73 protein-coding genes, 1 tRNA gene and 1 pseudogene are annotated in these 88,357 nt (G+C 67.2%); 29 read left to right on the top strand and 46 right to left on the bottom strand.

From position 1 onward, the window contains the following. Positions 1–400 precede the first annotated feature (400 nt). From rraA to ACTOWK_RS17665, 3 genes are all read right to left on the bottom strand, one after another. Positions 401–874 (bottom strand): ribonuclease E activity regulator RraA, encoded by a 474-nt coding sequence (gene rraA, locus ACTOWK_RS17675; RefSeq protein ID WP_441331413.1) that lies wholly within the window; start codon positions 872–874, stop codon positions 401–403. Beyond that, complete coding sequence (rpe, locus tag ACTOWK_RS17670) at positions 871–1,551, bottom strand: ribulose-phosphate 3-epimerase (protein ID WP_441331412.1); 681 nt, start codon at positions 1,549–1,551, stop codon at positions 871–873. The genes rraA and rpe overlap by 4 nt, the downstream gene beginning before the upstream one ends. Before the next feature lie 67 nt (positions 1,552–1,618). Then, complete coding sequence (locus tag ACTOWK_RS17665) at positions 1,619–1,954, bottom strand: J domain-containing protein (protein ID WP_031374183.1); 336 nt, start codon at positions 1,952–1,954, stop codon at positions 1,619–1,621. 197 nt (positions 1,955–2,151) lie between these two features. Between ACTOWK_RS17665 and ACTOWK_RS17660 the strand changes: the two genes are divergently transcribed. The 3 genes from ACTOWK_RS17660 to ACTOWK_RS17650 all read left to right on the top strand — a co-directional run bounded on the left by ACTOWK_RS17660 (position 2,152) and on the right by ACTOWK_RS17650 (position 4,171). Continuing rightward, a complete protein-coding gene (locus ACTOWK_RS17660) occupies positions 2,152–3,081 on the top strand; it encodes a phosphoribosylaminoimidazolesuccinocarboxamide synthase (protein WP_441331411.1) in 930 nt (309 codons plus the stop codon). A 210-nt stretch (positions 3,082–3,291) separates the two neighbouring features. Beyond that, entirely contained in the window at positions 3,292–3,627 is a 336-nt protein-coding gene (locus ACTOWK_RS17655) for a DMT family transporter (RefSeq protein WP_441331410.1), read from the top strand. Positions 3,628–3,682: 55 nt separating this feature from the next. After that, positions 3,683–4,171, top strand: coding sequence for an Mpo1 family 2-hydroxy fatty acid dioxygenase (locus ACTOWK_RS17650; RefSeq protein WP_441331409.1), 489 nt, complete (start codon positions 3,683–3,685; stop codon positions 4,169–4,171). 244 nt (positions 4,172–4,415) lie between these two features. On the opposite strand, the gene ACTOWK_RS17645 is transcribed toward ACTOWK_RS17650, so the two are convergent. Beyond that, positions 4,416–4,853 carry a hypothetical protein gene (locus ACTOWK_RS17645; RefSeq protein WP_441331408.1) on the bottom strand — a complete coding sequence of 146 codons (438 nt, stop codon included), beginning with the start codon at positions 4,851–4,853 and terminating at the stop codon, positions 4,416–4,418. Between the two features lie 70 nt (positions 4,854–4,923). On the opposite strand from ACTOWK_RS17645, the gene ACTOWK_RS17640 reads away from it, so the two are divergent. Then, positions 4,924–5,811 (top strand): DMT family transporter, encoded by an 888-nt coding sequence (locus ACTOWK_RS17640; protein WP_441331407.1) that lies wholly within the window; start codon positions 4,924–4,926, stop codon positions 5,809–5,811. Between the two features lie 1,031 nt (positions 5,812–6,842). On the opposite strand, the gene ACTOWK_RS17635 is transcribed toward ACTOWK_RS17640, so the two are convergent. The 7 genes from ACTOWK_RS17635 to hppD form a co-directional block, all read right to left on the bottom strand. Further along, complete coding sequence (locus tag ACTOWK_RS17635; protein WP_441331406.1) at positions 6,843–7,709, bottom strand: SDR family oxidoreductase; 867 nt, start codon at positions 7,707–7,709, stop codon at positions 6,843–6,845. Positions 7,710–7,713: 4 nt separating this feature from the next. Beyond that, the gene (nhaA, locus tag ACTOWK_RS17630; RefSeq protein ID WP_441331405.1) at positions 7,714–8,943 is read right to left on the bottom strand and encodes a Na+/H+ antiporter NhaA; all 1,230 of its coding nucleotides are present in this window, start codon (positions 8,941–8,943) and stop codon (positions 7,714–7,716) included. A 46-nt stretch (positions 8,944–8,989) separates the two neighbouring features. After that, positions 8,990–10,003 (bottom strand): sodium:calcium antiporter, encoded by a 1,014-nt coding sequence (locus ACTOWK_RS17625; protein ID WP_441331404.1) that lies wholly within the window; start codon positions 10,001–10,003, stop codon positions 8,990–8,992. 99 nt (positions 10,004–10,102) lie between these two features. Further along, positions 10,103–10,735, bottom strand: a complete 633-nt coding sequence (locus ACTOWK_RS17620; RefSeq protein ID WP_441331403.1) for a lectin — start codon at positions 10,733–10,735, stop codon at positions 10,103–10,105. 154 nt (positions 10,736–10,889) lie between these two features. Beyond that, complete coding sequence (gene hmgA, locus ACTOWK_RS17615; RefSeq protein WP_441331414.1) at positions 10,890–12,215, bottom strand: homogentisate 1,2-dioxygenase; 1,326 nt, start codon at positions 12,213–12,215, stop codon at positions 10,890–10,892. 146 nt (positions 12,216–12,361) lie between these two features. Next, the gene (locus tag ACTOWK_RS17610) at positions 12,362–12,862 is read right to left on the bottom strand and encodes a hypothetical protein (protein ID WP_441331402.1); all 501 of its coding nucleotides are present in this window, start codon (positions 12,860–12,862) and stop codon (positions 12,362–12,364) included. Between the two features lie 42 nt (positions 12,863–12,904). After that, positions 12,905–13,996, bottom strand: a complete 1,092-nt coding sequence (hppD, locus tag ACTOWK_RS17605; protein WP_441331401.1) for a 4-hydroxyphenylpyruvate dioxygenase — start codon at positions 13,994–13,996, stop codon at positions 12,905–12,907. 98 nt (positions 13,997–14,094) lie between these two features. Here hppD and ACTOWK_RS17600 point away from each other — a divergent pair, with 98 nt between their 5' ends. Continuing rightward, a complete protein-coding gene (locus tag ACTOWK_RS17600) occupies positions 14,095–14,652 on the top strand; it encodes a MarR family winged helix-turn-helix transcriptional regulator (protein ID WP_441331400.1) in 558 nt (185 codons plus the stop codon). A gap of 944 nt (positions 14,653–15,596) precedes the next feature. On the opposite strand, the gene ACTOWK_RS17595 is transcribed toward ACTOWK_RS17600, so the two are convergent. Together ACTOWK_RS17595 and ACTOWK_RS17590 are read right to left on the bottom strand one after the other, a co-directional pair. Beyond that, a complete protein-coding gene (locus ACTOWK_RS17595; protein WP_441331399.1) occupies positions 15,597–17,180 on the bottom strand; it encodes a peptide MFS transporter in 1,584 nt (527 codons plus the stop codon). A 476-nt stretch (positions 17,181–17,656) separates the two neighbouring features. Further along, positions 17,657–18,535: a tryptophan 2,3-dioxygenase gene (locus ACTOWK_RS17590; protein ID WP_441331398.1), complete on the bottom strand. Its 879-nt coding sequence runs from the start codon at positions 18,533–18,535 to the stop codon at positions 17,657–17,659. 172 nt (positions 18,536–18,707) lie between these two features. On the opposite strand from ACTOWK_RS17590, the gene ACTOWK_RS17585 reads away from it, so the two are divergent. The 8 genes from ACTOWK_RS17585 (at position 18,708) to ACTOWK_RS17550 (ending at position 33,156) form a co-directional block, all read left to right on the top strand. Beyond that, complete coding sequence (locus ACTOWK_RS17585) at positions 18,708–22,298, top strand: lamin tail domain-containing protein (RefSeq protein ID WP_441331397.1); 3,591 nt, start codon at positions 18,708–18,710, stop codon at positions 22,296–22,298. Positions 22,299–22,496: 198 nt separating this feature from the next. Further along, on the top strand, positions 22,497–26,060 hold the full coding sequence (locus ACTOWK_RS17580; RefSeq protein ID WP_441331396.1) for a lamin tail domain-containing protein: 3,564 nt from the start codon (positions 22,497–22,499) through the stop codon (positions 26,058–26,060). A 726-nt stretch (positions 26,061–26,786) separates the two neighbouring features. Further along, the gene (pdhA, locus tag ACTOWK_RS17575; protein WP_441331395.1) at positions 26,787–27,860 is read left to right on the top strand and encodes a pyruvate dehydrogenase (acetyl-transferring) E1 component subunit alpha; all 1,074 of its coding nucleotides are present in this window, start codon (positions 26,787–26,789) and stop codon (positions 27,858–27,860) included. After that, positions 27,857–28,888 carry an alpha-ketoacid dehydrogenase subunit beta gene (locus ACTOWK_RS17570; RefSeq protein ID WP_051885130.1) on the top strand — a complete coding sequence of 344 codons (1,032 nt, stop codon included), beginning with the start codon at positions 27,857–27,859 and terminating at the stop codon, positions 28,886–28,888. The genes pdhA and ACTOWK_RS17570 overlap by 4 nt, the downstream gene beginning before the upstream one ends. Positions 28,889–29,012: 124 nt before the next feature. After that, positions 29,013–30,371 carry a dihydrolipoamide acetyltransferase family protein gene (locus ACTOWK_RS17565; RefSeq protein ID WP_441331394.1) on the top strand — a complete coding sequence of 453 codons (1,359 nt, stop codon included), beginning with the start codon at positions 29,013–29,015 and terminating at the stop codon, positions 30,369–30,371. Positions 30,372–30,795: 424 nt separating this feature from the next. Continuing rightward, complete coding sequence (locus ACTOWK_RS17560; protein ID WP_441331393.1) at positions 30,796–31,602, top strand: peptidoglycan DD-metalloendopeptidase family protein; 807 nt, start codon at positions 30,796–30,798, stop codon at positions 31,600–31,602. Between the two features lie 108 nt (positions 31,603–31,710). After that, positions 31,711–32,643, top strand: coding sequence for a hypothetical protein (locus tag ACTOWK_RS17555; protein WP_441331392.1), 933 nt, complete (start codon positions 31,711–31,713; stop codon positions 32,641–32,643). Between the two features lie 129 nt (positions 32,644–32,772). Further along, positions 32,773–33,156: a VOC family protein gene (locus ACTOWK_RS17550; RefSeq protein ID WP_441331391.1), complete on the top strand. Its 384-nt coding sequence runs from the start codon at positions 32,773–32,775 to the stop codon at positions 33,154–33,156. 33 nt (positions 33,157–33,189) lie between these two features. Here ACTOWK_RS17550 and ACTOWK_RS17545 read toward each other — a convergent pair whose 3' ends face one another. The 4 genes from ACTOWK_RS17545 to ACTOWK_RS17530 form a co-directional block, all read right to left on the bottom strand. Continuing rightward, a complete protein-coding gene (locus tag ACTOWK_RS17545) occupies positions 33,190–34,296 on the bottom strand; it encodes a GGDEF domain-containing protein (RefSeq protein WP_441331390.1) in 1,107 nt (368 codons plus the stop codon). A gap of 137 nt (positions 34,297–34,433) precedes the next feature. After that, complete coding sequence (locus tag ACTOWK_RS17540; protein ID WP_441331389.1) at positions 34,434–35,366, bottom strand: MBL fold metallo-hydrolase; 933 nt, start codon at positions 35,364–35,366, stop codon at positions 34,434–34,436. A 151-nt stretch (positions 35,367–35,517) separates the two neighbouring features. Next, positions 35,518–35,841, bottom strand: coding sequence for a hypothetical protein (locus ACTOWK_RS17535; RefSeq protein ID WP_441331388.1), 324 nt, complete (start codon positions 35,839–35,841; stop codon positions 35,518–35,520). Next, positions 35,838–37,175: a tryptophan--tRNA ligase gene (locus ACTOWK_RS17530; RefSeq protein WP_441331387.1), complete on the bottom strand. Its 1,338-nt coding sequence runs from the start codon at positions 37,173–37,175 to the stop codon at positions 35,838–35,840. Before ACTOWK_RS17530 ends, ACTOWK_RS17535 begins: the two co-directional genes overlap by 4 nt. A 240-nt stretch (positions 37,176–37,415) precedes the next feature. Here ACTOWK_RS17530 and ACTOWK_RS17525 point away from each other — a divergent pair, with 240 nt between their 5' ends. Beyond that, a complete protein-coding gene (locus tag ACTOWK_RS17525; RefSeq protein ID WP_441331386.1) occupies positions 37,416–38,279 on the top strand; it encodes a hypothetical protein in 864 nt (287 codons plus the stop codon). Positions 38,280–38,454: 175 nt separating this feature from the next. Here the strand turns inward: ACTOWK_RS17525 and ACTOWK_RS17520 are convergent, their stop codons facing one another. The 9 genes from ACTOWK_RS17520 to ACTOWK_RS17480 form a co-directional block, all read right to left on the bottom strand. Next, positions 38,455–38,655, bottom strand: coding sequence for a CsbD family protein (locus tag ACTOWK_RS17520; RefSeq protein WP_031372697.1), 201 nt, complete (start codon positions 38,653–38,655; stop codon positions 38,455–38,457). A 304-nt stretch (positions 38,656–38,959) separates the two neighbouring features. After that, a complete protein-coding gene (locus ACTOWK_RS17515; protein ID WP_031372696.1) occupies positions 38,960–39,109 on the bottom strand; it encodes an entericidin A/B family lipoprotein in 150 nt (49 codons plus the stop codon). Between the two features lie 179 nt (positions 39,110–39,288). Further along, complete coding sequence (gene rocF / locus ACTOWK_RS17510; RefSeq protein WP_441331385.1) at positions 39,289–40,212, bottom strand: arginase; 924 nt, start codon at positions 40,210–40,212, stop codon at positions 39,289–39,291. A 342-nt stretch (positions 40,213–40,554) separates the two neighbouring features. Continuing rightward, positions 40,555–40,630 (bottom strand) — tRNA-Thr (locus ACTOWK_RS17505). 100 nt (positions 40,631–40,730) lie between these two features. After that, entirely contained in the window at positions 40,731–41,579 is an 849-nt protein-coding gene (locus tag ACTOWK_RS17500; RefSeq protein ID WP_441331384.1) for an SPOR domain-containing protein, read from the bottom strand. A 22-nt stretch (positions 41,580–41,601) separates the two neighbouring features. After that, positions 41,602–42,378: a type III pantothenate kinase gene (locus ACTOWK_RS17495; RefSeq protein WP_441331383.1), complete on the bottom strand. Its 777-nt coding sequence runs from the start codon at positions 42,376–42,378 to the stop codon at positions 41,602–41,604. Next, positions 42,375–43,373 carry a bifunctional biotin--[acetyl-CoA-carboxylase] ligase/biotin operon repressor BirA gene (gene birA, locus ACTOWK_RS17490; protein WP_441331382.1) on the bottom strand — a complete coding sequence of 333 codons (999 nt, stop codon included), beginning with the start codon at positions 43,371–43,373 and terminating at the stop codon, positions 42,375–42,377. Before birA ends, ACTOWK_RS17495 begins: the two co-directional genes overlap by 4 nt. Beyond that, on the bottom strand, positions 43,373–44,053 hold the full coding sequence (gene plsY / locus ACTOWK_RS17485) for a glycerol-3-phosphate 1-O-acyltransferase PlsY (protein WP_441331381.1): 681 nt from the start codon (positions 44,051–44,053) through the stop codon (positions 43,373–43,375). The genes birA and plsY overlap by 1 nt, the downstream gene beginning before the upstream one ends. A 156-nt stretch (positions 44,054–44,209) precedes the next feature. Continuing rightward, positions 44,210–46,063 (bottom strand): DegV family protein, encoded by a 1,854-nt coding sequence (locus tag ACTOWK_RS17480; RefSeq protein ID WP_441331380.1) that lies wholly within the window; start codon positions 46,061–46,063, stop codon positions 44,210–44,212. Between the two features lie 150 nt (positions 46,064–46,213). Between ACTOWK_RS17480 and ACTOWK_RS17475 the strand changes: the two genes are divergently transcribed. Both ACTOWK_RS17475 and ACTOWK_RS17470 read left to right on the top strand, forming a co-directional pair. Then, positions 46,214–46,495: a hypothetical protein gene (locus ACTOWK_RS17475; RefSeq protein ID WP_441331379.1), complete on the top strand. Its 282-nt coding sequence runs from the start codon at positions 46,214–46,216 to the stop codon at positions 46,493–46,495. Between the two features lie 19 nt (positions 46,496–46,514). Next, positions 46,515–47,261, top strand: coding sequence for a zinc-dependent peptidase (locus ACTOWK_RS17470; protein ID WP_441331378.1), 747 nt, complete (start codon positions 46,515–46,517; stop codon positions 47,259–47,261). 1,706 nt (positions 47,262–48,967) lie between these two features. Here ACTOWK_RS17470 and ACTOWK_RS17465 read toward each other — a convergent pair. The 5 genes from ACTOWK_RS17465 to dusA form a co-directional block, all read right to left on the bottom strand. Next, entirely contained in the window at positions 48,968–50,380 is a 1,413-nt protein-coding gene (locus ACTOWK_RS17465; protein WP_441331377.1) for an ATP-binding protein, read from the bottom strand. A gap of 73 nt (positions 50,381–50,453) precedes the next feature. After that, positions 50,454–51,137, bottom strand: coding sequence for a response regulator transcription factor (locus tag ACTOWK_RS17460; protein ID WP_031372686.1), 684 nt, complete (start codon positions 51,135–51,137; stop codon positions 50,454–50,456). Between the two features lie 59 nt (positions 51,138–51,196). Continuing rightward, on the bottom strand, positions 51,197–51,541 hold the full coding sequence (locus ACTOWK_RS17455; RefSeq protein WP_441331376.1) for a hypothetical protein: 345 nt from the start codon (positions 51,539–51,541) through the stop codon (positions 51,197–51,199). Between the two features lie 180 nt (positions 51,542–51,721). Continuing rightward, entirely contained in the window at positions 51,722–52,663 is a 942-nt protein-coding gene (locus ACTOWK_RS17450; RefSeq protein ID WP_441331375.1) for an arginine deiminase-related protein, read from the bottom strand. Positions 52,664–52,760: 97 nt separating this feature from the next. Further along, the gene (dusA, locus tag ACTOWK_RS17445) at positions 52,761–53,771 is read right to left on the bottom strand and encodes a tRNA dihydrouridine(20/20a) synthase DusA (protein WP_441331374.1); all 1,011 of its coding nucleotides are present in this window, start codon (positions 53,769–53,771) and stop codon (positions 52,761–52,763) included. Between the two features lie 243 nt (positions 53,772–54,014). On the opposite strand from dusA, the gene ACTOWK_RS17440 reads away from it, so the two are divergent. The 11 genes from ACTOWK_RS17440 to ACTOWK_RS17390 all read left to right on the top strand — a co-directional run bounded on the left by ACTOWK_RS17440 (position 54,015) and on the right by ACTOWK_RS17390 (position 66,595). Then, positions 54,015–54,506 (top strand): hypothetical protein, encoded by a 492-nt coding sequence (locus ACTOWK_RS17440; RefSeq protein ID WP_441331373.1) that lies wholly within the window; start codon positions 54,015–54,017, stop codon positions 54,504–54,506. 53 nt (positions 54,507–54,559) lie between these two features. Beyond that, the gene (locus tag ACTOWK_RS17435; RefSeq protein WP_441331372.1) at positions 54,560–54,913 is read left to right on the top strand and encodes a hypothetical protein; all 354 of its coding nucleotides are present in this window, start codon (positions 54,560–54,562) and stop codon (positions 54,911–54,913) included. A gap of 82 nt (positions 54,914–54,995) precedes the next feature. Next, a complete protein-coding gene (locus tag ACTOWK_RS17430) occupies positions 54,996–55,367 on the top strand; it encodes a hypothetical protein (RefSeq protein ID WP_441331371.1) in 372 nt (123 codons plus the stop codon). Between the two features lie 74 nt (positions 55,368–55,441). Then, complete coding sequence (locus ACTOWK_RS17425; RefSeq protein WP_441331370.1) at positions 55,442–55,777, top strand: hypothetical protein; 336 nt, start codon at positions 55,442–55,444, stop codon at positions 55,775–55,777. 12 nt (positions 55,778–55,789) lie between these two features. Next, on the top strand, positions 55,790–59,740 hold the full coding sequence (locus ACTOWK_RS17420; protein WP_441331369.1) for a zeta toxin family protein: 3,951 nt from the start codon (positions 55,790–55,792) through the stop codon (positions 59,738–59,740). A 221-nt stretch (positions 59,741–59,961) separates the two neighbouring features. Further along, a complete protein-coding gene (locus ACTOWK_RS17415; RefSeq protein WP_441331368.1) occupies positions 59,962–60,729 on the top strand; it encodes a sterol desaturase family protein in 768 nt (255 codons plus the stop codon). Beyond that, positions 60,726–61,691 (top strand): fatty acid desaturase, encoded by a 966-nt coding sequence (locus ACTOWK_RS17410; protein WP_441331367.1) that lies wholly within the window; start codon positions 60,726–60,728, stop codon positions 61,689–61,691. Before ACTOWK_RS17415 ends, ACTOWK_RS17410 begins: the two co-directional genes overlap by 4 nt. After that, positions 61,691–63,592 carry an iron-containing redox enzyme family protein gene (locus tag ACTOWK_RS17405; RefSeq protein WP_441331366.1) on the top strand — a complete coding sequence of 634 codons (1,902 nt, stop codon included), beginning with the start codon at positions 61,691–61,693 and terminating at the stop codon, positions 63,590–63,592. Before ACTOWK_RS17410 ends, ACTOWK_RS17405 begins: the two co-directional genes overlap by 1 nt. Continuing rightward, positions 63,589–64,482 (top strand): DUF6999 family protein, encoded by an 894-nt coding sequence (locus ACTOWK_RS17400; RefSeq protein WP_441331365.1) that lies wholly within the window; start codon positions 63,589–63,591, stop codon positions 64,480–64,482. The genes ACTOWK_RS17405 and ACTOWK_RS17400 overlap by 4 nt, the downstream gene beginning before the upstream one ends. A gap of 312 nt (positions 64,483–64,794) precedes the next feature. Next, complete coding sequence (locus ACTOWK_RS17395; RefSeq protein ID WP_441331364.1) at positions 64,795–66,000, top strand: polymorphic toxin type 44 domain-containing protein; 1,206 nt, start codon at positions 64,795–64,797, stop codon at positions 65,998–66,000. Positions 66,001–66,136: 136 nt separating this feature from the next. After that, a complete protein-coding gene (locus ACTOWK_RS17390; protein ID WP_441331363.1) occupies positions 66,137–66,595 on the top strand; it encodes a hypothetical protein in 459 nt (152 codons plus the stop codon). 59 nt (positions 66,596–66,654) lie between these two features. On the opposite strand, the gene rtcA is transcribed toward ACTOWK_RS17390, so the two are convergent. Together rtcA and ACTOWK_RS17380 are read right to left on the bottom strand one after the other, a co-directional pair. Next, entirely contained in the window at positions 66,655–67,674 is a 1,020-nt protein-coding gene (gene rtcA / locus ACTOWK_RS17385; protein WP_441331362.1) for an RNA 3'-terminal phosphate cyclase, read from the bottom strand. Positions 67,675–67,801: 127 nt separating this feature from the next. After that, positions 67,802–68,880 (bottom strand): annotated as a pseudogene (locus ACTOWK_RS17380) (RtcB family protein). Between the two features lie 738 nt (positions 68,881–69,618). Here ACTOWK_RS17380 and rtcR point away from each other — a divergent pair. Beyond that, entirely contained in the window at positions 69,619–71,211 is a 1,593-nt protein-coding gene (gene rtcR / locus ACTOWK_RS17375; RefSeq protein ID WP_441331361.1) for an RNA repair transcriptional activator RtcR, read from the top strand. A gap of 18 nt (positions 71,212–71,229) precedes the next feature. Here rtcR and ACTOWK_RS17370 read toward each other — a convergent pair whose 3' ends face one another. The 3 genes from ACTOWK_RS17370 to ACTOWK_RS17360 all read right to left on the bottom strand — a co-directional run bounded on the left by ACTOWK_RS17370 (position 71,230) and on the right by ACTOWK_RS17360 (position 73,900). Beyond that, on the bottom strand, positions 71,230–72,516 hold the full coding sequence (locus ACTOWK_RS17370) for a YcaO-like family protein (RefSeq protein WP_441331360.1): 1,287 nt from the start codon (positions 72,514–72,516) through the stop codon (positions 71,230–71,232). Positions 72,517–72,600: 84 nt separating this feature from the next. After that, entirely contained in the window at positions 72,601–72,780 is a 180-nt protein-coding gene (locus ACTOWK_RS17365) for a hypothetical protein (protein ID WP_441331359.1), read from the bottom strand. Positions 72,781–73,078: 298 nt separating this feature from the next. After that, positions 73,079–73,900 (bottom strand): penicillin-binding transpeptidase domain-containing protein, encoded by an 822-nt coding sequence (locus tag ACTOWK_RS17360; RefSeq protein WP_441331358.1) that lies wholly within the window; start codon positions 73,898–73,900, stop codon positions 73,079–73,081. 226 nt (positions 73,901–74,126) lie between these two features. Here ACTOWK_RS17360 and ACTOWK_RS17355 point away from each other — a divergent pair, with 226 nt between their 5' ends. After that, positions 74,127–75,959 carry an ABCB family ABC transporter ATP-binding protein/permease gene (locus ACTOWK_RS17355; RefSeq protein ID WP_441331357.1) on the top strand — a complete coding sequence of 611 codons (1,833 nt, stop codon included), beginning with the start codon at positions 74,127–74,129 and terminating at the stop codon, positions 75,957–75,959. Positions 75,960–75,985: 26 nt separating this feature from the next. Here ACTOWK_RS17355 and ACTOWK_RS17350 read toward each other — a convergent pair whose 3' ends face one another. The 10 genes from ACTOWK_RS17350 to ACTOWK_RS17305 form a co-directional block, all read right to left on the bottom strand. Then, on the bottom strand, positions 75,986–76,516 hold the full coding sequence (locus tag ACTOWK_RS17350) for a GNAT family N-acetyltransferase (protein ID WP_441331356.1): 531 nt from the start codon (positions 76,514–76,516) through the stop codon (positions 75,986–75,988). A gap of 102 nt (positions 76,517–76,618) precedes the next feature. Continuing rightward, positions 76,619–77,287, bottom strand: coding sequence for a hypothetical protein (locus ACTOWK_RS17345; RefSeq protein WP_441331355.1), 669 nt, complete (start codon positions 77,285–77,287; stop codon positions 76,619–76,621). A gap of 89 nt (positions 77,288–77,376) precedes the next feature. Next, positions 77,377–77,796 (bottom strand): hypothetical protein, encoded by a 420-nt coding sequence (locus tag ACTOWK_RS17340; protein ID WP_441331354.1) that lies wholly within the window; start codon positions 77,794–77,796, stop codon positions 77,377–77,379. A 261-nt stretch (positions 77,797–78,057) separates the two neighbouring features. Continuing rightward, positions 78,058–78,516 carry a hypothetical protein gene (locus ACTOWK_RS17335; RefSeq protein ID WP_441331353.1) on the bottom strand — a complete coding sequence of 153 codons (459 nt, stop codon included), beginning with the start codon at positions 78,514–78,516 and terminating at the stop codon, positions 78,058–78,060. A gap of 424 nt (positions 78,517–78,940) precedes the next feature. Then, the gene (locus ACTOWK_RS17330; RefSeq protein ID WP_441331352.1) at positions 78,941–79,498 is read right to left on the bottom strand and encodes a relaxation protein; all 558 of its coding nucleotides are present in this window, start codon (positions 79,496–79,498) and stop codon (positions 78,941–78,943) included. A 100-nt stretch (positions 79,499–79,598) separates the two neighbouring features. Next, positions 79,599–80,855, bottom strand: a complete 1,257-nt coding sequence (locus ACTOWK_RS17325; protein WP_441331351.1) for a hypothetical protein — start codon at positions 80,853–80,855, stop codon at positions 79,599–79,601. A gap of 707 nt (positions 80,856–81,562) precedes the next feature. Then, positions 81,563–82,273, bottom strand: a complete 711-nt coding sequence (locus ACTOWK_RS17320; protein ID WP_441331350.1) for an HAD family hydrolase — start codon at positions 82,271–82,273, stop codon at positions 81,563–81,565. 427 nt (positions 82,274–82,700) lie between these two features. Further along, on the bottom strand, positions 82,701–83,162 hold the full coding sequence (locus ACTOWK_RS17315; RefSeq protein ID WP_441331349.1) for a transposase: 462 nt from the start codon (positions 83,160–83,162) through the stop codon (positions 82,701–82,703). Between the two features lie 1,288 nt (positions 83,163–84,450). Next, positions 84,451–87,615, bottom strand: a complete 3,165-nt coding sequence (locus ACTOWK_RS17310; protein ID WP_441331348.1) for a beta strand repeat-containing protein — start codon at positions 87,613–87,615, stop codon at positions 84,451–84,453. A 406-nt stretch (positions 87,616–88,021) separates the two neighbouring features. After that, positions 88,022–88,357 (bottom strand): hypothetical protein (locus tag ACTOWK_RS17305; protein ID WP_441331347.1); only part of this gene is annotated, 336 nt, incomplete at its 5' end.

Below are 88,357 nucleotides of genomic sequence, written 5' to 3'. Positions count from 1 at the left end.
CGTATGCCGGCGGAGGTGTTTCTGGAGAAGCTTTACAGGCGGCCGGTGAACTTCTCTATTGAGGACGTGCTTGCGGTGGGGTGATGCACTTGGATGTTGACTCCGCCTTACCTTTCTTTTGTTGCTTATGACAAAAGAAAGTAACCCGCCGCTTAAGTGGCGGAAGCTTTTGGCGTTTGATCTAGATCTAGATCTTGCATGAGCGTCGCGCCGCAAGACCATTGCAGCGCGGTCGCGGCTTGCGCCGCTCCTACCCTGGCGAGAACACGCCGCTTAGACAAATGGCGACGGCCTCATTACCTCTACCCGTTCCACGGTCGCGGCTTGCGCCGCTCCTACCCTGGTACATCGGACACCGTAGATTCGCAGCGACCGCCGACAGAGACCAGCACAAGACGCCTCAACGCAAAACTTCGTCCGCCACCACCACCCCATCCTCATCCGCACACAACCAATCCCCCGGCCGGATCACCAGACCGCCGATCTCGATCACGACGTCGCGCGCGCCCTGCCCCAGTTTGTCGGTCTTGCGCGGACAGGTGCCCAACGCCTTGACGCCCAGCTCCATCGCGCCGATCGCGCCGCTATCGCGGATCGCGCCATAGACGACCACGCCGGCCCAACCGTTCTCGACCGCCTTCGCGGCCAACAGATCGCCGAGCATCGCACGGCGCATCGAGCCGCCGCCGTCGATCACCAACACGCGGCCATTGCCGGCTTCGGCCACCGCTTCGCGCACCAGCGTATTGTCTTCGTAGGCCTTGATCGTGCTGACCGTGCCATCGAACGCCAGGCGCCCGCCGTAGTCGCGCAACGGCAGGTCCAATACGCGCACCCGTGCTTCGTGCAGATCGCACAGGTCGCAGGTATTCATCCGCGCACCGCCGCGACCGCCGCCTTCATCTTGCCGATCACTTCGGCGTAGTCGGGCGCGTTGAACACCGCCGAACCGGCGACGAAGCTGTCGGCGCCGGCGGCGGCGATCTCGGCGATATTGTCGGGTTTGACGCCGCCGTCGATCTCGAGCCGGATCGCACGTCCGCTGTTGTCGATGCGCTCGCGCACGCGGCGCAGCTTGTCCAGCGCCGAGGGAATGAAGCTCTGGCCACCGAAGCCCGGATTGACCGACATCAGCAGCACCAGGTCCAGGTCTTCTAGAACCCAGTCCAGCACTTCGATCGGGGTCGCCGGATTCAGCACCAGGCCGGCCTGGCAACCGTGCGACTTGATCAGCTGGATCGTGCGGTGCACGTGGCCGCTGGCTTCGGGGTGGAAGCTGATGATGCTGGCGCCGGCCTTGGCGAAGTCGGGGACGATGCGGTCGACCGGTTCGACCATCAGGTGCACGTCGATCGGCGCGGTCACGCCGTGCTTGCGCAGCGCTTCGCAGATCATCGGGCCGATGGTCAGGTTCGGCACGTAATGGTTGTCCATGACGTCGAAATGGACCCAGTCGGCGCCGGCCTTGAGGACGTTGTCGACCTCCTCGCCGAGCTTGGCGAAGTTGGCCGAGAGGATCGAAGGGGCGATGACGGTGGATTGCAGGGACATGCGACGGGGCCGGTACGGACAGGCGGCCATTGTCGCCTCCCCCAGCCGGGGGGCCAAGCGCGGACGATCAGCGGCGCTGGCGCAGGGTCTTGATGCGGTCGTAAGCGCGGTTGATCTCGCGGGCGCGCTGCTCGGCCTGGCTGCGCAGTTCCGGGGCGGCCTGGGTGACCCGGTCCGGGTGGTACTGCGCCATCAGCCGGCGGTAGGCCTGGTCGACCTCGCTGTCGCTGGCGTCGGTGCTCAGGCCCAGCACCGCATAGGGGTTGTCGCCGCGCAGCTTGAACCAGTCGGTGTCGAAGGCGTGGCCGATCAGCAGGCCGATGATGGCGCCCAGGAAGGGGTTGCCGCGCAGCAGCGCCGCGCCGGCGAAGAAACCGAGCAATTTGCCGTACCAGCGCTTCATCCGCGCCCATCGTCCCGGGCCGTTCGCGGCCCGTCCAGACCCCTTCGGGCCGCCGGACCCCAGTCTACCTGCACGCGGACGCCAGCCGGCGTACACTGCCCGGCCCCGTCGCGCCTGCGCGCGCGAGCCGTCCCGGCTCCGGCGGCGCGAGGCGATGGGGGGAATCATCTATGCCGCCGCCATCAGGGGTCCCCACGTTGACGACCACACTGCTGCAATCCGAACTGCCCGGCCTGCCCTTGCGCCACCGGGGCAAGGTCCGCGATGTCTTCGACCTTCCGGCCGAGCGTCTGCCCACGGGCGCCGCCCCGGGCGGCGACTGTCTGTTGATGGTCGCCACCGACCGTCTCAGCGCCTTCGACGTGGTCCTGCCCGACCCGATCCCCGGCAAGGGCGAGATGCTCTGCCAGATCAGCAACTTCTGGTTCGGCAAGACCGCGCACATCATCCCCAACCACCTGACCGGGATCGACGTCGCCGCGGTGCTGCCGGCCGGTGTCGACGCCCAGCTTTACGCCAAGCGCACGGTCGTGACCAAGCGGCTCAAGCCGGTGCCGATCGAGTGCATCGCCCGCGGTTACTTGATCGGTAGCGGCTGGAAGGACTACCAGCGCACCGGCCGGGTCAGCGGCATCGCCCTGCCGAGTGGTCTGCGCCAGGCCGAGCAGCTGCCTGAGCCGATCTTCACGCCTTCGACCAAGGCCGCCGTGGGCGACCACGACGAGAACATCGATTTCGACACCGCCGTGCGCACGGTCGGCGCCGGGCTCGCCGAAGCGGTGCGCGATGCGACCCTGCGGCTGTATCGCTACGCCGCCGACTACGCCGCCGAGCGCGGCATCCTGCTCGCCGACACCAAGTTCGAGTTCGGCACCGATGCCGACGGCCGTCTGTACGTCATGGACGAGATGCTGACGCCGGACTCCTCGCGCTACTGGCCCGCCGACCAGTACCAGGTCGGCACCAGCCCGCCGAGCTACGACAAGCAGTTCGTCCGCGATTACCTGGAGACGCTGGGCTGGGACAAGACCCCGCCCGGGCCGAACCTGCCGGCCGAAGTGATCGAACGCACCCGGGCGAAGTACGCCGAGGCACTGCAGAAACTCGCCGGCATCTCGATCGACTGACTCCCCACCGGCCCGCACACGCGGGCCGGTTCGGTTTCAAGCGCGCCCCTGCGGGGCCTGCGCGGCCAGACACGTACGCAGGCGCGGCCAACCTGCATGCGCGCATCTCACGCGCCGCGCGATCCGCGCCACACTCAGGGCCCGACCACGGATTCAGCCCTGCCGCCATGCGCGTTACCCTGGCCCGATCGTCTCTCTCGCGAGCACCGCATGAACATCGGCTACCTGTACCTCAGCATCGCGATCGCCGCCGAAGTGGTGGCGACCAGCGCGCTCAAGGCCTCCGACGGCTTCACCCGGCTCGTGCCCTCGCTGATCGTCGGCATCGGCTACGCCACCGCGTTCTATTTCCTGTCGCTGGTGCTGCGCACGGTGCCGGTCGGCGTGGCCTATGCGATCTGGTCCGGCGTCGGCATCGTCCTGATCGCCGCGATCGGCTGGCTGTTCATGAAACAGACCCTGGACGCAGGCGCGCTTGCCGGCATCGGCCTGATCGTGGCGGGCGTGGCGGTGATCCAGCTATTCTCGAAGTCCGCGGCCCACTAACCGCACGCACCAATCCGCGGACCCCGCGTCCGCCCCGCCGCAACGGGAGTCGAGCATGAGCACCGTCGCCGAATCGTCGCAACGCCCCATCGACCGCTGGTTCGCCAGTTACTCCGGCGACCACCGCAACGCCACCAACCAGAGCATCCACGTGGTCGCGGTGCCGGCGATCCTGTGGAGCGTGATCGCCTTGCTGTGGTGCATCCCCGCCCCGGGCACGTTCTTCCGTCCGGGCGCCTGGGCCGCGCTGGCGATGTTCGCCGCGCTGCTGTTCTACTACCGCGCCTCGCGCAAGCTCGGCTTCGGCATGCTCGTGCAGTTCGTGGTGCTGTCGCTGATCGCGCACTGGATCGCGCAGAGCTTCGGCCTGACCGTGCTGCTCTACACCGCCATCGCCGTGTTCGTGGTGGCCTGGATCGCGCAGTTCATCGGCCACAAGATCGAAGGCAAGAAGCCGAGCTTTCTGACCGACCTGACCTATCTGCTGATCGGCCCGGCCTGGGTGCTGTCGAAGCTCTACCGCAAGTTCGGCTGGTCGTACTGAGCGAGCAGATCCGCTCTTTGCTCTGGGGTAGGAGCGACGCGAGACGTGAACGCGCTCCGCATCGCATCGTCGCTCGATCAGGCCCCTAGGGTAGGAGCGACGCAAGTCGCGACCGCGACGCCGCAACCTCGCCGCGTCGCCGGCTAGCCCCGGACAGGAATGGCACGCGCCGCATCGGGGCCATTCGCCTCGCCGGTCGCGGCTTCCATCCAGAAGCCGAACACCGACTTTCGACCGATGCCGGTCAGACCGGCGGGAAGTAAATTCGTCCCAGCAGATACACGCACAGCGCCGCCTGCGCCCACAGCACCACGCAGGTCGCCGCCGACACCGACAAGGCCCGCGACCAGCTCAAGCGCACTCCATCGGGACCGGGCAGGTGGATGCGCACGCTGAAAGCCAGCGCCAGGCAGGACAACCCAAACGCGACCGCCGCAAACGGCCAGCCGCTGCTGGCGGCCCGGCCATGCAGGACGATCATCGCCGTTACCGCCAACATCGCCCACAGCACCAGGGCGAACACCACCGACCACAGCGCCGCGCCATAGGCCGGCCGCGCCTTGACCAACTGCGCGACCCAGCCGCGCAACAGCCAGGCGCTCGGCATCAGCCAGAACACCAAGGCGGCGATCGCCAGCAAGCCCCAGACGAACGGGCCCGCAGTCTGCAACGCATACTTCACAATGCTTCTCCCGTCACGCCATTCGCGACCCGCTCGAGCGGCCGTCACGATAGCCCAATCGGCCTCCCCCATGCCCGTTCGCGACATCGTCCTGTTGCTGCTCGTCGTCCTGTCCTGGGCGCTCAACTTCCTGACCTCGGCCTATGCGCTGCGCGAGATCCCGCCGCTGTTGTTCACCGGGCTGCGCTTCGCCCTGCTCGCCCTGCCGCTGGCGTTCTTCGTCAAGCGCCCGGCGCCGGGCCAGTGGCCGCGCCTGATCGCGGTCTGCCTGTGCATCGGCGTCCTGCATTTCGGCTTGAGCTTCAGCGCGCTCAAGGCCGCCGGCGACCTGTCCTCGCCGGCGATCGTGTTGCAAAGCTATGTCCCGATGACCGCGGTGCTGGCCTGGTGGCTGCTCGGCGAGCGCTTCGCCTGGCGCACCGGCGTGGCGATCGGCTTGAGTTTCGCCGGCGTGCTGGTGCTCGGCTTCGATCCGCTGGTGCTCGACAAGCCGATGGCGGTGGTGCTGATGCTGGTCTCGGCCGCGTTCCTGGCCCTCGGCACGGTGCTGATGAAAGGCCTGCGCGGGCTCGACGTCTACAGCCAGCAGGGCTGGACCGCGTTGATCGCGGTAGCGCCGCTGATCGGCCTCAGCGTCGCGTTCGAACCCGGCGGTCTCGCCGCACTCGGCTCGGTGAGCTGGGTCGCATGGCTTGGCGTCGTCTATGCCGCGTTCGTCTCGTCGCTGCTCGGCCACGGCCTGTACTACGTGCTGGTACAGCGCCATCCGGTCGCCAAGGTCACCCCCTGGCTGCTGCTGGTGCCGGTGTTCGCGATCGCCCTCGGCGTCGCCTTCTGGGGCGACCGCCCCGGCCCGCGCCTGTGGATCGGCGGCGCCATGGTATTGGGCGGTGTGCTGATCATCGCTTTGCGATCGCTGGCGAAATCGCGCACGCCGGCATCGGCGACGGATGCTTGAGCAAGGGATAGGAGCGGCGTGAGCCGCTACCGCGTCGCATCAATCTCGCGGCAATACCGGCCGCAGCCCGTCACGGTAGGAGCGGCGCAAGCCGCGACCGCGGAACGCGCAGAGATAACAAGGCCGCCATCATTCGTCGAAGCGGCGCGCGTTCGCAAGGGGTAGGAGCGACGCGAGTCGCGACCGCGTTCTTTCGATCTTGCGGCGCATCGATCAAGCAAGATCAGGATCAAACGCCAAAAGCTTCCGCCACTAAAGCGGCGGGTTACTTTCTTTTGTCTAAAGCAACAAGAGAAAGCTAACCAAAGAAGTTGCTTTGCTTTGAATCACAGGCCCACACGAGCGATGCCGACGCGGGGATTTTTCATACGGGACATCCCTGTCCCGATGAAAAACGGCGCGCATCCCTGCGCGCCGCCCTCCGGGTCTTCCATTGCCTTCGCGAGTGTTCGGCGGCGCACAGCAGCAGCAACAGCAACGGCCGAGGCGACGGCATCGAAATTAGCAGCGCGAACTTGAAGCCACGCGGTCGCGGCTTGCGCCGCTCCTACCCAAGAGCATGTCGCGGCACCCAAAGTGCCGTTGCCGTTGCCGTTGCCGTGTTTTGATCGACTTTGCTGCTTTGCCGGTCAATTGAAGACCCGTAGGGCGGCCCGCATGGATGCGGGCCGTGCGCAAGCAGGCCATGGATGGCCTGACTGGAGCATCCCTGCGTCGGCTTTGATCGTGCGGGCTTGTGCCCTTGCAAGGAGAGCCCTTTTCTTTGGTTAGCTTTCTTTTGGGCCAGCAAAAGAAAGTAACCCGGCCGCGTCAGCGGACGGAAGCTTTGCTGTGGCTGTGGCTGTGGCCTCATCGCTCCGCGACAAGAAACGCCGCAACGGTAAGCAACGCGGTCGCGACTTGCGTCGCTCCTACCCTGCGACAGATCAAAGCTTCGATCAATGGCGGCGGCTATGCGACCTCTGCGCGTCCCGCGGTCGCGGCTCACGCCGCTCCTACAGGAGGAACGACGCGAGATCGACGCCGCGCGACTATTCCCGCGGCGGCTCGAACATCTCCGCACTCGGCCGGAACGCCCGCGGCGCATAGCCGAAGTCGCGCAGCGCCGGACCGGCGTCGAAGGTCATGTCGCCACGCATGCGGCGCACCGCGGCTTCGCCGAGGCCGGAAGCGCGGCCGGTGGCCTGCGCTGCGAGCAACGCGAGGTTGAACAAGGGCGACGGCAACTCGATCAGGCGCACCGGCGGGCGCAGGCAGGCCAGGGTGCGCGCGACCATGTCGCGGTAGCTCAGCACTTCGCCGCCGGGCACGGCATAGACCTGGCCGAAGGTCGCCGGCACGTCGAGCACGGCGAAGGCGGCATCGGCGAGGTCGTCGACGTGCACCGGCTGGCGCAGGCCGTTGGCGCCGCGCGGCAAGGGGAAGTAGCGCAGACGGCGCGCGAGTTGAGCGATCCGGGTCAGGGTGGCGTCGCGGCCGGCGCCGTAGATCAGGGTCGGGCGCAGTACGGTCACCGCATCCTTGCGCGGCACCGCCGCGGCGAACAAGGCGGCCTCGCCGTCGCGCAGTTCCTGAGCGACGCGGCGCTCGTCGGCATCGGCCGAGCCGCGCTTGGTCTCGGCGCTGGTCGAACCGAACGCGACCACGCGCGAGGCCTCGATGCCCGACTGCGCATACCACCGGGAAAACTTCAGCAATGGGCCACAACTGAAGATCGCATCCACGCGCGGCGGCAACGCCGGCATCGACGAGAGATCGCCTTGCAGCCAATGCAGTCCGGGGCGGTCGTGCTGTTCGTGGCGCGAGATCGCGGTGACTCGCCAGCCGGCGTGGTACAGACGTTGCAACAACGGCAGACCGATCTGGCCGCTGCCGCCCAATACCAAAGCGTGTTTCATGCCTTCAGCCCTGCCCACTCCGCGCCGGCAGCACCGCGCGCAACCAGAAATAACCCACCACCGCCGACAACAGCGAAGCGCCGAGGATGCCGAGCACGGCCTCCTCGTACAACAAGGGGTCTTGATACGCCAGCGAAGCGATGAACAGACTCATGGTAAAACCGATGCCGCACATCAAACCCAGGCCGATCATCGCCCGCAGGTCCATGCCGGCGGGGAAACGCGCCCAACCGAGCACGCGCATCAGCAGCGCCGCGCCGACGATGCCGACCGGCTTGCCGAGCACCAGGCCCAGCACGATGCCCATCGGCAGCGCCGCGGTCGCGTCTTCGAGCTTGACGCCGCTCAGCGACAGGCCGGCGTTGACGAAGGCGAACAGCGGCAGGATCGCGTAAGCCACCCACGGGTGCAGCGCGTGCTCCAGGGTTTCCAGCGGCGAATGCTCGTGCTCGTCGTCGATCGCGTTGCGCTTGTCGACGTGCGGGATCATCAGGCCGGTGGCGACGCCGGCCAGGGTCGCATGCACGCCGGACTTCAGTACGCACACCCACAGCACCACGCCCAGCGCGAGATAAGGCCCCAGCGAGGTCACGCCGCGGCGGTTGAGCACCCACATGCCGGCCAGCGCGACCGCCGCCCACATCAATGCGGTGAGCGACAGGCCGTGCGAATAGAAGAAGGCGATGATGAGGATGGCCATGAGATCGTCGACCACCGCGATCGTCGACAGCAGCAGCTTCATCGCCACCGGCACGCGCGAACCCAGCAGGGCCAATACACCGAGAGCGAAGGCGATGTCGGTCGCGGTCGGCACCGCCCAGCCGCGCATCGAGGCCGCATCGCCGCGGTTGAGCGCGGCGAACAGCAGCGCCGGCACGATCACGCCGGCGGCGGCGCAGACCATCGGCAGCACCAGTTGCGAGCGCTCGGCCAATTGCCCGCTGAGCGCCTCGCGCTTGATCTCCAGGGCCACGACCAAAAAGAAGATCGCCATCAGGCCGTCGTTGATCCACAGCAGCAGCGGCTTGGCGATGTCGAGCGCGCCGATGCGCACCTGCACCGGGATCTCGCGGAAAGCCTCATAGGCCGCCTGCAGCGGTGAGTTGGCCGCGATCAGGGCGAGCACTGCGGCGACGATCAGGACGATGCCGCCGGCGGCTTCGAGACGGAAGAACTCGCTGAGCGCGCGCAACGCGCGTCGCGGCAGTCGCGGCGTGGGGGTGAGTTCGCTCATCCGGCCATTATATGGGCCCCGGGCGTCCAGCCCGCGTCAACCGCGCTCAGCGCAGCAGCATCAGCACTTCGAAGCCGATCCAGCCGACCAGCCCCAGCAGCAGGATCGCGCCCTCGCGCTTGCTCACGCGCAGGTCGCCCCGCAGCATCGGGTACAGCATCAGCGCGAACACCGCCGCGGCCGGCAGCTCGAAACGCACGAACGAGGCCGGCAGCGGCACGCTGTGCCAGGCCGCCATGCCGCCGATCACGATCAGCAGATTGAACAGACTCGAGCCGACCACGTGGCCGACGACGATGTCGCCCTGCCCGCGCCGCGCCGCCGCGATCGCAGCCATGGCCTCGGGCAGCGCGGTGCCGATCGCCACCGGCAACAGACCGGTCAGCAGCGGCGAAAGACCCATCGCGGCACCGATGATGGCCGCATTCGGCGAACCGAAGCCGGCCGCCAGCGCCGGCGAGGCGCCGAGGCTCCACAAACCGTTGCCACCGATGATCAGGTACGCGCCCAAGTGCATCAGCACCAACGCGATCAGCACTCGCACCAGGTTCAGGCCGAGATGGGTCTGGGTCTGGGCGAAGGCGGCGATGGCGTCCTGCAGTTCCGGCGCTTCGCGGCGGGTGCGCGCGATCGCATAGGCGACCACCGCGACGAACGCCAGCAACATGACGAGGCCTTCGCCGCGGCTGAGCACGCCGTCCAGGCCCAGGCCGATCACCGCCAGGGTGCCGAGCAGCAGCACCAGCAGCAGCGGCGCCAGCGCGCGCCAACGCACCAGCAGCGGCGCGGCGAGCGCGGCCAGGCCGAGGGTCAGGCCGAAATTGACGACGTTGCTGCCGACCGCGTTGCCGAGCGCGAGCGCCTGTTGGCCGCGCACCACCGCCTGCAGGTTGACGGCGAGTTCCGGCAACGAGGTGCCGAACGCGACCAACACCAGGCCGGCCGCGAACGGCGAGGCGCCGAAGCGCTGGGCCAGGCCCGAGGCGCCCTTGACGATCGAATCGCCGCCCAGGGCCAGCAATACCAGGCCGAGTACGAATAAGCCGACGGCTTCGAACATGACGATCATCCCCTTGCGGTCAATGGCCGATTCTATGCTCAGCCCGGGCCAGGTTGCGCTTTTGCCGCGTCGCGGCGGCCGCTTCGCTGGTTTCGATTATCAGGAACAGCCTTCGACATAGTCGACCTGCGGCGGCACGCCGATGCGCCACGCGGTCACCTTACCGGCGGCATCGATCTCGAACACCAGGGCGCCGGCGCCGCCGGCGGTGTCGCCGATGCGCAGGTTCTTGCCGCCTTCGACGTATTTGTGCGGTTGCTCCTCGACCCGGCCGGCGTAGAGTTTGCGGATCTCGTCCGCGCTCATGCCGCGCTTGCCGCCGCCGGGCGCGGTCTCCTTGTCGTTGCCTACGTCGACGCGGGCGAACTTGCCGTTCTCGATCATGAAACCGAACTCGGCCGCGTTTTGCGCCCAGATCGGCCGCAGGTAATAGCAACCGCCATCGGCCGCGGCGTCGCCCTTGAGCTCGCCGCCCCAGGCCTTCCTGGCTTCGTCGGCGCTCATGCCGAAACGCAGGTCGCCGTAGCCGTCGAAGCGCGCCAGGGTGTCGCTCGCAGGCGGGGTGACCACCGGTGCGGTCGCGGGCGGCACGTCTTCGGCGGGTTGATCGTTGGCCGGCGGGGTCGGGCTGGTCGCGGCATCGCTGGGGCCGGCGGCCTCGCGCTGGCAGGCGCTCAAGGCCAGCGCCAACAGCAGGGCCGGCAATACGACGGGGAGTGGCAAACGCTTCATCGGCAGGACTCCGGCGCGCGGGGCGCGGTTCGGGTGGCCGCTGCAGCCTAGCCGTTTTGCGTGAATGCGGTGCGAAACGCCCTCGCACGGCGGCCGTCGCGCGAACGCCCGCGCGCGGCCGGGCCGCGCGCGGGTCGAACGATGAGGCCCGCGATCAGTCGCGCTTGTTCGGGTCGAAATGCTTGCGCAAGCCGGCCCAGCAGGCCTGGTAGTCGCGCTGGCGATGCGCGGCGTCGAAGGCCTGCGCGGCCGGGCGGATCACCGCGCGCGTCTCGAACATGAAAGCCATGGTGTCGACGATCACGTGCGGCTGCGAGAGGTCGGCGGCCGAGGCCTTCTCGAAGGTCTGCGCATCCGGGCCGTGGCCGGTCATGCAGTTGTGCAGCGACGAGCCGCCCGGCGCGAAGCCGTCGGCCTTGGCGTCGTAGGCGCCATGGATCAGGCCCATGAACTCGCTGGCGATGTTGCGGTGGAACCACGGCGGCCGGAAGGTGTGCTGTGCCACCAGCCAACGCGGCGGGAAGATCACGAAGTCGATGTTGGCCGTGCCGGGGGTGTCGCTCGGCGAGGTCAACACGGTGAAGATCGACGGGTCGGGATGATCGAAGCTGATCGAGCCGATGGTGTTGAAGTGGCGCAGATCGTATTTGTACGGCGCGTAATTGCCGTGCCAGGCGACCACGTCGAGCGGCGAATGGCCGATGTCGGCCCGCCACAGATGGCCCTGGAACTTGGCGACCAGCTCGAACTCGCCTTCGAGGTCCTCGTAGGACGCGTGCGGGGTCAGGAAGTCGCGCGGGTTGGCCAGGCCGTTGGCGCCGATCGGGCCGAGGTCGGGCAGGCGCAGCAGAGCGCCGAAGTTCTCGCAAACGTAGCCGCGCGAGGGGCCGTCGACCAGTTCGACGCGGAAGCGCACGCCGCGCGGGATCACCGCGACTTCGAGCGGCTCGACTTCGAGCGCGCCGAGTTCGGTGGCGATCGACAAACGGCCCAGCTGCGGCACGATCAACAACTCGCCGTCGGCGTTGTAGAAATAGCGCCCCTCCATCGAACGGTTGGCGGCGTACAGGTGGATGCCGCAACCGTGCTGACCGGCCGACGAACCGTTGCCGGCCATGGTGTACAGGCCGTCGACGAAATCGGTCGCCGCTTCCGGCAGCGGCAGAGGGTCCCAGCGCAGTTGGTCGGGCGAGACCGGGCCGTTGCCGAAGTCGTTATGGAAACGCGGCTGGCCGTACGGCACGAAGGTGCCGTGCATCGCCGCCGGGCGAATCCGGTACAGCCAGCTGCGCCGGTTTTCCTTGCGCGGCGCGGTGAAGGCGGTGCCGCTGAGCTGCTCGGCGTACAGCCCGAACGCCGCGCGCTGCGGCGAGTTCTGCCCTTGCGGCAGGGCGCCGGCAACGGCCTCGCTGGCGAATTCGTTGCCGAAGCCGCTCATGTAGCCGCGCGGACGCTGGCGTTGGGCCTCGGTGCTGGGCATCGGAATCACATTGTCGATGTCGTTGGCTGCGGTGCTCATACGGGCTCACTGTGCGGTGGGGCGCTACCAGTTGGTCAGGGCGCGGATCGGATCGGTGCGGCGGCGGAACGGTGTCGGCAGGGCAGTACGGCCGGGCCTGCGCGGCCTCACATGATGGGGCGCAATCCCAGCGAACGCTGGGTCGAGCGTTCGATCCTCAACGCCAGCGCGGTCGCGATCTCCACGACCCGCGCACTGTCGTCGCGCCAGACCAGCAGCGCGTGCAGGTTGTCGCTGAAAGTGTCTTCGAGCAGCAGCAGTTCGTAACCGCCGCCGTCGGCGCCGCGCTCGGCCAGCAGCGGGTCCAGCCAGGCGAAATACTCGTCCGGCAGGAACCACCGCCCATCGGCGTGACGCGGGAAATCCGCCAGGGGCTCGGCGAAGAAGTCGCTGATCTGCTCGTGCACCTCGTCGATCTTGTCGCCGACGGCGATGTGCTCGGCGAGCTTGAACACCAGCGCGTTCTGGATCAGCTCTTCCGGCGAGGGGTCCTCGATCCAGTCCAGATCGGGATCCTCCGCCGCGCCGTCGACCGCGGCCACCAGCGATTGCAGTTCCTCGGGCTCGAGTTCCCGGCAGGTCAACAGATCGACGAGTTCCCTGAGCATGCGCATTCCCTGGCTTGGCCGGCCGGCTGTTTCGGTCGGCCGTTATAGTACGCCGCGCTTCATCTGGTCGCGTTCGATGCTCTCGAACAGGGCCTGGAAGTTGCCCTCGCCGAAACCTTCGTTGCCCTTGCGCTGGATGATCTCGAAGAAGATCGGGCCGATCGCGTTGGTGGTAAAGATCTGCAGCAGTTTGCGCTGGTGGGTTTCGCGGTCGGCGTCGATCAGGATCTTGTTCTTGGCCAGGCGAGCGACGTCCTCGCCGTGATTGGGCACGCGCTGGTCGATCACGTCGAAATAGGTGTCCGGGGTGTCGAGGAACTCGACGCCCTGCGCGCGCATCGCTTCGATGGTCTCGTAGATGTTGTCGGTGAAACAGGCGATGTGCTGGATGCCCTCGCCCTTGTAGGCGTCCAGGTACTCGTTGATCTGGCTCTTCGGGTCGCTGGACTCGTTGAGCGGGATGCGCACGATGCCGTCCGGCGCGGTCATCGCCTTCGACACCAGGCCGGTCTTGGCGCCCTTGATGTCGAAGTAGCGGATCTCGCGGAAGTTGAACAGGCGCTCGTAGTAGTCCGACCACTTCTGCATGTTGCCGAAGTAGAGGTTGTGGGTCAGGTGGTCGATGAAGGTCAGGCCGAACCCGGTCGGGTGCTGGTCGGCGCCCGGGATCGGCTCGTAGTCTTCATAGGCCGTGCCGTGGTCGCCGTAACGGTCGACCAGGTACAGCATGCAGTCGCCGATGCCCTTGACCACCGGCGCATCGATCGCGCGGGTGTCGGCGCGCTCGCTCACCGCTTCGCCGCCGTTGCCGAGCACGGCCTGGTAGACCTCGTCGGCCGGCTTCTTGAAGCGGATCGCGAAACCCGCGGCGCAGGGGCCATGCGCCTGCGCAAAAGCCGCGGCGAAGCTGTCGGGCGATTCGTTGACCAGGAAGTTCACCCCGCCCTGGCGGTAGACGGTGATCGGGCGCGATTTGTGGCGCAGCACGGCGCTGAAGCCGAGCTTGCGGAAATAATCGTGGAGCAGGTCGCTCTGGCCCTTCGGGGCGGCGAACTCGACGAACTCGAACCCGTCGATGCCGAGCGGATTCTCAAACGTGGTGACCTGCATGCCGAGGTTGGGCTGCGCATTCATGGCATTGTTCTCAGGTGGCGGCCGGGTCCGCTGCGGACGGCCTTGTCGAAAGGGTCGTTATAGTTTCACATGAAACCATAAGCAAGGCACAGTGCAACATGAATCGACTTCAATCCGACCCCGATGCCGCCCCCGAGTCCCCCGCTGCCGGCGCCCCGACCGCGCCGATCGGCAAGCCCGGCGGGCCGCGCCATGCCGAACTGGACCTGGAACACTTCCTGCCCTACCGCCTCTCGGTCCTGTCCAACCGGGTCAGCAGCGCGATCGCCCGGGTCTATTCCGAGCGCTTCGCCCTCAGCGTGACCGAGTGGCGGGTCATGGCGGTGCTGGGCCGCTACCCCGGCCTGTCGGCCAACGAGGTCGCCCAGCGCACCGCGATGGACAAGGTCGCGGTCAGCCGCGCGGTCGCCCGCCTGATCGAAGCCGACCGCCTGGAGCGCGACACCCACGACGACGACCGTCGCCGCTCGGTGCTGCAGTTGTCGCCGGACGGCTACAAGATCTACGACGAGGTCGCGCCGATGGCGCTGGCCTTCGAGCAGCGTCTGCTGATCGGCATCGAGGCGCCCGAGCGCGAGGCCCTGTTCCGGTTGTTGGATCGTCTCGACGAGTTGGAGATGCAAGCCGAGGCGGAGATGGCGGCGACGACGCGCTAGGTGGGTGGGTTCGCGCAGGACGCGGATGCCGTTGCCGTTGCCGTTGCCGTTGCCGTTGCCGTTGCCGTTGCCGTTGCCGAGATTTTGACCTGCTTTGCTGCTTTGCTGCTTTGCCGGTCAAAAGCTGACCCGTAGGGCGGCCCGCAGGGATGCGGGCCGTGCGCAAGCAGGCCATGGATGGCCTGTCTGGAGCATCCCTGCGTCGGCATCGATCGCGCGGGCTTGTGCCCTTGCAAGGAGAGCCCTTTTCTTTGGTTACCTTTCTTTTGGGCTTAGCAAAAGAAAGTAACCCGGCCGCGTTAGCGGGCGGAAGCTTTGCACTTGATTGATCGAAACGCCGGAGGCCGACAGGGCGTGGTCGCGGCTTGCGCCGCTCCTACCCTAGAAGCGGCGACCACGACGCCTCAATCCCGTGCCGCTCCCGGCTGGAGCCAGGGTAGGAGCGGCGCAAGCCGCGACCGCGCTGCGTCGGTCTCGCAGCGCCTCGCTCAAGCAAGATCTAGATCCAGATCAAACGCCAAGAGCTTCCGCCACTAAAGCGGCGGGTTACTTTCTTTTGTCTAAAGCAACAAAAGAAAGCTAACCAAAGAAGTTGCTTTGTTTTGAGTCACAGGCCCGCACGAGCGATGCAGACGCAGGGATCTATCTACATACGGGACATCCCTGTCCCGATGAAAAACGGCCCGCATCCCTGCGGGCCGCCCTTCGGGTCTTCTATTGCCTTCGCCAGTGCGATTCGGCGCACAGCAAAGGCAACAACAACCGCAACGGCAAAGGCAAAGGCAAAGGCAAAGGCAACAACAACGGCAACAACAACGGCAACGGCAACGGCAACGGCTAGCGTCGCAGCCCAACATCGCCGCCACCGGGCCACAAAAAAAGACGACGGCCGTGGCCGTCGTCTTTCGTTCACCGCATGACCGCGCGCAAAGCGCGGCGCCGGGTCACTTCACCCCGTGCATCAACTTCTGCACCAGCGGCGCGATCAGGAACAACAGCAGGCCCGCGCCGACCAGGACGATGAAACCGAAGCCGTAGCCGGTCAGCGCCGTCGAGGTGTCCATGCCCTTCTCGCCGCTGACCACGCCGGCGAAGATGCCCGACAGGTTGTTGCCGATGCCGGTCGACAGGAACCAGCCGCCCATGCCGAAGCCGACCAGGCGCACCGGGGCCAGCTTGGTCACCATCGACAGGCCGATCGGCGACAGGCACAGCTCGCCGATCGACTGGATCACGTAGACCATGAACAAGGACCAGAACGGCACCTTGCCCGGCGCGGCCGCGAACGGCGAATCCGGCGACACCGAGGGCGCCCACTTCAGCCACGAGGGCAGGCTATCGATGCCGAGCGCCGGGATCACCAGCGGGGTCAGCACCACCACCAGCAGCAGGAAGGCCAGGCCGTTGAAGATCAGGCCCAGGCCGAACTTGCGCGGGATCGAGGGATTGGCGTTGCGCATCGCCACCCAGATCCAGGCGATCAGCGGCGCCAGGGTGATGATGGCCAGCGAGTTGACCGACTGGAACCACGCGTTCGGGAACAGGAAACCGCCGTCGAACTGGCGGTCGACGATCTTGTCGGCAAGGAAGGTGAAGGAGCTGCCGGCCTGCTCGAAGAACATCCAGAACAGGATGTTGAAGGTGAAGATGATCAGCATCGCGATGACTTTGTCGCGCTGCACCGAGCCTTCGCGGAAGCCTTCGAACAGCAGCAGTCCGCACAACGCCACGAACATCGCCAGCAGCACCCACTGCAAAGTGGTCGCGCCGACCGCGAGCAGGAAGTACACCACCGGGATCGAGGCCAGGGCGCCGAGGAACACGTACAGCACCTTCTGCCTGCCGGCGCTGTCTTCCGGCGGGCGGCCGATGCCTTCGAGCTGGCGGCGGCCGAACCAGAACCACACCAGGCTGATCAGCATGCCGATGCCGGAGGCCATGAACACGAACTTGTAGGCCGGCATGGTCGCGGTGCCGAACACCTGTTCGGCCAGCCAGCCGGTCAGGATCGGCGAGATGAAGGCGCCGGCGTTGATGCCCATGTAGAAGATGGTGAAGCCCGAATCGCGGCGGCCGTCGGTCACCCCGTAGAGCTTGCCGACCATGGTCGAGATGTTCGGCTTGAACAGGCCGTTGCCGACCACGATGGTGGCGAGACCCAGTTTGAAGATCTGTTCGTTCGGGATCGCGATCAGGAACAGGCCCGAGGCCATGATGATCGCGCCCAACAGGATCGAGCGCTGGTAACCCAATACTCGGTCGGCGATATAGCCGCCGAAAATCGCCGCGGCGTAGACCAACGCCAGGTAGGCGCCGTAGACGCGGTTGGCCGGCGCTTCGCCGACCGCATCGCCGCTGTAGAACTGCGCCACGATGTAGAGCACCAGCGCCCAGCGGATGCCGTAGAACGCGAAGCGCTCCCAGAACTCGGTCATGAACAGCATCCACAAGGGCTTGGGGTGCCCCAGCATCTGCTTGAACTCGGGTATGGGCGCTTGGCCCTGGGTCGGTATCGCGGCTCCGCTCATGCGGTGTCCCCTGTCGTGTCGAAACTGAATGAAAATCCCACGCCTACGGCACGGGTCGGGGAGATTTACCGGCATGGACCGGTCCCGTCAAACCTTTATTGGCCGGATTGCCGGTTGCTGCGGCGCAACAATCACGCTTGCGAAGCGCTGAACGGGGGAGAATTTTGCGCGATCCGGCGGTTGGAGGTGCCGGTTTGCTGCGGTCTGGGTCGCTGTCGGGCCGGGGCTGGGCCCGGTCTGGGCCGATGTTGGCGACGCAATAATTGTGGGTTCGCAGTCGCGGCTTGCGCCGTTCCTACCCGGAAACTGCAAGACCGGGATGGGACCGAACTACCCGCCGTCCACGCAACCTCCGACGGTCGCTTGGTCATTCCAGTGACCTCGCCGTCGACGCATCCAAAGAGGCCGCCACGGCTTGCGTCGCCCCTACCCCTGTAACAGCGCCACTCGATACGCAGTGGTATCGAAGCGCCGCCTCAGGTGCCGGCGCCGTAGCCTTCGGACGGGCCGATGGTGGTGCGCACCTCGAACAGTTCCGGGAAGAAGGTCAGTTCCAGCGCCTGCTTGAGGAAGCCCACGCCGCTGGAGCCGCCGGTGCCGCGCTTGAACCCGATGATGCGCATGACCGTGCGCATGTGGCGGAAGCGCCACAACTGGAACTGGGTTTCCAGATCGACCAGGTCCTCGCACAGGGCGTACTCGCGCCAGTAAAGGTCGGTGTTTTCGTAGATGCGTTCGAACACCGGCTGCAGCGCGGGGTCGCTGACGTGCGGCTGGCGCCAGTCGCGGCCCAGGTGGATCGCCGGGATCGGATGGCCGAAACGCGACAGATACATCAGGAATTCGTCGTACAGGCTCGGCGCCGACAGCGCCTTCTCCAGCGAGACCTGCCCCTGCGGGTCGTGGGCGAACACCCGCAGCATGGCTTCGTTCTTGTTGCCGAGCATGAACTCGATGGTGCGGTACTGCAGCGACTGGAAGCCCGACGACGGCCCCAGGGTTTCGCGGAAGCCCATGTATTCCGACGGCGTCAGCGTTTCCAGCACCGACCACTGCTCGGTGAGCTGGCGCAGCACCTGCTTGCAGCGCGCGAGGACCTTCTGGCATTGCCAGACCTGGTCGTGGCGCAAATGGTCGAGCGCGGCGCTCAGCTCATGGATGATCAGCTTCATCCACAGCTCCGAGACCTGGTGCTGGATGATGAAGAGCATCTCGTCGTGATGGGCCGGGTCCGACAGCGCGCGCTGCGCCGACAGCAGCCGATCAAGTTGCAGATAGCCGCCGTAGCTGATGCGTCCGGACAGGTCGGTATGGATACCGGCTTCCAGTTCGCGCTGGTTCTTCTCGACGGACATCGGCGGCACTCACGGCAGGGGCGCAAAGCGTAACGCATCGCCTGCGCCGGGGTCGGCTTTCGTAACCGGGGCAACCAGTTACGGTTGCCAGTCGCGATGTGTGCGACGCCCAAAACGGATAATGACCGGGCCTGCCAAGCACCTCCCGCAGGCGCATCCATCAGGGGAATCCATGCAGAAACTCGCAAGCCGCGCCCTCGCGGCGGGTATCGCTTTGGCCGTGTCCGGCTCCGGCCAGGCGCAAGTCGTCGTCAGCCAGATCTACGCCGGCGGCGGCCTCACCGACGCCCGCTACCGAACCGACTTCATCGAACTGCACAACAACAGCAGCAACGCCGTCAGCCTCAACGGCTGGAGCGTGCAATACGCCTCCAGCGGCAGCGCCTGGCTGCGCACTCCGCTCGGCGGCAGCATCGCCGCCGGCGGTTACTACTTGATCCGCCAGAGCAGCGGCAACAACGGCCTCAACCTGCCCGTCGCCAACGCCAGCGGCACCGTCGCCATGAGCACCCAACGCGGCAAGATCGCCTTGGTCGCCCACAACACTACCCTGACCGCCGCCTGCCCGACCGGATTGCCCGACTTCGTCGGCTACGGCCCGGCCGACTGCGCCGAGGGCGGCCGCCAGGCCTCGCCTCTCGCCGCCGCCACCGCGCTGCTGCGCAAAGACAGCGGCTGCAGCGACACCCAGGTCAATGCCACCGACTTCGCCGTCGCCACCGCGGCGCCGCGCAATTCGACTTCGCCCAAGCTGCTGTGCACACCCCCGGTGCCGCCGGTGTTGTCGGTCGAAACCCGCGCAGCCCGCGAAGGCGACAGCGGTTATACCGATCTGGTGTTCACCCTGCGCCTCGATCGTCCGGCCGGCCCCGACGGGGTGGAATGGAGTGTCTTCAGCAACAGCGGCGGCAGCGCCACGCCGGATGTCGACTACCTCTACATCAACAAGTCCGGACGCATCGCGCCGGGCCAGAGCGAGGCGAGCTTCGTGCTGCAGATCAAGGGCGATACCTTGATCGAAGGCGACGAAACCGTGAGCCTGCAGGTCAAGGTCCATGCCGGCGCGGTCACCGCCAACGGCGATTACCTCAACCTCCAGGCGACCATCGTCGACGACGACCCGCAACAACCGCCGCCGCGTCTGTCCCTGCATAGCAACGCGCTCAAGGAAGGCGATGCCGACATCGCGCCGTTCCCGATCGAACTGCGCCTGGACCGTCCCGCCGGCAGCGACGGCGTGCGGGTGCGGCTGAGTTCGGCCGAGGGCGGCTCGGCGACGATCCACGAGGACTATCTGCCGTTCGAGTACGAAGCGGTGATCGGTCCCGGCCAGGACCGCGCCCACGTCAGCTTCGGCGTACGCGGCGACACGCGTTACGAAGGCGACGAGACGGTCAGGATCGAGGGGCAGATCCTGTCCGGCGCGATCGCCGACAACGGCAGCGCCAGTCTCGAAGGCCTGGTCACGATCGTCGACGACGATCTGCGGGTGGTGCCGATCCCGGCCGTACAGGGCCGCGATGCGGTCTCGCCGCTGCGCGGCGAATTCGTCTCGGTCGAAGGCATCGTCACCGCGCTGAGCGACGACGGCTTCTATCTGCAGAGCGAGGAGTTCGAAAACGACGGCGATCCGCAGACCTCGCAGGGCCTGTTCGTGCAGACCGGCAGTCGCCCCGATCCGCAGTGGCGCGGTTTGCGCGTGCGTGCATCCGGCACGGTGGCGGAGTTGTCCGACAGCGGCACTCACCCGCAGCGCGGCAGCATGACCGCGATCGCGGGCTCGCCGGCGATCGTCCTGCTGACGAGTTCGCCGCGACCGCTGCCGCCGGCACCGTTGCTGCCCTGGCAGCCGCTCTACGGCGCGGTCGACTACGAAGCCTTCGAAGGCATGCGGGTGGGCCTGCCGGAGGTGCGCGTGGTCGGTCCGACCGGGGGCCGCTTCGATGCGGTGCAAGAACGCACCCGCAGCGACGGCCGCTTCCATGTCGCGCTCGGTCCCCCCGATCAGCCGGCGCCGATGCGCGAGCCGGGCACGCGCTACCGGCCGATCTTCCGCGGCCAGCCGCTGGATTGGCTGCCGCGTTGGGACGGCAATCCGGAAGTGGTCGGCGTCGACAGCGATGCCGACGGCCATGCGCCGATCGATGTCGCGATCGACACCCGCATCGACGGGGTGATCGGCCCGCTCGATCAGCGCAGCGGACGCTACACCGTAGCCCTGCAGCGCGATGCGCAGTTGCTCGTGCGCCAGTCGTCGCCCACTCCGCCGGCGCCACCGCGGATCGAGCCGGGCGATCCGCAACAGCGCCAGATCGCGGTGGTCAGTTACGACCTCGGGGATCTCTTTGATGAGTACAGCCCGCCCAACTCCGCTCAACCGACCACGCCGTTGCCGGCGTTGCAACGCCGCCTCGGCAAACTCTCGCGCAGCCTGCGCGAGAACCTGCTGATGCCGGACCTCGTCGCGATCACCGGCATCGAGAACGAAGCCCTGCTGCAGCGCCTGGCCGAGCGCATCAACCGCGACGCCAACCTGTCGGGCAACCGCAACCCGCAGTACCGCGCCATCGCCCTGCCCAATGTCGATCCGCTCAAGCCGCATATCGGTCTGCTCGCGCGCAGCGAACAGGTCGGCAGTTGGGGTTCGCGGGTGGTCGTCGAAGGCGTCGTCCAGATCGGCCGCGACGTGCCGCTGCCGAACAGCGGCGGCCATCCCTCGGAGCCGTTGTTCGATCAAGCGCCGCTGAGCATCGACGCCACCACCCAGTCCATCGACGGCCACCGTTTCCGCCAGCGTTTGCTGCTGGTGCAGCTGGCGCCAATGGCCGACAGCGACGCCGGCAACGAGGCCGACACGCCGGAGGCCGAACGCCAGCGCGACCGCCGCCATCTGCAAGCCGAGTTCATCGCCGGCTGGGTGCGGCAACAGCAGAACGATCCCGACGCGCCGCCGCTGTTGATGCTGGGCCGCTTCGATGCGCACGCGTTCAACGACGGCCTGGTCGACCCGGTCGGCACCTTGACCGGCCGTCCGAGCGAAGGCGTGAGCACGATGGTGCTGGGCGACGGCGTCGACCGTTTCGATCCGGACCTGCTCAACCTCACCGCGACCGAACCCGGATCGGAGCGCTATTCCTCGATCGACGAAGGCAGCCGCCAGGAACTGCAGCACGCCTTCGCCGACGAGCGCCTGATCGGCGCCACCGACCGGATCGAGGTCCAGCGCCTGCGCAGCAATGCCGGTTATCCGGCGGTGCTGCGCGACGTGGAGGACGCGCCGATGCGCGCCGGCGACGTCGACCCGCTGCACCTGCGGCTGGTGCCGCGCACCCAGGCCGATCTGTCGGTCTGGGCCGGGCCCATGAACGGCGGCGAGACGCTGGAAGCCGGCCGGCCGCTGGAGCTGTCGGTGTCGGTCGACAACGCCGGTCCGGACTGGGCGCGTCAGGTCGGCCTCGGCCTGGCCTTGTCCGGGGCGTGGCCGAGCCTGGAGGTCAGCGCGGTCGCGCCGGGTTGGCGCTGCGGAGCGCCGGTGGTCGAGGGCGACCACACCAGCCTCGCCTGCACCGGCGAGCTGGTCGACAGCAGCGGCCATGTCTCGCAATGGTTCCATCTGCGCGCCGCCAGCGACGCCTCGATGGCCGGGCGCACGGTCGAGCTCGCCGCTTCGGTGACGTCCTCGTCGGCCGATCCGGACCCGGCCGACAACGCCGCCCGGACCACCCTGCGGATCCTCGCCCCCGGCGGCGCACCGCAGCCCTGAGTCCCACCCCGCCCCCGGCGCAAGCCGGGGGCTTCGGCGCCGCCGGGGCCATCCCGGGCGGCGGCGGGGCCCGCCGAGTGCGACCGGGTTCGCGATTTTCCGGGCCGTCATGCGCTTGCAACGCCAAAAAGTGAGCATTGATGCACAATCCCCTCTGTCTGCTTCCGGGGGGATCCAGGCGTCCACATGGGGAAAAACATGGATAAGTTAGGGGGCCGCCTGTTGGCGGCGGTATTGGCCTTTGCGGCGGCCGGCTCGGCCCAGGCGCAAGTGGTCATCAGTCAGGTCTACGGCGGCGGCGGCAATTCCGGCGCCACGCTGAAAAGCGATTTCATCGAGTTGCACAACAACGGCAGCACCGCCGTCGATCTCAGCGGCTGGAGCGTGCAGTACGCATCCAGCGCCGGCACCACCTGGCAGCGCACCGCACTCAGCGGCAGCCTCGCGCCAGGCGCCTACTACCTGGTCAAGCAGGCCGACGGCAGCAGCGGATCGGTCGATCTGCCGACGCCCGACACGGTCGGCACCATCCCGATGGCCGCCGGCGCCGGCAAGGTCGCGCTGGTCAACAACACCACCACGCTGAGCGGCAGTTGCCCGCTCGGCAACGTCGATTTCGTCGGCTACGGCACCGCCGCCAATTGCGCCGAGGGCAGCCAGCCGACCGCGACGATCAGCGCAGTGCTCGCCGCCGTACGCGCAGGCAAGGGCTGCACCGACAGCAACGTCAACGGTGCCGACTTCGACACCGCCGCACCGGCGCCGCGCAACCGCGCCAGCGTCGCGTTCTCGTGCGCCGGCGCCAATCTGCCGGTGGTCGGCATCGCCGACGTCAGCCAGATGGAATCGGCGCCCGGCTTCGCCTTCACCGTGAGCCTGTCGGAAGCGGCCGGCCCGAACGGCGTCAGCGTGGCCTACGCCACCGCCGACGGCACCGCGCTCGCCGGCAGCGATTACGAGGCCCTCACCGGCACGCTGACGATTCCGCAGGGCGCAAGCTCGGCGACGATCGTCGTCAACGTGATCAACGACAGCGACAACGAGAACGACGAGACCTTCTTCGTCCGCCTCAGCGCTCCGGTCGGCGCCAACCTCGGCGATGCCGAAGCGCTCGCGACCATCGTCACCGACGAAGTCGAGCTGACCCCGATCCACGCGATCCAGGGCAATGGCGCGCAATCGCCGCTGCTCGGCCAGCGCGTGTACGCCACCGGCATCGTCACCGGCCGCAAGAGCAACGGCTTCTTCCTGCAGACGCCGGACAACCAGATCGACGCCGATCCGGCCACGTCCGAAGGCGTGTTCGTGTTCGTCGGCAGCGCGCCGCCGGCCGTCGCCGCCGTCGGCAACACCGTGCGCGTCAACGCCAGCGTGATCGAGTTCGTGCCCGGCGCCGACCCCGGCCAGGCGCCGCTCACCGAACTCGGCAACGCCCCGCAGGTGGTGCTGATCTCGGTGCCGCCGGTGATCGGTCCGAACACCTTGCCCGCCGCGATCGCACTGAGCCCGACCTTCCCGGATCCGTCCGGCGGTCTCGACCAGCTCGAGCGCCTGGAAGGCATGCGCGTGACGATCCCGAACGCCACCGTGGTCTCGCCGACCCAGGGCTCGAAGAACGAAACCAATGCCACCGGCAGCGGCAACGGCATCTTCAACGTCGTAGTCACCGGCGTGGCGCGTCCGTTCCGCGAACCGGGCATCCAGGCGCCCGACAACGCGCCGGGCGGCGGCAGCATTCCGCCGATCCCGCGTTGGGACTTCAACCCGGAACTGATCACCGTCGACAGCGACGCGATCGGCGGCACCGCGTTCAATCTGTCCAGCGGCACCGTGCTGACCGAGCTGACCGGTCCGCTCGACTACGGCTTCCGCCGCTACACGATCCTGCGCGATCCCAACGCACTCACCACGATCACCCAGGAACGCCATCCGACCGCGGCCCGGTTGCCGGAGATGACCGAGTTCACGGTCGCCTCCTACAACGTCGAGCGCTTCTTCGATGCCGCCAACGACCCGGCGATCGGCGAACCGGTGCTGACGCCGGACGCTTATGCGCGCCGTCTCAACAAGATCTCGCTCGGCATCGCTTACCTGCAGCGTCCGGACATCCTCGGCCTGGTCGAAGTGGAGAACATCAGCGCCGCTCAGGACATCGCCGCGCGCGTCAACGCCGATGCGGTGGCCGCCGGCCTGGACGATCCGAAGTACGTCGCTTACCTGCAGGAAGGCAACGACATCGGCGGCATCGACGTCGGTTATCTGATCAAGACCGCCGACATCGCAACCGGCACCGCCCGCGTCGAAGTGCTGTCGGTCGCCCAGGCCGGCAAGACCGCGACCTGGACCCAGCCGGACGGCAACAGCGCCCTGCTCAACGATCGTCCGCCGCTGGTGCTCGAAGCGGTGGTGCATAACGGCGACGGACGCAGCTTCCCGATCACCGTGATCCTGGTCCACCAGCGCTCGCTGATCGACAGCGAACTCGACACCGACGCCGGTCATCGCGTGCGCATGAAGCGCCAGGCCCAGGCCGAGTTCCTCGCGAACTTCATCCAGCAGCGCCAGTTGGCCAACCCGGCCGAACGCATCGTCACCCTCGGCGACTTCAACGCGTTCGAGTTCAACGACGGCCTGACCGACGTGATCAACACCGTCGCCGGCACGCCGACGCCGGACGATCAGACCGCGGTACCCGGCGACGGCGCCGACCTGGTCGAGCCGAACCTGAGCAACCTCGGCGAGCTGGCCACGCCGGACCAGCGTTACTCGTACACCTTCGGAGGCAATGCGCAGACCATCGACCAGGTCCTGGCCAACCAGGCCCTGATCGCCGCAGCGACCGGCCTCAAGCTGGATCACGCGCGCATCAACGCCGACTTCCCGGAGATCAACCGCAGCCTCGGCGATTCGCCGTCGCGCCTGTCCGACCACGACCCGGTCATCACCTACATCGATTTCCGCCGCCGCGCGGATCTCGCGGTGACCGCTTCGACCTCGACCGCCTCGGTGCGCGTCGGCCAGCCGGTGAACTTCAGCGTCGCGCTGAACAACGCCGGTCCGGAACAGGCCGACTACCCGGGTATCGGCTTCGCCATCAACGCCGAACTGCCGGCCTTGAGCGTGGTCGCCCCGGCCGGTTGGAGCTGCGATGCTCCGGCCGTCGTCGACGGTTCGACCAGCGTCGCCTGTAACCGCAACAGCCTGGCCAACGGCGAAACGGCGACGTTCGCGCTGTCGGCCATCGCCAGCGAAGCGATGATCGGCAAGACCACCACCCTGGCGGTCGCGGCGCAGTCGCAGTCGCTGGACCCGGTGCCGGGCAACGACGGCGCCAGCGTCAGCATCGAAACCACCGCACGCGCCGACCTGGCGATCGACGTCGACGGCCCGCGCGCCCTGCGTGGCGGCCAGAGCGGCCAGTTCGCCGTCACCGTGCGCAACCGCGGCGGCGACGTCGCGGTGCTGCCGAGCCTGAACCTGTACGGCGATGCGCCGGCGGGCAATGTCTCGATCGCCGCACCGAGCGGATGGACCTGCACCGTCGCCGCGCACGGCAACGGCTTCGAAGCGACCTGCGACGGCACCCGTTTGGCTGCGCGTAGCGAACAGCGTTTCGACTTCGTCATCGTCGCACCGCGTCCGCGCCTGTGGGATCGCAGCCTGACCCTGCTCGGCTTCGCCGCATCGGCCGTGGAAGATCCGAATCCGTTCAACGACTTCGCCCTGCACCACGTCCAGCTCGCCGGACCGTGGTGGTGGTAAGTCCGCGGGCGGCGCCACGCCGCCCGGCGCGATTCGATCGGTAATAGAAAAGCGCGGCTTCGGCCGCGCTTTTTTTGCCCGGGGTTCTTACGCGCGATGCGTCCGGCTCGCTTGGCTCGGGGTCGATTGGAAACACCCAGGCAAGCACCACAGGCGCAAGCTTCGACGGCTTTGCCGGAATGGGCGTCTGCGCGAACCGCCTGCGCAAGCGCGCGCAGCACATTCCGTACTGCGCCGTTTCGTGCGCTGGCCGGCGCACAAAGTCGTGAACGCCATCGCAGCGTTCGTCTCGCCGCGATCGATGTTTCGTTTCCGCAACCCACCGCATCGCGCGCGAGCGGCGCATCGCCGCCCAAGCCGCCGCGAGCACGGGCGCGCGCGCAAGTACGCATCCGGCAACGGAAAAGCGCCGCCGGCCGCAGGTGTGAAGACGGCGATTCAAACGCCAAACCCCCTTGCGCCGCACACGGCGAGTGCGACGCCTAGCCGGTTTCGCCTCGCAATGCATGTCGCAGCGCGCAACGGCGCTTAACACGCGTTTCGGTATCATCCGCGCCATGACGCAGCGCCCGGCCAACCGGGCGCCGCGGCTTTAGCCCGGCCCGGAATCCCTCGTTCGCACGGAGAATCCGGACCCAGCCAGTCTGAAGCTGACCAGCGCGCCCGGCACTGGATCCGGGACCGGAATGATTCGGACCTCATCCCTATTCTGAGGACCTTCCCCCGATGACCGTCGCCGCGACGTTCGAAATCGAGTATCTCCAATACCTCGGCGCAGACGGTCGACCCGTCGCCGAGATTCCGGCCGCGTTCAAGGACGCCAACACGCTGCTGCCGCTGTTCAAGCAAATGCTGTTCGTGCGCACCTTCGACACCAAGGCCATCGCCCTGCAGCGCACCGGCAAACTGGGCACTTACGCCGCTTGCCTCGGCCACGAAGCCACCCATGTCGGGATCGGCGCATCGATGCTGCCCGACGACGTGTTCGCACCGAGCTATCGCGAATACGGCGCGCAGTTCATGCGCGGCGTGCAACCGCGCGAAGTGCTGATGTACTGGGGCGGCGACGAACGCGGCAACGACTTCGCCGGTCCGCGCAAGGACTTCGCCTGGTCGGTGCCGATCTCGACCCAATGCCTGCACGCCGCCGGCGCCGCGCTCGCATTCAAGCTGCGCAAGGAAAACAACCTCGCGGTCGCCTGCTGCGGCGACGGCGGTTCGTCCAAGACCGACTTCTACGCCGCACTGAATTCGGCTGGCGCTTACCAACTGCCGCTGATCCTGTGCGTGATCAACAACGGTTGGGCGATCTCGGTACCGCGTTCGGCCCAGACCGGCGCCAAGACCCTGGCCCAGAAGGGCCTGGCCGGCGGCCTGCACTGCCTGCAGGTCGACGGCAACGACCTGATCGCGGTGCTCGAAGGCATGCGCCGCGCCGCCGAACTCGCCCGCAGCGGCCAAGGCGGCAGCGTCATCGAGTTCATGACCTATCGCCTGCACGACCACACCACCGCCGACGACGCGCGCCGTTACCGCGACGAAGCCGAGGTCAAGGACGCGTGGACGCGCGACCCGATGCCGCGCCTGCGCACCTATCTCACCGCACAGGGCGTGTGGAACGAAGAACTCGAAAAAGCCTGGGCCGAGGAATGCGGCAAAAAGGTCGACGTCGAGATCAACGCCTATCTGGAAACCCCGGTGCAACCGGTCGAAGCCATGTTCGATTACCTCTACGCCGACATGCCGGCGGACCTGCTCGCCCAACGCGCCGCCGTACTCGCTCTGGAGGGCCGTCGATGAACGTCGCCACCAAGACCACCGTCGATACCGCCCAGCCGGTCGCCACGCCCGCCGCGATCACCCTGATCGAAGCGATCACCCAAGCGCTCGCCTATGAGATGCGCCACGACGACAGCGTGCTGGTGCTCGGCGAAGACGTCGGCGTCAACGGCGGCGTGTTCCGCGCCACCGCCGGCCTGCAGCAGGTGTTCGGCCCGGAACGCGTGCTGGATACGCCGCTCGACGAAACCACCATCGCCGGCCTCACCGTCGGCCTGGCCGCGCAGGGCATGAAGCCGGTCGCCGAAGCGCAGTTCGACGGCTTCGTCTATCCGATGCTCGACCACATCATCTGCCACGCCGCGCGCTTCCGTCACCGCACCCGCGGCCGCCTGACCTGCCCGATGGTGCTGCGCGTGCCGTGGGGCGGCGGCATCCGCGCGCCGGAACACCACAGCGAAGCCAACGAGGCCTTGTTCACCAACGTGCCGGGCCTGCGCGTGGTGCTGCCGTCGTCGCCGGCGCGCGCTTATGGCCTGTTGCTCGCCGCGATCCGCGATCCGGACCCGGTGATCTTCTACGAACCCAAGCGCATCTACCGCCAGTACAAGGAAGTCGTCGCCGACGACGGCGAAGCCTTGCCGCTGGACGTGTGCTACGTGCTGCGCGACGGCACCGACATCACCCTGGTCACCTGGGGCGCGCAGGTCAAGGAAGCGTTGGAAGCGGCCGACAAACTCGCCGGCGAAGGCATCAGCGCCGAAGTCATCGACGTCGCCACGCTCAAGCCGCTGGACTTCGCCACCATCGCCGAATCGGTCAGCAAGACCGGCCGTTGCGTGATCGTGCACGAGGCGCCCAAGACCGCCGGTTTCGGCGCCGAGATCGCCGCGCGCCTGGCCGAGGAGTCGATGTACGACCTGCTCGCGCCGGTCGAGCGCGTCACCGGCTACGACACCCACATCCCGCTGTTCCGTCTGGAAATGAAGTACCTGCCGAGCGTCGACAAGATCGTCGCCGCGGCCAAGCGCGCGATGGCCAACGGCTGACGCGCGCGCTTCGACACGACGGGTTCCCACGAACGCATCGTCCGGTCGCCGACCGGCGATGCGCAGCATGCAGGACGAAGGCCGAACGCGGGCCTTCGTCGATCACCCTCCTAGAGAACGAGTCATGAGCGATACCAAGACCTTCCTGCTCCCCGACCTCGGCGAAGGCCTGCCCGACGCGACCATCGTCGAATGGTCGGTCAAGGTCGGCGACACCGTCCGTCTCGACGACACCCTGGTGTCGATGGAAACCGCCAAAGCCGTGGTCGAAGTGCCCTCGCCCGTGTCGGGCAAGGTGATCAAGCTCGCCGGCGCCGCCGGCGACGTGATCGTCACCGGCACCATGCTGGCCGAGTTCGAGATCGACCCGAACCTGCCGCAGCGCGCCGACGGCCAGGACACCGGTCATCATCACGGCGGCGGCCATGCCCCGGCAGCGCAGGCCGAAGCCGCTCCCGCCGCGGCCAAGCCCGCCGAAGCCGCGGAACGTGCCGACAGCGGCACCGTGGTCGGCGCGATGCAGTCCTCCGACGCGGTACGCAGCGAACAAGCGGTCGCGGTCGGCGGGGTCAAGGCGATGCCGGCGGTGCGCGCGCTGGCGCGCAAGCTCGGCGTCGACCTGAGCCGCGTACGCGCCACCGGCGCCGACGGCGTGGTGACCATGGACGACGTCAAGCGCGCCTCGGTCGACGGCAGTGCCCAGGCCGGCGCAGCGCCGGTGCAGCGCGCGGCCGATCGCGCACCCGCGCCGGCCGCGGCACCGGCTGCGGTCGCCGCACCGGTACGCAGTGCACTGTCGGCTTCGGGTCGGCCGATGCGCACCCAGCCGCCGGGCGTCGCCGTCACCGGTCAGCCGGAACAGCTCAAGGGCGTGCGCCGCAACATGGCGCGGGTGATGGCCGATGCGCACAGCAAGGTCGTGCCGACCACGCTCGCCGACGACGCCGACATCAACGCCTGGCAGCCGGGCAACGACATCACCGGCCGCTTGGTGCGCGCGATCGTCGTCGCCTGCAAGACCGTGCCCGCGCTCAACGCCTGGTTCGACGGCGACAAGCTCACCCGCACCCTGCATCCGCAGGTCGACATCGGCATCGCGGTCGACACCGACGACGGCCTGTTCGTGCCGGCGCTGCGCAATGCCGACGTGCTCGATTCGCGCGGCGTGCGCGAGGCGATCAACCGCCTGCGCGCGCAGGTCGAGGACCGCAGCATTCCGGCCTCGGAGCTCAGCGGCTACACCATCTCGCTATCGAACTTCGGCATGTTCGCCGGCCGTTATGCGACGCCGGTGGTGGTGCCGCCGACGGTGGCGATCGTCGCCGCCGGCAAGGGCCGTCACCAGATGACCCCGGTGATGGGCGGCTTCGAATCGCACAAGGTGATTCCGCTGTCGCTGACCTTCGATCACCGCGCCTGCACCGGCGGCGAAGCCGCGCGTTTCCTCAAGGCGATGATCGACGACCTCGCGCGTCCGAACTGAGTCCTAGCGAAAGACACCGCTCCCGCATCGCGCGGGAGCGGTTCGGGCGCCTGCAGCGCTCCCGATCGACCACCACGGCGCCGGCCCCGCGCGCCGTGCTCGCGGACCGGCCTCGCCTTCGCACGAGCGCCACCCACGGCCGCCCTGACCCACTCCGGGTCCTTGAAGCTCCATTTTCTACCCGACCTCCCCCGCCGCGCCTGCGGGGCGGCCGCTGCCGCCTGCCCTCCGGCCTCCCGACCGGCATACCGCAACCGCGATAAGCATCACGCTCGCGGCTTCGATTGCGTTTCGGAATAAATAATTCCCTAAATCAATTAAACAGGAATCGCGCTAGCGTCGGCCCGCAATCCCGGCGTCGGGCGCCTGCCTCGGAACCCCGGCCCGTCCTTCCCGTCCTCATCGTCAGTCGAGAGGTTCCAGCATGAAGCGTTCCCTGCGCACGATCCTGTCGTGCATTTCACTCGTGGCGTTCGGCCTGATCGCGCCGGCCGCCAACGCGGCCCGGCCGGCCTTCCAGATGCCGTTTCCCTGCGGCCAGACCTGGTACGGCGACACCTATCCCGGCCACGGCCTGCGCTATGCGGTCGACCTCAACCACCAGCCGCGTCCGCTCAGCGACGCCGACCTCGGCTCGACCGTGGTCGCCTCGGCCGGCGGTACCGCGCACACCTACAACCCGCATCCGGGCACCGGCTACGGCAGGTTGGTGGTGATCGATCACGGCGGGGGCTGGCAGACCTATTACGCCCACCTCAACAGCATCTCGGTCGGCAACGGCGCCAGCGTGTCGCAAGGGCAGAAGATCGGCACGCTCGGCAAGACCACCCGTCCCGGCAACAGCATCTCCGCGCACCTGCACTACGAACAGCGCCTCAACGGCGACGACCAGAAGATCGTCTGGAACGGCGCGACCATCGTCTACGACCAATATGAAGTCGCCTACAAGAGCCGCAACAGCTGCAGCGCAGGCGGCGCCACCGGCACGGTCAAGACCAGCGGCACGCCGCTCAACGTGCGCTCCGGCCCGGGCACTGGCTACAGCATCGTCGGCTCGCTCGCCAACGGCGCCAGCGTCACCATCCGCTGCCAGAAGACCGGCGAATCGGTCAGCGGCACCTACGGCACCAGCAATCTGTGGAACAACATCGGCGCCAGCGGCAGCAACCGCTATATTCCGGATGCCTACACCTACACCGGTTCCGACGGCCGCGTCGCACCGGATTGTTGATGACCCCATAAATAAGCGCGACGGCGCAACGGGGCGGCGGCACAGCCGCCGTCCCGATGTCCGCTTCGCATCGAGGACGCCGATGACCCACGCCCACCGTTCGCCGACATGAGTACCGCCCGACTGGGCATGGCGCTGCTGACCTCGGCGCTGATCGGGGGCTTGGTCGGCGCGGCGATCACGCGCTCGTGGATGGCGCCTGCGACGCCCCCGAGCCGCGACGCCGCCACGCCATTGCCCGTATCGGACCGCAGCGCGAACCGGCCGCAGCACTCGGCCCTGGCCGACGCCCTGGCCGGCGACGGCCCGCGCAGCCGCGGCGCCGACGACCTCGACCGCAATATCCGCCGCGCCGCGCAAGACCCGGGCCATCTGCGCGAACTGCTGCGTCGCTACAGCTTCGAGACCGATCTCGACCGGCGCGGCGCCTTGCTCGCGATCCTGCAGGGTGTGGCCAACGACGAGGTGCTGCAGCTCGGTCGGCAACTCGCCGGCAATCCCGACCCGGACATGCGTCGCAATGGACTGGCCCTGCTCAAGGCGTTTCCGCTCGACGTCGCCGCAGTGCGCGACACCTTGGCGCGGCAGTTGCGCGACGAGCGCGACCCGGCGCTGCTGAAGGAAAGCATCGACATGCTGGCGCCTGCGGTCGTCGCCAGCGAAGACGCAGCGCCCTTGCTCGAACGCCTCGCCGCTCTGCGCAGCCATGCCGACGCCGAAGTGCGCGCCAGCGCGGTGCTGCAATCGGTGCGCTGGAACAAGCGTGGCGACGACGCAGCCATCCTCGAGGCGGCGCTGATCGATCCGGACATCGCCGTGCGCCGCGCCGCCATCGCCGGCATCGAAGCCTCCGGCGCGCGTTCGGATCGGCTCAAGATCGCCTTGCTCGATATCGCCGGCGATGCCCGGGCCGACGCCGAGCTGCGCCGCTCGGCCGCGTTCGCTCTGCAGAACTTCGCCCTCGATCGCGATGAGTACGCCTTGTACCGCGATGCGCTCGCCCGCGCCGACGGCCAGGGCCAGGCACTGCCCTTGCACTGAATCGCGACCGCCGCTCGCCGCTAGGATTGCGCGCCGCATCGCATCGCCGGCACTGCACCGCCGGCACTTCCCCGCCCGCGGCCGGCGCGGCAACCTGCACGTCGGTCCACTTCCTCACGGAGCACTGCCATGACCCATCGCAGCCGCCTGGCCGGATTCATCATCGATTGCGAAACCGGCGACCTCGACGCCGCCGCGAATTTCTGGAGCGGCACGCTCGGCCTGGCCCGGGTCGAAACCTACGACGACGACGGCGCCGAGTACGTCTCGCTCGCCGACGGTCCCGCCCACTTGCAGATCGAAGTGCAGAAGGTCGCGCATCCCTCGCGCGTGCACCTGGACATCGAGAGCGACGACCTCGACGCCGAAGCCGCGCGCCTGGAAGCGCTCGGCGCCAAGCGCGTCGCCTTCGTCAAGCGCTGGTGGGTGATGGAAGCGCCGACCGGCCAGCGCTTCTGCATCGTGCGCATGAAGCATCCCGAACAGGGCGCGCCACCGAACGTCTGGGACTGACGCCAGGCACTGGAGCGTCCGCTCCCGGCCGTTTCAGCTGTCGTCGACGACCAGCCGGTCGCGGCCGCTCGATTTCGCCCGGTACAAAGCCTGGTCGGCGCGATCGAACACTTGCTCGGGGCGGTCGCGTTCGGGCTCGCCGCCGGCGATGCCGATCGACACGGTCAGCGGAAACGGCAGCGATGAGCGCCCGATGCGCTGACGGATGCGTTCGCCGACTTCGGCCGCCGTCGCCAGATGGGTGCCCGGCAGCACCACCAGGAACTCCTCGCCGCCGAAACGCACCGCGACGTCGCCTTCGCGGATCGAACCGGCGACCGCATCGGCGACCGCGCGCAGGGCGCGATCGCCGAGCAGATGGCCATGGCGGTCGTTGACCATCTTGAAGTGATCGACGTCGATCAGCATCAAGGTGTAGGCGGCGCGGCGCAGGCTATCCATCGAGTCCTCGCTGCCGAGCAGTTGCGCGAGCGCCGTGCGATTGAGCAGGCCGGTCAGCGGATCGTGACTGGCACTGTGCTGGAGCAGGTCGTGGCGCCGCTGCAGATCGGCCTGGGCCTGTTCGAGTTGCTCGGCGAAGGCCTCGCGCTCGGACAGCAGGCGCCGTTGTTCGATCGCATAACGGCGCAGCTCGAACAGATGCTGGACCTGACGGGCGATCGCCGCCAGGCCGTCGCGCTGTGCGCCGCGTAATTCGCGCGGCACGTTGTCCATCACGCACAAAGTGCCGAGCGCATGACCGTCGGGGCTCAGCAGCGGTGCTCCGGCATAGAAGCGCAGCGGCCGGCCTTCGAGTTTCAGGCCGAGACCGGCGAAGCGCGGGTCGTCGGCGACGTCCTCGACCACCAGTACCTGGTCGGGCTGCGCTTCGGCGATCAGCCGATGGCAGATCGAGTCGCTGCGCGGCCGCTCCGACTCCTTCAGCCCGACCCGCGCCTTGAACCAGACCCGGCCGTTGTCGACCAGGGCGATCGCCGCCGCGGGAGCCTGGCACAGCGTCGCCGCGAGCCGGACCAGATCGTCGTAAGCGCTCTCGGACACACTGTCGAGCAGACCATAGCCTGCGAGCGCGAGTTGGCGGCCGGACTCGTCTCCGGATTCGGTCGGCATCGGTTGCGGACGCAACGGCACGACGGACATCGGCAGGTCGGGGCGTAGTTTTCCAGGCCCTGGACGCTACTCCGGCGCCGATTCAGTGTCCGTGAACGATCCGACCGGGTGCACACTTCGGGTGGACCACGGTTCAGCCCGTCGCCGCCGCAGCCGAGACGGGGGCTTCAACCCCGGCGATCGAGCCACACGCCCAGGCCCTGGGCATTGAGCTCGATATCGACCGCCAGCCCAGCGTGGATCTGCGCCTCGCTGAGCGGGCTGCCGTGGGCCAGGGCGCGCTCGGTGTACAGCGCCCTCAGCGCTTCGCTCAGGCGCGCATGGCGTTCGCCGTCGGCAGCCGGGGCTTCGCGACCGATCCGCACCATCGCATCGATCTGTTCGATCAGTTCGGTGCCGAGCCGCTGCACGTCGCCGACGCGGCCGTAATGGGTCAGGTACATCGCTTCGGGGTCGCTGGCCAGCATCATGCGAATCGAGGCCTTGAGCGGCTCCGGCTCGAACTGCACCGGCGAGCTGGTCGGCACGATGAAGGGCCCGCGCGCCGAATCGAATTCGCGATAAGACAAGCCGAAGGTGTCGCCGGTGAACCAACTGCGGCTGCGCTCGTCCCACACGCACAGGTGATGGCGCGCGTGCCCGGGCGTGTCGACGCACAACAAAGGCCGTCCGCCGAGAGCGACGATGTGGCCGTCGCGGGCGATGACCACGCGCTCGGCCTCGATCGGCACGATCTCGCCGTAGCTGCGGGCCATTTCCTGCGCGCCGTAGACCGCGGTCGCGCCGGCGATGAGGCGCGCCGGGTCGATCATGTGCGGTGCACCGCGCGGATGCACCACCAGGCGCGCATTCGGCAACTGCCGCATCAGCGCGCCGGCGCCGCCGGCATGATCGAGATGAACGTGGGTCAGGATCAGCCAATCGATGTCGGCCGGCGTCAGGCCCTGCGCCGGCAGCGCGGCGAGCAAGGCCGGGATCGAATGCTGGGTGCCGCAATCGATGAAAGCCCCGCGGCCACTGTCGACGAGCAGGTATGCGGCGTCGAAGATCGGCCGATGGAAGCCGGTGTCGATGGTGACGATGCCCAAGGATTCGCTCATGACGGCACTGTGCGGCGGAGTCGGCACCCAGTCTATGCGCTGCGCGCCGCAGCGACATGCGGCTTTGGTCGGAGGATCGTGCACCTCCTGCCCGCTCGAGCCAGGCCACTCAAGCCGGGCCATTCAAGCGAAGGCCTTCAGCCGCGCGTCTTCAATCGAGAAAGTTGGTCAAACGCCTCAACCAGCGCCAACGCACCACGCCGGCGATGGTCAGCGTCGCCAGGAACACCCCATAGCCCAGCGAGGTCGCGAAGATCTGCGGCCACATCGCGCCATAGGCATCGCCGGCGTAGCGATGCGCCCAGCGGATCGCCAGCACGAAGGCGCATACCGACGCCGCCAACGACACCGCGTCGAACAAGCGCCGCGCGGCATTGCGCGGCTGCCGCGGGTACAACCAGAACAGCGCGCCGAGAATCGCGAACCAGGGCAAGAACAGGATCAGCGCCAGGTTGAGTTCGACGAACCGGCTCACGACGTCGCGCTGTCCTTCGCCGCCTGCGCCTCGGCTTCGGCTTGGACGATCGCGGCCAGGGCCGCGGCCACCGCATCGCGGCGCGCGTCGTCGACCGCATCGGCGGCGGCCAGCAAAGCCGCGACATCGCTCTTGCCGGCCTTGAGCGCGGCGATCAGCTGCCCGGCATCCTTCGGCGAGGCGAAGCCGCGGCTCTGCAGCAGCACCTCATCGCCGTCGGCGAGCTTGAAATAGAACTGCCCGTCGGCTTCGCGGTACTGCTTGAACACCGGCAGGCTCGCCTTGCTCTCGGCCCTGGCCTTGATCGAGGCGTGGCTCGGCGCCTGCGACAGATCGCGCAGGCCGACCGCTTCGCGCAGCGCCTTCATGCGCGGGCTGACGTGCTGGGCGCGCACGCGGCGTGCACCGTCGACCAGGATCGCTTCGATGTCCTGCGGGCGCGCCATCAGGGTTTCGTACTTCGCGCGCAGCGGCGCGATTTCGCTGTCGATGCGCTCGAACAAGGCCTGCTTGGCTTCGCCCCAGCCGATGCCCTCGGCGAAGGCGCGGCGCATCGCATCGGTTTCCTCGGCGCTGGCGAAGGCCTGGTAGATCTGGAACAGGGCCGAACCTTCGGTGTCCTTGGCTTCGCCCGGCGCGCGCGAGTCGGTGACGATCGAATAGATCAGTTTTTTGAGCGTGTCGCGCGGCGCGAACAGAGGAATGGTGTTGTCGTAGCTCTTGCTCATCTTGCGGCCGTCCAGGCCCGGCAAGGTCGCCACGCTTTCCTCGATCAGCGCCTCGGGCAGGACGAAATGCTCGCCGTACAGATGGTTGAAACGCTGGCCGACGTCGCGCGCCATTTCGATGTGCTGGATCTGGTCGCGGCCGACCGGCACCTGGTTGGCGTTGAACGCCAGGATGTCGGCCGACATCAGCACCGGGTACATGAAGAGGCCGGCGGTGATCGCGGCATCGTCGTCCTCGCCTTCGGCACGGTTCTTGTCGACCGCGGCCTTGTAGGCGTGGGCACGGTTGAGCATGCCCTTGCCGGCGACACAGGTCAGCAACCAGGACAGCTCCGGAATCTCGACGATCTCGCTCTGGCGGTAGAACCAGACCCTGGCCGGATCGAGCCCGCAGGCCAGCCACGCCGCCGCGATCTCCAGGGTCGAGCGCTGCACGCGCTCGGGCTCCTGCACCTTGATCAGCGCGTGCAGGTCGGCGAGGAAATAGAAGCTTTCCATGTCCGGGGCGAGGCTCGCGGCGATCGCCGGGCGGATCGCCCCGACGTAGTTGCCGAGGTGCGGGGTGCCGGAGGTGGTGATGCCGGTCAGGATGCGGGTCTGGGTCATTGCCGATCATGGGTGGAACGTGGCCGGCCAGTGTACCCGCTGCCCGCCGGGGCCCGCCTCGTCCGCAGGTCCGGCGGATTCGCGTCAGGGCGGCGCCAGGCCTGCGCCGGTGCCTCTGCGCCTGAGCGCCAGCTGAGCGCCGCATGGAGCCGCACACGCCGCACCCGCGGACTTTGGCCGCGGTAACCCCGTTGCGGGAACCGGTGCGTTTGCATGCACGACCACCCAGGAGACACCGCCATGTTCCGCACCCTCGCCCTGCTCGCCGGTGCCGTGTTGACCGCCACCGCCTGCACCCCGGCTTTCGGCCGCCCGCTGGTCGACCTCGCGGTGATCGACCGCGACAGCGGCGACTGGCTGCCGGCCTATCCGCACCGCGGCCAGCAATGGATCGCCGGCACGCCCGGGCACCGCTATTCGGTGCGCCTGACCAACACCACCGGCCAACGCGTGCTGGTGGTGCTGTCGGTCGACGGCGTCAACGCGGTCAGCGGCCAGACCGCCAGCCCCTCGCAGGCCGGCTACGTGCTCGACGCCTGGCAATCGACCGAGATCAACGGCTGGCGCAAATCGCTCGACGACGTCGCCCAGTTCGTCTTCACCGATCTGCCCGACAGCTATGCCGCGCGCACCGGGCGCCCCGACAACGTCGGCGTGATCGGCGTGGCGGTGTTCGAGGAACGCCCCGTTTATCGCGAAATTTATCGCGAACCGCCGCGTCCCTATCCTTATCCCTACCCGGCGTCCCCGCCGTATGGCCGCGCCGAGGGCATGGCCGAGGCCGAACGCCGCGCCTCCAACGGCGCCGCCGCGCCGGCCGCCACTGCCTCGGCAGCGGGCAAGGCGCGCGAAGCCGCCGCCGACAGCGCGGCCGCGCAGTCCATCGGCACCGGCCACGGCGCGCGCGAATGGTCGCCGGTCTCGCAGACCGACTTCGTCCGCGCATCGCGTTCGCCGGCCCAGGTCATCCAATTCCGCTACGACGATTACCGCAACCTGGTCGCACGCGGCATGGTGCCGCGTTACCGCGCGCCGTATCGCGATAACGAACCGCGCGCCTTCCCGAACGGTTTCGTCGCCGACCCGCCGCCGCGCGGCTGGTGATGTCGGATCGAGCCAGCGCTCGATCGAGCAGTCTGCGGCGCAACGAAAACGGGCCGGACGAATCCGGCCCGCTTCCCCTTCTTTGATTCCCGATCGACTCTCGCACGCGGTTTAGGGCATGCTCGCGACGACGATCGGTTTACGCCTATTTATGCCAGGCGCATGAGCGCATCGCTCAGTTCAGCGTCTTGCCGAATTCCTTCACTTCCTTCTCGGCGCGATCGCGCTCCCAACCATAGCGCTCCTGCAACTTGCCTGCGAGGTATTCGGAGTTGCCTTCGGCGATATCGAATACGTCGTCGGTCAGATCGCCCCACTTGGCCTGGGCCTTGCCTTTGATCTGGGTCCACTTGCCGGCAATGATGTCTTTGTTCATCGATAACACTCCTTCGTTGGGGGAAGTCGGATTCGGCACGACGAGCAATGCATGCAGCGCGTCGTTGGCTCGCCGATATCGCCCGAACAGACTCGCAGCGCGGACGTTCCGATGAGGTCACGATTGCGTTAGCCGCGGCTTGATGTCGGTGAACGGCATGAATCCTTCAGTCCGTTTTCGTGCGCGCGGTTGCGCTTCCACTGTTTGCTCGGCAGTGCCGATGCCGCCATCCGGCGCCAAACCCCAGACATGGAAAAGGCCGGATCGCTCCGGCCTCTCCACTCGTCTCGTTGGACCGAACGGCTTATTTGCCGTCGCGGACCTCTTCGGCCTTCTGCTCGACCTTTTCACCGGCCTTCTTCACGTCCTTGCCGGCACCGGCCACGGTGTTGCAAGCGGTCAGGGTGCCCATCGAGAACAGGGCCAGCAGCAACAGGGCAGTCAAACGCTTCATAGGATCTCCTTGGTCGATTACGGGTACCAGATCGGGCCGCGCACGCAGTCGCGTCCTGGCTGCATCAAACGCGAGCGAATGTGAAGCCGATGTGCAGCGCCGGCCCGAAACCCAAGCAAACAAAGCCCTCCCGCCGTATCGCCGTCAGCCGCGATTCATCGCCGAGGCGACGCCCGCGGTCATTCGCGCATCAGGGTCGATTTTCCGAACAGGCTCTCGACCAGATCGACCGCGAGCTTGGCGGTGCGATTGCGCTTGTCGAGGATCGGATTGAGTTCGACGATGTCGAGCGAAGCCAGGCGGCCGCTGTCGGCGATCATCTCCATCACCAACTGCGCTTCGCGATAATTCGGCCCGCCCGGCACGGTGGTGCCGACACCAGGCGCGATGCTCGGGTCGAGGAAGTCGACGTCGAAGCTCACGTGCAGATGGGTGTTTTCGTCGACGCCTTCGAGCGCTTCCTCCATCACCCGCTTCATGCCGATCTCGTCGATGTAGCGCATGTCGTAGACATCCAGCCCATGTTGCTGGATCAGCTGCTTCTCGCCGCGATCGACCGAACGGATGCCGATCTGCCGGATCTCGTCGGCGCGCATCGCCGGCGCCGAGCCGCCGAGGTGGGTCAGCGCTTCCGGGCCGAGGCCGCACAGGCACGACACCGGCATGCCGTGGATGTTGCCCGACGGCGTGACCTGGCTGGTGTTGAAGTCGGCGTGCGCATCGAGCCAGAGCACCCGCAGTTGCTTGCCGGTTTCGCGGCAATACTGCGCGACCGCGGTGATCGAACCCAGGCCGAGGCAGTGATCGCCGCCGAGCAGGATCGGCATGCGCCCGTCGCGCAGTTCCGCGCCGACCGCATCCATGACCAGACGGTTCCAGGCCACCACTTCGGGCAGATGCCGATAGCCTTCGACCGGCTTCTGCCAGGGATTGCGCGGCCCGTCGAGGTTGCCGCGATCGACCACGTCGACGCCGCGTGCGCTCAAGGCTTCGCCGAGACCGGCGATGCGCAAGGCTTCCGGTCCCAGGCGCGCGCCGCGATGGCCGGCACCGACGTCGGTCGGCGCGCCGATCAAGGACACCGGAGGATAAGTACGACTCATGAGACTTCCTCTTCCCTGCGCCGGCTTGGCGACGCATGAGGGATATCGATAGTGAACGCGGACGATGCCCGCGGCATCGCGCGATCGCCGCAACAGGGCCGCGCGTTGCGCTGCGGCCGCCGACGATGCCGGCATTCTAGCGCAGGGCGGATGCGGGGCTGTTGCGCTGCGGCGCTGCAGCAGGGGCTGGGTACGGGATGGATGGAAGAACGACGGCTCGGCCTGCCTTGGCGGCATCGCGGATGGTGACCCGCTGCGGGGCGTTCGCGGTCTGGACAAGCACCGGAACGGTTCGGGCCGTTGGATGGATTTACCGGGCGGTTGTTTTTATCGGTATTCACGTGGTGCCGCTTGTCCGAATCGAACGGACGACCGCTCGCTTACAAGGCGAGTGCTCTACCAACTGAGCTAAAGCGGCAAGATACGTGACGGCGCGTCGTGCGGACCGGGTCCCGGGGATCGATACGGCGACGGCAGGCGCATTCTACGCGCCCCCGCCGCCCACGGACAGCGCGCGCTCAGCCGAGGGCGCCGCAGGACACACTGCGCCAACGCTGGGCGCCGGCGGCACGGCGCAAGGCATCGCCGTTCGAGGTGGTGGTGGCGGCATCGATCCAGGTCGCCGACGCAGTTTCACCGAGCGCTTCGACCCGCACCGGGAAACCGGCCTCGCTAAGCGAGGACGCACGCTTACGCGCCGACTCCTCGCTGCGGAAACGGCCGAGGGCGATGCCGTTGGCGTCGGCGCCGCCGCCCATCACGAACAGATCGCTGAAGCCGGCGGCGCGGATGCGCTGCGCGGTCGCCTGCGCGGCCTCGGCGCTCGCGGCCGGCGGCAGATACACCCGCCAACCGCGCGAAGGATTCGAGCTGCCGGCTTGAGTCCGCGTCGCCAGCTTCTGTGCGAGCGGCTGCAACTTCGCCCGCGCCGCGTCGGCGGCCGCGGCATCGGCGAAGGGGCCGATGCTGAAGCACTGCGCTTTCGCCACTTCGGCCGGCGGCGGCACCGGCACCGGCGCCGTGGCGACAGTCGGCGGCGGCACTGCGGCCAGTGGCGTGCCGCTGGCGGCGTCGAGCTTCGCGGCCGCGGCCGCGGTCTTGGCCGCTTCGCCCTGATCGGCGTCGGGCTGGCTCGCGCTCGCCACCGGCAGCTTGCCGGCGCTGTCGACCAGGGCCGCGACCGGCGCCGATGGCACGGCCGCGCCGACTTGCGCCGCAAGCTTGGATTCGTCCGCCAGTTGCAGGCGCGCGACGCCGAGCGGGAGCGTTTCCTCGACTGCGGCAGCCGGGACGGGACGCGCGACCCACCAGGCGGCAACGCCGATGTTGAGCGCGATCAGCAGAACGATGAGGGCACGGACGAGCATGCGCGGATTCTATCGCCTGGGTTCAAGGGGAAGTTTCGATGCCGGCCCAGATCGCGAGTCCTTGCAGGACCAGCGTCGGGACCAGGCTCGGCGACGGCAGTCCGGCGGCCAGCGCATCGGCGCCGCCGCCGTGCAACAACAAACGCGGCGGCTGGCCGAACTTCGCTGCCGCCGACGCCAGGCTGCGTTCGATCAGCGCCAGTGCCGCACCGTCGCAACCCGAGGCCAGGGCATCTTCGGTATCGGCGGCGAAGTCGAGCGTGTCGCCGCCGTGCTCGGGCAGTTGCGGCGCGCGCGCATGCAAGGCTTCGCGCATCAGGGTCGGCGACGGCGCGATCAGGCCGCCGTGATGCAGTCCGTCGGCGTCGAGCAGATCGATCGTGAGCGCAGTACCGACGCCGCAGATCAAGGCCGCGCCCTCGCCTTGCGCATGCGCGCCGAGCAAAGCCAGGAAACGGTCGGCGCCGAGCTTGCGCGGCTCGGCATAAGCGATGCGCAGCGTGTCGGAACGCGCCGCGGCGAAGCCCTGCGGCGAACGGAAGCTCGCTTGGGTGCGCGCGATCGAGATCCGCCGGCAGCGTGCGGTCAGCGCTTCGAGCACGGCCAAGCGCAGCGCCGGATGCGCCACACTGGCCAGATAGGCCACCTCGATCCGCTCGGCCGGCAAGGCTTCGGCAAGCGCGGCGGCGACGTCTTCCTCGCGGTGCGGCAAGGCCACGGCGTCACCCGGGCGGCCGTCCGCGCCGAGCGGCGCGCACTTGAGCCGGGTGTTGCCGAGATCGAACAGCCAAGCGCTCAACCCAATGCTCCTTGCGCGCGCCGCACGCTGACTTCGCCGGCATGGAAACGCCGTTCTTCGCCGTCGTCCAGGCGCACGCGCAGGGCGCCGTCGTCGGCCAGGCCTAGGGCGATGCCCTGATGCGTCGCGTCGGCGCCGTGCACGCTGATCGCTTGCCCGGCCAAGGCATCGAACGCGGCGTAGCGGTCGAGGAACGGCGCCAGCCCGGCCGCGTCGAATTCGTCCAGCGCCGGCAGCAAACGTTCCAGCAAAGCCGCCGCGACCGTGTCGCGGGCCAGGACGCGTCCGCCGGCGAGGCCGGACAGGTCGCTCCAGGGCTGGTCGATCGACGCCGCCGCGGCAGCCGGCATGCGCACGTTGAGCCCGAGCCCGATCACCGCGCGCGCCGGCCCGGCGTATTCGCCGCCGCCTTCGATCAGCAGGCCGCCGAGCTTGCGCAGGCCGTCGCCGTCGAGCACGACCAGGTCGTTCGGCCATTTCAGCCGCACCGCGGCATAGCCGAGGCCTTGCAGCGCCTCGACCGCGGCGATGCCGGCGACCAGGCTGAGCCCGCCGAGGCGCGCGAGCCCGCCGCCGAACGAACGCGACAGCGAGAGGTACAGATGCGCGGCCAGCGGCGAAGCCCAGACCCGGCCGCGGCGCCCGCGTCCGCCAGTCTGGCGCTCCGCCAGCAGCACCGCGACGCCTTGGGCCGGGGTCGGCCGGCGCAGCAGTTCGCTGTTGGTCGAATCGATGCTCCAGGCCACTTCGAGCGCGGCCAGCCGCGCCCGCGTCGGCGCCGTCAGCGCGGCGCGGATCGCTTCGGCATCGAGCAGATCGAGCGGTTGCGACAACGCGTAACCACGCCCCGGCTTGGCTTCGATCGCTACACCAGCTTCGCGCAAGGCTTCGATGCGCTTCCACACCGCGGCACGGGTCTGCCCGGCGGCGCTGGCGAGCGCATCGCCGGTGGCGGGACCTGCGATCAGATGCTGTAACAGCGCGCGGTCGTCCATCAGCTCCGACGCCAACGGTGCAGCAGACGCGCGCCGGCGAAGCGCGATTCGGTGCCGGCGCGCAGGCGCGCGAGATTGCCGCGATGGGTGAACACGACCAGCGCCGCGGCGGCTATCGCGAAGCATTGCCGCGGCAGGCCGGCATCGCCGAGCCAGGCGAGCACAGGCAGGCACAGCGCCGCGATCACCGTGGCCAGGCCGACATAGCCGCTGGCGATCAGAACCGCGGCCCAGACCAACAACAGCAGCGGAACCGCGAACGGCCACAGCACCATCAGCCCACCGACCAGGGTCGCCGCACCCTTGCCGCCGCGGAACCCGTGCCAGATCGGCCAGACATGGCCCAGCACCGCGGCGAACGCGGCGAGATAACCGTGCGCGGTCACCGACAAGCCGGTGCCGACCGGGGCGTAACGCAGCGCGAGCCAGGTCGCGAGCGCGCCCTTGCCGATATCGATGAAGACCACGGCCAGTGCGAAACGCAGGCCTTGGGTACGGAAGGCATTGGTGCCGCCGGCGTTGCCGCTGCCCTGCTCGCGGATGTCGATGCCGCGCAAGCGCCCCAGCAGCAGGCTGCCCGACAGGGAACCGATGGCGTACGCCGCCAACAGCAAGGCCACCGACAACGGCGCCACCGCGACGGCAGCGGACAGGGACGATGGGAGGGCAGCGAACGACATGGGCGAATTATGCGCGAGCCGATACGAGAGCCGATACGGATTCGAGCACCGTGCCGGTCAAGACCCTGCGATGTCGCCAGGCGCCTGAAGGGTAGGAGCGGCGCCAGCCGCCACCGCCATCCCACACCTCGCCACGCAACGTCACGGCGTGGCCTCTCAGCCCTGCCCGGTTCCCGTCCCCGGCGCCGGCTGCACCGACACCAACAAGGCTCCGCGCCCGGCATGGGCGCCCAGCGCCGGCCCGGTCTCGACCAGCCAGGCCTGTTCCAGATCGAGGCGGCGGCGCAGGGCTTCGAGCAGACGCTCGCCATCGCCGAAGGCGTCGCAATGGCCGACGATCGCGCGCCAGCGCTGCCCCTTCGGCAGCCGTCGCGCCAGATGACGGGCAAAGGCTTCCGGCGCTTGTTTCCTGGCGAACAGACCGCCGCTGACGCTGAGCCGGCCCTCGGGTTTCATCTTCGCGACCGGGGTCAGGCCGGTGTAACGCACCAGCGGCTCGGCCCAGGGCGGAATCCGGCCACCGCGCACTGCGTGCGAAATATCCCGCGCCATCGCCCAGGTCCGGGTCAGCGGACGCAGCCGTTCCAGCTCGGCCACGATCGCCGCCAGTTCGCCCCCGTCGGCGGCCAATTCGGCCGCGCGCCAGGCCAGCAAGGCTTGGCCGCCGGCGGCATTGAAGCTGTCGAACACCTGCACCCGGCGCGCATCGGCGCGCGCGGCAGCCTGTTCGCCCGACTGCAGGGTGCCGGAGACCGCACGCGACAAGCCGACGTACAAGACCTCGGCGCGGTGCCCCAGCAGGAACTCGAACGCGCGGCGGAAATCGCCCGGCGGCGGCTGGCTGGTGCGCGGCAAGTCGGCGCTGCTCGCCATGCGCCGGTAGAACTCGGCCGTAGCCAGGCCGATCTTGTCGAGATAGTCGCGGCCGTCGATCGACACCCGCACCGGTACCACGTGCAGGCCGTAGCGTTCGGCCAGGGCCTCGGGCAGATCCGCGGCGCTGTCGGTCACCACCGCCACCCGCTGCACACGTTCGACGCTGCGTTGCTGCTGCAGCATGTCGTCGGCCTTCATCGCCTCGACCGCGCCGAACGCCGCGCAGGCATCGAACAAACGCTGCGGCGCGCCGACGTGAGCATGCACGCGCATGCGCGCCTCGCCGCCGGCCAGGACCAGCGAATCGGCACCGATCGCTTCGAGCGCGGCGAGCAGCCGGTTGCGTTCGATGCCGCTGCCGATCACCAGGCATTCGCTGCACCAGCGCCGCTGTGGGTCGACCGTGTCGTGGACCGGCGTCAGCGCCTGCTCGTGCTCATGCCCATGCTTCGGGCCGGCTTCGTTGGCGGCGCTGAGGCTCGCATGCACGCGCAGCACGCGCGGGCCCCCGTCGACGAATTCGGCGATACCTTCGAGCAGGTCGACGAAGCCCTTGGCGCCGGCGTCGACCACGCCGGCCTTCTGCAGCAGCGCCATCTGCTGCGGCGTGCGCGCCAGCGCGCTGCGGGCCTGGATCAGGGCGGCGGCGAAACCCGGGCGCGGGTCGCCGTCGCGGCTGGCCAGTGCGGCTTCGTCGAGCGCATCGGCGAAAGCATTGATGACGCTGAGGATGGTGCCCTCGACCGGATGCGCCAGCGCAGCGCGGGCATTGACCGCGCCGTGGCGGACCGCGGCGGCCAGGGTCGCGGCGTCGAGCTCGGGCTGGCTGCGTGCGTACTCGGCCACCCCGTGCAGGAACTGAGCCAGGATCGCCCCGGAATTGCCGCGCGCGCCATCGATGGCGTCGTCGCCGATTCGCAGCAGCAACTCACCGATATGGCGGCTACGCCGGCTGAGCGCCCCATTCAGCAGACTGCCGAGGGTATGCGCGAGGTTGTTGCCGGTGTCGCCGTCGGCGACCGGGAACACGTTGATGCGGTTGAGCAGGTCGCGCCCGGCGATGACCCGGCGCGCCCCCGCGATCAAGGCCCGGCGCAGGGCAGGCGCGGTCAGCGGAGGACGGGCGGTCGCCATGGCGGCAGTCTGCGGCAAACCGGCGGTGGCGCCTGCTGCGGCGCAGCATCGATCTTGCGCGGCCGGAGGCGGCCTCAGGTCGCAGTTTCGCGCTATAGTCGAGAAATCGCTCGACGCCGGATTCCGGCCGGGCCGATCAAGGATTCCGCCATGTTACGGATCTGCCTGTGCCTGCTGTTCGCCCTCGCCAGTGCGACCTTGGCCGTCGCGGACGTCAACGCACGCGAAGTCAACAAGCTCAGCCCGAACGACGCCTGCCCCGAAAGCAGCGCATCGCGCAAGGACACGGCGGCCCGTCCGAACGGCCGCAGCGCCGCGCCGCCGACCGCGCGCGACACCAAGGCCAAGCCCAGCGTGCACAGCGACGCCGAAGGCAACAACCGCCTGCAGTCGCCGCGCTGGCACAACTTCCTGCCGGGCATGTTCCGCTGATCCGCTGACGGCACCGCCTTTGTTCGACCTGTTGCGCCGTCTGCGGCGCCCGCCCCTGATCGATGACGCCTTGTGGCGCGACGCCGTCGCCGCCTTGCCGTGGGCGCGTGCGCTCGACCCACAGCGGCAACAACGCCTGCGCGAGCTGGCCGCGCGCTTTCTGCACGAAAAGACCATCAGCCCGATCGGCGAGCTCGAACTGGACCCGCAGCAGCGTTGCCTGCTTGCGGCCTTGTGTTGCCTGCCCCTGCTCGAGTTCGGCCGCGAAGGCCTGCGCGGCTGGTCGCAGTTGATCGTCTACCCGGATGCGTTCCGGGTGAACCGCAGCCACACCGATGCCGCTGGCGTGCTGCACGAATGGCAAGACGAACTGATCGGCGAGTCCTGGGAAGCCGGCCCCTTGATCCTGTCCTGGGCCGACGTGCTGGCCGACTGCGAAGCACCGCGCGCCGGCTTCTGCGTGGCCGCGCACGAAATGGCGCACAAGCTCGACGCGCTCGACGACCTGCTCGACGGCACCCCGCCCTTGCCGCGCCCGTGGCAGCGCGAATGGGCGCGCGATTTCCAGCAGGCCTACGACGCGTTCGTCGCCGACGTCGACGCCGGCCGCGAAACCGCCATCGACCCCTACGCCGCCGAAGCGCCCGAAGAATTCTTCGCCGTCGCCACCGAATACCACTTCAGCGACCCCGTCCTGCTGCGCGAACAGATGCCCGCAGTCGCTGCGCATCTGAAGCGGTTCTATGGGGTGTCGCCGTTCGCTTGAGTTACACGGCAAGCGATTTCGCAGGGCAAGCATCGAAGCGGCCAATGCGGCGCTCTACCCCCTTGTAGGAGCGACGTCAGTCGCGATTGCGGGACGCGTAGAGATAACGAGGCCGTTATCATTCGCCGAAGCGGCGCGCTCTTCGCCGGGGTAGGTGCGACGCAAGTCGCGACCGGGGGCGCGCAGAGATAACGAGGCCATCGTCATTCGCCGAAGCGGCGCGCTCTTCGCCGGGGTAGGAGCGACGCAAGTCGCGACCGGGGGCGCGTAGAGATAACGAGGCCATCGTCATTCGCCGAAGCGGCGCGCTCTTCGCCGGGGTAGGTGCGACGCAAGTCGCGACCGGGGGCGCGTAGAGATAACGAGGCCATCGTCATTCGCCGAAGCGGCGCGCTCTTCGCCGGGGTAGGAGCGACGCAAGTCGCGACCGGGGCGCGCAGAGATAACGAGGCCATCGTCATTCGCCGAAGCGGCGCGCTCTTCGCCGGGTAGGAGCGACGCAAGTCGCGACCGGGGGCGCGCAGAGATAACGAGGCCATCGTCATTCGCCGAAGCGGCGCGCTCTTCGCCGGGGTAGGAGCGACGCAAGTCGCGACCGGGGGCGCGCAGAGATAACGAGGCCATCGTCATTCGCCGAAGCGGCGCGCTCTTCGCCGGGGTAGGAGCGACGCAAGTCGCGACATCGTCCTGGCGGCCTCCGGCGCAGCCTTCAAGCAAGAGCAAAGCTTCCGTCCGCTGACGCGGCCGGGTTACTTTCTTTTGCTAAGCCCAAAAGTCCCACAGGGAGTTCCTTCGGTCAAAGCTAACCAAAGAAAAGGGCTCTCCTTGCAAGGGCACAAGCCCGCACGATCGATGCCGACGCAGGGATGCTCCAGACAGGCCATCCATGGCCTGCTTGCGCACGGCCCGCATCCATGCGGGCCGCCCTACGGGTCTTCAATTGACCGGGAAAGCGGAAAAGCGGGAAAGCCAGGCAGATAACGATCGCCGCGAGACCGTCGCAGCGTGGTCGCGACTTGCGTCGCTCCTACCCAAGCGAAAGTGCGTCGCTTCGACGAACGACATCAGCTTGGTCACCTCTACGCGTCCCGGTCGCTCCTACAAGGGAGATGCCCAGGACGACGCGAGGTGGAGACATGCCGGTCGCGGCTTGCGCCGCTCCTACCCTTTGAGCCGTCGTAGCCGTGCGTTGCCGTTGCCGTTGCCGTTGCCGTTGCCGTTGCCGTTGCCGTTGCCGTTGCCGTTGCCGTAAAGATTTTGCTATTGCTGTGCGTAGCCAGGCACTAGCGAAGGCAATCGAAGACCCGGAGGGCGGCGCGCAGGGAGGCGCGCCGTTTTTCATCGGGACATGGATGTCCCGTATGAAAAAGCCCTGCGTCGGCATCGCTCGCGCGGGCTTGTGATTCAAAGAGAGCATTTTTCTTTGGTTACCTTTCTTTTGTTGCTTTAGACAAAAGAAAGTAACCCGCCGCTTTAGTGGCGGAAGCTCTTGGCGTTTGATCTAGATATTGATCTTGCTTGAGCGAGACGCCGCAAGACCGAAGCAGCGCGGTCGCGGCTTGCGCCGCTCCTACAGAGGGTTTCCCTAAGACGACGCAAGGTTGAGACATCACGGTCGCGGATCACGCCGCTCCTACAGGGGCCGCCCCAAGACGACGCACACGTGGCGATTGCATAGCGCGACCGCGCCGAACCACCCCAACGCCTCACAACCCCGGCGGCAACTTCACCTCAAAACGCGTACCGCCGAGCTCCTCGGACGGAATCACATCGAGCGTGCCGCGATACCCCCTCACCAGGTCCTGCACGATCGCCAGACCGATGCCGTGGCCGTGCACGCGCTCGTCGCCGCGCACACCGCGTTGCAGGATGGAGGCGATCTTCTCCGGCGGAATGCCAGGGCCGTCGTCGTCGACGGCGAGCAGCAGGCCCGGCCGGCGGTTGGCCGCGGTCTCGCCCGACTGCACGGTCAGCAGCACCCGCGAATTCGCCCACTTGAACGCGTTCTCGAGCAGATTGCCGAGCAGCTCCTGCAGGTCGCCCGGCTCGCCATGGAATTGCACGCCCTCGGCGACGTCGAACTCGCACAGGATGCCCTTGGACGAGTACACCTTCTCCAGGCCGCGCACGATCTCTTCGGCATGCGGCTCGATCGCGATCGGCGCGGCGAACAGCGCGTGCCCGCCCGACGCGGCGCGCGCGAGCTGGTACGAAACCAGGTCGTTCATGCGCCGCAACTGCACGTCGACATCCTCGCGCAGCCCGGCGTCGATCGCCGCGCCGCCGTTCTGGTCGTCGTCCAGGCGCGCGCGCAGCACCGCCAACGGCGTTTTCAGGCTATGCGCCAGGTCGGCCAGGGTGTTGCGCTGGCGGTCGAGGTTCTCGCGCTCGCTCTCGATGAAGGCGTTGATGCTTTCGGTCAGCGGTTCCAGCTCGCGGGGGTGGCGCTCGCTCATGCGCGAGGCCAGGCCGCGCTGCACGCGCTTGAGTTCCTCGATCACTCGCTTCAGCGGGCGCAGGCTCCACTGCATGATCAGCGCCTGCAACAGCAGCAGGATCACGCCGGCGCCGCCCAGGTTGCGCCAAAGCGACAGGCGGAACACCGCGACCTGCTGGCGCAGCGCGCTGGTGTCTTCAAGAATGTAGATGGTGTATTGGAATTCGGACTTGGAATCGCCGTCGACGCTCCAGATCAGGCCGCGCCCGTAGCGATACGCCTCACCGGCATGGCCGTTGATCTCGGTGATCGGCAGCGGCCCTTCGAAGGTCTCCTCGGCGGCCTTGAGCATGCCGCCGTCGGGCAGCACCGGCCCTTGCGCCGACATCGAGTCCCAATGCCCGTTGGGCAGGATCACTTCCGCGTACAGGCCGCTGCCGGGCCGGTCGAAACGCGGGTCCGGCGGGTCGTAGGGCGGAATGATCTCGCCGCCGCGGCCGAAGTCGGTGTCGGCGGCGTAGGCCAGCGCATAACTGGTCAGGCGCTGGCGCATATTGCTCTCAGCCGTTTCCAGGAACGCGCGGTCGAGCGCGTAACCGGCCAAGGCGAGAAAGGCGAGCAGGCCGAGGCTCGCGGCCAGCAGCTGGCGCGCGCGCAGCGAGCGGGGCTGACCCCAGCTCATGGCATCGGACGGGCCGGACGGCCCGCATCAGGAGGAGACGCGGGCCGCATAGGGGTCCGGAAAGGTTCCTGGATCAGTCGCCGCTGCGCGGAATGGCGAACCGGTAGCCGCGACCGCGTACGGTCTCGATCGGCTTCAGGGCGCCGTCCGGATCGAGCTTCTTGCGCAGGCGGCCGATGAAGACCTCCAGCACGTTCGAGTCGCGGTCGAAATCCTGCTGATAGATGTGCTCGGTCAGGTCGGCCTTAGAGACCAGCTCGCCGGCGTGCATCATCAAGTATTCCAGGACCTTGTACTCGTAGCTCGTCAGGTCGACGTTGCCGCCGTTGACGCTGACCGTTTGCGCGGCCAGGTCGAGCATGACCGGCCCGCATTCCAGGGTCGGCTTGCTCCAGCCCGCGGCTCGGCGCACCAGCGCGTTGAGACGCGCCAGCAGCTCCTCGACGTGGAACGGTTTGACCAGGTAGTCGTCGGCGCCCTGCTTCAGGCCCTCGACCTTGTCCTGCCAGCTCGACCGCGCGGTCAGGATCAACACCGGGAACTTCTTGCCTTCGTCGCGCAGGGCCTTGATCAGCTCCATGCCCGACATCTTCGGCAATCCCAGGTCGATGATGCCCAGGTCGAACGGCACCTCGCGGCCCATGTACAGGCCTTCCTCGCCGTCTTGCGCGGCATCGACCGCGAAGCCCTCGCGCTTGAGGCGGGCGGCCAGGGTCTCGCGCAGCGGCGCTTCGTCTTCGACCAGCAGAATTCGCATGGGCACTCCCTTGTATAAATATCGGCCCGACAGGATCGTTTGGGCCGTCGAAGCGAAGGTTAGTCGTTGTTATTGTCGTCGCCGCGTGTAGGGCGGTCGTCGTCGCGGCGCCCCCGCTGCTGCGGGTCGTCCATGTATATCCGGACCCGGCCGCTGGAATCGACGACCTTGACCCGGTTTACGTCACGGCCGTCGAAAGGGATGCGCTCGGCGCTCAGGACCTGGCCGCCGCCGCTCTCCCGCTCGACCCGACGGATGGCGTCGGACAGGGAGCGATGGTCGTCGCGGCGGTCGTGCCCGCGGCCGCCGCGGCCGTCGTCGTGCTGAGCCAGGGCGTTGCCGGCCGCGGCGCACGAGGCGACGAGCAGCAGCAACGACAGGACGCGGGTGGACCGGATGCTCATGACGATCTTAGGATGCCCCAGCGGAACAATAATGTGCGAACTTGCGACGTGGGGGCATTTTCGGAACGGGGCAGTGAATCCGATCTGAACTTTTCGGTTGCATCCGAGCTGCCATTCAGGCCGGTTCGACCGCCATCACACGTGGAGCGGGCAAAGCGACCGCGCAGCTGAGAGTCATTCCTAATAAATCTCGCCGACGCAGCAGCGCAGCGAGCCGCCCCCAGCCTCGATCGCGTCTAGTTCGACCGTCGCCAGCGCGAAACCGGCCGCGTCCAGGCCGGCCCGGGTCGACGCGGCGAGCGCCCGCCCGGCGGCGGCGCTCATCCAGACCCGGTCGGCCGACAGCGCGATCGAGTTCGCCACAAAGGCGGCATGCTCGGCCGCCGACAGGATCAGCCCGTGCGGGGCATAGAAACCGGCGACCGCCGCCGCCAGCGCCGGTTCGGCGAAGCCGGCCGGGCTGACCAGCGCGGCGCGGCCGGCCAGGACCGCCAGCACGACATTGGTGTGGTACTCGCCAGGGGCCAGTTCGAACAGCAGGGTCGCGCGCAGCCCCAGCGCCTCGTGCATGAGCCGTGCGCCGGCCTCGTCGCAGCGCTCGGACAAGCCGGCATAGCCCAGGCCGCGGGCGCGGTCGATCACCAGCGCCCCGGTGAGTTCGCAGGGGTGCGCCTGCACCGACAGATCGACCTCCTCATAGCCCAGCACCTGGCCGAAGAAGGCGCGGATGTCGCCGCGCCCGGCCTCGCGCTGGCGCACCGCGTGGCGCATCCGCCCGACCAGATAGCGCGGCGCCCCGCCCGGCTCCCGCGCCGCGTCGGGCCGTCCGGTCGCGAACACGTTGTTCGGGAACAGCGCGTCCGGGGTGTCCGGATCGCCGGCGAAGCAGATCGTCGGCAACACCGCCGACAGGCCGCGCTGCAGCTCGCGATGCTGGGCGCTGGCGCGGCCGGGGTCGAAATCGGCGGCCTGCGCCATGTAGCGGTTGTCGCCGGCCGACTGCTCGGCGCGGGCGAACCCGTCCGGCGCGACCAGGAACGCGGCGCGCGCCGTGGCCGGGCCGAAATCCGGCGCCAGCGCGCGGGCCTGGGCGAAGAAGAGGTCGGGATCGCGGGTGATCATGCGGGTTCGCTGGGAGGCGGCGGTGGGCGATGACGCTCGGCGGTGGGCTCAGGGCAACCCGAAATCCCGGGATCTGGATATTTGAAGAACCGCGACCTCAGGCGGCGTCGCGCGCGGCGAAGGACTCGGTGACCGTCAGGGCCTGCTCGATCAGCGACCAATCGGCACCCGGCTTGTGCGCGCCTTCGCTGAGCACCTGGCGGAACGCCCGGCCACCGCGCTCGCCATGAAACAAGCCGAGCATGTGCCGGGTGATGTGCTTGAGGAACACCCCGCGTTCGAGTTCGGCCTCGACATAAGGCCGCAGCGAACGCAGCAACTCGGCGCGGCTGCGCAGCTCGCCCCCGAACCAGGCGGTGTCGATCCGGTGCAGCACGTAAGGCTCGTGATACGCGGCGCGGCCGAGCATCGAGCCATCGGCGTGCTGCAGATGCGACGTCGCCTCCTCGGCCGTGGCGATGCCGCCGTTGACGAGGATCTTGAGCTGCGGCCGCTCGCGCTTGAGCTGATAGGCCCAGTCGTAGCGCAGCGGCGGCACCTCGCGGTTCTCCTTCGGCGACAGGCCCTTGAGCCAGGCATTGCGCGCATGCACGACGAACATCGTGCAACCGGCCGCGGCGACCTCGTCGATGAAGGCCAGAAACACCTCGAAACGATGATCGTCGTCGACACCGAGACGGCACTTCACCGTCACCGGCACATCGCAGGCCGCGATCATCGCCGCCACCGACGCGGCGACCAGAGTCGGCTCGCGCATCAGGCAGGCGCCGAAACGCCCGGCCTGGACCCGGTCGGAGGGGCAGCCGCAATTGAGATTGATCTCGTCGAACCCGCGCTCGGCGCCGATCCGCGCCGCCTGCGCCAACAACGCCGGCTCGCTGCCGCCGAGCTGCAAGGCCACCGGATGCTCGACCGGGTCCATCGCCAGCAACCGCGCGCGGTCGCCGTGGATGACCGCGTTGGCATGCACCATCTCGGTATACAACCGCGCATGCGGCGCCAGGGTGCGGTGAAACACCCGGCAGTGCGAATCGGTCCAGTCCATCATCGGGGCGACGGACAGACGAATCGCCTGCGATTCCAATATTTTCCCGGTTGCTTCGATCACTGCTGAAACCCGCCTGCCCTGTTGAGTCCCCGGATACCTGCCGAACTCAGGCCGAGATAAGGCGTAAGTGTAGCAATGGCGGGGGTTGCGCACCTGAAAGCGATACTCGGGGTTGCGTTAATTTGCACCCGGCGACAGCTGGCGCGCCGCGCGCCTTGCGGGAATATCGAAACGCCGGGTAATTACCCGAGACCCATGTAGGAAAAGTCTGATGCTACGACGGCAGCTCCTGAGCGATACTCCATGCGGTATTACGAGGCCGAGCGGGCAAATACGGCAGACCCGCGTCGCAGGGAAGGGGCTATCAGGATGACAGCGAATGAAGGGACGTTCGACTGGGTGCAGTTTCCGCAGGGGCGAGCGCGCTTTGCTGGCGGCGTTCGTGGAGCCGAACAAACAGGCCACGACACTTTCGCCATCGAGCTGGACGGCAACGAGTACTTCGGCGAAATAAGAAACACCTGGCCCGACAGAGAACACTTCAACCTCGAAGTCGTGTCGTTCGGCCACCATATGCCCGAGAACATCGGCATGCCGATGAGCGTTACCAACCCTTTCATTGCGAAATTTTCATCCGATCAATTACGAACGGTCCAGACATTGATTCTTGGGCTCGTGGAAACATTCGCGAAGCGCAAGCACAGGCCGGCCATCATGTACATGGAGAACGAAAGCCAGTTCCTGGGCAAGGTCACTTTTACGGACGACTGGGCGCTGACGGCCCCTGGGCATTGAGGGTCGATTCCGGACCTCCCTCGTCTAGTGGCCTTCTATCCAAGAGCATCGTTATGACCCGTCTTTCACCACAGCCCGTGCCGAAGAATTTACAGGAGATGCTCAAGGACTACCCCGGGCATATCAAGCGACTACAGCAACAACTCAATTGCGTAGCCGAAGAGCCTAGATCGGTGAGTCCGAAATTTGAAGTTGCGATTTGGATGCTGCAAGGGCAACTCAAGGAGTTCATTCGCGAAGCGCAGGCCGAGCTTGAAGATGCGCGCGAGGATGGGAACAGCAGCATGATCGCCATGGCGAAAGAGAAGGAAGTGCTGATGTTCAGGGCCAGATCGAGCAATGGGGGCATGAAAGATCTGCACGATCTATGGGACTATTTCGAAGAGAACAAGGACGCTTCCCAATGAACCGAAAGCGCAGTTCTCACGACCGAAGAATCCCCGAGTACGTGGCCAGCCCCCGGATGCAATACCCTGCAGAATGGAAAGCATGGCCATGACGAACGACGTTGCTCCCCCCTCCCCTCGCCATAACTCACTTCTGCCGCCTATACCCAAGCACCTGACGGAAATGCTCAAGGACTATCCAGAGCATCTGGACCGACTGCAAGAGACGCTTAATCAGGTAGCAGAAGAACCACCCTCGGTGAGCACCAAGTTCGAAGTTGTGACTTGGATGCTACAAGGCCAGCTAGAGGAGTTTTTCCGGGAGGCTCGAGCCGAGTTGGAAGCAGCACAGGCAACCGAGGATGGCGATGCAGTTGCGAGAGCTAGGGAGAAGGGGCGATTGATGTCGCAGGCGTGCTGGAAGCACATCTGGATCGGCGACGAAGCGCTTTGGGAATACTTTCAGTCGAGCTAGAACATTTAAAGCTCCGTCCATAAGATTAAAAATGCACCAATCGACAGCCGACGCTCCGAAATAGGGATTTTGTCATGACCAATCTTTCGCCCCCACCAGTCCCCGAGAAACTGCAAGAAATGCTCAAAGACTACCCGGGGCATATCGAGCGACTACAGGAAGTGCTGAACAACGTCGTTTACGATGGCCGGGTACTTCTCATGCCGTTCGACCAGGCAATTTGGGCACTCGAAGGCCGCTTGGAAACCTTCATTCGTGAAGCCAACGCAGAGTATGAAGCATTACAAGCTAGCGGCGACGCGGAGGCGATTGCCCGAGCCGAGCAGAAGAGACGACTGATGTCACAGGCAAGCTGGAAGCATGTCTGGCTCACCGACGAAGCGCTTTGGAACTATTTCCAGCAGAATTAAGGATGCATTCTGATGAGCGACAACCCAGACAAGCTGAATAAAGAGACCCACAAGCACATCTTTCTCGAGAAAATCGTCCCGGAAAGCAACCTCAACTCAACGAATGCACAAGAAAGACCTAAGGCGATTGTCTTGGCGGGGCAGCCGGGCGCTGGCAAAGGCGGATTGGGCCGAGCGGCAGCATTTGAGTTCAAGGGCGACGTCGTCCAAATTGATCCGGATGAACTCCGCAAATATCATCTGAAGGCCGAGGAATGGCAGAAATCCTCCCCTTACGGCTGGTCGCAGCAGACCAATGCAGACGCAGGCCAATGGGCACGGGAACTCCGCGAGGCAGCGATCGAGGGCCGCAAGAACATCATCGTCGATACGACACTCGGAAATGCGAAGCCTGCGACCGAGATGATCAAGGAGCTGCAGGCCGCGGGCTACGAAGTCGAAGTTCGCGCAATGGCGAGCCATCGACTGGAAAGCGAATGGGGTATCGATCAGCGGTTTACGGACAAGATCGATGCGGAAGGCGTCGGCCGTGATGTGCCTTTGGCTTTCCACGACGACGTGTATCGGGACCTGCCCGACAACCTGGATAAGGTGCGCGGCGCCACGGATATCCCGGTCCGCATTTTCGACCGCAGCGGCGCCGAGCTCTATGACAGCCGGACTGCGGCGATACCGCCCAGCGTTGCATTGCGCGATGCGCGCGATGCGCGCCTGCAAGACCCTGTGGTGACGGAACGCTTGAGAAACGCCTGGCAGGCGCAAGCCGAATGGCACCGCGACCTGCCGAACACCATCGCACAGAACGACAAGGTTCCTGCCTCGACCGCCGAAGCGCTGCTGCGCGAACAGGCGGATCGCGGCAAGGTGGTTCACAGTGCGCAACGCGCCGAAGCCGCCGCTACGCTCGACGCGTTGGTACGCCCCGGCGCGCCTCTGGCGCATGCGCCGACGCCCGATGCGACGGGACCCAATCTGCGCAAGGTAGCGACGCTCGCCGGCGTTTCGGCACTGGGCGTGGCCGCCAGCGCCTACGACGCCAAACAAACCGGCGACCGCATCGGCACCTTGCTCGCCCAGGACAATCCCCTCGCCGCGCAATCGCAGTTCGCTCATTACGCGGCACGCGGCACCGGCGGTTGGCTGGGCGGCGCGGCGGCCGGTCTCGCGGTGGGTTGGGAAACCGGGCCGGGCGCCATCGCGTTCGTGGCGGTCGGCGCGATTGCCGGCAGTCAGGTCGGCGAGAATGTCGCCCAGTGGTGGGACGATCGTCAGGTCTTCAACCAGACCGACCGCGACGGTGTCGATTGGAAGTACAACGGCAAGCAATGGCTGAGGCAGGAACCCGGCGACCTGCGCGACGACGGCGTCACGGTTGCCGAGAAGCAGTCGTTCGCCGCCCTGCCTGACAAGGCGCGGGAACTCACCTACCTGGCCAGCAATTCGTCCAGCGCTTTGGCGATGGGCAAACTGGAGCCGCCGCGCGACCCTTACGTGCTGCCTGCCAACGAGACCGACAAGCACAGCTTTGCTCAGGCCGACTGGCAACGTAATGGAGAGACCGGCGACTGGGTCCGCCAGGTAGTGATCGCGCGTACAGACCGTGGCCACCCACTGGTCAACCCGGAAAAGGCTTCGCCCGAACGCGCCGCGGAGCTGGATCGGATGTCGGAGCAAGTGGTCCGCGAAAACATCGCCAGCGGCCCGGCACCGATCGCTGCCCGATACGAGCAGGCCTATCGCCGCAACGGCTGGGACGCGTTCGGACCGATGCCGGAGCCCGTGCTGGCAGCGCTCGCCGAGCCGAACAGTCTGCAAGCCTCGGATGGCCACCAGTACCGCCGCGATGACGAAGGCCAGTGGCAGCGCCAAGACGGCCTGATGGCCGGCCGCCAGGCGTCGGGCAATCTGCAACGGGAGCTCGACACCACGCGCACCGAGTTGCAGACCCAACTCGTGCAGCACGATCGACACCTTTTGACGATTCCGCAGTGGCAGGCGCCGTCGTTGGACGAACAGGATCGCGCCAACGTGATGTCGACCTATGCCGCGCTCGGCATCAAGCCGAATCCGGAGCGCTTGGACGCGGTGATGGATGCCTTGCAGCGCACGCGGGAGGCCCACGGCATCGACCCGCATGCCAGCTCGCTGCACGTGGAGCGCAGCCCGAACGGCGGCTACGACATCGACAGTCCGCTCGCCCACCTGCGTCGCGACAATGGCGTGGTCCAGATCGTCGCGGTGACGAGCACCGCGGAGATCCAGCAGGCGTTGGCGGACCGGCGCGAGCGCGCCGCTCCCATTCCCGACACCCCGGAATTGCGCGTCGCCAACCTGTCGCCGCAGCAACGCGAGGCGCGCCAACAGGCCGAGCGCGAAGCCAACCGGCAAGGCCTGTCGCGCGACGAGGTACAGCAGGCAGCGCAACAGGCCGCGGTGGCGACCGCCTCGCCCGAGGTCGCGCCGTCGGTTTCCGCGCTTGATGATGTGCAGCCCGTGCGTACGACCGGCGCGCCGGTTCCGCCGTCGGACCTGCGCCGAGAGGCCGAGCCCGCGACGGCGCCCACGCCTACGCCCACGGTCGTGGCACCCGCACCGATGACCGAAGCCGTGCCGGAGCCCAAGCGCCCCCAAGCCGAAACCGCTACGCAAGCCCAACCCATTGCAGCCGAATCGCCCCAGGCCGAGGTGCCGCCACGCGCACCCGAGCCGGCGGTACAGCCGACCGCTTTCGTGCCGGCCGCTTCTATCGAAGCCGCCCCTATCGAAGCCGCTCCCGTCGCAGCCACTCCTGTCCAGCCCGCTGCCATCCAGCCTGCAAGCGTCCAGTCCGAGTCCGCGCAGTCCGCCGCCATCGCTCCTGCAGCCGCAGCCAGCGCCGCTGGGGACAAACAGGACGACGTGCTTCGCCCCGGCGACCGTGGGCAAGAGGTGGAGCTGTTGCAATACCGCTTGGATCGCGTCGGGTACCGCGGGCCGGACGGTGAGCCCCTGGTTCGCAACGGCGAATACGATGCGGCCACCGAACAGACGGTCCGCCAGTTCCAACGCGACCAGGGCCTCGCCGATACCGGCTTGGCCGACCCGACCACGCAACAGGCGATGTCGGCGGCGCAGCACGCGCGGATCGAATCGAGCAGGGCGACCGGGCAAAGCCCCTCACAGGAGCCAGCGCGCGCTTCGCTGCCGCAGTCGGATATCGCGCCGGAACGTCCGGCCGCCATCGCACGACAGGACGACGCAGCGCCCTCGCCGACCGCGCGCGAATTCGAGCCTCGCACACCGCCGAACGAAGAAGCCGCTCGAATCGCACAGCCTGCCGAACCCGCGCAGCCGACCGCGGTCACCGAACAAGACGCACCGGCGGTGCCGCGCTCCAGGAGCGACGAAGCACAGCAATCCCCGACGCGCGAGGCCGCCGATCTGGCTGCCCAGCAAGGCGCACAAGCGCCGGCCCGGCCTTACGAACCGGCGCAGTACGACGATGCGCCGGCTTCGTACTCGCAGCGGACCGTATCGCCCCGCTCGGACGACACCCTGGCCATCGAGCCGACGCGGCAGCCCGCACGAGAACCCGCACTACCCGCGTCGTCGACCAGCCCCGAGCCACTCTTCAGCCTGGCGCGGCTGTCGCCGAACGACCAGGCCATGTTCGCCAAGATTCGCGAAGGCGTACCGGCGAACGTGACCGATGAGACCGTGGCCAAGGCGATGCTGGAAGCCAAGCTCAACGGCATCCCGGACGCGGAACGCATCGACAAGGCCGCGGTGGTCGACGGCAAGCTGTGGGTCGCGGGCACCACGCCCGGGTTCTACGCCGGCGTGTCGGCGGTCGAACAGGCGCCGGCGATGCAGGAAACTCTGCGCGAGACCCAGGCGTTCAACCAACAGCGGGACGAGCGCTTGGCGCAAGAGTCCCCCCAGAAAACCCAGGACGAACCCGGGCGGGCCGCGCGCACGCAGTGACGGCACATGCAGCGACGGGCCGGCAGCGGCTGCGATCGGCGGCCGTCGCGGAGTGGTAGCGCGCTCGGGCGATGCCTCGAACGGTCGGGCAGGCCGCCCCGCTGCCCTGCGCGAGCCACTCGATCGAGTCATCCCAACACGGCCGGCCCGGTCGCTTCGCACTGGGTTGGCGCCGCCGGATAGTGCAAGCTATCGGCAGGAGTAATTGGCAGGAGCCGCACGTGGGTCAATGGTTCGTCTCGCTGGGCGCCGTCGAAGTGATGGCCGTAGGCGTGTTGTATTTCGCCGCGCTCTATCTGCTGAGCGGCAGCCTGAACTGGTGGCTGACCCACACCGTGCTGCCGGCGCTCGGCTACGGCCGCCGCCTGGACACCCGCCCCTTGCCGCCCGGCCAGCTACGGCGCGAGTTCGGCGCCTCGACGGTCTCGATCCTGATCTTCGGCATCGGCCTGGTCGTGCCCTGGGGCCTGCTGCGGCTGGGCTGGGCGCGGTTCGCGGTCGACCCGCCGGCCTGGCGCGTGGCGCTCGAAATCGCCGTGCTGTTCCTGTGGAACGAACTGCACTTCTATCTCAATCACCGCGCCCTGCACACGAGCTGGCTGCGCCGTTTCCACGGCATGCACCATCGCTCGCACGTCGCCACGCCATTCTCGACCTATGCCTTCCATCCGGTCGAGGCGGTGATGCTCGGCAGCGTGCCGCTGATCCCGATGCTGCTGCACGATTTCAGCTTCGTCGCCGTGGCCAGCCTGCCGGTGCTCAGCATCGCCCTCAACAACCTCGGCCACAGCAATTACGAAGCCAGTCGCACTGCGCCGGCACGCGGATGGCGCGGCGCCAGCCGCCGCCACCATCTGCACCACGCGCGCTACAACGGCAACTACGGCTTCCTGCTGGAGGTGTTCGATCGTTGGGCCGGCACGGTGATCCAGCCCGAGGCCGAAGACGCCCGCCCGGCGACACGCACGCGCACGGACCGCGCCGCATGAGCGACGACCCCGCCCCCAACTCGGCAGGCCCCAATACAGCGCCCCCCGAAAGAACGGCCCCCGGCATCGGCGCGCTGCGGCATCGCCGCGACCTGCAAAGCCTGCTCTATCTGCTGGCGCAGCCGCTGCTGGCGCTGTGGCAATGGCGGCACGGCTTCAGCCTGCCCTTGTACGGCCTGATGCTGTACCTGGCGATCGCGATCAGCGTGATCCACCACAACCATGCGCATCTGCCGATGTGGCGCGGGCGTTGGCGCAACCGCGCCACCGACTTGTGGGTCACGGTGCTGCAGGGGCACCCGACCTTCGTCTTCCATCCGGCGCACAACCGCAACCACCATCGCCATCGTCACGGTCCCGGCGACGTCGCCCGCACCTGGCGTTTCGGCGATCACAACCATGCGCTCGGCTGGCTGCTGCATCCGCTGCAGGCGATCGCGGTGATCTATCCGTTCCTGTTCGCTTGGCTGCGCGGCGTGCGCCAGCGCGCGCCGGGCGCGTACCGCTGGTATCTGCTGCAGTACGCCGCCTGGCTGGGTTCGTGGGCGGTGCTGCTGGCCATCGACCCCGGCAAGGCGCTGGCGCTGGTGATCCTGCCGCAACTGCTCGGCCTGCATTGGCTGCTCTCGGCCAACTACCTGCAGCATGCCCATGCCGACGATGCGGCGCGCTTCGGCTATGCGCGCAATTTCGAGGGCTGGCTGAACCCGCTGCTGTTCAACATCGGCCTGCATACCGCCCACCACGAACACGGTCGCGCGCACTGGTCCGAGTTACCGCGGCTGCACCAACGCTATCGCCCTTCGATCGACCCCCGCCTGCTCGAAGCCAGCTTCGCCGGCTACGCCTGGCGCGTATTCGTCCTGGGCCCGTTCCTGCCGCAGTATCGCTCGCGCTCCTTGCGTCCGGCCGATACCTGCGCGGCCGTCGACGGGCCTGTAACCACCTCCAAGGATTGTTGATGCCCACCCGTTTCGAACGCACTTTCATCGAGGGCAGCGGCCGCTTCCTGCCCGGCGCGCCCGTCGACAACGCCGCGATGGACGCCTATATCGCGCCGCTGACCAAGCTGTCGGACCGCATCAAGCGCCGCATCCTGGCCGAGAACGGCATCCTGACCCGGCATTACGCGGTCGATGCCGAGGGCCGCACCGTGCACTCCTGCGCCGACATGGCAGCCACGGCGATCCGCCAATGCCTCGCCAGCACCGAGACCGCGCTCGACGGCATCGGCCTGCTCGCCTGCGGCACCTCCGGCGGCGATGCGCTGATGCCGGGCTTCGCCTGCATGGTGCAGGGCGAGCTGGCGGCGCCGCCGATGCAGACCCTGTCCGCGCACGGCATCTGCGCCTCCGGCGTCGGCGCCTGGGAAGGCGCCGCGTCCGCGGTCGAACTGGGTTCGCACCAGCGCGCCCTGGTCGCGGCGGCGGAAATGCCGTCGCGTTTGTTCAAGCGCTCGCGCTATGCCGCGCGCGACTACAACGCCGACTTCGACGCGCACTTCCTGCGCTGGATGCTGTCCGACGGCGCCGGCGCCTTGCAGCTGAGCTCGGCGCCGAAGCCGCGCGACGGCCTGCGCCTGCGGTTGCGCTTCATCCATCAGCGCTCGTTCTCCGGCGACTATCCAGTGTGCATGCAACTCGGAATGACGCCGGACCGCACGCGCAGCCACCTCGATTACGACTCCTGGCAGGCCGCCGAAGCCGATGGCGCGCTGTTCCTGCGCCAGGACATCCGCCTGCTGCCGCATCTGTTCGACGTCGGCGTACACGAGTATGCCAAGCTCGCCCACGCCGGTTGGTTCGACCCGGCCAAGATCGATCATTTCCTCTGCCATTACTCGTCCGAGCGTTTCGCCCCGGTGGTCGACGAGCTGATGTGCAAGGCCGGCCTGGAGATTCCGCGCGAGCGCTGGTACAGCAACCTGACCTCGCGCGGCAACACCGGTGCGGCGTCGATCTTCATCATGCTCGACGAGTTCCTGCGCACGCGCACGTTGCACGCGGGCGAACGCATCCTGTGCTTCATCCCGGAGTCCGGCCGCTTCACCGTCGCCTTCGTGCTGATCGAAGTCGAAGCCGCCGATGCGCCCTTGCTCGCCGGCACCTCGGTGGCTGTCGCTGCGCAGGCTGTCGCGGCAATGCCCGATGCCGACTTGATCGCACCGCCGCACGACCCGGCTGACGCGCCCGCGGCCCTGCGCCATCTGCTCGGCGAGCTGGCGACGATCTGGCACGACTACCGCTCGCGCGCCTGGCGCACGCCGGTGATCCGCAAGCTGCGCGAGCGCCGCTTCGCCACCGCCGATTACGTGCAGTGGATGCAGCACTGGATTCCGCAGGTCCGCGAAGGCAGCAAGTGGATGCGCGAAGGCGCCGCGGCGGTGCAGGCGCCGTACACCGAGCTCAGCGCCCTGATCGAGACCCACGCCGGCGACGAGCAGGACGACTACATGATCCTGTACGAGGACTACCGCAAGGCCGGCGGCGCCGTCGCCGACATCGACGCGCTTCGCCGCAATCCGGGCGGCGAAGCGCTCAACAGCTACCTGCACGCCTTGGCCGCCACGCCGAACCCGCTGGGCCTGCTCGGCGCGATCTACATCATCGAAGGCACCGGCCAGCGCATCATCCCGGCCCTGCTGCCGTTGATGAAGGCCAGCCTGTCGCTGCCGGCCGACGCCTTCCGCTTTCTCGAATACCATGGCAGCAACGACGAGCACCATCTCGCCCGCTGGCTGCGGGCGATCGAGATCGTGCTCGAACACGACGCCGACGGCGAAGGCGCCCGCGCCATCATCGCCACGGCACGACGCACCGCGGAGCTCTATCTCATGCAGTTCGATCACGTGATGCCGGCATGAAGTACCAACCCGAGTTCCTCGAGCAGGCCTACGACCCGCGCGACCCCAGTCCGTGGCTGGCCTTGTACCTGGATCGCAGCACGCCGCTCGACGACGAGGTCAAGCGCGCCTGGCTGGCCGATTCCAGCTCGCGCTCGCGCCAGTTCGTGTTGCCGTTCATGCGGCCGCTGGCGCGCACCCTGATCGTGCTGATCCAGGTGGCCAAGGTGTTCGCCCCGCGCCGGCTGGCGTTCTCGCGCACCCTGCACCGCCTGCTGGCCTGGGGCATGGAGAACTTCCTGAGCCCGGAGGCCAATTGGCTGATCCTGCGCCACTTCCATCTCGGCTCGCAGGTGCTGGAGTTCATCGGCAAGAACTCCGGGGTCGAAGTGCAGGGCAACCCGCTGCGCCCCGCGGCGGTGGCCGACGTGCGCGAGGACATGTTCCTGGTGCACGACCTCAACCTGTTCAATTTCGTCATCCGCCTCAACCAAAACCTGCAGGCGGCGGGGCGGCAACTGCAGTTCGTCGCCGACCCCGACCTGTCGATGGTCAAGCAGCCCGAGCTGCGGCTGGAGGACATGCCGCGGCGGTGGCGCAACTTCCTCGATCTGCAAAGCTCGATCGAACTGTTCACGCCGATCTACCAGTTGCTGCTTACCGACAGCGATTTCTGGCGCGCGACCAACTCGCTGCAACTCGACGAGACCATCGGCCTGTACGTGGCGACCATCCTCGATGCGCGCTCGCACCTGGTCCTGCTCAACAACCGCCATCCGCTGGTGCCCTTGTCGACCCTGCGCGCCGGCTTCCGCCTGACCCTGCACGGCCTGTCGACCGAAATGCTGCACGCCTTCCTGATGAACAAGCGCGAGCAACAGCAGGCAGCCGCGACCACGACCGCGGCCTGAGCGGCGGTCGCAGACTGCGCGAGGCCGCGGCCTCATCCGGTGCCCGGCCCCTCGCAATGAGTGGCCGGGCCGCCGCGGCTGGTGAGGTATCGCTCCCAAGCCGACCAGCCCGTCCGGCGCCACCTGCAGCGACGCGTCCGATGTGCCCGAATCGTGCATTCGGCCAGGCTGACTAGGGTTTCCCCCGATTTACCGGCGCCCGGCGGCTGACTAGGCTGCGACTGCATTGCAGTCTTCCCCCCGCGCCGCGGCCGATCTATGGCAACGCCGGCGCGACCGCCGATCCGCCCCGACCGGGCCAGGAGCCGTTCCATGAGCGTCGATTCCGCCGTTTCCGTCACCCAGGACAAACTCAGCCAGGGCCTGTTCGATTGGGACGTCAGCAAGGGCGACCTGGACGCGATCAATCGCGAGGTCGCCAACCTCACCCCGGCCGAGCGCAACGAGTTCATCGGCAAGCTCAGCAACGACGACATCAAGAACTGGACCCAGGAAATCGACGGCGCCATGGGTTCGCTGAGCGCCGGCGAACGCGGCGAGTTGTTCAACCGCCTGGCCGAAGGCCTGGACGGGCCGCAGACCACGCGCTTCGTCGAAGCCTTCGACGGCAGCTCCGGCGGGCTCGAAGCCTTCGCCGACGCGATCGCCAGCCACGGGGGCAGCGACGCCAAGACCGCCTTCATCGGCGCGGTCAAGGGCGACATCAATAGCGAATATAAAGCGACCCAGGGCACCTGGGGCAACAGCGAGACCGAAGCGGCCGGCAAGGTCCTGGCCAGCCTCGCCAACGACCCGCAGGCGTTCCAGCAAGCGGTCGGTTCGCTCAGCAAGGAGCAACTGCAGGACGTGATGAACGTGGCGATGGGCCGCAAGTACATCGTCGACTTCAGCGGCCGCACCGCCGGCACCACCCAGTACGACCCGAGCGTGCTGACCGGCATTCTCAACGCCGCCCAGGGCGCCGACCTGGCGACCCGCACCGCCGTGTTCGAAGCGGCCATGCCGCAATTGCAGACCATGCAGGGCGACAACGTCGGCCTGCTCGGCGCCGAACCTTATGTCGACGGCGTCGCCCAGGCCATGGGCAAGGTGCTGAGCCGCGACGAGGCGGTCGAAGCCGGCCTGCTGAAGATTCCGGAAGCGCCGGCCGGCGTGTCGATGGACGCCAACATCGCCGACACCCACAAGCATGAGTTCCCGAATCCCGGCGACATGGTCTGGTTCAAGGAACAAGTGCAGGGCGGCGGCCCGTGGGACTACAAGACCCAGGGCGCGCAGTACGAGAACTACGGCAACTTCCACTTCGGCGTGGTCGCCGCGGCGATGGACATCCCCGAGCAGATCGGCCTGCGCGGCGCCGGCTACGTGCAGATCCAGTCCGAGACCTCGCAGGACGGTTGGGGCAAGCCCTACGACCTCGGCGACAGCAGCTACGGCGACGACCCGCGCGACCAAGCCCAGATCAAGGCCGGTTACGACTACTACAACTCCGGCATGTGGCGGGTCTGGGCGGATTGAGCGCTCGACCGGTCATGAACACGAAGGCGTCGGCACTGCCGGCGCCTTCGTCGTATTGGGCGTCCGTGCACTACTGCTCGACGCTGCACGCCCGTAGGATCGTGCCGACCCGGCCGCCCGAGACGAATCGCCTCAGATGAAAGCACGCATAACTTCGGTACTGACGATGCTGTTGGCGGCGCTGCTCGCCGTCGGCTGCAGCCACGACGCGATCATGCCCGACGTCGAAGTCGCCCGCATCGCCTCACCCGACCTGCAGGCCGACGCGGTGCTGACCGAAGCCAACCCCGGCGCCACCGCCTCCTTCATCTATCGCATCCGGATCGTGCCGCACGGCGCCGACTGGCGCTCCACGCCGTCCGCCGCCGAGTTGTACGGCGCGACCCGCAATGCCCAGGCCTATGGCATCGATCTGCATTGGCAGGACGCGAACAGCGTGCGCGCCGACTACCTGCAGGGCCGGGTGATGAAGCCGGCCTCGGGTCCGATTGCGGTCGCGGGGCGCGCGGTGACGCTGCAGTTGCGCAGCGGCGTCAGCAACCCGGCCGCACCGGCCGGTGGCATGGCGCCGACGGAGCCTGGGCTAGCCCCGTGAACGGCGCGCGACGGCTAGCCCCGTGAACGGCAGCGCGACGGCAACTGCCGCCGCGCCGTTTACGAACGCACCATCACTCGCCAGCAGTGCTTCGCCTCCTGGGTCCAATCGATCTCGACCGGTAAAAACTTCTCGATCAGGCGCGCGTTGCTGACCAAGTGTTCGCTGAGCGCGGCGGTGGTGAACTCACCGCCGCCGGCCAAGGCCATCGGCAACAGCAACTGGTCCGACAAGTGCTCGCCGACCGCGGCCGGCGACGACAGATAAGCCGAGGCCTGCTTGACCAGGCCGATCGCGACCTGCTCGGCACTGAGCCCGCGTTCGCCCAAGGCACTGAACAACTCGCTGTGGCGCTCGCCGTGCACGCGCAGCATCAGCACGTTGGCCGGGCTTTGCGCATCGGCGATGCGACGCAGATGCTGCTGGTCCAGTGCCAGCCCCAGGCGCTCGGCGACGACCGCCAATTCGCGGTGGCCGATCTGATCCTGCAAGGCCGACAGCAACACGGTCGCGTCGAGACGCGGTTCGGCGTCGCGCTGGTCGAACACGCAGCGGCGCAGTTGCGCGCACGACTCCACGCGCAGCTGCAGCGCACCGCCGCCGGCCGGGAAAAATCCGTGCCACTGCAAGGCGAAGCTCGCCTGCACGCCCATGCGCTGCAAGGCCGGCAGATAGGCCTCACTGATGAAGTCCGCACACGGCGCCAGCGGGTTGTGGGTGCCGCCTTCGACAAACACCTCCGACGGCTCGGCGCACTGCCACAACGCCGGCAGCACGGTCTGCAACACCAAGGTTGCCGAACCGGCACTGCCGATCGAGAAACGATAGCGGCCGGCGTTGATCGCGCCGGGCATGAAGCGCAGCGTGGTCGCGCCGAGTTGCGCACCGTGGACGTGGGCGCAGCCGATCTGCGCCGCGGCGCCGACCGCGGTCAAATGTTGGCGCATCAGCCCCGGGCGCGAGCGCTTGGCACGAATGTGCTGCATCTCGAACGCGGTGCCGGTGCACAGGCTCAGGGTCAACGCGGTACGCAGCAGCTGTCCGCCGCCGTCCTGCCCGCTGATTTCGATCAGTTCCATCTTGCGATCCATACATCGGGGCGGCCTTGCGGCCGCCCATGCTCCTTTCCGTTTTCGTTTCGCGGCGGCCGTCGTGGCCGCCGCCGTCATTGGCTTGCGCGGGTCGCGCGAAGCCGCGTCGCGGGGTTCAACCCTTGACGCACACCACCTGCCGCAGCGTATGCACGATCTCGACCAGGTCGCTCTGCGCGGCCATGACCGCATCGATCGACTTGTAGGCGGCCGGCGACTCGTCGACCACGTCGGCGTCCTTGCGGCACTCCACGTGCGCGGTGGCGCGTGCGTGCTCTTCCAGGCTGATGCGCTTCTTCGCCTCGGTGCGGCTCATCACCCGGCCGGCGCCGTGGCTGCAGCTATGGAAGCTGTCGGCATTGCCCAGGCCGCGCACGATGAAGCTCTTCGCCCCCATGCTGCCCGGGATGATGCCCAGCTCGCCCTTGCGTGCGCTCACCGCGCCCTTGCGGGTCACCAACACGTCCTTGCCGAAATGATGCTCGCGGTTGACGTAGTTGTGATGGCAATTGACCGCCTCGGCCTGCGCCTCGAACGGCTTGGCGATGACCTTGCGCACCGAATCGACCACGTGCTTCATCATGATCTCGCGGTTGCTGCGGGCGAAACGCTGCGCCCAGTCGACCGCGAACACATAGTCGGCGTAGTGGTCGCTGCCTTCCGGCAGATAGGCCAGGTCCTGGTCCGGCAGGTTGATCATCCAGCGGCGCATGCCTGCTTCGCCAGCTCGATGAAGTGGCTGCCGATCGCATTGCCCACGCCGCGCGAACCCGAGTGCAGCATGAACCACACGCGCTGCTCCTCGTCGAGGCAGACCTCGACGAAGTGGTTGCCGGTGCCGAGCGTACCCAGGTGGCTGAGGTGGTTGCTGCGCTCGAGCTTCGGGTGCTTGGCGACGATGCGCTGGAAGCCCTCGTGCAGGCTCGACCAGCTGTGCAAGGACGCCTCCGGCGGGTTCGCCCAGGCGCCCTTGTCGCGCAGGCCGCGGCCGACGGTACGGCCGTGCGGCACGGCCTTCTCGATGGCCGCGCGCACCTCGCCCAACTGATCCGGCAGATCCTGCGCGGTCAGGCTGGTACGCACCGCGATCATGCCGCAGCCGATGTCTACGCCGACCGCCGCCGGCACGATCGCGCCGACGGTCGGCACCACCGAACCCACGGTGGCGCCCTTGCCGAGGTGCACGTCCGGCATCACCGCGACCCAGCGATGGATGAAGGGCAGCTTGGCGATGTTCTGCAGCTGGCGACGCGCCTCGTCCTCGAGCGGCACACCGCGGGTCCAGTGCTTGATCGGCACCGCGCCCGGCTCGTTGATGACATCGTACTGACTGGTGTTCATGGTCTTGCTCTCTGTTGCGCACACAATGAAGGGGGATCGCTCGAAGGGCCAGCGCCGTTGCGCCAGGCCTGTGCGACGGCCGCGGTTGCGGCTGGGGAACGATCGATGCACGACGGCAAAGCTCGTGCACCGGCCGGCGGACCCCAATGTCCGCCGGCCATCCTGTAACCGCATCGCACGTCCCTTGCGCGTGCGGCCGACGGGGTTATCGCCCGTCCACACGAACACCTTCCCTGCGTTCGCGTCGCAGCGCGTCCTTGCGCTGCGGTGGCACCGATCCCTGGTCCACCTCGGACACGGATCGAACCGATCCGTTCCATCCTCTTTGCATCGCCGCTCTGTACTTGCGCGCGCCGGTCGGCACGTCGATGCCGAATTCTTCGATGCGCTATGCCGCGTACATCGAGACTGCCCATCGGGGCATTCCGGTTCGGACTCGCAGGTAGTAGCGCAAACCCCGTGCCAACCGCCGCAACATAAATCCATCTTATTGAATTAAAAGATATTTAACTCGACCAGGCGATCTTTACTCGCGCATCCGGACATTCACTATCTATACTCTGTAATCGCTTTATATACGGATGTATAAACATGAAACGCCAGGTCGTGGTCGGCATGCTCGGCACCCAGCTCGACGCCGCGCTCGGTCCGGGCCGTTGGGAGAAATGGCGGCCAACGGTTTCGCTCGGCATGCACGAGGACCTGCTGCTCGACCGCATCGAGCTGCTGGTCGACGAGCGCCGCTACGGCAAGCTCGCCGCCGTCGTCGCCCAGGATCTCGGCCAGGTCTCGCCGGAGACCCAGGTCCGTTGCCACGACACCTACCTCGCCGACCCCTGGGATTTCGAGGCCGTGTACGGCGCGTTGCACGACTTCGTGCGCGGTTACGACTTCCAGCCCGAGGAAGAGGACTACTACGTCCACATCACCACCGGCACCCATGTCAGCCAGATCTGTTGGTTCCTGCTGACCGAAAGCCGCTTGTTCCCGGGGCGCCTGTTGCAGACCGCGCCGCCGCGCAAGCAGAACGGCGGGGCGCCGGGCAGCTATGCGGTCATCGACCTGGACCTGTCGCGCTACGACCGCATCGCGCAACGTTTTGCCGAGGAGCGCCTGCACGACCGCGACCTGCTCAAGAGCGGTATCGCCACGCGCAACCCGGCCTTCAACCGCATGATCGAGCAGATCGAGACGGTGGCGACGCGCTCGAAATCGCCGATGCTGCTGATGGGCCCGACCGGCGCCGGCAAGAGCCAGCTCGCGCGACGCGTATTCGAGCTCAAGAAGCAGAAGCATCAGTTGCCGGGCCGCTTCGTCGAGGTCAACTGCGCGACCCTGCGCGGCGACGGCGCGATGAGCACCTTGTTCGGCCACATCAAGGGCGCCTACACCGGCGCCTCGACCGACCGCGCCGGCCTGTTGCGCTCGGCCCACCAGGGCCTGTTGTTCCTCGACGAAATCGGCGAGCTAGGGCTCGACGAACAGGCGATGCTGCTGCGTGCGCTGGAAGAGAAGCGCTTTCTGCCGGTCGGCGGCGACAAGGAAGTCGAGAGTGACTTCCAGTTGATCGCCGGCACCAACCGCGATCTGCAGGAGGCGGTGATCGAAGGCCGCTTCCGCGACGACCTGCTGGCACGGCTGAATCTGTGGACGTATCGCTTGCCCGGCCTGGCCGAGCGCGCCGAAGACATCGAGCCGAACCTGGATTTCGAACTCGAACGCCATTCGCGCGAGAACCGGCAGCGGGTGACCTTCAACCGCGAAGCGCGCGAACGCTATCTGAGCTTCTCGCGCAGCGCCGAGGCGACCTGGGGCGGCAACTTCCGCGACCTCGGCGCCTCGGTGATGCGCCTGGCGACCCTGGCCGAGGGCGGACGCATCCGCACCGATCTGGTCGAGGAGGAAATCGGCCGCCTGCGCCGGCAATGGCACGGCGCCGGCATCCGCCGCTCCGTGCTCGACGAGGTCCTCGGCGAACGTGCGGCCGGGCTCGATCGCTTCGACCGCGTGCAACTGGAAGACGTGCTGCGCGTCTGCCGCCAGGCAAAGTCGTTGTCGCAGGCCGGGCGCGAACTGTTCGCGGTCTCGCGCGCGGCCCGCACCAGCACCAACGACGCCGACCGCCTGCGCAAATACCTGGCGCGGTTCGGGCTGGATTGGGAGCAGGTGCGCGGACGCGCTTAGTACCGTCGGCGGCGTGCCTTAGCCGGCCTGCTCCTCCGCTTCGACCGGCCGGGAAGCGTTCGCAGGCGACAGCCTGGCAAGAAACTCGCGGCCGCGCCGGCCCGGCGCCATCAGGATGCCGGAGGTCGCCAGGAAGAAGCGCTCCAACTCGAACGACACGCAACTGGCCACGCAGAAATCGTCGCCTTCGCTGTGGTTGACCGCGTAATACAGCTCGATGCCGCGCGCTTCCAGATCGGCCACGACTTCGGGCAACAGCAAGTCCGGCGCCAGCCTCGGCTTGTCCGGATGCGGCCAGTCGACACGTTCGAGCCGGTCGCGATCGACCTCGAAATAAGCGCAGGCCTGCAGCCGGGGATAGGCGGCGAGCGCGTTCAGCGCGAGCTGGTCCAGTTCGGCCAGGTGCGCGGAATGCTGTTTGATGTCCACGCACTGCACCAGCTCGCTCAAGGCGCGCATCGCCGCATAGTGCGCATACGACGACGCGCCGCAACCGTGCGGGTAGACGATCTCCTCGGGCCTGCGCTCGTCGACGGTGGCGATGAAGGTCGGATAGCCGAGGTCGGAAGTCACGTCGATCAGCAACACCTTGCGGCCGAGGCGGCGCTCGGTCAGGCGCAGCACCCGGCCGACTTCGTCGGGCAAGGAGGCGTGATCGATCAAGGCGCCGTAGCGACCCGGCCCGCCGAGATAGTGCGCGAGCAGGAACAACGACCAGGCGTCGCGTTCGACGATCTCGCCGATGCCGTGCAAGGCGGCTTCTTCCAGGCTCGCGCCGATCGCGGTGCCGCTGTTGGAGCTGTAGCGGATCACGCTTTGATAATCGAAGTCGTCGCGCCGGCCCGACTGCGTGTCCAATTGCGCGCCGACCGGATAGTCCGGAAAGCTCAGGAACAGCGGCACCTGGATGTCCCGGCGGCCGGCGAAGAAAGAACGATAGCGACGACAGGCCAGGTGGCGGCCTCGGTTGTCGGCGAACGCCGACAGGAACGGCAAGGCGGCGTAGCGCGGATCGTCGATGAAGTGCTCGGCGGCGACGTATTCGACCGGCGTGGAGACACGGCCCGCCTTGCAGTAGTAGTGCTCGACCGCCTCGTGCAAGGCGCCGGCCATCGAAGTCGCGGCATCGCCCTTGCCGAAGCCGCGGCTGACCAGTTCGCCTGCGGCGTCGCGCAGGCTGCATTTGACCGTCGTCAGCGGGCCGCCGAAATCCTCGGTTTCCACGCTCCAGCCACGGCGGGCGATGCAGTCGCGGATGATGCGGTTGGCGTCGTCCAGACTGCGCTCTCGTTCGTACGGAATCATTCCCTGCTCCTGCGTCGCCTCGTCGTAAAGACCGCATGGCGCGCCGCTCGCGACGCGCCATGCGGGATCGCTCGGGCGAGGCGCTTACTTGGCGAACTCGTCGAGAAAGGCCTGTTCCTGCACGGTCGGCGAATTGAGCTCGGCCATCGCGCTTTTCAGTTCTTCGCCGGATGCCGAGCCGTTGGCGCGGACGGATTCGGTGACCGGGATGTACTTGGGCTTGATGAGCGACGTCTTATCGAAATCGATGCGCGTGGTACCCATGACGAAACCTCCTGTTTGGTCGAAAGGAAACTGCGAAGCGCGGCCTCGCCCTCCGTCCGGCGAACCGGCACGGCGAAGCCCCCCGCGGTGCGGTCGAAACCGCATGCGAGGGTTACCGGTTGGAGCGGCTTCGAGTCCTTGACTCCCGTCACCGAAACGGAGGCCGTCGGTTGCAAACTGCGACCGACGACTCTGCGAATGCTCATGCGCCTGTCGGTTCCGACAGGGCGGCCATTCGATTACAGCCCGACGCGCGGCCGGCGGGCGCCGCGCGATCGTCCGATGCCTGAAGCCCGGATCAGAACACGTTGGCGCGACGCAGCTCGCGTTCGGCCAGAAAAACCGCGGCGTTTTGCGGCAGGCTCTTCGGACCGGTCACACAGCTGACGAATACGTACTCGCGGGTGCCGCGCTTGACCTGGCCGACCAGCCAGCGCACGCCTTCCCGGCCATCCATCACCGTCGAGGCGCTCTTGGCCGCCACCGAGGTGTCGTCGCGCGGAGGCGAAGCACCGAACGGCGCCACCCCGAAGCTGCCGACCACCACGCCCGACGGCTGGCGCAGGCCCGAACGCACGTCGGCGATCGCCTGCCGGCTCACGCTCAACTCGTCGCGGAAGAAGCGGCGCAGGAACAGCAGTTGCTCGTCCGGCGACACCTTCAGCGAACCGCCGTCCCAGAAGTTGGCGGCGCCGCTGCTGGTGTCGGCGTTGCCGTAATTGAAGCGGACCATGTACTCGCGTTCGCGTTGCGCGCCGAGGCGCTGGGCGATGCGCTCGAAGTACCAGGGCGCAGAGAATTGCAGCGCCGTGTCCAACGTCTGGTCGCTGCCGCTGGCGTTGCCGCCGCTGTCGGCGCCGATGCGCTCCTGGGCCCGGACGATGCCGCCGTCGAGCGCTGCGAGCGCATGCGGGATGTCGAAGGTCGCGCCCGGGCTGACCCGCCGGCTGCACGCAGCCGACGGCGTGCGGCTGATCTCGCCGCCGCTCAGGTCGTACAACACGAAACAGGACTGGATCTTCGGCTCGCTGCCGGGGGGGCCCATCGACTGGGCATGGGCCTGGGTGGCCGGGCCGCAGAACGAAACGGCGAACAATGCCGCGGTGAGGACAGCTTTCATGCCTGCGGTGCTCCTTGCGAAGGCGTAACGACGGGGGGCAGGCCGGCCGGACGCGAACCCCGGAGGTATCGCCGTCGCATCGACCCTGCTCGCCCCAGGATGCCATGCCTTATACGCGTATTTCGAGCGAGGCGCGCGACCGCGGCCCGGGAGAAGCGGCGATCGCTTGACCTGAAGCGCAGTCGAGGTCCTATGCTCGGCTTCCCTCTTCCAGGCACAGGACGGCATGGCCGCCATCCCTCCCACCAGCGAACCCGCCGCCGACACCGACGGTGCCGCCCCGGTCGCCCGCACCGCCGGGCGCCGCGGCGAATGGTCGGTGATCGCCTCGCTGCTGCCGTATCTGCGGCCTTACCTGGGCCGGATCGCGATCGCACTGGCGATGGTGGTGGCGGCCAAATTGTTGAACCTGTACGTGCCGCTGGCGCTCAAGCAGCTCATCGACCGGCTCAACATCGAAGTCACCCCGTTGATGCTGCCGGTCGCCTTGCTGCTGTCCTACGGCGCGGCGCGGATCGGTGTGACCTTGTTCACCGAATTGCGCCAGGTCGTATTCGCCCGGGTCATGGCGCGGACCTCGCGCCAGGTGACCTTGCAGGTGTTCCGGCATCTGCACGGGTTGAGCCTGAAGTTCCACCTCGCGCGCCGCACCGGCGGCGTCGCGCGCGACGTCGAACGCGGCGGCAGTTCGATCGCCGACCTGCTCGACTGGACCATCTACACCATCATCCCGGTGATCCTCGAAGTGGCGATGGTCACCACCGTGCTGGTGTGGATCTACGACTGGCGCTACGCCGCGATCACCCTGGGCACCTTGTTCGCCTACGGGCTGTGGACCTTCTCGGTGACCGAGTGGCGCACGCGCTATTACCGGGCCTCGGTCGAGGCCGACACGCGCGCCAACGAGCGCGCGGTGGATTCGTTGCTGAACTACGAGACCGTCAAATACTTCAACAACGAAGAGCACGAAGCGCGCCGCTACGACGACAACCTGCGCCACCTGGAGAATGCCCAGGTCATGTCGATCAAGACCTTGGCGGTGCTCAACCTGGGCCAGAGCCTGGTGGTGGCGATGGGCGTCACCGCGATGATGTGGCTGGCCGCCAGCGGGGTGGTCGCTGGCGAAATGACGGTCGGCGACCTGGTGCTGGTGAACGCGTATCTGCTGCAGTTGTCGGCGCCGTTGTTCATGCTCGGCATGATGTATCGCGAAGTGAAGCAGGCCCTGACCAATATGGAGCGCTTGTTCGACCTGCTGGACGAACGCCAGGACGTGCGCGACTCGGCCGACGCCGAGGTGCTGGCGTCCTCGCATCCGACGGTCGCCTTCCGCAACGTCCGCTTCGGCTACGACCCGCGTCGCGAGATCCTGCAGGGCATCGATTTCGAAATCGCCTCCGGCGCGACCGTGGCCGTGGTCGGCCATTCCGGCTCGGGCAAATCGACCCTGGCGCGGTTGCTGTATCGCTTCTACGACGTCGACGCCGGCTCCATCGCCATCGACGGCCACGACCTGCGCGCCCTGACCCAGGCCTCGCTGCGCGGCTCGATCGCGATCGTCCCGCAGGACACGGTGCTGTTCAACGACAGCATCGGCTACAACATCCGCTACGGCCGGCCCGAAGCCGCCGAGGTCGAAGTCGAGGCGGCCGCACGCGCCGCGCATATCCACGACTTCATCGTCGGCCTGCCCGACGGCTACGATACCCCGGTCGGCGAGCGCGGCCTGAAGCTGTCCGGCGGCGAAAAACAGCGCGTCGCAATCGCCCGCGCCCTGCTCAAGAACCCCTCGATCCTGATCTTCGACGAGGCCACCTCGGCGCTCGACTCGAAATCCGAACGCGCGATCCAGTCCGAACTCGACCGGCTCGCGATCGGGCGCACCACCTTGGTGATCGCCCACCGGCTGTCGACGGTGATGGACGCCGACCAGATCCTGGTGATGGACGCCGGCCGCATCATCGAGCGCGGCACGCACTCGCAATTGCGCGCGCTCGACGGCGTGTATGCGCAGATGTGGGAGCTGCAGCAGCGGCAGGAGGACGCGGCCCTGGCCTGAGCCCGGACACCGCCCACGGCGAGCGCTCAGGCCGACGCGTCGGGTTCCCAGACCATGTAGACGTCGGCGCGCTGATAGTGCGAGCCCGGTCGCGGCGCTGGGCGATGGCGGAAGCCCACGCTTTCGTAGAGCTTGAGCGCGGGCCCGAGACGGGTACTGGACTCCAGGAACAACTCGCGCCCGCCCATCTGCGCGAACGCATCGATCGCGCCGGCCATGAGTTTGCGGCCGATGCCGCCGCCGCGCAGCGACGGCTCCACCGCCATCTTGGTCAACTCGACCAGGCCGTCTTCGTGGCGCATCAAGGCGACCGTGCCGAGCACCTGGTCGGCCTCGTCGACCGCGAACAGGACCCGGCCGCCAGCGGCGAGCAGATGCGTCTGCGGATCGCCGAGCACCTCGCGGTCGACCGGTTCGACCGTGAACCAGCGCTCCAGCCACTCGATGTTGAGGCGGGCGAATTCGCTGCGCCAACGCGGTTCGAAATCGACTACGCGGACGGTGCCGACCACCTGTTCGGAGGCCGGCGCGGAATCGTTGGAGGTGTCGTCGCTCATGCTTCGATCATAGACCGGCGAGCGCCGCGTTCGCAGCCTCGGAACGGCATCGGCGGCCGTAGCGGCCGTAGCCGCCGCTGTCGAAGCGCCCGACCCGAGCGCTCAGCGCTTGCCCTGGCCCTGCTCGCTCTTGCCCTGCCCGCGCGCCGATGCGGCGCTCTTGCCCTTGATGGGTTTGTCTTTGGCGGCCTTGTCTTTGCTGGCCTTGTCCTTGGCGGCCTTATCCTTGGCCGCCTTGGCCAGGTCGCGCTCGCGTTCGTAGTCGCGATAGGGGCGGTTCGGATAATCGCGGCGCAGTTCGGTATCGATGGTGATCGGCCGGCCCCAACGGTCGTAGGTCGGCACGAAACCGCGCTTGAGCCGATGGAACTCCGCCGAACCAGGCTTGATGCCCAAGCGTTGCGCGATCGCGCCCCACCCTTCGGCGTGGTCGCGGCCCCACTCGTCGACCACGTAACGGCAGGGCCGGCCCAGCACTTGCGCGATCGCACAGGCGTAGTACACGTCGCCCGGCGTCCAGCGGCGTTGGTTCAACAAATCGCTGACCAGTTCGCGTGGCGCGCCGTAGTAGCGGACCATTTCGTCGATGAAGGGTTCGCGGTAACGCGCGCCGTAGCGGTTGATATCGCCCAGCCAGGCGTCCACCCACACGTCGCCGCTGCGCGGATTCCAGCCGGCCGGCAGGTCCTGGGCCTGGACCGCTCCACCGCCGAGCAAGGCCGCGACGGACGCGGTCAGGGCGAAGAAATGGGTCTTGAGCTTATTGGGCATGGGAACCTCCTGGCGGGCGGGCACGCGGTCGATGCGTGCCCGTAATCCGTTGCTGCGATCGCCGATCGGTGCGGCGAAACGCCGCGCGCTCAGCGCGAAATGGTGAACTTGCCGAAGGCCACACCGATGTCCCAGCCTTCGCCGGTGCCGGCCAGGGCCAGCGACACTTCGCCCTTGGTCATGACCTGCGCCTTGCTCGACTTGGCCGCGCCGGCATGGGCCTCGGCGGTAGCGTAGCTGCCGAGGGTTTCGGCGATGTTGTGCACGCCGGAGAACTCGCCGGTACCGTTGACGATGCGCGACTTGCCGAAGCTCAGGCCGCCGCCCTTGGCGCTGATCCGCACCGACAGGCTCTGGCCGTTGCTGCAGCTGATCGTGCCGTTGCCCGAGGAGGTCTTGTAGAACACCGACCAGCCGGACATGTTGAACTTGAGTTTGCAATCGACCGAACCGCGGGCCGAGGCGGCGCCGGGCACGGCGATCGCCGCCAGCAGCAGCGCGCCGAGCAAGGCGCGTCGCGGCCGCAGGCGGGACGACCGACCGCGAGGGGAGACGGCGGGGTTACTCGCGGGGTTCTTTGCGGTGTTTTCAGTAACGCTACGCATGGGCGGGCCTCGAACGATGGCGGAACCGGTCATGGACGACGGCATGTCGTGCCGGTGAGGGAGGCTAACACTGCCGGGTTGCAGCCTTCCCGGACTCGCCTCCTGACCGGTCAAACGACGACGGCGCCGGAGGCGCCGTCGTGTGGCTGCGAACCGACGCCTGGATCAGTCGTCGTAGCGATCGCGCCAGCGGCCGTTGTCGTGGCGGCCGTAGCGGTCGCGGTCGTGACGGTCATGACGGTCGTAGTAACGGTTGTCGTAACGATGGTCGTAGCGCGGATCGTAGTAGCTGGTCTTGCACTTGCCGCGATGGTTGCAGTCGCGGTCGTAATAGCGCGGGCCGTAGCTGTAGCGCGGCGGCGCCGGGCGATAGCGGTGCTCGACGTAGCGCGGCGCATTGCGGTAATAGGTCGGCCGGCCGTAGCGGTCGTGCACGACGATCAGACGGTCGGCGTAACCGTAGTTGCCGTAACGGTAGTACGGGGTGTTGTTGCGAACGATCACGTCGGCGATGTCGACGATCACGCGAGCCAGGTCGTCGGCTCGGGCCGGTGCAGGGATCGCGACCGCGCCGATGCCGGCGGCGATGACGATCGGTGCAAGCCAGCGGGACAAGGCGGTCATGTCAGTCTCCTGTAACGCCTGCTCCTCGGCAGGCACGGTGCGAATGTGCCTCCGCCACCGTGAACCGGCTTGGAATGGTTCCGGGGTCAGCGCCGGCCGCTCAGTCGCGGTTGCATTGGCCGCCACTGGGGTCCGCTCGGGTCTCGCCGACCGGCCCGGAAAGGCCGCACGCTCGCCCACTGCGCAGCCGGCGTTCAGGCGCCAAACGAAACCCGATCCGGCCCACTCGGCGGCAACCCCCGCCTTGTGCAACGGCCGCCGTCCGGCACGGCGACGGCGGCTTTGCAGGAGCTGCGCAAACCGCAGGCGTCGCTATCGCGAATGCCCGACCGGGTTGCCGGATCGGTCCGAGGCGCTATGCGGACCGGCGCGCATCCGCCATGCCGGTGCAACCCGCCCCAGCCTCACCGTCGCCGACCTCGCCTCAACGCCGCGCCCGGACCGGCCGATACCGCTTGTCGTCGCCGTAGGCCTTGGCCTTCGTGTCGATGTTCGCGCACAGGCGCCCCTCGCACAGGGACACATCGGCCTGGTTATAGGCGCGCATCAGGTCGGCCTTGACTCTGTTCTCGCTGACCTCGGCACGGTAGTGCCACGACAGCCAGCCGCCACCGGTCAGCAACAGCAGAACGCCGGCAAACGCCGCGACGACGACTTTCCAGACCAATCGCCCATGCAGCGACTCCAGACGCTTGATCTGCACCGCCAATCCCAGCGAACCCTGCTGCAGCAGCACACCAGCCCGCTGCAGCCGCTGCTCGTACGCTTCCACCGGCTGCGATAGCCCGCCCTCTACCTTGTCGATCACGGCTCCGGACAGACCGCGCAGACTCTCGTCGGCCGACTGTAAGACCGTCCCCGCCACCTGCTGCGACAGCTCCTGCAACTGCACGCAGGTCGCGCGCTGATGCTTTCCGATTTCCTCGCAGCGGCGTTCGAATTGCTCCATCAAGACCGCAGTCCTGCCGAGCAGCGCGGTCAACTCGTCTTGCCGCATTCCAGCGCTTCCCCGGTGCATTCCCGAGCCGAGCCTGCATCTTCCGGACCCGACGCCTCATCGGCGCCGGATCGCGGATTGCCGATCACTTGATGCGCGGCCCGCTCGGGCCCGGCAGGGCCTGTTCGACGGCCTGCTGCTGATGGTCGACCGTCGCCACCGCCTCGCTGCGCAGCTCGCGTCCCGGCGCAGCCGCCGCGGCTTGCTGGGTCATTTGCCGGAACGCATCGCGATCGCCGCTTTGCGAAGCCGTCAGCATGCGATCGACGAGGGCGGAAGGATGGCTCTCGGCCGACTGCGATGCGGCGGGAACGGGCGGTTTCGCAGGCGTATCGTCGCGCCGGCCGTATTTCACTATGCCCGGCTTCTCCGAATCGGCGAAAGTCCTGACGCCATCGGGATTCCAGGTTTCCTTTATGTGCGCCCCGACGCTTCGATAGTAGTCGGCGAGCTGCTGGGTATCTTGAATCATCGACCATTTGCCGCGATCCACAATCGCCACCGGGAACTCGCCCGGCTTGGCGACCGCCCCCAAAAATCCTCCGTCCTTCTTCACCACCCCGGCCTCATGGCTGACCATGTAGCTGGAGAAACTGACCTGCGGACCATGGCGGATCACGTTGTGCTCGATATCGACGACCGGGCGATTCCCATCGACTGCAGCCACCGCACTGTTGATCGCATGTCTGATCGCCAGCTCTTCCTTTGAACCGACCAGCGGCGTATGCGGCAAGCCGGCTCCGCGGAACGTCAGCATGTCGTGCATGTCGTAGTCGCCTGTGAACGGCAGCGCCCTCCAGCTTTCCTTTGCTTTGAGCGGTGCCAGCGACTCCTCCAACCGATTCATGTCGATGGGATAGATGTTCCCCTTGACCCTGTCGCCCAGACCGTGACCGCTGCTGAGATAGATGCCGGTCAGTTCTCCGCTGCCCTTTTCCCAATGACCGACATAGCCCTCGATACCGGCGTCGCGCACCTTCTGCAACATACCCGCGGCATTCGCCGGATATGCCTTGGCTATCGACGATTGCTTGATGGTTTTCTCAAGAATATCGTGACCTTTCGCCGCCGCCCCTTCTTCGAGGGCGGCCAGGGTAGCGGCGCCCGCCGCCCGGAAGCTGACGGCAAAATTCCCTTTGCGCGACGCCTCTTCGATCGCAACCCGATGTTGTGGCGTCAAGAACTCCCTTTCGACCTGGCTGACGACATCCTCATAGTTCTTTCCACCGGCATTCTTGCCCACGACGATCTCCTGTTCAAATTCGATGTTTCCACAGGATATTTTCCTGCGGCTGCGGTGCGTCCGCGCGAACGTTGTTCGAAGATGCGGTTGACTGTTCATTCGCCGATTCAACCGGGCCTCAATCGCACGGCCCGGCAACGGCTACGCCCTTCCTTGGATGGAGCTGGAACGCCGCATCTTTCCGCGAGTACGCATTAAAGGTCAGTTCCATCGAATATGGCATAGGGAAAATTCTTAGCTCACCCGCAACTCTCCACCACCAACCCATGCGCTTGCGCGTTTCGTATGCACAGCAACTCCCGCAGCGGCCATACGCAGCATGTCGCTACCACCGGGTCCGGATAGATCCGACACAGTTCCGAATCGACAAGCACGCAAACCTCGCCGAGCTGTCGGAAGCTCGCCGTGGATGCATCGGGCCATACGGCTGGCCGGTTCCAACCCCGCTGATGCAGCGGCAGGAAAACGCAGGCCCTGCGGTTTCAGGCTTTCGTCCGGCACCGACGACGACGCGCGATCGCAAGGACGATGACGCCGCATGCCGAATCGGCGACTTCGTTCTTTCGATCAATTCCGCTCGCTCGAACCCATTCGCCCGATCGGACCGCTTCGCGCCTACGACCGTCGCTGCCTGAAACACCGGGACGGGTGGCCGGAGCCAAGAGCCGTTGCCTTGCTGGAGGGCACCGCCACGAAGCGGCGAGTACCACTCTTACGTCACAAACCGACGGGCGGCTCCCGCCGCCGGCCGCTCCATCGGAGTCGCGACCTCCGCCAGCGCCTGCCGGGCCCGGGTCTGCGCGGCCTCAGGCTCCGCGATCGAAGCGCGCGATCGCCTCGGCGATGGCGTCGGCACCGCCTACCGTCTGCAGGCGTGGATGTTCGCCGCTCATGCCGTGCTCCATCTCGTGCGCCCAGGTCACGTGGTAGGGCATGTGGATGCCCCAACCGCCCAGCGCGATCACCGGTTCGATGTCCGACCTCAGCGAGTTGCCGACCATGGCGAAAGCACCCGGCGCGACGCCGAATTCGGACAGCACGCGCGAATAGCTGGCGTCGTCCTTCTCCGAGACGATCTCGATGCGGTGGAACAGATCGGCGAGGCCGCTGCGGGCGACCTTCTTTTCCTGATGGAACAGGTCGCCCTTGGTGATCAGGACGATGCGGTGGCGGGCCGCGACGGCTTCGACCGCCTCGCGGATACCGGGCAACAGCTCCACCGGGTGGTCGAGCATGGCCTTGGCCAGCAGCACGATCCTGTGGATACCGGCGGCCGAGATGCGCGATTGCGTGATGTCGATCGCCGCCTCGATCATCGACAGGACCATGCCTTTGACGCCGTAACCGAACAGGGCCAGGTTGTTGCGCTCGACGGCCAGCAGGCGCTGGCGTATCGAAGCATTGTCGATGTCGACCCAGGCGCTGAGGATCTTGTCGAATTCGACCGCGGCCTCCTGGTAATAGCCCTCGCTATGCCAAAGCGTGTCGTCGCCGTCGAAACCTACTAGTTCCAGCATGGGTCTGCCTTGAAGATCGGTGCGCCGCTCGCTGCGCTGGCCGGGGTTGGACCGGGCCCTCGGCCTCGGTCGACACGTCCGCGACGCAGGAGCCGCCGCGGTGACGCGCCATTATCCCGTAGCCCGCAGTGCCGCGCCTATGCGGCAACGGCCGGGAACGCCGGCCGCCTCGGTCGTAACGGCCTCAAGACAGCGGCCCGGCGGCACGGAGAGAAGTGCCGGCACGGGCCGCCAAGGAACGCTTCGAGGAGCGATACGCCTCCGCCGGGTCGACGCCCGGTTCGGTCGACTGAAGCGAGAGGTCGGGCGGGGCCGCCGGCAGGTAGAAGAAGGCGCCGCCCCGGACCCTGGCCCGGCGGCAAGCGGCGCCTTCCTCCATGGCCAGGGCCCGCGATTCGCACCCGTGACCATCCCCAACGCAGAACCTTCAGTTCTCGTGCTCGCCGCCCTCGTCCAGGAAGTTGTTGCGCCGGCCGAACTTACGGTGGCGCTCGAGCTGAGAGTTCATGTAACCGGAGATCAACGCCGCCAGTTCGCTGTCCGGGCCAAGCGCATTGATCACCGTCAGCCACATGCCGCGATAAATCCAGCGGTTGCTGCGGACGTAGTTCTTGCGCCAGGGCCCATAGACCGTCTCGGGCAGTTCGGTCCAGAAACGCCCGGTCGCCATGACCCACAACGCCGCCTCGACGAATCGTCGTGCGTCGTCGGCGCTGGCGTTGCGCGTATAGACCGTCCGCGGCAATACGGCTTCGATGGCCGCCCACTGCTTCTCATCGAGCCGGGTGAATTTCAATTCCTCGCTTTCGTACTGGGGCATGGGCTCGGCTACCAGCTCGTCCACGGGATCGTCGATTTGTTCGCTGCTAAACGGATGGATATTGCACACGGCGTGATCTGCTTATGGGTATGTCTAGGGGGGTTCCGAAGGGTCCTTGCCGACATGGGCGATTCCATCGACACAAACCAGGATCGGAAGACTGGACGCAGTGCATTACCTCCTTGGAATCGGACTGCTTCGATTCGTGTCGCGGCCTACGACGGATTGCTCATACCGGGCTTGCGCCCTTGCTGGCCCAACGCTTGTTTCGTCCACGACCGCCATCCTTGGCCTCTCTTGCTGGGAGTGCGCCGCCGGATAGCGACGCAAACTAAATGTTCTTTGGTGCACACAATGTGCATGGCACGAATGTTTGAAGCGTGCGTTCAATATGGCCCGAATCGAAATGAAAATTTGATATGTGCAATGGATTTACGCATTGATTACTCGCGATTATTTACCTGGCCGAGCAAACCCGATCGCCTCCATGCCCCCCGACACAGCCAGTAGCGGCCTGCCAATTCATTACATTTGAAACTCTGATCTAAAGCATCCCATCGCAATCTTTATCTCGACCGTTGCGCATCAAGGCAAAGGCGGCGATCGGAACAGGCGCTCGCGAATATCTCGACCGCCTGCTCCACACCCCTCGACACCAGCGCACCAAGATAAAAGCAGCGCACCGGAATCTCCATGAGCGAAATCCACTACGCGCCGGCTTTTTATGTTGTTGGCTGAATCCGCTCCCGCCCAGCGTCCTGTTACGCTAATTGGCTGGTATGGATATCAATACAAATTCTGTGCCAACCGTCACGTTTTTGGCCAAATTTGGCAAAGTTTCGTCAACTTCGCGATGAAACGGTTTACATCGAGCGATAAAGCGCTCTTCGTGCCAGCTACGTGCCAAGTGCACCTCACCCTTACCCCGTCCGACCCACGCATTGGGGCGCTAATTGACGGTAAATGTCAGCGGCGTGACACTGAACCGGGGTTTTCGAAAGAAACACCTGACCAAACTTGTCTTTTAACCGGCGTGGATAGCCAAACGCCGATCAAATCCGATACAGGTCCGGGTTTTTCGCAGGATCGTATGGATTTAATGCACACCACAGCCCATTACCGAGCCGAGGCCGCGACACGCAAGGAATAAGAAAGGTGTGACATTGCGGCGCAGCCTGGATCGGCCAACGCAGATTCGCGGGCGAGATCAACGAGCGCGCGTCGCCGGATACCGGACTGCATGGCAGTGCGGGCTGATTGCCATGACCGGGCAAATAGCCGGCATGCGAGCCGGGGGAACGCAGCTGACTGCTATCGATACGCCGCCGGCGATCCGGCGGCGCTGGCAGTCGCCGATTCAGTCGACCGTGCAGGTCAACGTCACGACCACGGATGCTCCATTGGCGAGCGCTCCCAAGGCGACGCCGCTTTCCAGCTGAGCCAAGCTCAAGCCCGGCGGACAAGCCGTCCCGCTGCAACTCGGCGGCGCGGTGCAGGTCAGGCCGCTGCGGCCTGCGGCAGGATCGCTCAACACCGCACCGGTGACCGTATCCGGGCCGCTGTTGCTGACCGCGATGGTGTAGATCGTGGTCGCGCCGCGCGTCACGGTGTCGTTGGCTTGGTCGCTGGGACCGGAGCCCGGCGTATTGGTCTTGGTGATGACCAGGTCGGCCAGCGGGTTGCGCGTATTGGTCAGCGTGCAGGTCAGATCGTCGCCGGCCGCCAGTGTGAGGTTGAAGCTGCCGCCGCTGCCGCTCGGGGTCTGTCCGCCGGCCGATGCATTGGTGCAGGCATAGGTCGTGACGTAGTTGGCCAGGTTGGCGCCGGCTGCGCCCGCTTCGGACAGGGTGTAGACACTCGCGAGCGTCGCTGGGCCGAGAATCGCGATCTCGGCCGGCGTATTGGTGCTGCCGGTCGTGGTCACGCTGACCGGCCCGCCGGCACCGCTGATCGTCAACGCGAACTGATCGCTGCCGACGAAGCGACCGAGCGGCAAGGCCTTCTGCAAGCGAAGCACGGCCAACCTGCTATTGCTGTAGGTGCAGGTAACCGTTTCGCCCGAATCGATGTCGATGGTCGCGATTCGCCCTGCCAGATCGATGGTGCTGCCGTTGTCGGGATCGACGCATGTGAGCGCACTCAATACCCAACCGCCGACGATGGCTTCGGTCACGCTGTAACTACCGGCTTCCAGACCGGTGAAGGTACGCGTGTTCGGCAAAGTCGCATCCGCATCGTCATCGAGCGAGAACGCGACCAGGCCGGTGCCGGTCGTGGCGAAGGCGAAGTCTTGTGCGTTATTCGGTATCGCATCCTTGACGATCACGATGGTGCCGGTGGGGCTGTCGCTGTCGGTGGCGCTGTTGTTGGCGGGCGTGGCATCGCTGGTGCCCGCGCCGACCGCCACCGCCGCGACATTGGTCAGCGCACCGGTCGCGCCCACGGCAATGGTGCCGGTGACGGTGAAGGTGACGCTGCTCGACGTGTTGCTGCTATACGGCAGTGAAGGAATCACGATGCCGCTGCCCTGCATCAACGAGACGGTAGTGTTGGCCACGCTCGGACAGACGCCTCCGCCGGTCGGGGTACCACAGGTCACCGCACTGACGGTGAAGTTGGGAATCGAAGGGTCGGTAAAGACGGCATTGGCCGCGCCGAACGGGCCGGCGTTGGTGACCACGACGGTGTAGCTGCGTGCGGCACCGGGCGTGTAGCTGTCGGTCGCCAGGTCGTTCGGGCCCGAGGCCGGCGTGTTGGTCTTGGTGACCTGAAGGTCGGCCCCGAAGGTGATGTTCGCGGTCGGGCAATTGGAACCGTCGTTGGAGCTGGAACCCGGAGCGCCGCTGATCAGGGTGGCCACGCCGGTAGTGAGGTCGAATTTGTAGAAGCCGCTGGGCGGGTTATTACCCGAACCGTACAGCCCGTTCGGCGCCCCGTACATCGCACCGAAGAATCCGGCTGGCAGGCCGTTCGGCACACCGATGTTGGTCACCGCACCGGTACTCGGATTGACCGACACCAGCTGCCCGCCGTTGGTCACGCCGTAAAGCAGCCCACCGACCCAGGCCCAGTCGGCGATGTTGATCGCCGAACTGAGCGTAATCGGCGTCGCCGTCAACGTCGTCACGTTGACCGCATACATGGTCGTACCCGCGGCGACGTTGTCCTTGACGTAGAGAATGTTGCCGGCCGTGCCGAACGTACCGGTGATATAGGTCGCGGCCGGCAGGCCGGTGACATTGCCGACCGTGCCCGCGGTGCCGTCGGCACCGATTCGCACCAGGGTGTTGGTGCCGGTGGTGACGATGCCGTACTGGTAGTTATCGCTCGGGTTATATCCGACCGCGTTGTACAGCAGGTTGGCGCTGCCCTGCGCGTTGAACACCAGGGGATTCACGCTGGTATCGATCTGATACAGCGTCGTCGGCGTCGGTGAGCCCGGCGACTGCTCCAGCCATAGCCGCGAATCGCAGGTGCCAAAACTCGGCTGGGCGACGGTCAGCGTCGCATTCGGTGACAACACCAGATTGCCCACCGTGCTCGACATGTTGCTGGTGTTGTTGATGTGGCTGCCCACCACGCTCGAGGTCACGTTGACGGTCAGGGTGCAAGTTGCATTCGCCGGTACGGTGAATCCACTAATCCGGACGCCCGTGTCGCCGGCGGCCAAGGCGCCGCCGCCCGCATCGAGGAAGGTCGCGCCGGTACAGGTGCCGCCCGTCGTGGCATTGGCGATAGTCACGCCGGCCGGCAGGTTGTCGGTGAAATTCAAAGGGCCGATCGCGGCTGCGGTGGCTGGGTTCGTACCGTTCGTGGCGTTGGTGTTGTCGATGGTGAAAACCAGACTGCTCGTGCCACCCGGCGCGATCGAGACCGCGCTGAAAGCCTTGGTGAGCGTCACCAGCGGAAACGACACCGACCAGCGCCAGCCATCGCCAAAGGTGCCCGCCAGACCCGGAGTGGTGTTGACCGCAGTCCAGTTCTGGATCAAACCGCCGCTGAGCCGAAAGCTGCCGCAACCGCCGACCGGATTCGCTCCGGCATCGGTCACACAGCCGGTCTGATCCGCGACCTGGACGGTGCTGTTGAAGGTCGTGGGAAAAGTCGCACCGGACACTTCCATCGCATTGTTCTTGACCAGTTGGACCGGCGTCACCGCGCCACCCGTAGTCGTGGTGCCGCTGACCGCATAGGTGCTGGTGTCCAGGTTCACCATATGCAATACGGGTGCGATCACTGGCTTGTTGAAGCTGAAAGCGTACGACACTCCACGTGATACACCGGCCGTGCTCAACAGACAATGTTCGATGGCGGCACTGCCGACCGGCGGATCGGGCTCGAGGTAAGTCGTGACATTGGTGCCCGCAAGCTGTCCGATTCCGGTCGAATGGGCGGCGAGCGCTAGGCAACCGACTGGAACATTCGTCGTGCCGGTCTGCGAATAGGTACCGGTGACGCCGTTGCCGAAGGTCAAGGCGATGGAATTGCCATTGACGGTTGTGCTGCCGGTGGCGTTGGTCATCCACTGGTCGGCGTGTGCAAGCGGAGAGAGCATCATCGCCGCGAACATGGCCGCCGTAAGCGATCCTCTGCCCAGAGGACCGTTCGACGGACTGTTTCGCGCGCCTCTCGTTTTCATCTACGCAGACTCCAATCACTACGAACAACGACTGTGAAATCCATCGGATCGATTGCCGCCCCTCCCTGCGCGCCGCGTCCGCCTCCGTTCTGACCCGCTACCGCATACTGCTATCGCGTCTCGATGAAACCGCGACTCAAGGCGATGGTGATCGACGCGCCAATATCGAGCGCCCAGCGCGATACCGTTCTCAAGTTCCGAGAACGTCAATGTCGCCGGATCGGCCCCGATCGATTTCTCGGCGGTCGCGGCAGAGGCCGCGCCGCCCCTGCACCGCAACCGAACTCGATCAGTAGGTTCCGACCAGATTCAAGAACCACCCCTTGTGGTCGTAATCGAAGTTGGTCAGGTCGTCGCTGAACTCGGTGAAGTTGTAGCCCACGCCGACGCGGAAGTTGCGGCCGATGTCGCGATCAACGCCGATCAGGAAGCCCTGGCGCTCGCCGCCGTCGCGCACGCCCAGCCAGCGGTACTCGGCCAGGGCATGCCAGGTTTCGGCGAACTCGTAGCGGGTCTGCACCGCGGCGAAGGTCGTCGCCGAATCGGCCCACTGGCCTTCGAGGCGACCGTAACGCACTTCGCCTTCGCGACGCGCCAGCTTGCCGGCGAACTCCCAGTGGTGGTT

This window comes from Lysobacter sp. CA196, assembly GCF_052078695.1.
Lineage (GTDB): Bacteria > Pseudomonadota > Gammaproteobacteria > Xanthomonadales > Xanthomonadaceae > Lysobacter.
This window is presented reverse-complemented; position numbering and strand designations above follow the sequence as displayed.

Excerpts from the sequence above, each read along its gene's own strand:
- ACTOWK_RS17435 (WP_441331372.1), top strand. The coding sequence starts at position 54,560 with ATGACCCGTCTTTCACCACAGCCCGTGCCGAAGAATTTACAGGAGATG.
- ACTOWK_RS17460 (WP_031372686.1), bottom strand. The coding sequence starts at position 51,137 with ATGCGAATTCTGCTGGTCGAAGACGAAGCGCCGCTGCGCGAGACCCTG.
- ACTOWK_RS17395 (WP_441331364.1), top strand. The coding sequence starts at position 64,795 with ATGAGCGTCGATTCCGCCGTTTCCGTCACCCAGGACAAACTCAGCCAG.
- ACTOWK_RS17400 (WP_441331365.1), top strand. The coding sequence starts at position 63,589 with ATGAAGTACCAACCCGAGTTCCTCGAGCAGGCCTACGACCCGCGCGAC.
- ACTOWK_RS17405 (WP_441331366.1), top strand. The coding sequence starts at position 61,691 with ATGCCCACCCGTTTCGAACGCACTTTCATCGAGGGCAGCGGCCGCTTC.
- ACTOWK_RS17425 (WP_441331370.1), top strand. The coding sequence starts at position 55,442 with ATGACCAATCTTTCGCCCCCACCAGTCCCCGAGAAACTGCAAGAAATG.
- ACTOWK_RS17320 (WP_441331350.1), bottom strand. The coding sequence starts at position 82,273 with ATGCTGGAACTAGTAGGTTTCGACGGCGACGACACGCTTTGGCATAGC.
- ACTOWK_RS17390 (WP_441331363.1), top strand. The coding sequence starts at position 66,137 with ATGAAAGCACGCATAACTTCGGTACTGACGATGCTGTTGGCGGCGCTG.
- hmgA (WP_441331414.1), bottom strand. The coding sequence starts at position 12,215 with ATGCCCAGCACCGAGGCCCAACGCCAGCGTCCGCGCGGCTACATGAGC.
- ACTOWK_RS17525 (WP_441331386.1), top strand. The coding sequence starts at position 37,416 with ATGTTCCGCACCCTCGCCCTGCTCGCCGGTGCCGTGTTGACCGCCACC.
- ACTOWK_RS17590 (WP_441331398.1), bottom strand. The coding sequence starts at position 18,535 with ATGTCCGTCGAGAAGAACCAGCGCGAACTGGAAGCCGGTATCCATACC.
- ACTOWK_RS17665 (WP_031374183.1), bottom strand. The coding sequence starts at position 1,954 with ATGAAGCGCTGGTACGGCAAATTGCTCGGTTTCTTCGCCGGCGCGGCG.
- ACTOWK_RS17635 (WP_441331406.1), bottom strand. The coding sequence starts at position 7,709 with ATGAAACACGCTTTGGTATTGGGCGGCAGCGGCCAGATCGGTCTGCCG.
- ACTOWK_RS17640 (WP_441331407.1), top strand. The coding sequence starts at position 4,924 with ATGCCCGTTCGCGACATCGTCCTGTTGCTGCTCGTCGTCCTGTCCTGG.
- ACTOWK_RS17600 (WP_441331400.1), top strand. The coding sequence starts at position 14,095 with ATGAATCGACTTCAATCCGACCCCGATGCCGCCCCCGAGTCCCCCGCT.
- ACTOWK_RS17465 (WP_441331377.1), bottom strand. The coding sequence starts at position 50,380 with ATGAGCTGGGGTCAGCCCCGCTCGCTGCGCGCGCGCCAGCTGCTGGCC.
- ACTOWK_RS17355 (WP_441331357.1), top strand. The coding sequence starts at position 74,127 with ATGGCCGCCATCCCTCCCACCAGCGAACCCGCCGCCGACACCGACGGT.
- ACTOWK_RS17440 (WP_441331373.1), top strand. The coding sequence starts at position 54,015 with ATGCGGTATTACGAGGCCGAGCGGGCAAATACGGCAGACCCGCGTCGC.
- ACTOWK_RS17370 (WP_441331360.1), bottom strand. The coding sequence starts at position 72,516 with ATGATTCCGTACGAACGAGAGCGCAGTCTGGACGACGCCAACCGCATC.
- ACTOWK_RS17420 (WP_441331369.1), top strand. The coding sequence starts at position 55,790 with ATGAGCGACAACCCAGACAAGCTGAATAAAGAGACCCACAAGCACATC.
- ACTOWK_RS17540 (WP_441331389.1), bottom strand. The coding sequence starts at position 35,366 with ATGAGCGAATCCTTGGGCATCGTCACCATCGACACCGGCTTCCATCGG.
- ACTOWK_RS17620 (WP_441331403.1), bottom strand. The coding sequence starts at position 10,735 with ATGAAGCGTTTGCCACTCCCCGTCGTATTGCCGGCCCTGCTGTTGGCG.
- ACTOWK_RS17655 (WP_441331410.1), top strand. The coding sequence starts at position 3,292 with ATGAACATCGGCTACCTGTACCTCAGCATCGCGATCGCCGCCGAAGTG.
- ACTOWK_RS17310 (WP_441331348.1), bottom strand. The coding sequence starts at position 87,615 with ATGACCAACGCCACCGGCAGCACAACCGTCAATGGCAATTCCATCGCC.
- plsY (WP_441331381.1), bottom strand. The coding sequence starts at position 44,053 with ATGTCGTTCGCTGCCCTCCCATCGTCCCTGTCCGCTGCCGTCGCGGTG.
- ACTOWK_RS17560 (WP_441331393.1), top strand. The coding sequence starts at position 30,796 with ATGAAGCGTTCCCTGCGCACGATCCTGTCGTGCATTTCACTCGTGGCG.
- hppD (WP_441331401.1), bottom strand. The coding sequence starts at position 13,996 with ATGAATGCGCAGCCCAACCTCGGCATGCAGGTCACCACGTTTGAGAAT.
- rpe (WP_441331412.1), bottom strand. The coding sequence starts at position 1,551 with ATGTCCCTGCAATCCACCGTCATCGCCCCTTCGATCCTCTCGGCCAAC.
- ACTOWK_RS17480 (WP_441331380.1), bottom strand. The coding sequence starts at position 46,063 with ATGGCGACCGCCCGTCCTCCGCTGACCGCGCCTGCCCTGCGCCGGGCC.
- ACTOWK_RS17475 (WP_441331379.1), top strand. The coding sequence starts at position 46,214 with ATGTTACGGATCTGCCTGTGCCTGCTGTTCGCCCTCGCCAGTGCGACC.
- ACTOWK_RS17410 (WP_441331367.1), top strand. The coding sequence starts at position 60,726 with ATGAGCGACGACCCCGCCCCCAACTCGGCAGGCCCCAATACAGCGCCC.
- ACTOWK_RS17345 (WP_441331355.1), bottom strand. The coding sequence starts at position 77,287 with ATGCCCAATAAGCTCAAGACCCATTTCTTCGCCCTGACCGCGTCCGTC.
- ACTOWK_RS17610 (WP_441331402.1), bottom strand. The coding sequence starts at position 12,862 with ATGCTCAGGGAACTCGTCGATCTGTTGACCTGCCGGGAACTCGAGCCC.
- ACTOWK_RS17550 (WP_441331391.1), top strand. The coding sequence starts at position 32,773 with ATGACCCATCGCAGCCGCCTGGCCGGATTCATCATCGATTGCGAAACC.
- ACTOWK_RS17500 (WP_441331384.1), bottom strand. The coding sequence starts at position 41,579 with ATGCTCGTCCGTGCCCTCATCGTTCTGCTGATCGCGCTCAACATCGGC.
- rocF (WP_441331385.1), bottom strand. The coding sequence starts at position 40,212 with ATGAGTCGTACTTATCCTCCGGTGTCCTTGATCGGCGCGCCGACCGAC.
- pdhA (WP_441331395.1), top strand. The coding sequence starts at position 26,787 with ATGACCGTCGCCGCGACGTTCGAAATCGAGTATCTCCAATACCTCGGC.
- ACTOWK_RS17335 (WP_441331353.1), bottom strand. The coding sequence starts at position 78,516 with ATGACCGCCTTGTCCCGCTGGCTTGCACCGATCGTCATCGCCGCCGGC.
- birA (WP_441331382.1), bottom strand. The coding sequence starts at position 43,373 with ATGGACGACCGCGCGCTGTTACAGCATCTGATCGCAGGTCCCGCCACC.
- ACTOWK_RS17325 (WP_441331351.1), bottom strand. The coding sequence starts at position 80,855 with ATGAACAGTCAACCGCATCTTCGAACAACGTTCGCGCGGACGCACCGC.
- ACTOWK_RS17565 (WP_441331394.1), top strand. The coding sequence starts at position 29,013 with ATGAGCGATACCAAGACCTTCCTGCTCCCCGACCTCGGCGAAGGCCTG.
- ACTOWK_RS17520 (WP_031372697.1), bottom strand. The coding sequence starts at position 38,655 with ATGAACAAAGACATCATTGCCGGCAAGTGGACCCAGATCAAAGGCAAG.
- ACTOWK_RS17580 (WP_441331396.1), top strand. The coding sequence starts at position 22,497 with ATGGATAAGTTAGGGGGCCGCCTGTTGGCGGCGGTATTGGCCTTTGCG.
- rtcA (WP_441331362.1), bottom strand. The coding sequence starts at position 67,674 with ATGGAACTGATCGAAATCAGCGGGCAGGACGGCGGCGGACAGCTGCTG.
- ACTOWK_RS17555 (WP_441331392.1), top strand. The coding sequence starts at position 31,711 with ATGAGTACCGCCCGACTGGGCATGGCGCTGCTGACCTCGGCGCTGATC.
- ACTOWK_RS17585 (WP_441331397.1), top strand. The coding sequence starts at position 18,708 with ATGCAGAAACTCGCAAGCCGCGCCCTCGCGGCGGGTATCGCTTTGGCC.
- ACTOWK_RS17515 (WP_031372696.1), bottom strand. The coding sequence starts at position 39,109 with ATGAAGCGTTTGACTGCCCTGTTGCTGCTGGCCCTGTTCTCGATGGGC.
- ACTOWK_RS17365 (WP_441331359.1), bottom strand. The coding sequence starts at position 72,780 with ATGGGTACCACGCGCATCGATTTCGATAAGACGTCGCTCATCAAGCCC.
- ACTOWK_RS17450 (WP_441331375.1), bottom strand. The coding sequence starts at position 52,663 with ATGATCACCCGCGATCCCGACCTCTTCTTCGCCCAGGCCCGCGCGCTG.
- rtcR (WP_441331361.1), top strand. The coding sequence starts at position 69,619 with ATGAAACGCCAGGTCGTGGTCGGCATGCTCGGCACCCAGCTCGACGCC.
- ACTOWK_RS17455 (WP_441331376.1), bottom strand. The coding sequence starts at position 51,541 with ATGAGCATCCGGTCCACCCGCGTCCTGTCGTTGCTGCTGCTCGTCGCC.
- ACTOWK_RS17570 (WP_051885130.1), top strand. The coding sequence starts at position 27,857 with ATGAACGTCGCCACCAAGACCACCGTCGATACCGCCCAGCCGGTCGCC.
- ACTOWK_RS17360 (WP_441331358.1), bottom strand. The coding sequence starts at position 73,900 with ATGAAAGCTGTCCTCACCGCGGCATTGTTCGCCGTTTCGTTCTGCGGC.
- rraA (WP_441331413.1), bottom strand. The coding sequence starts at position 874 with ATGAATACCTGCGACCTGTGCGATCTGCACGAAGCACGGGTGCGCGTA.
- ACTOWK_RS17650 (WP_441331409.1), top strand. The coding sequence starts at position 3,683 with ATGAGCACCGTCGCCGAATCGTCGCAACGCCCCATCGACCGCTGGTTC.
- ACTOWK_RS17530 (WP_441331387.1), bottom strand. The coding sequence starts at position 37,175 with ATGACCCAGACCCGCATCCTGACCGGCATCACCACCTCCGGCACCCCG.
- ACTOWK_RS17625 (WP_441331404.1), bottom strand. The coding sequence starts at position 10,003 with ATGTTCGAAGCCGTCGGCTTATTCGTACTCGGCCTGGTATTGCTGGCC.
- ACTOWK_RS17545 (WP_441331390.1), bottom strand. The coding sequence starts at position 34,296 with ATGTCCGTCGTGCCGTTGCGTCCGCAACCGATGCCGACCGAATCCGGA.
- ACTOWK_RS17595 (WP_441331399.1), bottom strand. The coding sequence starts at position 17,180 with ATGAGCGGAGCCGCGATACCGACCCAGGGCCAAGCGCCCATACCCGAG.
- ACTOWK_RS17430 (WP_441331371.1), top strand. The coding sequence starts at position 54,996 with ATGGCCATGACGAACGACGTTGCTCCCCCCTCCCCTCGCCATAACTCA.
- ACTOWK_RS17350 (WP_441331356.1), bottom strand. The coding sequence starts at position 76,516 with ATGAGCGACGACACCTCCAACGATTCCGCGCCGGCCTCCGAACAGGTG.
- nhaA (WP_441331405.1), bottom strand. The coding sequence starts at position 8,943 with ATGAGCGAACTCACCCCCACGCCGCGACTGCCGCGACGCGCGTTGCGC.